We start from the raw sequence: 115,343 nt of genomic DNA, 5'->3' as shown, positions 1-115,343 counted from the left end.
CCGCTGCAATCGGACGAAGACGGCGCGAAGCTGACCGTATCCGGCGACGGATTCTCGGTCGTGTTCGACAAGCAGAGCGGCGATCTGTCTTCGCTGCGGATCGGCGGACAGGAACTGCTGCTGTCTCCGCTGCGCCCGAACTTCTGGCGCGCGCTGACCGACAACGACCGCGGCAACAAGCTGGACGAACGCAGCGGCATCTGGCGCGAAGCGGGCCAGAATCGCACCCTGCGCAGCCTGAACGTATCGGGCGAAGGCAGCGGCGTGACGGTCGAAGCGGTGCTGGAACTGCCGACGTCGCCGGTCTCGGAAGCGGTACTGAGCTACAACGTTCAGCCTTCGGGCGAGATCGGCGTGTCGATGACGCTGAAGCCGGGAGCGGGCCTGCCGGAAATTCCGGAAATCGGCGTGCTGCTGGAACTGGACGGAACGCTGGAACAGTTGAAATGGTACGGCCGCGGACCGCACGAGAACTATTGGGATCGCCATGCCGGAGCGCGTCTGGGCCTCTACTCGGGACTCGTGTCCCAGCAGCTCACGCCGTACCTGCGTCCGCAGGAAGCGGGCAACAAGACCGGCGTGCGCTGGGCGGAGCTGACCGGATCGAACGGCATCGGCCTGCGTGTGGAAGGTTCGCCGGAAGTCGAACTGAACGCGCTGCCGTATACGCCGGAGACGCTGGAAGCCCACGACCACGGGTACAAGCTGCCGAAGTCGGATCGCACCGTGCTGAGAGTCAACCATCGCCAGATGGGCGTCGGCGGCGACGACAGCTGGCAGGCGCTCACGCATGAAGAGTTCACGCTGCCTGCGGACCGCACGTACACGTACGGATTCGTGCTGCGCGGCTTGGCTTCGGAGCAATAAGGCGGGGATTAAGTCCGCGATAAGGCGATAACAACTCGGTGACAAGCCGAGGAGTAGGACTAGGACAAGGCTAGGATAAGCCTGGGACAAGCCGAAAAGCCGATGACAGCCCGGCCGCAGCGTAGTTTGCCATGGAAAATAAGTGCGCTGCGACAGTTATTTTGCCGGGTTATCGGATGCTGCGGGAATAAGTGCGCTACGACAGTTATTTTGGCCGAAATCTTTCTTTGAGCCGTCAAAAAAGCGGATTAAGTGTTGTGGCGCAGTTATTTGGCGAAAAGGAGTGTTTTTCGTCGAAATAACTGTAAATTCGCACTTATTGCCGCCGGCTGCACGGTTTCGTGTTGGTGCAGGCTGCGACAGCGAATTTTGCCGGGCCAGATTTATCGTTACACTTATATTTATAGTTATGGATACAGCTATAAATATGGCGGTTAGGACGTAAGAAGATTGTAGAGGAACGGCTTCGGCCGTTCCTTTTTTTGCGTTTTCGCGCTGCGGTTCGATACGAGCTCGACCCGGTCCGGATCTTTTGGCGTATGGGCAGGATGGGTTTTGCGGTATACTGGGTTTGGCGGTATGGCAAGAACGCACAAGAAAAGCAAACGGAAAGGAGCATCCCGATGACCCATCCTTTTGAAGTCCATCCTGGCGGGGGGCGAAGCCGGCTCGGACCCGGCAGCGCACATCCCCGCGTGGTCGACAGCATCGTCGACCTGATCGGCCGTACGCCGCTGGTGCGCCTCGGCCGGACGGCTCCGGCGAACGCGGCGGACATTTACGTGAAGCTGGAATATTTCAATCCGTCGGGCAGCGTCAAAGACCGCGCCGCGCGCGGCTTGATCGAAGCGGCGGAGCAAGCCGGTCGGCTCGGCCCCGGCAGCACGCTGATCGAACCGACGAGCGGCAATACCGGCATCGGTCTGGCGATGATCGCCGCGGCCCGCGGCTACCGCGCGATCCTGATCATGCCGGACAATATGTCGCGCGAGCGGATCAACCTGCTCAAAGCGTACGGCGCCGAAGTGGTGCTGACACCGAGCGCCGAGCGGATGCCCGGCGCGATCGCCAAAGCGCTTGAGCTGCAGCGTTCGATTCCCGGCAGCTATATCCCGCAGCAGTTCGAAAATCCGGCCAATCCGAACGCACACCGGGGCACGACCGCGCTGGAGATTTTGGAGCAGACCGAAGGAGTTCTGGACGCATTCGTTGCGACGGCGGGAACGGGAGGGACGATCACCGGCACGGGAGAGACGCTGCGCGCCGCGCTGCCGGACCTGCATATCGCGGTGGTCGAACCGGAAGGCTCGCCTGTTCTATCCGGCGGCGTGCCGGGTCCGCACAAGCTGGTCGGGACGAGTCCCGGCTTCGTGCCTGCGATCTTGAACACCGGCGTGTACGACGAGATTATCCGTATTCAGGACGACGAAGCGCTGGGCACGATGCGCGACCTGGCCCGGCTCGAAGGCATGCTGCTCGGTCCGTCGTCGGGCGCTTCGGTCCATGCGGCCATGCGGATCGCCAAGCGGCTCGGTCCGGGCAAAAAAGTCGTCTGCATCGCGCCGGATACCGGCGAGCGCTATTTGAGCATGGGCCTATTCGATTAGACAGGGAGGAAGGCAAGCATGGAACAGCAAAAGCTGCATATTTCCGCACTGCCCGGCTATCCGGAAGAAATCGGGCGCCAGCTGTGGATGATGGAAGACGTCCGCCGCGAGCTGCTGCAAAAATTGCAGGGCACCACGCAGGAAGAACTCGACGAGGAGCTGGAAGGCAATCCGTCGACGGTCGGTTCGCTGCTGTACCATATCGCGGAAGTGGAGACGAGCTGGCTGCATTTCGACCTGCTGCAGCAGGATCGGCTGGACCCGGAACTGGAAGTCTGGTTTCCGCGGGGCGCGCGCAACGAATTCGGAGAGATCCATTCGCCCGCGGGCGAAAGCCTGGAGCATCACCTGAATCGGCTGGCCGCGGTCCGAAGCGATTTTCTGCATAAGTTCCGTTCGGTCGATCTGCGCGACTGGCGGACGTTCCGCAGCCTGCCGGACGAATACGACGTGACGCCGGAGTGGATCGTGTACCATCTGATTGAACACGAAGCCCATCACCGCGGACAAATCTTTCGAATTCTCGGTACGCTGCGCAGACGCGGCGTGCAGGCGGAATAGAGACGCGGACCGGACGCACGGCGCGGAACGGATAGGATAGGAAGGTACAGGATAGGAACGCATAGGATAGAAACGGAATAGGATAAGACAGGATAGGATAGGAAAAAAACTCGGCTTCACCGGAACAGCCCGCCTTCGCGAAGAAGGCGGGCTGTTCGCGCGGAATCGGCAGGCGCTCTGGGAAGCCGGTCCAGGCAATTTCCAGGCAATTTAACGGAGCGCCGCCGCGCGGCTGCCTGAGCCTTGCATTTGGCTGACCGCATCTTGCACTTGGCTGCCCACATCTTAAGTTTGGCTGACCTCGTCTTGCATTTGGCTGTCTGTCTCTCGCGTCTGTCTGGTTTCCATCTGTCTATCTGTCCATATAGAAGCGGTTAGTTTTTGTCCGTCACGATCTGGCCCGTATGCGCGTCGATCAACCGAATGCCGCGGCCCGATTTCCGGTCGACGAGCGCGTAACGAAGTTCGTCGCGCTTTTCGCCGGAATCGTCGTCCGGGTAGACCGTCGCCCACGTCAGGCGCGGTTCGAGCGCGGCCAGCAGCCGGCGCTTGGCTTCGTCCGCGGACAAGGAAGGGACGAGCGGCAGCGATTCCAGCTCGGCCGTGTCCAGATCGGCATCCATATAAAGGGTGACGCGCCCCGTCGTTCGATTCACGTTGATCGACACCTGATGGAAAAATCCCGGTACGCCGTTTTTGCACACGGAGAAAATGAAAGCCGCCGTTCGGCGCCGGGCCGGAGGTGCCGCTTCAGACTTGTCAGGTCCATCAGCTCCGTCAGGGACGTCGGATGCTTCAGATTCATCAGATCCGTCAGGTCCATCAGGTTCATCAGGTTCATCGGACGCATTCAGCCGCAAATACGGAAACAGCAGCGGATCGGCCGCATGCAGCAGCGTCAGCGCAAGCTCAAGGCAGGCATCGTCGCTTAGGTCCAATTCGCCGACTTCTTCGTGCAGGTTCATCAGTCCGCGGAGCCGGCCGCTGACCGTATCGAACCGGAGTTTGACCGTTCCTTCCAGGCGTTCGCGCATATAATCGTCCAGCGTATACGGTTTGACGCTTTCGGCCGTTCCGCCATGTTCGCCCACAGGCTTGCCTTCGTCCCGGCGGCGGTACACGACCGTTTTCTCGCGGCCGGTCGTTTGTTCGCGCAACAATTCGTAGTCGGCTTCCCGAATGCCCAACGTTTCCGGCAGGTCTGCCGGATCGGGAAGCGCCGTCCGAACGCCGCGGCGCATAAAGTCCGCGATCGGTTCGCGGCTTCCCGCGCATGGGTCAGGGATGTCCGCGGCAGGCAAATCGCCTGCCCCAGGCCGCGCCGGCTGTGAGCTCGGAAGCAGCGCGGAACGATGGGTCAGATACGGATTCGGCATATAGACCAGATGCAGCCGGTTGTCGCCCGGCACATGCACTTCTTCGTGCAGCGTCATGAAATGCAGGTTCAGCTCCAGCTCCCGGTCGATCTGCTCCAGCACCTGTTCGGGCGTTAACAGCCCATCCGACAGAGCAGGCTCCGCTCTCGCGCCGAAATATTTGAATCCCGTCACGAATCCGGCGCGGTGCAGGTCGATCCAGAATCCCGAACGGGGCAGAGGCATTCCGGCGGCCTGCTGGCTGAACGTGAAGAAGAGGCGGTCGCCGCGGTCTTCGATTTCCGGGCCGTTGAACCGCTCGAACGCGTCGGGATAATGATCCCGCACGAAACGTTCACCGATCTCCAGCAGTTCGTCCGGTTTCAGGCGCGCCTGCCGCTTGGCTTCGTCGTACAGCCGGGGATCGGCCGCGTAATCGATCAGATCGCCGTCCGGCGTCAGCGTCACGGAGATACCCGTATCGGTGCCGGGCTTCGTCCGGATGAACAGCAGTTCGCTGGCGGCGCCGTCGCGGGGGAACGCGTCTTCGATAAACGGAGCCAGCTCGGTTTCCGCAGCGGCGAAGTGCCGCTGGGTCAAAGCCTGGGCGCGTTCTCTCCATTGATGCAGCAGACCATACAATTCCGATTCCAGTTCCGATTCCAGTTCCATTTCCGTCTCCTCCCGTGCGGCGCGATCGTTTTCCAGCCGTGCCCGGGCACGCCGGCGATCTTCGATCTCGCTCCGGTATTGTTCGCGCAGCAGCGTCAGTCCTTTATGTTGATACGTCTTCACCGTGCCGAGCGGCAGTTCCAGCAGTTCGGCGATATCCGTCAATTTGAGATCGTGCATGTATTTCAACCGGATGACGGTGCGATATTTGGGCGGCAGAACCGACAGCGCCTGCATCAGGTCGAGCCGCCGGTCGGTCTCTTCGCGCGGGGCGGCCAGCGTGTTCGCTTCGGCACCGCCCGTCGCTACCGTTCGGCGGCTGCTTTTGAGCAGGCCCAGCGAGACGTTGATGACGATACGAATCAGCCATGTGCGAAAATAGTTCGGGTGCTCCAGCGCGGGCAGCGCGGTAAAAGCGCGGCAGATCGCTTCCTGCACCGCGTCTTCGGCATCGGCGGCGCCGCGCACGTAATAGCCGGCGACCCGCAGCATTCGGGCACGTTCGGCGACGATCAGCTCGGCGAACGCCGAGGCGTCGCCTTCGGCCGCCCGCCGAACGCGTTCGTCGAAAGCGGCCCGTGTGGCAGGGGAATTCAAAGGCATTCACTCCTTGTTGGGATAGCGTTCACCGATTGGACAGCCGGGAACGGCAAAAGGTTTTGCTTTTTTCAAAAAAAGCGATCTGCTCCCGCGAAAAAGCCGCCGATCGCGATTGCATCCGTCGAAGCAAGGGTAGGAGCAGCGAGCCGAAGCCGCGCGTTTGCACCCACAAACGGTTCATGACCGAAAACGGCGGGTATAAGGACCCCAAGCAACGAAAGCCGGTCCACCGTCGGCCGAACACTTCGCATGCTTGATGAAGGAGGGGCACCATGGCTCGACGCGACGCTTATTTTGACAACCTGAAAGTTCTGCTGATCGCGCTGGTCGCGGTCGGCCATCTGATTGAACCGCTCAGCGGCAGCGACCGTTTCCGCCCGCTGTACCTGCTCATCTATTCGTTCCATATTCCGCTGTTCGTGCTGATCTCGGGCTTTTTCTGCAAAAAGATCACGAGCGGCGATTACCGGATCAAAGTGGTCGGTTCGCTCATCGTGCCGTACCTGATTTTCGAAAGTCTGTATTCGCTGTTCGATTATTTCGTCATGGGTTCGCCGACGCTGCGGTTCTCGTATTTTACTCCGTATTGGCTCATGTGGTTCATCTTCAGCATGATCATCTGGAAAATGCTGCTGCCTTACGCGGTCAAAATCCGCTGGGCGCTGCCGATTTCGCTTGCGATCGCGATTCTGGCCGGTTACGCGGCGGACGCGCAGTATTATGCGAGCATTTCGCGCACGATCGTCTTTTTCCCGTTTTTCCTGGCCGGCTATTATCTGGATAAAACGCATATCGACCGTCTGCGCACGCCTCTCCTCAAAGGGATCTCGGCGGTCGTGCTCGGTGCGTCGGCTTTCGTTATGGTAAACTATGGACAGGACTTCCGCGCCGAATGGTTCTACGGCAGCCTGCCGTACCGGGCGCTGGATCATCCCGAATGGAGCGCGGGCCTTTACCGGGTCGGCGCTTACGCGGCGGCGGTGCTGATCGGCGGAGCGGTGATGATTCTCATGACGGGCCGGAACGTTCCGGTGCTGTCCGCACTCGGCCGCAACACGCTGTACGCGTACCTGCTGCACGGTTTTCTCGTCAAAGGACTGATCGCTTCCGGCTTCTACGAGACGTACGGCGAAGCGTCGTGGATGCTGCTGCTCATTCCGCTCGGCGTTCTGCTGGCGGCGGCGCTGTCTTCCGACTTCGTGCGCGCGCGCCTCGGTTGGCTGCTTGAACCGAAGCTCGATCGCCTGTACAAAAAGCAAAGCTCCGACGGCGGCGCGGAAGCGCGGCGTTAAGACTGCGCTCCGCCCTCCGACGTCAACCTACACCCAGTCAAACTACACCCATAAGGAGAGATCGATATGAGTCAATCGCAAGAACCTGTTCGCGGAGCAGAAGACCGCAAAGTCCGGCAGATCGGGGAGATCCCGATCTCCGTGCTCGATCTGTCCCAGATTCTCGAAGGGCAGACGGCGGCCGACGCGTTCCGCGACAGCCTGAATCTGGCGCAGCACGCCGAGAAATGGGGCTATCACCGCTACTGGGTCGCGGAACATCATAATATGCCGGGCGTCGCAAGCTCCGCCACGTCGGTCGTAATCGGCTATCTGGCCGCCGGCACGTCGACGATCCGGCTCGGCGCGGGCGGCATCATGCTGCCGAACCATGCGCCGCTCGTCATCGCCGAACAGTTCGGCACGCTGGAATCGATGTATCCGGGCCGGATCGACCTCGGTCTCGGCCGCGCGCCGGGCAGCGACCGCCGCACTTCGCTCGCGCTGCGGCGCGACCTCAACAGCGGGGAAGATTTCCCGGACCTGCTGGAAGAACTGCGCAGCTTTTTCGACGCTTCGAAGACGTCGTACCATGCGCCGATCCGCGCCGTGCCGGGCGAAGGGCTGGACATTCCGATCTGGCTGCTCGGCTCCAGCGATTTCAGCGCGCGCCTGGCCGCTTATCAGGGCCTTCCGTTCGCGTTCGCCGGGCATTTCTCGCCGGACTACCTCGACCGGGCGATCGAAGCGTACCGCAGCACGTTCCGTCCTTCCAAGACGCTGGATAAGCCGTACGTCATGCTGGGCGTATCGGTCATCGCCGCGGATACGCAGGAGAGAGCCGAATTCCTGTCGACGACGATGCAGCAGCAGGTCATCGCGCTGACCCGCGGCCGCCCGGGCAAAATCCAGCCGCCGGCCGACCTGTCCGCGCAGCTCGATCCGCTTGAGCTGTCCGCCGTGCGCAAGCGGATGGAATCTTCGATCGTCGGCGACCGCGAGACGGTCGAACGCCGCCTGCACCAGCTCATGGAGCGCACGCAGGCCGATGAGCTGATCGTGACGAGCGGCATCTACGATCACGCCGAACGGCTGCATTCGTACGAGATTTTGGCCGATATCGCCATTCCGGCAGGCCAGGCCGCGCTCTAATCCGTCTCCTGCTCTTTTACACACACGAACTTCTCCCCGATTCGATCGCTTCCGCAGATGCGCGTCCGTCTGCCCGATCGCGTCGGGGCTTTTTGTTTTCGCCCGCAAAGGTTCATTTTTCCCGCCCGAATTCCGATTAAGAACATATGTACGTAAATTGTTCAATCAATTTCGCTTTTTGACGCGATTTTGACAAATAAAGATGGTATAATTAACAAATCACGCGCAAGGCAAGGAGGAAGCGGTTTGGCAAAAGGAAAAGTAGCAAAGCGGCCGACCCGCGACGAGTTTGTTCTGGAAGAAATAGGGAATCAACTGACTGAGGCCTACCAGGAGAAATCCGTTGTGGAATTGACGGTCTGGGGAGTAACGGAAGCGGTTCGGGGTTTGATCGTCAAGATGGACCCGAGAACCGGAAGAGTGCACGTCGAGCAAGGCGAAGAGACCCGCAAAGTCCCTTTCATGGACATCATGGCCGTGAACTATCCGCGCGATTGACGAACGTTTCGTCACGCAGCGTCCCTGCACCGCGGAAGAACAGGTCTTAGGAAATAAAAAAAGCTCTGCCCGAGCGTCTTGCTTCTCGGATAGAGCCTTTTTTCTGAGCGTTGGCCGCAGCCTGCGCTTTTTACGTTTATTGCGATAAGGAGCGGCGCAGCGGAGAGCGATCGACAGCTCCCCCGCCCCGCAGCGCCTCCAACGTATACAACTCGCACCCGAGAAACTTTTTACACCGCCGCTACGGACTCTTTGCACTCGTCCGAGCAGTAATGGCTGTGTTCGTCGGCGCACGATTCGCACACCAGATGCTGGAGGTTGCAGACCGGGCAGTTGACGTACACGTCGGTCGGCTCGTCGCAGTGGTAACATCTGCCGACGATGCTCGGGTCCACCTGGTTGATCGGGACCGAGATGCGCTCGTCGAACACGTAGCATTTGCCGTCGAACAGATCGCCCCGGACTTCTTCGTCCTTGCCGTAGGAGACGATGCCGCCTTCGAGCTGCGCGACGTCCGCAAAGCCTTCTTCGAGCATGAAGCCGGTCAACTTTTCGCAGCGGATCCCGCCCGTGCAGTAGGTCAGAATCGTTTTGTCTTTGTGCTCGGCCATGTTTTCGCGAATCCATTCCGGGAACTCGCGGAACGAATCGATGTTCGGGCGAATCGCGTTGCGGAAATGGCCCAGATCGTATTCGTAGTCGGTCCGGCCGTCGAGCACGATCACGTCGTCGCGCTGAAGCTGTTCGTGAAATTGTTTCGGGGACAGGCGCTTGCCGGACGTTACGTTCGGGTCAAGCTCTTTGTCGTAGCGGAACGTGACGAGTTCTTCTTTGTAGCGGACGAACAATTTTTTGAACGCATGATTTTCCGATTCGTCGATCTTGAACACGGTACCTTCGAAGCGGGCGTCGGCCAGCAGGTCCTGCATATACTGCTCGGTCTGCTCGTGCGTGCCGGACAGCGTGCCGTTGATGCCTTCGCCGGCGATAAGGATCCGTCCTTTGACGCCGAGGTCTTTGCAGTATTGCAGATGCGCGGCCGCAAACTCTTCCGGTTGGTCGATTTGAACGAATTTATAGAAAAGCAAAATGCGGTAAGTTGGGTTTTCCATTTATGATCACCTGGGATTTCATTGATTTTTGCCGCCGCTTCCTGTAGGATGCTTGCGTGCAACTTAAAATTTTAGACGTTTTATCGTCATTCGTCAATCGATTCCCCAAGATTCGCCGCGGGAATTTTATAATAAGAACATCCATCACAGCTTCCAATCCGAAGAACGCCAAGAGGAGAGTTACGCAATATGACTTCGCAAAACCAAACGTTTGAACGCCTGTGCCGTACAGGCACGAGCCTGTCCGTCCATTCGACCTACGAAATCGGCGGGGAAGCCCGCCATCTGGCGCTGCCGCACACGATCGAGGAAGTGTCGACCATGCTCGAAGGCGCCACGTCCAAAGGACTCGATCCGTTTCTGTTCGGCATGGGCTCCAACACGCTGTTTCCGGACCGTCCGTCCGACGACATGCTGTTCTTTTCGCTCAAGGAACATATCGAATTCAAGCTGCTGCCGGGCCGGCTGTTCGTCTCCGCGGGCACGCCGATGACGCTGCTGGCGCTGTTCGGGCTGTACACGGGCATTCCTTCGTTCGACTTCATGTTCCTGCTGCCGGGCACGCTCGGAGCGGGCGTCTACATGAACGCGAAATATTTCAGCCACCAGATCAGCGACGTGCTGGAGACGGCGTACGTGATCGACAAGGAACACCCGGAACGGGGCCTGATTTCCGTGCCGCTCTCCGGCTGCGAATACGGCTACAAAAAGTCGGTGTTTATGCGCAAGCCGTGGATCGTCGTCGGCGCGGATCTCAAGCTGCCGGTCGATCCCCAACTGACGCCGGAGCAGACGGACGAGCTGTTCGCCAAGATCAAGTCCAAAAATTTGTCGACGTCGGTGCTGCCGAATTATTTCCGCCATTACACGAACGAGCTGAACGCGGCGGCGCGGGCCGGATACGAACTGCGTCAGGAACTGCTGGACGTCATCACCGACCGCGGCGGCAAAAAGCATTTCGATTACCCGTCATGCGGCTCCGTGTTCAAAAACAACTATACGATCGGCGAGCCGATGGGCAAGCTGGTCGACCGGATCGGGCTGCGCGGAACGGTGCGGGGCGGCGCGATGATCTCCGACCATCACGGCAACATTATCCAGAACCGCGGCGGGGCGACGGCGGAAGACATAACGGATCTGGTGAAGCTGGTGCAGGAAAAAGTGGAAGCCGAGTTCGGATTCGTGCCGGAACCGGAATTGGTTATTGTCTAACTTTCGCTCAAAAAAAGCGGTATTGTTCGGTTTTACGAAGTTTTTACAATTTTTCTCACAAATTTTACGAAACGATGAACTTTCCTGCGGAATCCCATGCTAGAATGGAAATCGAGCGGTCTGATACCAAAATCAGATAGTTACGAAAAATGTTCTCAAAACAGATCCAACAGGAGGCGGTTAAGTGGGAAAGTTTTCGTTTTTGAAGTCTAAAGGAATCAAGGCAGCACTTGCACTGTCCGTAGTGGCATCTATTCAGACCGGTGTGCTGACTCCCGTTCCGGCGTCGGCCGAGACGGCGAACGATCCGGCACCTTTCATCGCGGCAAAAGTCGTTAACCAGAACGCAGGCAAAAAAGTTCTGTTCGACAACACGCACGGCCAAACGGCCGGCGCGGCGGATTGGGTCATCGACGGCGGCTTCTCCGATTTCGGCAACGGAATCGCGGGCCAGGGTTACGATGTCAAGGAACTGCGCAAGACGACGCCGATTACATACGCCGATCTGGCGGATTATGACGTGTTCGTAGTATCGGAACCGAATATTCCGTTCAAAACAAGCGAACAAGCGGCCATGCTGCAATACGTACAGCAGGGCGGCAGCATTTTCTTCGTCGGCGACCATTACAACGCCGACCGCAACAAAAACCGCTGGGACGGTTCGGAGTCGATCAACGGCTACCGCCGCGGCGCCTGGGAAGATCCGGCCAAAGGCATGAGCGCGGAAGAGAAAAATTCCGCGGCGATGCAAGGGGTCGAAAGCTCGGACTGGCTCGGCGAAAACTTCGGCGTGCGGTTCCGCTATAACGCGCTGGGCGATATCACGGCGAACAACATCGTAGCCGCGAACCAGGCGTTCGGCATTACGGAAGGCGTAAACGGCGTCGCCATGCATGCAGGCTCGACGCTTGCGATCATGGACCCGACCAAAGCCAAAGGCATCGTCTACCTGCCGAAAACGAACGCGGCGTGGGGCAACGCCGTGGATCAGGGCGTCTATAACGGCGGCGGCATCGAAGAAGGCCCTTACGTGGCCGTATCCAAAGTGGGACTCGGCAAAGCGGCATTCATCGGCGATTCTTCGCCGGTCGAAGACGTGACGCCGAAATACCTGCGCGAAGAAACGGGCAGCAAAAAAACGACGTACGACGGCTTCAAAGAAGTCGACGACGCGAAGCTGCTGCTGAACACGGTCAACTGGTTGGCGAACCAGGAGAGCTACACGAGCCTGAGTCAGGTCGACGGCTTGACGCTCGACCAGCCGACGCCGCTGCTGCCGTTCGAAGCGCCGGCCGCTTCGACCGAGCCGCAGGCGGAACCTTGGTCCGCTCCGGCAGCCGGCTACAAATGGTGGGACCCTACGACGTTCAAGCCGGGTTCGTACGGCTCGTCCGTCACGGTTACCCAGCCGGAATACAGCCTGATCCACCAGGATCAGCTGCCGAACGCGCAGGAATTCCAGATTCGCGTACAAATCGGCAACCTGGCGCCTAACGCGACGGTGTCCGGCTACAGCGCCGGCATCTACACGACCGGCGGCACGCAGGTCGCGATGATCCAGAATCCGGACGGCACATGGCCGGCTTCGTACGGCTACAGCCAGTCGTTCAGCGTAACGGCCGATGCCAAGGGTAACGCTTACCGCGATCTCGGCATCCGCATCAAGCCGGGCACATCCGGTGCGGCCAGCCTGCGTCTGCGCCAGAACGGCACGAACCTGATCACGAAAAGCGTGACGCTTGCGAACGTGCCGGCGCAGCCTCTTCCGGCGATCGAAGACGAAGAGCCGGGCAGCCAGATTCCCGAGCTGAGCACGATCGCTTCGGCCCGCACGCAGCCCGAAGGCACGGTCGTGACGCTTGAAGGCGTCGCGACGACGGAGCCGGGCGCTTTCGGCGGCCAGGCGTTCTACCTGCAGGACGCAACAGGCGGCATCTACGTCTACCAGAGCGAGGGCGGCTTTCGCCAGGGTGACAAGATCCGCGTAACGGCGCCGCTCGCGCTGTACAACACGGAGCTTGAACTGGTGACTCCGGTCGCGATCGAGAAGATCGGAACGGCCGACGTACCGGCTCCTGTCGTGGCTGCCGCCGCGACGGATGCCAATCAGGGCCAACTGATCCAACTGAAAAACGTGACGGTATCGAATCTCGCGGCGGCCACTCCGGCCGGCACGTTTGAATTCGACGCCGTGTCGGACAACGGCACGACGCGCGTTCGCGTCGACGGCCGTACCGGCCTGACGCAGGATCAATTCGCTTTCGCCGAAGGCGACAAGCTGGACGTGACGGGCGTGTCCGCGATCTTCCGCGGCGTGTTCCAACTCAAGCCGCGCGGCGCTTCGGACATCGTCAAAGCAGCTGTTGTGGTTGAACCTCCGGTCGAAGAACCGCCGGTGGAAGAGCCTCCGGTCGAACAGCCGACCGACGGTCCGGCAACGGCCGCTCCGGCCAAGCCGGTTCTGGCGGACGATAACGGCCAGGACAACGGATTGAGAGACGGAAGCTACAACGTGACCATGAACCTGTGGTGGGGCAACAACGCCACTTCGTACAAGCTGTACGAAGAAGGCAAAGTGATCTCGGAAGGCAAACTGAAGGACGCTTCCCCGAACGCCCAGCAGTTGAGCGTTCCGGTCACGGGCAAAACGAACGGCACGTACAACTACGTGATCGAACTGACCAACCGCTTCGGTACGAGCAAAAGCGAACAGTTGAAAGTCAAAGTCACGGACGCTTCGCCGGGCGAAGCGGTTCTGTCGAGCGACAACTGGGACGGCGACGGCAGCTACACGGTCACGATGAACCTGTGGTGGGGAACGAATGCTTCGGAGTACGAACTGTACGAGAACGGCAAGCTGATCGACAAGCAGAGCCTGACTGCGGCAACGCCGGGCGCACAACGCGCCGTGACGAACGTGACAGGCAAAGAACCGGGCGTCTACGCTTACAAAGCCGTGCTGAAAAACGCGGCCGGCGAAAAAGATACGTCCGTCCTGCGCGTCAAAGTGGATACCCTCAAGCAGCAGCAGAAAAAAGCTTCGTAATTTTTTTCACGACACGTCTTGTCATCCGTAAATGCCGGTAAAAGGTTCAACACTTGGCACCGGCTTGAACAGACCTGTCGCAGCAAGGATGTCGGAAAACCCGGCATCCTTTTTGCGTTTCGGCACGAATTTTGCTTCTGCGTTCCCCGAAATGCTAGGATGAACAATAAAAGTCCGCTTTTTCCGGAGCGGGCGGATAATGGGGGAATCTCAGGTATGGACAAGTTCAACGTATTCGACGTTTCTTCGGCGCTGATCGACCGTATCCGTCGGGATTATGCCGACGACATCGCGATCGCGGCGTATTACGGCTCTTATCTCGACGGGACGGCGACGGAGCGGTCCGATCTCGACTTTTTCTTTATTCCGGCGAATCCGCAAGGGGAAGCGGCCGCGCTGTCGTTTATCGTGAACGGCATCGGCTTCGACTTCTGGCCGCTCAGCTGGGAACGGGCGGAGCGGATGTCGAAGCTCGAAGACGGGCAGGCCGGCATTCTCGCCGACTGCAAGCTGCTCTATATGCGCGGGGACGAAGATCTGGACCGGTTCAACGACCTGAAGCTGCGCATCAAAGATCTGCGTTCGTTCGAAGGGGAAGAGTCGTTTATCGCCCTTGCCGAATCGAAGCTGCAGGCCGTGTATCCGATTCTGTACGATCTTCGCCGCGGAGGAACAGGCCGCCCGCTGTCCGAGTATCGGCTGCAGGCGTATGAACTCATGACCGCGGCTTTCGAAGTCGTGGCGCTGCTGAACCGGACGTATCTGCGCAAAAGCTGGGGCCGCAGCCTGCCGCAGCTCTACGCTCTGCCGATCCGGCCCGCGGATCTGGAAACGACGGTGCACACGCTGCTGCGCAGCGCCGACATTCCCGACATTGTGGCGGCGTGCGGGCATCTGGCCGATTCGCTTCGGGCGCTGATCGCGCAGCGGCGCAGCGAGACGCAGTCCGGCACGCCGGATCAGATCCGGCGCGGCCGCGGATTTTTCGAAGCGTTCCAGGGGCAGCTGAATCAGGTGCAGTTAGCCTGCGAACGCAAAGACTACGAAGTCGCTTTTTTCGCGGCTGCCCAGGCGGATGCCGACTTGCACGCTTTTCTCGTATTCTGCGAGACTGGCATCCGCAAATCCGGAGCCGACGCCATGCGCGAAGGGCGGAGCCTGGCCGAACGGGCGAAGCTGCCGCAGTTGACTTCGCTGCTTGATCCGGCCAGCCTGATCCCGCTGCAATCGGCGGCGCACCGGCTCGGTATCGCGTTGGAGCGTTATCTGCGGGAACAAGGCGTAGATATTTTGAAATTCGAAGCGTTGGACGGGTTTCGCGCCTTTTTGCGGGATCGTCCGTGATTCCTTGATTTTCCGTATTCCAAAAAGCGTCTTATTCAAAAAAAGCATCGTGTCGCAGCCGGAACTTCCGCCGCGATCCGATGCTTTTTGGGGTGCGTTCAGCTGCCGCGCAGCGTCGAACGCTTGGGCGAGACGCTCGATTCCCGCACGATGAGGCGCGGTTCGAACTGCACTTTTTCGTAATCGTCCCGGCTCTGTTCCCGGATACGCTTGAGCAGCAGTTCCGCGGCCAGACGCGCCACTTCGGTGCCCATGATCGAGACGGAACTGATCTGCGGGCTGCTGATCGTCGTCCACTGGTTGTTGTCGATGCCGACGACGGCCACGTCTTCGGGTACGCGCACGCCGAGTTCCTTGAACCGGTTCACGAGCCCGATCGCGACCATATCGTTGACCGCGTAGACGGCGTCGGGCATATGGACCAGTCCGTGGAAATAGTCCGCGGCGCGGATACCCGTCTGCAGCGAGAAATCGTCGCCGAAATAGACGAGCGAAGCGTCGACGCGGTCGAGCGACCGTTCGTAAGCCAGATAACGGTCTTCGATGACGTCTTTTTGCGTGCCGGCATAAGCGATTCTCGTACGGCCGATCTGCGCCAGATGATCCATGACGAGCCGGCCTTCCAGCATCGAGAGGCAGACGACGTCCGCCTGCAGCGAATCGTCCAGCTGCTTGCCGTAATTGATGACGGAGATCGGCACGCCGGCTTTGTTGATCAGCTCCGGCAGCGTTTTGGGATAAGCGAGCGGCATGATGATCAGCCCGTCCACGTGCAGCTTTTTGAGGTCGCGCACGACTTCGAGCTCCGCCCGGGCGTTGCCGGCCGTGTTGATCTGGACGACGCGGTAGCCGTGCGCCTTCGCCGCCTGCTCGACAGCCCAGGCAATATCGGGAATGATCGCGTTGCGAATATCGGGGACGGCCAGCGCGATCTGGTTGGTCAGCCGCACTTTGAGGCTTTGCGCCGACGTGTTCGGGACGAAGCCGAGTTCCTCGATCGTCTCCAGCACGCGCAGGCGCGTCTTCGCGCTGATGCCTTCCGCATTGTTGATCGCCCGGGAGACGGTGGCAATGCCGACGTTCGCCTGCCGGGCGACGTCTTCGATCGTAACTTTTTTGGTGCTCACGTACATAACCTCGCTTATTTATAGGATTGGAATCGTTTCCGGTTTTTATACGGTATCGTACACAGTCTCTTTATTATATCATCCATGCCGCGGACAAGTCGCAAATTACGCCGTAGAAGCTTTAAAACTTTTAGATTTGACCTTTTATCCGGAAAAAAGAAGTCTTCGCGCAAGGACATTTGCCTGAACTTCGTTTGACAATGTGACAGGAGTGTGACATATTTAATTTCGGAAACGTTTCCGAAAAGAAACGTAATTGGAGATCAACAGAAGTAGACCTACACTATCGAAGGAGATGACCGGTAATGAAAGCATTGAGATGGCATGGACCGAAGGATCTGCGTCTGGAGAAGATCGAGGAACCGGCGGCGAAGCCCGGCAAAGTGAAGATCAAAGTGGAATGGTGCGGCATTTGCGGCAGCGACCTGCACGAATATACGGCGGGGCCGATCTTTATTCCGGCCGGCGAACCGCATCCGATTACGGGCGAATCGGCTCCGGTCGTCATGGGCCACGAATTTTCGGGCCGCGTCGTGGAGATCGGCGAAGGCGTGACACGCGTCCAGGTCGGCGACCGCGTCGTCGTGGAGCCGATCTACGCTTGCGGCAAGTGCGAAGCATGCCGCAAAGGCAAATACAATTTGTGTGAAAACATGGGCTTTCTAGGGCTGGCTGGAGGCGGAGGCGGATTTTCCGAATACGTCGCGGCCGAGCAATACATGGTGCACAAAATTCCGGACAGCCTGTCCTACGAGCAGGGCGCGCTGGTCGAACCGTCCGCCGTCGCGCTGCACGCCGTTCGCCAGAGCAAGCTCAAAGTCGGCGACAAAGCCGCCGTCTTCGGCGCCGGCCCGATCGGCCTGCTCGTGATCGAAGCGCTCAAAGCGTCGGGCGCCGCCGAGATCTACGCGATCGAGCTGTCGCCCGAGCGCAAAGCCAAAGCGGCCGAACTCGGCGCGATCGTGCTCGATCCCAAGGAAACCGACGTCGTGGCCGAGCTGCATGCCCGCACGGACGGCGGCGTGGACGTCGCCTACGAAGTGACCGGCGTTCCGCCGGTGCTGACGCAGGCGCTCGAATCGACGAATATCGGCGGCGAGTTGATGATCGTCAGCATTTTCGAGACCGAAGCGCCGATCCTGCCGAACCGCATCGTTATGAAGGAACGCACGGTGAAAGGGATTATCGGCTACCGCGACGTGTTCCCGGCGGTCATCAGCCTGATGGAGCAGGGTTATTTCCCGGCCGACCGGCTCGTGACGAAGCGGATCGGGCTGGACGACGTGCTGGGCGAAGGGTTCGAGACGCTGCTCAAAGAGAAAAACCAGGTCAAGATTCTCGTCAAAGCGGAGTAAGCCGGCCGGCTTGATTCCCGCTTGATCGTAAGGTCCGAATCGCCGCGCGGGCGGGGTTCGGACCTTTTTGCGCATTCTTTTTTCCGGACGGCGGCTATTTGTAAAAGAAAGGGGTAACCTCTATACTTAAAGTGACCGATATTCAAGGCATACGAATATTTTACAGGCAGCCGGACGCCGAGTTCCGACGCCTCGCGCAGAGAGGAACGAAACAGAAATCGATGGAAAACAACGCTTTGGACCTGAAAAAAGAGTTAATCCCGATGGAACAGCTCAAGTCGTTTCGCGACGAAGTGACCCGCTTCATGATGACGTACAAATTTGCTCTCGACGAGATGGAGACCAAAATCGACATCCTGAAGCAGGAATTTCAGACGCTGCACGACTACAGTCCGATTGAACATACGAAATCGCGCCTCAAATCGCCGGAGAGCATCGTCAACAAGCTGATCCGCAAAAACTACGATATTTCGCTGGAGTCGATCAAGACGCATATCCGCGATATTGCCGGCCTGCGCATTACGTGTTCGTTTATCTCCGACATTTATAAAGTGAGAGAGATGCTTCAGCAGCAGAACGACCTCAAAGTGCTGGACATCAAAGATTATATCGCCAACCCCAAATCGAACGGCTACCGCAGTCTGCATCTGTTGGTCGAAGTACCGGTGTTTTTGTCTGACCGGACAGAGCATGTGTGCGTGGAACTTCAGATCCGCACGATCGCGATGGATTTCTGGGCCAGCCTGGAACATAAAATTTTTTACAAATACAATCAGGACGTGCCGGGAGAACTGCTGGGCGAATTGAAAGCGGCCGCCGACTCCGCAAGTTCGCTTGATCTGCAAATGGAGCGACTGCAGCATGAAGTCCAGGCGATCAAGGATGCGCACGACGCCGAGGAACACGAGCTGTTGAAGACGATCCATATCAACGGGCAGCAGTTCCGCATTCCTGGAACGCTGCTGGACATTTTGGCACAAAGCTGACAAGAATGAAAAAGACCGGGAGAAGAGATCTTCTAATCGGTCTTTTTTCCTATATAATAGGTCAAACTATGCACAAAACCATTGATTTTACCGTTCGTGAATCGTAGTATAGGGTATACTTGGGAATTGCGCCATCTATGAACGATGGCCGGTTCGAACGGGAATTGCTGCTGCTATGGGGGAGGAGAAACCTTGCCGGACTATCATTCTTACAAAAAAAGCGCACAGTTCAAACAGCCGGATTGGGGACTTCTCGACCCGGATAACGGGGCGGACGCCTGCTCGGCGGAGCAGTTTGAACGCGTGCTCGACGTATTGGAAATCCAGCCTTATCGCGACGTCAACTCGGCGATCGTACCCGTGCAGCAGGCGCTCGCCGTCGCCGCTCGCCTTCAGCAGGAGAAGCTGACGCAGCGTACCCGGCTTATTCACGCCGACGTGCTCGGCCGGCAGGGGCAGATCGCCGACAGCGGCCGCCTGATCCGCGAGATCAACGCCTGGGCGGCGGCAAACGATCAAGAGCATATTTTGGCCCGCAGCCACCGGCTGCTCGGCGGGTTTTTCCGCCGGTTGGGCGACCACGACAGCGCGCTCGAACATGCGCTGCGCGCGCTCAAGCATCTGCCTTCCGGCGTTGCGCCTCCGACCCGCGCGGATCACCTGATGACGCTCGCCCTGACGCTTGACGAATCCGGCGCTTACGAAGACGCCAAGCAGCGGTTCGACGAAGTGCTGGCGATCGCGAACGCGACCGGAGACGTGCAGTTCGAGCTGTTTGCGCTCAACAACATGGCGTTTACGTATTACGACCTCGGCGATCTGGAAAAAGCGGCGGAGATGATCACGCGGATCCGCGATCTGTCGGAACGCCACCATTTTCCGCTTATCGCGATGCAGCTCGATACGATCGCGAAAGGCGAAATTTTGCTCGGACGCCCCGACGAAGCCGAGCGGACGCTGCTGCCGGTCATTACCGACCCGTCCGAACGGCGGCTCAGCGAACTCGCTTCGCTGCCGGAGTGCATGCTGACGCTGTCCCAGGCGCAGCTGCTGCAAGGCAAGCTCGGCGAAGCGCAGGCCATGCTCGACGAAGCGAAGCATCTGTGCGAAGACCACGGCCTGGCCGCGCTCTGCGTGCAGGCCCGGCTGCGCCAGGCCGAGCTGTACGCCGAAGCCGGCCGCTACAAGGAAGCGTACGAAGAGCACCGGGTATTCCACGAAGAAGCGGAAGCGCTTCGTTCCGCGGAACGCGAAGCGAAAGCGCATATTTTCCAAGCCGTGTTCGAAGCGGAAGAAGCGCGCAAGAGCAGCGAGCATTTCCGCGAGATGGCGCTGCGCGATCCGCTGACCGGCCTGCGCAACCGGCGCTTTATCGACGACCATATCGACGAGCTGCTGGAGCAGACGCGCGAGAGCGGCGATCCGCTCACGATCGCGATCATCGACCTCGATTATTTCAAGCGGGTCAACGATACGCTGTCGCATGTCGTCGGCGATACGGTGCTGATCAACGTGGCGAAGATCCTGTCGGTCGCCGCGGCCGAACCGGCGGCGGTCGCGCGCATGGGCGGCGAAGAATTCGTCGCGCTGTTCCCGCGTACCGACGAGAAGCAGGGCCTGGAACTGGCGAACCGGATGTGCCGGGCGATCCGCGGCGCGGACTGGAGCCCGATTACGGGCACCCTGCCGGTCACGGCCAGCATCGGCGTGCATACGGTATACGGCGGCTCGATCAGCCGCATGGAGCTGCTCGGCATTGCCGACCGGCGCCTGTACATCGCGAAGCGGGCGGGCAAAGACCGGGTCGTCGCGGAAGGCTAGTTCGTCGCAAACGGCTAGACCCGGGCTGCGCGGCTCGGCGGCGGAAAGTTTGCGGCGAGACTATCTCCCGAACGACCGTATCCGCGGAGCGCATTGATGGATCGGGTTTACGGATCGCATTCACAGATTGCATTTACAGATCGTATTCACGGATCGTGTCTACAGTTCACGTTTACGGATTGCACCTACACATCGAGTCTACGAATCCTCTCCATGGACGCTATGGAACAACTCTCGGCCGCATACGGGGCGCTTACGCCTCCGCCGCGGCCTTTTTGCGCATTTTGCTTTTTTTACGGAAGAAGTTTTGGTCTTTGGCGGGAGATGGTGTTTAATGGAGGGGAACATCCAGTGACGGGAGGAACGCCATATGAGCAGAAAAGTGCTGGTCGTCGACGACGAACCGGGCATCCGCAGCGCGATCGCCTATGCGCTCAAGCGCGAAGGCTACGAGACCGAGACGGCATCCGACGGCGAGGAAGCGTTATCCAAGGTGGACTCTTTCGGCCCTTCGGTGCTCGTGCTCGACGTGATGATGCCGAAGATGGACGGTTACGAAGTCTGTCGGCGCCTGGAGAACCGGAGCGGAATCGGCATCATCCTGCTGACGGTCAAAAACGACATCATCGACAAAATCGTCGGTCTGGAACTCGGGGCGGACGATTATATGACGAAGCCGTTCGAGATTCGCGAAGTGCTCGCCCGGGTCAAAGCGCTGATGCGGCGGATCGAAAAAAGTAAGGCTCCCGCCCCGGACGCCAGCGAACGCGCGGCGGACGAAGCTGAAGCGGGCGACCTCGTGGAGCTTGGCCCGCTGCGCATCCGTATCTCGCACCGCTCGGCGGAACTTGCCGGCGAAAGTCTTGAGCTGACGCCCAAAGAATTCGACCTGCTGACGCTGCTCGTCTCCAGGCCGGCCCGCGTCTTTACGCGCGATGACCTGCTTGACCGCGTATGGAGCATGGACTATGCGGGCGGGACGCGCACGGTCGATATCCATGTGCAGCGGCTGCGCAAGAAGCTGGGCGAAGAACATCAGGCGCTGCTTCAGACCGTGTACGGGGTCGGCTACAAAGCGTCGGCGCCGGCGGGCGGAGCTCCCGCATGAAGATCGGCATCCGGCTGAAGTTCACGCTCGTGCTGGCCGCGCTGCTGATCGTGAGCGTCGGCCTGCTGAGCGGCCTCGTGCTGCGCGGCATCCGGGGCAATCAGGCGGCGCAGATCGAAGAAGTGCTGGCGCGGCAGACCCAGCTGGCGAATCTTCGGCTGCGGCAGGAATATTATACGGAGACGCCGCAGACGGACGCTTCGGCGTTCTACACTCGCGAAGGCGTGCGCCTCGCGAGCGAATTGGCGGACCTGACCGGCATGCCGGTCACGCTGTACGCCAAAGACCGCAGCGTGCTCGGTTCTTCGATCCGCGCTGTTCGCGGCGAAGGCGGGCAGCTGCAAGGCGGTGAGTCGGAATCGCTCGATTATGCGCTCGGCGGCAGCATCGCGTATTTCAGGCAGGGCAGCCGGGGAGAGACGATGCTGTATTTTGCGCCGGTGGAAGGTCCGCAGGGACAGATCGGCGCGATCCGTTTCGACTACCCGATCGACAGTTACCTGACGTTCTACGCCGCGATCCGCCGGCTGTTTCTGCTCGTCGGCGCTTCGGTCACGGCGGCCGCTTTCCTGCTCGGATTCGTGTATTACAGCCGCTTCGCGACCGCGATCCTCAAGCTCAAAGCGTCGGCCGACCAGATCCGCCGGGGCCAGTTCCTGAGCGGGGAGCCGCTGCGGCGGCGGGATGAGCTGGGCGAACTCGGGCGCGGCATCACGTACATGAGCGGGGAGATTCAGCGCAATATCGCGGGACTGGAAGACGAGCGCAGCAAGCTTGCCCAGGCCGTCGAGCGGCTGCAGGCGCTGGAGCACCGGCAGAAGCAGTATATCGGCAATATCAGCCACGAGTTCAAAACGCCGCTGACGACGATCAAAGCGTATACCGAACTGCTGGACCTGTACCGGGACGATCCGCAGCTGCTCGGCGAAGCGCGCGAGAGCATCGACAAAGAAGCGCAGCGGTTGTACGAAATGGTCGAAAAAGTGCTGCGGTTGTCCGCGCTGGAACGTTACGATTTCGAACTGGAAGCGTCGGAAGTGGAAGCGTCGGCGGCGCTGCGCGACGCGGCGGCGCACATGCGCGGCAAAGCCGAGCGGTTCGGGGTAACGCTGGAAGTGGACGTGCGGCCCGCCGTAGTCTGGTGCGACGCCGAGAGCTTCATGCACATCTTCACGAATCTGCTGGATAACGCGATCAAATACAACCGCACCGGCGGCACGGCTTACATTCGCGGCGGGCCCGAAGGCGACGAAGTGCGGTTGACCGTCCGCAATACGGGGCTGTCGATTCCGGAAGAAGCGCGGGAGAAAATTTTCGAACCGTTCTATACGGTAAACAAAGACCGGGCGCGGCTGTCCGGCGGCAGCGGGCTCGGTTTGTCGCTCGTCAGGCGGCTGGTGGAGACGCAGGGCGGCCGTATCGAGCTGCTGCCCGTAGAAGGCGAAGGCACGGCGTTCGAACTGGTCTTTCCGGCGCGTCCGCCGGTGGATGAGGCATAAAGCCGGACATCGGACATTGGATACGGGACATCGGTTGGCGAACGCTCCGAATCGGACATCTTTTGGACGCAATTCGCCGGTACAATGGAGGCAGCATCAAGAGGAGGACGAGCGACATGCCATCAACTGTGGAAAAAAAGACCATGCGGCGCGCGCCGGTGCTGCTCGGCATTCTGCTCGCATTGTTCGCCGTCGGCGGCTGCGCGGGCGAAGAGAAAGTTCAGGTTCAAGGCGGAGCGGCGATGCAGCCGGCGGCGTCTTCGAGCCCTGCCGGCGCGGCGCAAAGTTCCGCGGAGAAGCCTTCGGCGTCTCCTTCCGTGACGGTCCGGCCGAATCCGAACGAATCGGTCTACTCCGGCCTGAAGCTGGAGAAGATCGACGAGCTCGAAGAGACGCTTGGCGGCATCTGGCTCGGCGACGGGCGGATCCTGATCCAGAAGCCCGATCCGGAAGCGGAACCGGTCTGGATCGGCGAGACGCAGATGCCGCCGTACAGCCTCTATATTCGCGACCTCGGCACCGGCGAAGAAGAGCTGCTGCACGGCGGCGACGGCAAGAGCTGGGGTGCCCCGCTGCTGTCTCCGGACGGCAAGCATCTGTTCCTGCTGGACGACAGCGGCGTCAGCGGTATTCCGTATCTGCTCGACATGGAGAGCCGCAAGCTGACGCGGATCGACACCGGGACGTCCGGCGAATACGCGTCTTCGCTGGACGCGGGCTGGCTGGACAACGCGCATGTCGCGTACGCGAAAGAACATAACGGCGGCTTGTACCAATCAGATCTCTCCGGCCAGGAGACGCTCCTCCACGAAGAGAGCGGGCGCACCGTGCTGCTGAATTCGCTGGAGACCGCCGCAGGCGGCGACGGCCGGGTGTATTACGGCTTGTCCGATACGGACTGGGGCATGTACGTGTACGATACGGCGCAGAGCAAGCGTTCGGAGATCGGCACGTCGATCCCGAGCCTCGTTCCGTCGCCCGACGATACGCAGCTTGCGGTCATCAAGCGGATCGACGATACGCGGGAGCAGCTGCTGCTGACCGACCCGAGCGGCAAAGAGATCAAGACACTGGCCGAAGGCAAAGGCTTTTTCGGCATCGGCTGGTCCCCGGACGGCAAACGTCTCGCCTACACCGTCACATCCGGCCGCGACACGGGCAAAAACGGCTTCTACATCGCCGATTCCGCGACCGGCCAATCGTTCCTGCTGTCCCCGGACCTGGCCGACGCCGGCGACCGGATGCGATGGAGCCCGTCGGGCACCAAGATCATGGTCACCAAGTCGGAGCGCCTAAGCGGCAAGCTGGTCTCGACGACGACGATCATTACCGTCTCGTGGTAGGCCGGTAGCGGCGAGCGAGAAGGAAGCCGGACGGTTGCGAAATGTGGTTTTGTTGTTAAAAGAGAAAAGCTTGAAGCGGGATTTCCTGCTTCAAGCTTTTTTGCGCAATATTAATATATAAAATTAATTTTATATACACAAAAAAATAATATTTACTTTAAATTCCTTTTAATATATAAAAAGTAGAAAGCGTTATCATTTTAAATGCTTGATTTCAATTTATTGTAAAGGAGATTCATGATATGGAATTTAGAAAGTCTAAAGTAACTTTGGTACTTGTATGCTTTTTGGTGTCCACGGCTCTTTTTGCAACCAGTGCACAGGCTGCTTTTAACTATCGGCATAATCCAGTCACATCACAAATCCAACAAAGATCTCTTTGGTGCTGGGCAGCTACTTCAAGTATGGCTGGTCAATACTTAGGGGCAACAGGAGCGACACAAACTAATATTGTAACTTATGTAAAAGGATCGCCGACAATAAACGATTCTGGTAATGTAAGCGATATGCAAAAAGGGTTAGCTAAATATGGTGTTAATTCTTCTACTTTTTTGGAATCGCTAGTTTTTTCTTCGATCAAGTCAAATATAAATAATAATCGAAATATGATAGCTGCTATTTCTTGGACTAGTGGCAGTGCTATAGGGCATGCCCTTCTAATAAGAGGATACAGTGAAGATACATCAAGTGGTGCCCAAAATGTTACTTATATTGATCCGGCGGATGGTTCTTATAACATGATGGCGTACAACTCTTTCCGATCAAATAATTCATGGAATTGGGTTAATACTTTGACATCCATTTATAACTGAATATAAGAGGAGGCTCTTAAAATGAGAAAAACATCTTCGGTTCTGCTTATGGTTTTGATTCTTTTTTATGGATTTCAATTTCCCGTAAATGCAGAATCAAAAATTGAATATGCGAATGACACCATTCAAGCAAGTATATATTCCGATCTTCAAAATCAATACGTGAGTTCACTAAACATGGAGAAAGAACAGTTCAAAACAAATGGAGATTTTAATAATGCAAAATTAGGTGAAGGAATTGCTACCTATCAAATTGAAATTGAAGACTATTCTTTTACGTTGAAAGGTTACGAATTTCCTTTGATCTTAGACGATGAAGTTATTGGTACAATTGAAGCAGAAAAAAATGAAGGAGATTGGTCGATTACCAATATCAGTACTATTTCTGACCTTCCATCAGAAATTGAAGAAGCTGAAAGAGAAGCTGGAAATGATAATGCCATCCAATACATACATGATAAAAGATATAAAATAAAAGGATTTTATATTCAAAACACAGCAGAATTTTTTGATTCTATCAATAATCAAGTTTACGATATGGATAGCTTCAGACAATCGATAGATACTTTCAAAGCAGATCAATCTAGTATGCAAATGAAAGATTCGTCAGGTTCTGAGGAAATTCAGGTCGGTGGTGGCGTTGAATTGTTAGAGGATTCTGAAATTCGAAATATTCCTCTTATTACAGCTTTAATAGCCGTTCTTTTTCTTGGAGTGGGTGTGGCTCTCTTGTACAAAATGAAAAAAAACTAAAATCATTATTAAAGACATTAAAGTGTTGGTGTAGCTTTAGTGTCTTTTTTTAGAGGAGTTACTCATCCATACCGGCCAAGCGCATCCTTCGAGTCATACCGCCAACCGGGGAATTCGGAAGGGTTCTCTACCGGCAGAAGAAACAAAGAGACTTGAACAAGGCATTCAGGAAAGGCCAGTATTTGAGCTAACAGGAATAGAAAATCATAGTCAGGAAGTATAGGTATAAAAAACTCCCTCGAACGGCATGTTGCTGTAAACCAACAACATGCCGTTTGAGGGAGAATGATTGTAATCTGTATAAAAAGATCGGTAGGTTTCGTGTACAACAAGATTAACGGGCCGCCACCTGAGTATCCAGAAAGTGCAGGATAAGCTTAACGCTAATCTCCAGATCTTCTTCAAGCGGAAAATGACCCGTATTTAGCAGATGGACGTCCACGTTCTGAAGGTCTTCCATATAGGCCAGAGCGCCTTTGACCCCGAAGAACATATCGTGCCGTCCCCAGGCGACCAGCATTGGCGGTTGGTATTCCCGGAAATAGTCGTGCCAGGTCGGATAGGCCGTCAGATTATTCCGGTAATCGTAGAACAGCGCGAGCTGGATCTCCGCATTGCCGGCCCGATCCAGATGAATCTGATCGTGGTTCCAGTTGTCCGGGCTGATCGATTCGGGATCGCGCGTGCCGTTCACATACTGATGCCGGGTCGTCTCGATCGACAGCAGGTCGAGGACGCCCTGACGGATCGCGGCATCTTCGGGATTGTTCCAATAGGCCCGAATAGGTGCCCAACCCGGTTCAAGGCCTGCTTCATAAGCATTGCCGTTCTGGGAGATGATCCCCTGCACGCGCTGCGGATGCATAACGGCCAGGCGATAGCCGACGGGAGCGCCGTAATCGTGCACGTACAGACTGTAGCGCTCCAGCTGCAGCTGCTCGGTAAAATCATGCATCAGTTTGGCCAGATTCTCGAACGTGTACGTAAATTCTTCCGGGGTCGGCTGATCGCTGCTGCCGAATCCCGGATAATCGGGCGCGACGACGTGGTAACGATCCGCAAGGCGCACGATCAGATTGCGATACATATGCGAAGAAGAAGGAAATCCGTGCAGCAGCAGCACCGTCGGATTGTGGCGGCTGCCGGCTTCCCGGTAGAACAGATTCAAGCCGTTTACTTGTGCATACTTGTGTTGGACGTTCATTGGAATCACCTCGGTATAGGATTTGGATGCGTTAGACTTGCGTTCACCCATACTATACATACAGGTCTGTATAGTTACAAGTGTTTTTTATTTGCAATTCTGTTCGGACGGCTTTACTATACGTATACAGAGCTGTATATGTTGAAGATAGACGAACTATTTTCGGGAAAGAGGAGCAGTCAATGGCCAACAAAAGCAAAAAAGAACAAATCATTCAGGTCGCTTCGGGGCTGTTCAACCAGCAGGGCATTCGCGCAACCGGGGTCGATCAGGTGGTCGCCGAATCCAAAGTAGCCAAAATGACGTTATACAATCATTTTCCTTCCAAAGACGCACTGGTACTGGATTATTTGAAACGGCAGGACGAGCAGTGGATGGCCTGGTTCAAATCTTCGATCGACCGTCGGGGCGGAACGCCGCAGGATCGCCTGCTGGCGATCTACGACGTGTTAGGCGAATGGTTTGCCGCACCGGACTTCACCGGCTGCGCTTTTATCAAAGCGGCTTCGGAATTCTCGGACAGCAGTCATCCGTATCACAAGGCCGCTCACCACTACAAAGTGGAGCTGCGATCCTATATGGAGGCATTGACCGCCCAATGCGAAGTCCGGCAGCCGGAAGCTTTGTCGAATATGCTGTATTTGCTGATGGAAGGGGCGATCACCGCTTACATGCTGGAGAGCGACCTTGAATCGGCCGTGCATGCCCGCGCAGCCGCGGAAGTTCTGCTGGAACGCTTTGCGCGGGATTGAGCGAGATTCTGTGCGAAGAACCCTCATTCATACCTGCAATCAGCCGTGAAAGGAAGGATCAACATGACCAGCACGCTCCAAATCAGACCTCTCTCCAGTGAGGCAGAAGCAGGTATACGATCCCGCCTTTCGTGACCGCTGACGAAGTGAATCGGTACCGGGATCTCAATCACCGAAACGACGGCAGAACTCAAAGCGAATTTACAACCCAACAAGAAGGAGCGGATGTAATGGGAGCATGGGGTTACGGCATTTTCGAAAATGACGATACGATGGATTGGCAGGCCGATCTGGTACGCTCGGAAGGGCTGGACATGCTGAGGGAATCGATCGAGCGTGCGGTTGGGGACGAGGATATGGAGGCGCAGACCGCTTCGATCGCTTTGGGAGCGATTGCCGTACTGGCCGCTCTACAGGAGCAGGCGCTGAACGCGGAATTCGAACATATGGAAGAACTGCAAGCCTGGATCCACCGACATCGCGGAACCGGAACAGAGCTGAACGGCAAAGCCCGGCAGGCGATTCAACAAATATTGGAGCAGTCCGAACTGAAAGAATTGTGGGAAGATACGGACGAGTATGCAGAATGGGAAGGTACGGTAACGGCGTTGGGGGAGCGGCTCGGGGAATGATGATCATCAAATTCATACCTCTTATTCTCGCCGTTTTTCTGTTATCGGCTTGCGCGGGCGACGAAGCGGAGACCGGAGCCGCGGCCCAAAAGAGCGAAGCCCAATCGGATCCGGGTTCCAAAACGGTCGTGCATGCTGAAAGTTTAAGAGCCGAAATGGAGAAAAACGAGCTGGTGAACGAATCCGATATCATTGTGTCCGGAACCGTTCTGTCTCAGACAGTGGAGAGCGACTTTAGCGGCTTCCCGGCTACGGACACGCTGATCGAGGTTGAACACAGATACAAAGGAAACTCGGCAGACGAGATCGAAGTGCGGTCAGCGGGTGGGGAAACGGATGACATGATTTATGTGGTCGAAGATACAGCCGAATTCATCATCGGAGAAAAAGTGATTTTGTTTCTGAGTCGAAATGGAGGAAGCCGGCCGAACGAAGAATCGTTTTACTATACAGTCGGCCAAGCAGGAGGAAAGTTCAGCGTCGATTCCTCAGGACAGGGAATGACCCGAAATAATCAAAGCGATTTCCAGTTTGATCTGGAAAACCTGCAGGCTGAGATCGATGAACTGGAACACTATAACCAAACACATAACGTACCCCGTCTGCTTTTGCCGGAGGGGGAGGAGAGTGATATTTGAATGAATGGACGTCTCAAGCCTCGCCCAGTCGAACACGAGGAACGGCTTATTGTTCAAACGCTTACATTTATAATCTGTTGGTCGAGAAAGCTTTTGAACTGAAAACCGGTGAATACGGACGAATGATTTATAACGGAAGACACACTTCAACGTACACGGGGGAGTGGGATTACGAATTACATATGATTAACGTGCTTCCTACGGCAGATAGGAGAAATAACTGCGAAAGAGCTGTTATTTCGCGGTACCCGTAAGTGCTGGAAAGAATAACTGCGAGAGAGCCGTTATTTTCTGATCCGAGTGCTACAAACCTCTTTTTTTCGAAAAATAAGTGGATCTGTGCAGTTATTTGTGATGATGAGAGCTTTTTGGCCGAAATAAGTGTACTCACGCAGTTAATGCTGCCTTCGGAGGTGTGTGATGCAGCGGAAATATGAAGAAATCAGAGCCTACAGCGATAAAGAGATCCGAGAGATGCTGGAGCGCCAAGCGGTGGAAGAGTTGATCATTTTATCGCTGTCGGCAGGGCTGTATCATCCGAATTGGAAATTTGCTCAAGATCTGTGTCTGAAGTTAGCCGAACATTCCGACGCACTCGTCAGGGCAAATGCCATCTTGGGATTGGCGCATGCGGGACGGGTGCACGGCAGGTTGGATCGCAGAATCGTAAAGCCGGTCGTGTTACGCGAACTAAGGAATAACGAAGAGCATCGCGGCAAGATTATGGATGCGATTAGCGATATGAATCAGTTTTTGGACTGGAATTTGGCCGGGAAGCATCAAGTATAACAAACGCGAAGCAGATGCTGGATCAGAAGGACGAGCGAGAGCGTTTATGAAGTGATGTAGCTCACCTATTTTCACTTGTTCATAAGACGTATAGAAATAGACTGTACTCAAGCCAGCGAGGAGGCGAAATGCGTGAAGTTCGTTATTATCTTTGGTCCCCAGGCTGTAGGCAAGATGACGGTGGGACAGGCTTTGGCTGCCCAAACCGGGTTGAAGCTTTTTCATAATCATATGTCGATCGACTTCGTATCTTCGTTTTTTGATTACGGTACGCCTGCCGGCAAGCGGTTGGTAAGTCTGATCCGGCAGGAGATTTTTGAAGAAGTGTCCAAAAGCGACCTGGAAGGACTTATCTTTACGTTCGTATGGGCGTTCGACCTTTCAGGCGACCGGGACTACATCGAGCAAATTTCAGATCTTTTTGAATCCAGAGGCGGTATTGTCTATTGGGTAGAGCTGGAAGCGGATTTGGAAGAGCGCAAAAAACGAAACAAGACGGAGAACAGGCTGCTGCATAAGCCGAGCAAACGGGATGTGGCATGGTCGGAGGGAGAATTGGTTAAAACGTACGAGCAATATAGATTGAATTCTTTGCCCGGAGAGATTAGCAGATCCAACTACATAAAGATCGATAACTTTGGGCGCGAAGCCGATGAGGTAGCCCAAATGATCAGAGAAAGGTTTGATTTGTAAAAAACAATTTTCAGGAGGAGCGATACCATGCAGACGCTGTTCGAGCATTCAACTACCGACGAAGTGATCGCCCGTATCGAACGATTGCATGCCGACTTGCAGCCGCAGTGGGGAGAGATGAATGTGGCCCAGATGTTGGCGCATTGCGCGGCTTTTCAGGACATCGCGGCCGGAATCTCCGGCGCTTCGAGAAGTTGGTTGGGATTTTTCGTCGGACAGCTGGCCAAGCCGGTCTTTTACAACGACCGACCGCTGCCGACAAACATGTCCACCCTGCCGGAGATCCGGATCGCCGACGAAAAATCTTTTGAAGCGGAAAAAGAAAAATTGATCCGAAAACTCCGTACGTTTCAGGCGAACGGACCGCAGGGCTGCACAACGCGGCCGCATCCTTTTTTCGGAAAATTGTCTGCGGAGCAGTGGGGCAAAGGCATGTATAAGCATATCGATCATCATCTTCGGCAGTTCGGCGCATGACCCAACAGATAGAAGGAGCATTCAAATGACGATCATCAGTATCGAAGGAGCCAGCGCGGCGGGCAAGACGACGACTTCCGCGGCTCTCGCGGCGCTCAAGCAGGGATTACATATTCAGGAAGTGGCGATGCTGTGGGCCAAGCCCGAGCCGGCGTACCCGGAATGGTTTTTCGAACGTCAGGCAGACCGGTGGCAAATGGCGCTTGAGCATGAATCGTCGGGGCTTGCGGTCATCGACATCGATTTGTTTCAGCCTTTTTGGTACAACTGGGCGTTCGGTTTCACGTTGTTCGACAGGCAATCGCTGGAGTTTGTCGAAGCTTTCTATAGGCCGCTGATCCAGGCGCGCAAGTTGGGCTTCCCGGATGCCTATTTCGTGCTTCATGCGGAAGAACCCCGGCTGCGCGAGCGAAAAGCGGGCGATTCAACAAGGCTGCGCAGAGGTTTTGAACAGAATATGACGTTTATTGAGCCGCAGCAAAAATATTTTCGCGCACTGAACGGTTTCTGTCCGGGGCTGGTTCATTTTGCCCCGTCGGCCGATGTCCCGGGCACGGTCGCGACGATTGCGGATCAGCTGCCAAGCGGGCAGCAGGCGCACCGGTATTCGCTGGAATTGTTCGATCAGATGGTGGAGTGGCTGCGTACGCATCCGGCCTGACGGATCGGCAGGGACGCGAAGACCGCCAGGCTTCGGCATGGATCAGGCGTCTCGGATCTCGGTCAGCAGGTTCACGACATTATGGAAATGGATCTCGCTGAGCAGCCCGATCATCTCTTCGCGCGAGTCGTTTACCGGCTCGGACACCCACAGCGCAATGACGCCGACCAATCCCGAAGTCATGTACTCCAGCGCGATTTTCGTTTTGAGGCTGTGCCGGCTTTCCTCGATGCCCGAGAGGATTACCGTTTGCAGCGTTTGCTTGAGTTGGGAGGCAAAGTCGGGGACGCCGGTCTCGGCAAGCATCGTCTGGAAAAAGAAAAGATGTTCGTCGATGACCTCGAAGACGTTTCGAAGCAGCGAGGCAAAAGAGGTGCTGTCCAGCTCCCGGATATCGCGAACGTTATTTTGCGCGCAAACGTTCAATTTTTCCGCATGCTCCAGACACAACTTTTCCATCAAGTCTGGCTTGTCCAGATAATGCAAATAAAAAGTATTGCGATTGATCGTCGCTTCGTCCGCAATGTCCTGCACCGTCATTCGGTCATAGCCTTTGCTGCGGATCAGATTGAGAAAAGACGTTTTGATCGCTTTGCGGGTCTTGATGACACGCAGGTCCGTTCTGGCTTCGTTCATGGCGGCGCTCCTCCTACTGCGATAATAGTCAAAAAACATCAATGTGGTGATTAAGTGGTATTTCGTTAGGTATCGACCATTGAGACGTTTAATTCTAGCTTCTACAATGAGAATCGTCAAACGAATCCAAATCCCGTTCATCACAAAGGAGAAACACGATATGAAAACAATGGTTATTATCGGAGCAGGCAAAGGATTGGGCTTATCGCTGGCCAGACGATTCGGCGCGGAAGGCTTCAGGGTGGCTTTGGTTGCGCGCGGCGCGCAGAAGCTGCAGGAGATGGTCGACGAACTTCAGACAGCCGGGATCGAAGCGGCTTATTTCACGGCGGACCTGTATGTACCGGAACAAATCAAGCAGGCGATCGACGACATTACGGCCGCTTTCGGACCGATCGACGTGCTGGAGTTCAGTCCGACGGCCGGTAATTACCCGCCGACTTCGGTACTTGAACTGACGCCGGACAATGCGCAGGATATGTTTGGGGCTTACGTGCTCAGCGCGGTTCATGTCGTGAACGCCGTGCTGCCGGGCATGCGCTCCCGCCGACAAGGCGCCCTGCTCTTCACGACGGGATTGTCCGCGCTGCATGCGATCCCGATGATGGGCAATGTCGGAATCGCCACTTCGGGACTGCGCAGCTACGTCGCGAATCTCAACGCCGAATTGGCGGCCGAACCCCTTTTCGTTGCCCACCGTTCGCTCGGCGTGTTGCTCAAAGAAGCGGGCAGCGGCAGCGTAAACGATCCGGATACGGTCGCGGAGATGTGGTACCGGGCCTATTCCGAACAAGCCGTATGGGAACAGGAGTATCCGCCGGGCGTGACGCCGGCCACGATCGTGTTCTAAACGGCGCGGGGCAGAGTCGGAAATCGTGCAAAAGCACGGGTGTTTTGGCATAGGTTCCGACAGCAAATAGATGTATAATCATGGAAGACAGGTAGAGAGACATCGTGCGTGGGCCTGACGAGAACGTGCCAATCGGCAAAACAGGAGGTACAGCTTCCATGGACCCAAAAATCGATTACAAAAAAGACTACAAAGCGTTCTACCAGCCGAAAACCGTTCCGGAAGTGATCGCGATTCCATCCATGCCTTTCCTGACAATTGAAGGAAGCGGAGATCCCAACGAAGAAGCGTTTGCGCAGGCGACAGGAGCGCTGTACAGTCTGAGCTATGCGGTCCGAATGTCCCATCTGAGCGGCGACGTGCCGGAAGGGTACTATGCCTATACCGTGTTTCCGCTGGAAGGGATCTGGGACCTCGTCGACCATTCGAAGCCTTCGACGGACAAAAGCAATTTGAAGTACAAAATTATGATTCGCCAGCCCGACTTTTTGACGGATGTCGGATTCCAACGCTTTCTGGCGCAGACTGTAAAGAAGAAGCCCAATCCAGCCTTGGAGCGCGTCCGGTTCGAGCGGATCGAAGACGGACCCAGCTGCCAGATGCTGCATGTCGGCCGCTTCGAAGACGAGCCGGCCAGCTTCGCCCGAATGGAACAGTTTTGCGGCGCAAACGGCTGGACGCGTCTGAGCAAACGGCATCGCGAAATCTACCTGTCGGACCCGAGAAAAACGGCGCCGGAAAAAAGAAAAACGGTTCTGCGCTTCCCCGTGGGTCAGACGGTAGACGAGTCGTAAACACAAAATCGGAACAATAAAACCGGAAGGTATAGGACTTGGAATAGGACGTCGTCTTGGCATGTCCATTTGCGGCCGGGAATCCCTATAGGAAGTCCTATTTCCGGTAAAAGGTACATCAAAAAGCCGGTGCAGAGGGAGAATCTTCCCACCGCGCCGGCTTTTGTTCGTTTGGCTTCCGCGCCAGTACCGCTTATGCTTTTTCCGATTCCGATTCCGATTCCGATTCCGATTCCGATTCATCTTCGTCGGAAGCTACATAATCGTCCATAAACCACAGCGGGTCGGTACAGTCTTCTTCGCCGTTGTAGTTGATCAGGACCTCTTCGCCCGCCTTGATATCGGTATAGGCGTAGAAGTCGAACGTATGCTTGTCGAAGCTGATCTCGTACGTAGCGTTCGGCGTATAGGAATGGTTGAGCAGGCTGCCGTAGCCGAGCAGGATCGCCGTATGGTTGGCCCCGTATTCGAACACGTAGTCGGCGAGAATCGTTTTCTCGATATGTTCGTGGTCTTCGTTCTCGTAAGCCACGACCGGAGCTTCATGAATGAGTTCGCCTTTGGCAATATCGCGGGTCGCAAAGACGCCGCGCGTAAACTCGCCGCTGCTGAGTTGGGAATGCTTGATTTCGATCATGGAGTCACCTTCGCAATTCTTGGATTGGGTAGATCGGCCCGTGCGGGCGCACCCATTATTGTAGCCCAACCGCCGTCGAACGGCAAGAAATCCGCAACGAACGATAACTGAGGAGGAGTAGGTATGATGATCTGGATAAACGGAGCGTTTGGTTCCGGCAAATCGACGACCGCGGAGGAGCTGCATCGGTGCCTGCCGGATTCGTTCGTCTACGACCCGGAGCAGGCAGGCTATTTCATTCGGCAAAATACGCCCGGCCGCTTGCATCTGCCCGATTTTCAGGACGATCCCCTATGGCGGTCGATCAATGGGTCTCTACTGAGCCGGATCGCCCGCGAATATACCGGGACGATCCTCATCCCGATGACGATCGTTAATCGCGATTATTGGGACGAATTGGTCGGCGGACTGCGCAGGCAGACGATCGATGTGCGTTGTTTTACGCTATCGGCCAGTCGCGAGACGCTGCTGCAACGGCTGCGCAGTCGGGGAGAAGACGAACATTCCTGGTCGGCGGGCCGGATCGACGAATGTGTGTCCGCCTTATCGGTGTCCGAATTCGGACTTCCTATTGTGACCGACGACCTGTCCCCGGAAGCGGTCGCCGAGAGAATCGCAGCCGAATGCGGCCTGGTTTTGGTCTAAACAGTTGGGAAACACCGAGAGTAAACGTGCAAATCATAAGAGTAAACGTTCATACGCTGAGAGCAAACCTTCAGCTTCGTTCAAGGCATCGGAAAAAAGGGCCGGGAAGCCGATTCCGTATAGGAAGGCCCGGGAAAGAGGGAAAAGCATGCTTAGTAGGACGTATCAACTGGAATGGGAAGCACCAGAAACCGCGGGTAAGCGAAAAATCCGGATCGTCGGTATCGTAGCAAGCGGCAAAACGACTTTAGCCCGGCAGTTATCGGCACATACCGGCATCGACTGGCATGAACTGGACGAAATCGTTCACGCCCGGATCGCGGACGGCAGCCGAAAAAGGACTGCCGAAGAACAGATGGACGCCATTCGGGTAATCGACCATACGGGAGCGTGGATATTCGAAGGCACCGACCGCGACTTCCATGCCGATCTGTACGAGATGGCGGACCTGATTATTTTCCTCGATCCGTCGCTGTGGCAGCGCCGCATTCGTATCGTCAAGCGCTGGATTCGGCAGAATACGGGACGTGAATCTGCGCCGTACAAGCCGGACTTTGCCATGCTGCAAGCGATGTTCCGCTGGACGAATGAATTCGAGCGCGGACGACCGGCGTTCGAAGCGAAGCTTACGCGTTATGGGAAGAAGGTACTGCGGATCACGAACGATACCGGATTGAAGCGGCTGCTGGAAGATAGGGAATAAAAAGGAGGACAAACCATGACCGCTGAAACCAGGCAACCGCGCAGCAAAGAAGCTCGATTTGCGCTGAGTTTGCTTATCCTTCTGATTCCGTCGATTCTGACTCTTATTGTCTTATGGGACTTTTTTCCGACGGACAAGCTGAGTTTTATTTTGGTGACTCCGATCACGCTTGGGCTTAATTTTCTGATCGCGGTAGGATTTGCAGCCATGACTTACCGCAAATTGTGGTTTCGCCTGCTTAGAATGATGATCGGCATCGGGCTGACCTGCTGGATTACGATCGCTTGTTATCCGCAGGATCCGGTAAATTCCATCGAGGAACAGACGCGGGAAGCGATTCAGGCGATCAAGCAGATCGATGAGGTGTCGCGAACCGAATTGATCTCTGCCACCCGCTACAAAGATCCCCGTTATGTGGTTGCACTGAGCAAATATCTGGACGAAATCCCGTTTGACGGCACGTATCAGCTATATGGACATCGGAATTTGTATGGCGATAACTATACGCTTTCCAGGCCGAGCCACATTTTTTTTAAGTTGAAAGGGTATCATAAGGCGATGTGGCTGTATTTGAGACTGTTCGAGAGATAGGTCAATTTGCGTTACCAAGGAGTTCTGATTTATGTATACAGCCAGATTGATTTGCGAAAAATCCCGGGAACGATTGGCCGAGATGACAGACGGGGCGGAATCGGAAGCGTCGCGCAAGTTGGAAGAGCTGGAAGGGGATTCCGGAAGGTCGGGTTTAAAAGAAAGCTGGAGAAAAAAAGTGAAGAAATCAAGGTTCATTCTGTCTGCGTGTTCGTTATCGCCAAACAGATCAACAGCCGACTTGCCGACCAAGCGGACGAGAAAATGGTCGACTCTGCCGCCAAGATGTACGATGCGATCAAGCGGGTCGATTCTTTCTACGAATATTCGATCAAGTCGAGTCGGCTGCATGCAGGGACTGCTCGTAAAGCTGTCGGATACGTCAACCGGTTACGCGATCACGAACGAAGAAGCCAACAAATTGCGGGATATTTTGGGAGAGTAAGGAGTGGGATTTTGAAAAAAACGTATTTGGTCAAGTTGAATTTTCTGGTCGAGTTGGATGAAGAAAAGGGTGAAAACGAAGATTATTTCGAACAGCATATTTTTAATAAGCTTGGAGAGGATCTCCTTCTAAACGATAGCGATAAAGTGCTGGAAGCTGCAAGTACCTCTTCGCTGCAGCTCGATCCCGCTTCGATGAACTGCGGCAGATGCGCCAACTGCAAGCAGTGGGCGACGGACCGGGAGCAGCCGGATGCCTTGACGGAACTGTGCAGCGGAGCGACTTATCGAGGCGAACTGCTTTGCGACGAATGTCTGCCCAAGCAGCATCGGTGGGCTTTTTAAGGGAGGAAACGACATGCGAAAAATAACGGTGATCGGCTCGCCCGGTTCGGGGAAATCGGTCTTCTCGCGCAAGCTTGGCGAGCGGTTGGGGCTTCCTGTTATCCATCTGGATCGCCATTATTGGCAGGATGGTTGGACGCCGACCCCGAACGACGAATGGGACGAATTTCTCAAGGAAACGACGCGGGGCGAGGAGTGGATCATCGACGGCAATTATACGAGAACGCTGGATATTCGTATCCAGGCGTCGGACACCGTTATTTTTCTGGATTTGCCCCGGCTGCTCTGCGTGTATCGGGTGTTCAAGCGGCGATTGATGTACCGGGGGAAGACCCGGCCCGACCTGCAGGAGAACTGCCCCGAGAAATTGGATGCCGAATTCGTCGCCTGGGTCTGGAACTACAACAAGCATAGCCGCCCTCTCGTTATGGAAGCTTTGCAGCGGGAACCGGCAGGCCGGGAGATCGTCATGCTCAGATCGAGCAGGGAGATTGAAGATTTTTTGAGAAAATAACGTATTCGATAGCCGCCGCTTCGGCTGCAATGGTCTCGACTTTGTTTACCAATCCAATTTTTGCGTCGCTTTATGATACGCTGGCTGTAGATCCGGATTCAAAATAGTTCACGAGAGGGGATTGGGATGGAGCAGCAATCGTTATCGGCGGTTGAAGACGGTTTTAGGCAGAATCGGGACGTGATTCTGGCGCTCGGGAACGAGACCCGGCAGGCCATTTTGATTACGCTGCTGCGACAATCGCAGGGCCCAGGCATGCGGGTCGGCGAGATCGAGCGGCATACGCATCTGTCCCGTCCGGCCGTGTCGCATCAACTGAAAGTGCTGAAGGAAGCCGGAATCGTAGACGTGCACCGCGAAGGGACGAGAAATTATTATCGGTTGAACGCGATCGAACGGCTGCAGGCGCTGCGGAATCTGGTCGATTCCATTTTGTCGCAGTGCGAATAAGCGGGATGGACAAGGTATAACGTGACGAGAGAAGGAGCCAAAGCGATGAAGCGCAGCGTAACTGCCGTTAACGGCGTGGAAATTCCCCAAATAGGGTTCGGGATTTACAAAATCAAGCAGGGAGCGGGAGAAGACTTCGACAAAACGATTCTGGCAGCCATTCAAGCCGGTTATCGTCATTTCGATACGGCGCGAATCTATGGGAATGAAGCGGCGCTGGGCAGCGCGATCGATCGCAGCAAGATCCCGCGCGAGCAATTTTTTCTGACTTCCAAAGCCTGGACGACAGAACTCGGATATACGCGTACGCGCAAAGCGTTCGAACAAAGCTGCCGCAAGCTGGGAACGAACGTTTTGGATATGTACCTGATCCATTTCGCAGGTCCGGGTTATGTGGAAGCCTGGAAAGCCATCGAAGAATTGTACGAAGAAGGCCGTATCCGGGTAATTGGCGTCGCAAATTTCGAGATCGAACATTTGGAACGGCTGATGCAGCAGGCCCAAATTCCGCCGATGCTCAACCAGATCGAGACCCATCCGGAATTTCAGCAAAGTCCGCTGCGCGCTTATATGGAGCGGCATCATATTTTGCACGAAGCCTGGGCACCGTTGGGACAAGGCAGCCGGACGCTTTTGGAAAATAAGGAGTTAACGGCAATCGCAGCGGCCCATGACTGTACGACGGCCCAGATCATTCTCGCTTGGCATTTGCACCGCGGCACGATCGTGATTCCAAAATCGTCCCATCCGGTTCGGATGCGGGAAAATATACAGTCGGTCAATATCGTGTTGACGCCGGGCGAACTGGAACGTATTGCGCAGCTGGATACAAAAACGCGTTATTCGGCGAATCCGACAGGCTTTCAGATTCATCCGCTATTCGTGCAGACGATGAAATGGTTTGTTCGTTGAAGCGCGCGGTACCTGTTGGCCTGGTCGACGCCGCACACGTCAACCGCTTATCCGATCACGAACGAAGAGGCCAACAACGTGCGGGATATTTTGGGCGAGTAAGGAAGGAGGAATCTTTTATCCAACTTTTATTCCTATGCAGCCGCAATAAATGGAGAAGCTTGACCGCGGAACATATGTTCAACGCACTGCCGGATTGGGACGTTCGATCCGCCGGCACGGAGAACGGGGCGCGTGTCAAAGTAACCGGAGGCCATATCGGCTGGGCGGATACGATCATGGTGATGGAGAAGCGGCATACCCGGAGGCTCAAAGAAAAGTTCGCCGCAGAACTGCGAGGCAAACGGCTGATCTGTCTCGACATCCCGGACGATTACGGCTACATGGACGAGGAATTGATCGAATTGTTGAAAAACCGGGTAGCGGAACATTTGGAGCTCCCGGCGGATTTTTGAGCGAAACGACGGCGAAAGGGCCGCTGTTCTGGCCTTAATATCGAAAATAGCATCCCGAGAACATGAAAGCGAGGAAATCCGATGACCTTATCTATGCACACCCGCATTTGCGATCTGTTCGGTATTCGTTATCCGCTCGTGCTGGCCGGCATGGCGGGGATCGCGAATATGGCTCCGCTCGTCTCCGCGGTGTCCGCGGCCGGAGGACTGGGCACGCTCGGCGCCGCTTATCTGAAGCCGGACGAGATTCGCGCAGTCGTTCGCGATATTCGGCAGCTCACCGATCGGCCGTTTGCGGTCAATCTGTTCGCGCCGGGCAAGCCGGACGATTACGAAAATTTCGATGTCGTCAACCGCCAGTTGGACGGCATCCGTCGTTCGCTTGGCGTTCCGCATCCGGCGCAGGGCGAGATTCGGACGCCGGATCTGTTCGAGCGGCAGTTCGACGTGCTGCTTGAAGAGCAGGTGCCGATCCTGAGCCTGACGTTCGGGCTGCTGCCGGAGCGGCACAGGCAGCGGGCAAAAGCGGCAGGCATGCGGGTGATTGCGACGGCCACCACGGTGGACGAAGCGATTCAAGCGGAGCAGGCCGGCTGCGACGCGGTCGTTGCCCAGGGCAGCGAAGCGGGCGGCCATCGCGGAACGTTCGATACGACGCTTCGGCGGATGGGCGCGAATATCGGCACGATGGCGCTTGTTCCACAGACCGCGGATGCGGTGGATATTCCGGTCATCGCGGCGGGCGGCCTGATGGACGGCAGAGGGCTTGCCGCTTCGCTGATTCTCGGAGCGTCGGGCGTGCAGATGGGCACGCGCTTTCTTACGTCGGTGGAGTCCGGCGCGCATCCGGCGTACAAACGGGCGCTGCTGGGCAGCACGGAAGAAAGCACGGTGCTGACCGATGCTTTTTCCGGCCGCCCGGCCCGGGGCATTCGGAACGCGTTTATTGCCGAATGGGAAGCCGGGAAGCTTGATCCGCTGCCTTTTCCGACGCAGAATACGCTGACGCGGGATATTCGCAGCGCCGCCGCCCGGCAAAACGACCCGGAGCATATGGCGCTCTGGGCGGGACAAGGCACGCGGCTGCTGACGGAACATCTGGCGGCGGCAGAGATCGTGCGGCAGACGATGGAAGAAGCGCGGCGCCTCTTGGGCTGATCCCAGTTGTCGGATACATAAATCTCCGAGAAAGGTTCTGCCTGGCGGCAGAGCCTGTTTGGCGTGCGCAAACAAAGCTTGTACTTTGCCGACTCATCCGCTATCATAGACATAATGTATCTTTGATAGTTTTTAAGTGGAATGTTTTTAATTGGTGGTTTTTATTGTTGAAATTTTTATTATTGAAAAAGAGAGGCTTGGGTGAATAGAAGATGAGCACTTTTTTCGACGCGGCAGTATGGGAACAGGAATGGCAGGCGTACGGAGACGGCGCGGCGAAGCGGATGCGCAGATCGGGTATCGACCCGGCGACCGCGTTCAACGGCAAAGCGGCGAAATTCAACGAACAATCGTTTAACGAAGAAGGACGCAGACGCAGCGCAAGAATCGTGAACTGGCTCGCCGGCCGCGGCGTCAAGTTCGACGGCGCGTCGGTGCTGGATATCGGGGCCGCTTCGGGCGTGTTCACGGTACCTTTTGCCGAACGGGGAGCCAAAGTGACCGCTTTCGAATCTTCGCCGCCGCAGGTGGAACTGCTGCAAGCGAACACGGCCCGTTTTACGGAAAACAAGGTCGAGATCGTCTCCGGGCAGTTCGAAGAAATCGATATCGAGCAAAAAGGATGGAAGGAAGCGTTCGATCTCGTCTTCGTCTCGATGTGTCCGGTCGTGCACGATTGGGACAGCGTCGAGCGAATCTTGAGCTGCGCCCGCCAATTTGCCTATATCAGCATGCCGGTCAGTTCGTCCGAGAACAGCCTGGTCACCGAAGTGACGCCGCTCATTACCGGCCAGCCGTTCCGGGCGAACGTGACGGAGATGGGCTATCTGCTGCATCTGCTGCTGCTCAAAGGGTACGCTTACGAGACGCTCGTCACGAGCGAGCTGAAGACGACCGAACATACGCCCGAAGAAGCGCTGGAAGAAGCGATGATGTGGCTGCGCCACCATAATCTGCCCGCCGACGAGCGAAGCCGCGGCATCGTGCAGGACCATCTCAAGCGCCATTATCCGCCGGATCTCGTTCGGGTGCAGCAGGGCGGACGATTCGGCAAAGTGTTGATCCGGCTGCAGGACCGGCAGATGTACGTGGAAGAGTAACGGCGTTGAACCGTCGGGACGGAGGGGATCGAACATGAATCGTATGCTTCTGAGTCACGGTCTGTCCATCATTTCGACTTGTCGAACAGCAAGCGGAGACATCTGGCAGGCGCATTTCGGCGCGGCGGCGATCGGAAGTTATTTTTTTGTTAAAAACAACCGATTGGATGAACCTACCTCACAGCGAATTTTCGTTCAAGCCGAACAAATGGCGTTGTCCGCGTTGAAGGAAGAGGATGGCTCACACCTCCGGTGCGAAGAGATCATGAACCCGGTCGAAGCGGAATCGATTCTGTTGGAAGCGCTGGAAAGCACGATCGACGGTCTGCACTGGGTCGGTCATAACGTGATTTACAGCGCGGCGAGCCTGTCGGCAATTCGCGAATTGGACGGGTGGGGAGATCGGGAACAAATTGCGGGTATCGCCGATTTGATATGCTCGTTCGACAAAACGATTCCCGGACGTTCGTGGATCGGCTATACCGCGGGGGACGTCAAACGGTTGACGATCGATCCGGAAGACGATTTCCCGCCGATCCGCACGCCTGAACAGTTGTCGGAATTCGTGCTGGAAGAACTGGATGCTTTTCCGGTCATTTATCGCGCGGAAGCCCATCACGACCTGATCGGCCATCTGCTGACTTTTTCGCATGCGCTGAACGTGCTGTACGATCTTGGCTATCCGGAATTTTTCCGTCGAGGAATGGTTCCGCTGTTCAAACTGGCCAAAGCGCTGCGCGCCAGCCGCTCGATTTCGGCTATGCAAACGATCAAGCTGGTGTCTCCCGTGGATCGGCTTCCGCTGCAAAAAGCGAACCGAAATCCAAAATTGCCGATCGAAAGCGGATTTTGGAACAAGGACTACGGAAAAAGCGGTTGGGATTTCGGCCATGTGTTCAAGTTTCCGCACAGCTTTTACGATCATCTCTCGCGTGTGCACACGAAGAAGGCGTTTTATGTGGAAGCTTTTCGGTACATCCTCGTTCAATAAACGTACAGGAAAGCGCAAACGCGCAAAAACCGGCAGATCGGTTCTTCGGAATCGGTCTGCCGGTTTTTGGTTCGCGGTTGGAGCGCAGGGAAGAACAGGGTATACTGGACAGAACAGAAATTTGGAAATGGGTGAATACGCATGAACGATGCACGCAGACGTCTGCTTTATCTGGGACTGGGCGAGTGGGCAGCCGGCTTTTGCTTCGTATTCCTGTTCGCGGCCTGGCAGCACGAGTTGTCTGTCGGAACAGCCGCCCAATGGGCGCTGGCGCTGCTCGTCTTCGTGCTGGGGCAGGGCGGGACGTATTGGCTGATCCGGTACCGGTCGCTTTCGCGGCGAGAGCCGATCGGCCGGAATGTCGTCAACTTGTTCACCGGACTGCGCTACATAGACCGGCTGCTGCTGTTGGGCGTTCCGGTCGCGATCCTCGCTGCGTATGAAGGAACGCCGGACCTTTTGTTCGCGATCGCCTGTTATCTTTTCGCCGCGGCCGAGTACGTCAATTATTATGAATTCCGATTGAGTTACGGCAAATCGGGCTTCAACGTCAAAGAACTGCGGAACACCGGGCTCAGACGATCCAGCCTGCATCGCTTGCTGCGCAAAGAGCGGTCCAAAAATCCTTATCGGGGATAAGAATGAGTAGACATCGGACCTGATCTTTCTGGCGTCACAGCTTCAGCACCGTGATCGGTTCGCCGTCGGTGAATTCGCCGTTGCCTTGGAAGCCGAAACTTTCGTACAGCCGCTTGGCATGGACATTGTCGGCTTCGTACGGAATCCAGCAGTAGGACGCCGGTCCGGCGGGGAACGTACGGATGAACTTCAAAATTTCCGTCATCGCTTCCCGGCCGTAGCCGCGGTTCTGGAACTTTTTGTCGATCATCAGCCGCATGATGCAGTAACTGTCGTCCACGATGGGCGGAAGCTCGTAGCCGGTGTCACCGTGAATGATCATGACGAACCCGACCGGCTCTTCGTCCGCGTAGATCGCCAGCGGAAACGGACGGCTGCCGTTGGTGAGCAGCACGTAGCAGGACGCGACGCTGGACAGATTCGAGGCGACGTAGCTTTGTTGATGGTCTTCGACTTCCAGATTGAAAATGGCGCGCCGGTTATCCAACGTGATTTTGCGCAGAGTGATCATGAAAGAGGCTCCTTTTTTCCGTTTTTGATTGTGATTGTATTTTCCGTAGAATGAACAGATCGCGGGCGTATAAAGTTTTATCTTTTTCCAAAAATAAAATCCGAAGAAGGAGCGACAAACTCGATGAGCGAACCCCAAAACGATTGGCCGATCTGGGCGACGGAAGCGGTAGAGATCAAGCCGGGCGACGAGACCTGGGCGGCAAAAGGGCAAGCGGAGGCGGAGCATCTGCATCGGCTGCTGTCTCCGTACGGCGTACGCGAGATCGAACATATCGGCAGCACGTCGATTCCCGGCCTGCCGGCCAAGCCGATTCTCGATCTGATGGCGAAAATTCCGTCCTACGACGAACTGGAAGCCGTGATCGCGCGTTTACAACAGGAAGACTGGCATTACGTGCCGCTTGCGCTGGACGGGCATGAATGGCGGCGCTTTTTTGTCAAAGTGGAGAACGATCGGCGCAAATGCCATCTGCATCTGATGCGGGAACACGAGGCACGCTGGGACGTCCAGCTGCGCTTCCGGGATCGCATGCGGAAGCAGCCGGAGTCGGTCCGGCAGTATGCCGAGCTGAAGCGGGACCTGGCCGAGCGCTACACGGACGACCGGGAAGCGTATACGCGTGCGAAAAGCGAGTTTATTGAGAGCGTGCTGGAAGGAGGTCATCGATGAAGTACGTCAGCTCGAGAATCGAATCATTCAACTTGAAAAGAAAAGAGGGAACTGATGTCAACTCCTTTTTCGATGCTGACGATTCAGTCCCGGCCATGATCCGCGGCATCCTGTTCGATCTGGACGGAACGCTGCTGGATCGGGAACGATCGCTGCGCGCTTTTCTGCACGATCAATATGCGCGAATGCCGGACATGCATACGCTGCCGCGGCACGTTTTTACGGAACGGTTCGTGGCATTGGACCAACACGGCTACGTGTGGAAAGACGTCGTCTACGGCCGACTGATCGAAGAAACGGGCTGGAAGCTGAGCGCGGAACAACTGCTGGAAGATTACATCAGCGGGTTCGGCCGGCATTGTATCGGGTTTCCGAACCTGATTCCGATGCTGGACAAGCTGCGGAGTCTGAATCTGCGGCTTGGCATCGTCTCGAACGGATTTACGAATGTTCAGCGGGCGAATATCGAAGGGCTCGGCATCGCGGATTATTGGGACGAGATTCTGATTTCCGAAGCCGAAGGACTGCGCAAGCCCGATCCCGCGTTGTTTGGCCGGGCGTTGGAGCGGTTGGGACTGCGCCCCGGCGAAGCGGCTTTTGTCGGCGACCATCCGGCGAACGACGTCGAAGCAAGCGTTGCGGCGGGCATGGTCGGCTTGTGGAAAAGAAACGATGTCTATGATCCTCCCGCCTGCCGCCATCTGGCGATCGACGATCTGATGCAGGTCGCCGTGTGGGCCGAAGCCGAACGAACCGAACCTTTTCTATAAAGGAACAAGATCGGTTATACTGGAGCATGACACGCCAACGCACGGACAACAAGACGATCGCCAGGCTCCGGTTGCGGCAAGGTTATGAGGAGGCAAGGATGAAAGATTACATTATTTCTTACAGCAAACGGGAGCGTTACGCGGAGATCGATTACGATCGTTCCGAACAGTTTGAGCATTATTTTTGCGGGTTCGTGCTTCAGAATGCGCTGCCGGAACGACTGAGCTGGCTCATTCGGGAACGCCAGGAGCTGATCCGCCAAGTCGTGCTGACGCTGCTCGACGACGTGGAAGAAGAGATTCATACATACGATCTGCGGCTGGAAAAATCGGGCGAACGGGTCTTCGACGTGTCGCTCTCGGGCGACGAGCTGACGTTCTTCACCCGCTACGCTGTCGGCGACGAATTTCTGGACACGTATCCCGACGACGAATCGTCCGCGCGGGGCTGACGACCGTCTTTTACGACAAACCCCCAAAAGGAGAACCCATGATACGCGAACAATTCGAACAGTTTCTCGGCAAGGCCCGGCAGGAGTTGGAAGACAAGCAGCAGAAGTTTATCGCGGAGTCGGACGTAAGCGGCTACAAAGAATACTGGATCGACATTCCCGGAAGCCGGCTCGAATTCATCGAAGGGCAGCAGGCCAAAATTTCGTACGAAGCGATCTGCATCGGAAGCTGGTCGCAGGCCAAAGGCAGCTGGATGTGGGCTTGGGCGCACGACAGTTTCCCCGAACCGGTGCGCCGCCAATCGGCCCGCCTGCGGGAGCTGTACGAGATAACGGGCAGCCCTGTTTTTGCGGAAAAAGAAGTTCCATGCAACGAACCGGGCGCGCTCGAATTGACGGCGATGTCGATCCATCATCTGGATGCGATCGGCATGTACCGGATTCCGGGCGAGCAGGCGTATCTGTACGTCGCGGTGATGCGCAAGATCGAATCCCAATAACGAACGACCACGACCCCACTACAGGAGGCTTCCTATGACCGAATCCCGCTTCGAATCCCGTATTCGCAAGCTTGCGGCCGAGACGCTGGGCAGCGAGCCACAAGACTTCCGGCGGATGACGTTCGGCCACCGCAACGTCGTCTACCGCGCGAAATCGGATGATCGTTCGATCATCCTGCGCACAAACGAAGACTTTGCGGTCATGCGCGGCACCGCCGCCAATATGGAAGATCTGCGCGAACTGGGCATTCCGATGCCCCGCCTGCTGGCGTTCGATACCGAAGGCGGCAGCTATCCGTTCGCTTATATGGTGCTCGAAGAAATTCCGGGCCGCGATCTGCGCGACGAACTGGAAGACATGACGCAGGCGCAGATGACGGCTGTCGCGGAGCGTATCGCGGCGTATCAGAAGCAGGCGGCGCGCCTGCCCCGGGGAGCCGGATACGGCTGGGTGCCGATCGGCCACGCCGGTCCGTTCCAGACTTGGCCGGACCTGATACGCGCCGATCGGGAGAATCATTTCCGCGATAGCGCGGAAATCGTCGGCGAGCAGCGGCTGGTCAGGCTGGACGAGCGGCTTGAACGGCTTGCGGCTTACTTGGCGGCGGTCGAACCGGTCTGTTTTCTCGACGATCTGACGATCAAAAACGTCATCGTGGAGCAGGGCGAGCTGCGCGGCATCGTCGACTTCGACGTCGTGTGCTACGGCGATCCGCTGTATTGGATTGCGCTGACGCAGACGGCGATCGTGTGCGACGTCGGCGAACACCGGCTCTTCTACGCGGACGAGCTGTGCCGGGCGATGGATCTGGACGAAGCGCAGCGGGAGATCGTGAACGTGTACGCCGCGCTGTTCGCCGGATCGTTCCTCGAGACGTGCCGGGCGAACGGTGACGCGGAAGCGGAGCGAAGACTGCTGGATCAGCTGGACGATTGGCTGAAAAAGCGAGACGTCTGAACGATTTGTTCAGGCGTCTTTTTTATGGGAAATTGACGGTCTCCAGACAAATCTCAACCAGCGCGTCGATCGGTTCTTCGCAGTTGTGCCGCACCCAATAGAAGCAAATATTCGACAGCATACCGATAAACCCGAGCAGTTTGAGTGGAGAGATCGCGGTATGGGACGTTCTTTTGAGATAAAAGCGGTTGGTGCGGTGAATCATTCCGAGATAAGGATCGTTCAGGATCAGGAGGCGGATATACGTTTTGTACTCGCGAATGACCGTAAACAGCCGGGTGAGAAACAGCCGTTTGTTGGAAGCGGTCAGGCGCGAAGGCGTATGCTCGGCGATCGTCTGCAAAAAAGCATCATAGAGCTGGATCAAAATATCTTCTTTGGACTCGAAATGGCGGTAATAGGTCATTCTCGATACGCCGGCTTTGCCGATAATGTCTTGGATCGAGATTCGGTCCCACGCGCGTTCTTCGAGCAGCTGCAGAAAAGCTTCCTGGATCGACGCTTTGGACAGTTGTTTCAGTTGTTCGTTGCCCATGTGTGACACTTCCTTTCCTTTTGTACCATCCGGCCGGAACGCTATGGGGTTACAGAGTTTGAGGTGTTATGATTGTAACATCTTGAAACAGCAAACCAAACCCAAGGAAGTGGAAACGATGAGAAAAAGAACGTTTTTCGCGCTGGCAATCGCTGCGGCGGTCGGAGCGACGGCCGTAAGCGCGATCTATGTCAATAAAGTCGAACACCAATCGCTGCGCAGCAAAGTATGGGCCGGACTAATTCAGGCAAGCGGCACCCAAAAAAGATTTTCTTCGGAACAGTCGATGGAGGCCAGCCTGCGGGACGTCGAAGACTCGCGAGATTACCGACTGCCGCGCAAAGATTACAAAAGCAAAGTCGAGCTGGAACGGTACGAAGGCATTCCCGTGTATACATTCAACGCCCGGCCGGATCGCGGTCAAAAAACGGTACTGTATCTCCATGGAGGAGCGTGGGTGTACCAGCCGACGTCGTTCCATTGGACTTTTATCGACAAACTGGCGCAGGCAACGGATGCGAAAGTGATCGTGCCGATCTACCCCAAAGCGCCGAACCATACGTATGCGGAGACGTTCGATCTGCTGCATGGGCTGTATCGCTCGGCGCTGGAGCACGTCGAAGATTCTGCACGGGTGACGGTGATGGGCGATTCGGCCGGCGGCAATATTTCTCTGCTGCTGGGACAGCGCCTCGTCGATTGGAATCTTCCCCAGCCGGGACGCTTCATCGTGTTCTCGCCTACGCTGGATTTGTCTTTTACGAATCCGGCTATTGCGGACTATGCACGGCGGGACCCGATGCTGGCTGTTCCGGGTGCGCGTTACGCGGCTTCTCTATGGGCCGGCGGCGAACCGCTGGACAGCCCGCTGTTGTCTCCGCTGTATGGCGATTTTGCCTCGATGGCGCCGGTGACGATGTTCGTCGGCACTTACGAAGGCGGCTATCCCGACAGCGCGAAGTGGGACGCGGCGCTGACGGAACAGGGCATCGAGCATCGCTTCTACGCGTATCCGAAAATGATTCACGTCTTCCCGTTATACCCGATTCCCGAAGCGGAGCAGGCTTTTGCGCAGATTGTTGAAGCGATGAACGGATGATGGACCGAATGCACGGATGATGAACCGAATGAACGGATGATAGACCGAATGTTGACTTTTGATTCACATTTCGCGAATAGATGATCTCTTTTTGCCGAAAAGCTGACTTGATATCAACAAATTCTTCTGCTGCGGACGATTTTGGACCGGATTGAGGAGAATTGTTGATCGGAAGTCAGCTTTTTTGATTTTGGAAAAGAAAAAGACGCGAAATGTTGACTTCCGGTGCACATTGGCGTCCGGGTGCGGCTTCAATCCTCAAGCTGTGCTTGTAAGCGGCTGCTTCTTGGCCCAGTTTACCAGCTTATCCCGGTCTAGCTTACGAGCGCAGCAAAGCCTCCGGGAAGCTGCCGGTCGTCTCGTATTTGCATATATACGTCCCGCCCGAGATCGGGCGCAGCAGGTTGTGCCGCACCAGGCTGTTCAGCACGCCGCGCGCTTTGCGGTGACAGAAGCCGTAGCGGTCCCGCAGGTCTTTGGGACGGATCTCCTGCCCCAGACTCCAGGCCAGGCGCAGGACGTCTTTCTCTTCCGGGGACAGCCGGGAAGGAGATGCGGCGGAAGCCGTTCCCGTCAAAGGCCCGAGGCTCAGCTGCAGCAGCATCCGGCAAACTTCCGGGCGGTCCCGAATATCGTCGAAAGAGAAATGCAGCATTTTCCAACCCATGCCGGTCAGAAAAGAATCGCGGTTCAGCGCGTGGCTGAATTTTTCGCGATCCATGTCTTTGATATGGCTTTGGAAGCCGTCGCATTCGATTCCGATCCGTGCGCCGCCGCGCGGCAGAAAAGCAAAATCCAAAAACTGCGAGCGGCGGTTCCAATCCTGCACTTCGTATTCCGGATGCAAATCGTCGAAGCGGCCGAGCAGCGGCCACCAAATATGGCGCAGAAAAAGTTTCTCCGCATATTGATGCCCGCGCTCCAGCCGTCCCCGGCGTTCGCCGGAGCGGGCTTCGAGGTGCTGCTTTACAAAGCGCTCATGCGCAGCTTCGAATTCTTTGGACATAGGAACGTCTCCTTCCAAGTAAAAGAACTAAATAAACGCAAAAACGCCCTTACGGCAGGAGCCGGAAAGGACGTTCTTCGTCGCTTGCTTATCTACGATTGGCACAAGTATAGCATGAAGCGGCGGGCGGCGACCTGTTTTCTTTTCAGATTCATTTAAGCCGGCTCTTCTATTATAAGCTCATCCCAGCACACGAAGAGGTGAGTTTCCATGACAAATACAAACCGAAACGACAAACGACCGGCCGTATCCCGATCTTTTTTGAGACGCAAAGGGCTTATTGTCGTGCTGGTCCTGCTCGTCACCGTCGGATCGATCCTGTACGCGTTGGCCGACCGCTATCTGATTCCCCATGTCGAAGCGGTCGTGACGGACGCGCCGGTCACGGCCGCGGGCAGCGGAGCTTCCGGAGTAACCCAGGCAGCATCAGCGGCCGAGACCGGAACCAGTACCAGCGCCGAGACCGAAGCGTCCGCCGACGATTGGAGCTATAGCAGCGACGACGTGGACATCCGCATCAAGCAGGTGGTGACCGGCTCGGGCGCGGATCAAATTACGTATTACGTCGCCGACGTGGTGCTTCAGGACGCGGCCGACCTCAAGTCGGCGCTGGCGCATAACAGCTTCGGCACGAACATTACGGACAAGACGTCGAATATCGCGGCGGATGCCGGCGCGATTCTCGCGATCAACGGCGATTATTACGGATTCCGCGACGACGGCGTCATTATTCGCAACGGCACGCTGTACCGCGACGAACCGGCCCGAAGCGCGGTGGCGCTGATGAACGACGGAACGATGCGGACGTACGACGAGACGGTCACGTCTTCGTCCGAACTGATCGAATCCGGCGTGCTCCAGACGCTGTCGTTCGGTCCGATCCTCGTGCAAAACGGCGAGATCGCCGGCGATTTCGACAGCGTCAGCATCGACCGCAACTTCGGCAATCGGTCGATCCAAGACGCCAATCCGCGTACGGCGATCGGCATGGTGTCGGCCAACCATTACGTATTCGTGGTCGTTGACGGCCGTTCGGACGAGAGCCGCGGCATGACGCTTGACGAACTGGCGGCGGTCATGCGGGATCTCGGCGCGACCGAAGCGTACAATCTCGACGGCGGCGGTTCCTCGACGATGTATTTCCGGGGACGGGTCGTCAACAATCCGCAGGGCGAACACAAAGAACGCGGCGTCAGCGACATTCTGTACGTCGGCGAGGGGGAATAAGCCATGACCGTGCTCATTCCAGCCTACGAACCCGACGTCCGCCTGCTGAACCTGATTCTCAAGCTCCAGCAGTACGGCCTCGGCCCGATCGTGATCGTCGACGACGGCAGCGGCCCGGCTTATCGCGGCCTGTTCGAGAGCGCCCGGGCCTACGGCTGCACGGTGCTTACGCATCCCCGCAATCTCGGCAAAGGCCGCGCGCTCAAGACCGGCTTCCGGCATATCCGCAGCTGGGATTCGCGCGAAGGCGTCGTCTGCGCCGACAGCGACGGCCAGCATCTGCCGGACGATATCCGGGCGGTCGCCGAAGAACTGCGCCGCCGGCCGTTCGGCAGCCTGGTGCTCGGCAGCCGCCGATTCACGGGCAAAGTGCCGCTGCGCAGCCGCTTCGGCAACAGCGTCACCCGCGGCGTGTTCGCGATCGCGACCGGCGGCAAAGTGCGCGATACGCAGACCGGGCTGCGCGCTTTTCCATACGAGATGCTGGACTGGCTCTGCGACGTGCCCGGCGAACGGTTCGAATACGAGATGAACATGCTGCTGGCGGCGCGCCGGGAAGGGTACGTCATACGCGAAGTGACCATCGAGACCGTCTATTTGGAGGCAAATAAATCGTCCCATTTTCGCCCCTTGGCCGATTCGCTGCGTATCTATGTGCCGATCTTCGCGTTCGGCGCGTCGTCCGCCGCTTCGGCGCTGATCGATTTCCTGCTGCTGTTCGTGCTTCAGTCGCTGACGCACCATCTGTTCTTCTCGGTCGCCGCCGCGAGGCTGTGCAGCTCGGTCTTCAACTACACGGTGAACCGCAAATACGTGTTCGGCGGCCCGAATGCGGCGCAGGTGCGCAGATCGCTGCCCAAATATTTCTCGCTCGCCCTGTTGGTGCTGCTGCTCAATTACGGGCTGCTCTATTTCTACAACGAACAGCTGATTCTGCCGCTTGTGGTGGCGAAGATTCTGACCGAAGCGTCGATCTTCGCGTTCAGCTTCTGGATGCAGCGGCGGTTCGTGTATTGAGCGCGGATTACAGGCAGACAAAGGCAAGCTTGTTCGGTCTTGGATCGAACAAGCTTTTTTTGTTTGATTTGGCGGGTTGACCGAACGACTTGGCGGGCAGCGCGTTTATACAGAGAAGGATCAAACCGCAGACAGGAGAGAATCAGTATGCCCAAAAAAATTCAAGTTACCTTCATCGCGCTCTGCACCGTCATGACGTTGGCCGCTTGCGCCGATCGACCGGAGGCCGCCGCGCCGCCGGTGACCTCTTCGGCCGCTCCCGCCGCTCCCGCCGCGCCGCAGCCGGAGCAAACGGCTGCGCCGGCCATGACGACCGGAGTGGAGATCGACTGGGACGATATCGACAGCCCGCTGTGGGAAGAGGACATGCGCGGACCGCTGGAAGCCGCCCTGCACGCGATCGTCGACAAAGACGCCAAAGCGCTGAACGGGGCGCTGTCCCCCGATGCGGCGGGCATTTTCGAGTACATGCTGGAGAACGACTACAAGTTCGAAGAAATCGATGACGTGCACGCAGAAGCCGGAAGAGTGCTCGTTCCGGTAGGGAGCGAACTTGCGTTGAACGGCGAAACGCCCAGAGAGGTTGAAGTTACGTTCTATTTCGAGCAGGATGGAGCCGGGATATGGCGAATAGTTTCTATAGATTAGATGGAAGCGAGATGGAAGCGAGACCGATGTGAACGAAAAAGAGTACCGGACAAGACTGAGCGTAATAACAGCGAGGACAGCGAGCCGGGCAGAAGCCCGATCCCAAGGAAACGGAGAGATAAGCATGACGAATCTGATCGATTACTACAGCGCTTTCGACGAATGGGGCCGGCTGGACCGGGAACCGATCGAATATATCGTGAACCTGCATCATCTATTGGCGCATCTGCCGCAGCAGGCCCGCGTGCTCGATAACGGGGCGGGTCCGGGCAAATATGCGGTGGCGCTTGCGAAAAAAGGCTTTCGGCTGACGCTGACGGATCTCACGCCGAGACTGGTGGAGACGGCGGAGATCAAAGCGCGCGAAGAAGGCGTGAGCGACCGCTTCGACGGCTTCCATGCGCGGGATGCGCGCGACCTGAACGGGCTCGGCGATGCCAGCTTCGACGCTTCGCTTATGCTCGGACCGCTGTATCATCTGCAGCGGGCGGAAGATCGCGACCTCGCCGTGCGCGAGCTGCGCCGCGTGACGCGGCCCGGCGGGCTCGTCTTCGTCGCGTTCATGCCGAGAACTTCGTTCCTGCGCAAATCGCTGGCGCAGCCCAGCGCGTGGCGGCCGAACGATACGGCGGCAGGCTTGAACCGGTTTATGGCTTCGGGCGCGTTCGACCATGCCGACGAAGGCCGCTTCACCGGCGCGTATTATTTCGACGTTAACGAGATCGAACCGTTCATGGAGAGCCGCGGCTTCGAGAGTCTCAAGCTGGTCGCTTCGAGCAGCGTGGCCGGCAGTATGACGCCGGAGCAGTGGGACTACTGGCGGGAACGCGGCGAAGAAGAATACGCGGCGGTCGTCTCGCATCTGATCGACGTCTCGGACGACCGGCATATTCTTGGCTTGTCGCCGCATGTGCTGTATATCGGCCGCCGGAGCGAGAACTGAACGACAAAGCCCGCATGAAGCTGCACGCATGATCCACGCATGATCCGAGGCAGTCCACCCGACAAGGAGGAAGATCATGATCCCTTATCACCGTTTGAGAGAAGCGATCGTACAGGCGGAGCATCGCCCGGCAGCTCTGGCCGGCGCGGCGTTGACGCCGGAGAAGTTGGCGGAGATTCGCACCTCGCGCCGCCTGGCGCACCTGCTGGGCGAAATCCGGGCCGAAGCGGACCGGGCGGTGCGCGAACCACTGCCGCCGCTGCCGTTTGACGACTTCCGATTGTTTCGCGAACAGGGTACCCGGCTCGAATACGAACGTCCGTATTTTCGCCGCCGGGCCCGGCTGCTGTCGCTGACGCTTGCGCTGCTGGTCGACGGGGACGACAAGTACATCGAGCCGCTGGAAAATACGGTATGGGACCTCTGCGGCGAATATGCCTGGGCGGTACCCGCGCATCTGCCGTATGCCGGGAGCGGGACGGATGCCGAACTGCCGCCGGATACGGTCGTCGACCTGTTCGCCGCGGAGACGGCGCATGCGCTGGCCGAGATGCTGCTGCTGGTCGGCGACCGGCTGCATCCGTGGATCGCGCAGCGGGTACGGAGCGAGATCGAGCGCCGCGTCTTCGGACCGGTCTTTGCCGCGGAGCGCCCGTTGTTCTGGTTCGCCGCGGACCATAACTGGTCGGCGGTGTGCGCGGGCGCGGTCGGCATGGCGGCGATGCTGCTGGTCGAAGACCGGGAGCGGCTGGCTGCCATGCAGGCTCGGGTCTGCGATGCGATGGACAGCTTCCTGTCCGGCTACGGGGACGACGGCTGCTGCATGGAAGGCGCCGGCTATTGGACGTACGGCTTCGGCTATTTCGTCTATTGGGCCGAGATGCTGCACGCGTATACCGGCGGCGCGGTAGATTTGCTGCAGGGCGGCAAAGTCCGGATGATCGCCGGATATGCCGGCCGCGTCGCGCTGACGCTGCCGGCCTGCGTCAATTATTCGGACTGCTCGCCGACGATGCAGCTGCACGCGGGCCTGATCGACCTTCTGCGCGGCCGGATCGGGGCGGATACTCCGTATGCGGAGCCTCTGTCTCTGCATGACGACCACTGTTATCGTTGGCCGCATCAGGTCCGGACGCTGCTGTGGTCGGAAGAGGAGCCATCGAGGCTTCCTGTTCCGTCCGCCGGCACGGTTTATTTTGCCGACGCCGGCTGGATTATCGACAAGCGCCGCACGCCGGCGGGCTTGTTCGCTTTTTCGACCAAAGGCGGACATAACGACGAGCCGCATAACCATAACGACCTCGGCCATTTCATCGTGCACGCCGCCGGCGAGACGCTGCTGACCGATCTGGGCCCCGGCGTCTATACGCAGAACTATTTCGGGCCGAACCGTTATGACGATCTGCATACGTCGTCGTTCGGGCATTCCGTGCCGGTCGTGAACGGCTGCGCCCAGAGCGGCGGCCGCGAGCGCCGCGCCGACATCGTCCGCAGCGAACAGGCAGGCGATCGGCTGCAGGTCGAGCTCGATCTGACGCAGGCGTACGGCGCAGAAGCCGGCTTGAACTCGCTGCGGCGGCAGTTTGTGTGGACGTGCCGGGAAGGGCAGCCGTCCGCGACGCTTGAAGTGCAAGATGAGTTCGAATTCGCCGCAGCCGGCGGGGAAGTGACGGAACATCTGATCAGCCTGCATCGTCCGCAGTTGGACTTCGGCTGCGTGAGTTGGCAGGGAGACGCCGGGCGGGTCGAACTTCGGTACGACCCGGCCGTTTTCGAAGCGGCGCTGGAAGTTCTGGATAGCCAGGAGCATCTCGGCGCTCCGCAGACGGTCTACCGGACGGCGCTGCAGGCGCGTTCGCTTGCGCGGCGCTTCGTCGGCGCATGGACGCTGGAGGTCGGAAGTGCCGTCGCCGCGGACCATGAGGACTGAGCGGGCCTGCGCACATCGTCCGGACAGACGGCCTGCCCGAAGCCGCTTTCGAAGCGGCGCACGCCGTTTTTTGAGCAGACATGACCTGAAATGGTATAATGACCGGGAGCCGTGTCGACGCACGTTCGATACGGATTCGATCCCAGGCACACAGAGAGAGGGATACAACATGTCCAACGGAACATCCGGAGAACCCAAATCGAGCTTCAATCAGGACGACCAGCTGCGGCAGCTGCTCGAGAGCGGCAAAGAATGCACGGTCATCACGACCAACGGCGTACGCGTGCAGGGCAAGATCGAAGCGTTCGACCGTTTCGTCATCGTCGTGCGCATGTCGGCGGGCAAGCAAAGCCTGATCTACAAGCATGCGGTTTCGACCGTCGTGGCCGAAAAAGTCAAATAAGATTGTTCGACAACGGACGGCCCGGGCGGGGCGGCGGCAGGATCGCGGCTCTGCCCGGGCCGTTTGGCCTGCACGCTTACAGAACGCGAGAGCGGAAGCCGGCGATTCGGGTAATGGGTTAACGAGACCAAGCGCAACCTACCTTATACCGAGAGCGGGGAACTTCCTATGAACCAAACATCCGACACCACTTTTGACCTGATCGTGCTTGGGACCGGCAGCGCCGGGCAAAACGTCGCGACGGCGTGCCGGGAGCAGGGCTGGAGCGTGGCGATCATCGATCCGCGCCCGTTCGGCGGCACGTGTTCGCAGCGCGGCTGCGATCCGAAGCGCGTGCTGGCCGGAGCGGCCGAACTGATCGCGCGCAGCCGACATTTTACGGGCAAAGGCATTCAAACCGAAAACGCCATCGACTGGGCCGACCTGATGGCGTTCAAAAATACGTTTACGCAAGGCATTCCGGAATCGACCGAAGAAAAGTTCGAACAGGCGGGCATCCGTTATTTTCACGGCACCGCTTCGTTTACCGATAAACACACGATTTCGGTCGGCGAACATAAGTTGACCGGCGGCAAGATTCTGATCGCGACCGGCGCCCGACCGGCGACGCTCGGATTCGACGGCGAAGAGCTGCTGCTCCACAGCGACGATTTCCTCGATCTGGAACGTCTGCCCAAGACGATCGCGTTTATCGGCGGCGGCTATATCTCGTTCGAGTTCGCGCATATCGCGGCCGAAGCGGGAGCGAAAGTGCATCTGATCCACAACAACGACAAGCCGCTCAAAAATTTCGATCCCGATCTCGTACAGGCGCTGGTCGGCAAAATGGAAGAGATCGGCATCGCGTTCCATCTGAACACGCAGACGGAGAAGCTGTCGCGCTCCGGCGACGGTTACGTGCTCGAAGGCAAGCAGGACGGCAAGCCACTGCGCCTGGAATGCGAAGCGGTCGTGCACGGCGCCGGCCGGATTCCGAACGTGGACGAACTGGATCTTGCGACGGGCGGCGTCGACTTCGACAAAAAAGGCGTGACCGTCGACGAGTACCTGCGCAGCGTCAGCAATCCGGACGTGTATGCGGCCGGCGACGTGTCCGGTTCGCCGGGACTGTCGCTGACACCGATCGCCGGACTCGAATCCCGCGCCGTCGCGGCCAACCTGCTCAAGACCGACAGCTCGAAGCCCGATTACACGGCGACGCCGTCGATCGCGTTCACCTATCCGATGCTCGCTTCGATCGGGATGAGCGAAGAGCAGGCCCAAGCCAGCGGCAAAGATATCAAAGTCAATCTGCTCGATATGTCGGACTGGTACACGTACAAACGGGTCGGCGAGAAGCCGAGCATGGCCAAAGTCATACTCGACAAATCCGACGGTACGATCCTCGGCGCCCATATCCTGAACGGCGAAGCGGAACATCTGATCAACTACTTCGCGATCGCGATGCGTCAGGGAATGACGGCGGAGCAGCTGGGCGATACGCTGTTCGGCTATCCGACGGAAGGCAGCGACATGACGTATTTGTTGGAGCTGTAAGGGCTGCCGACGATTTGCTTGAAGATTGGATGTTCGTTCCACATGAAGCGGTCCCTGCGGGCCGCTTTTTCCATGTTCGTTTGTGTTAGAATGAGAGAGTTAGGTTGTCAGAATAGGAAAAGAGGTGCGCATATGCTGCCATTGCAACGCAAGCAAGCTTTATTTGCTTATCTCGCCGACAAAGGCGCGGCTACGCTAAAAGAAATGAGCGTTCATTTTGGCGTCTCGGAAATGACGATCCGCCGGGATCTGAACGCGCTGGAACGCGAGAACCTGATCAACCGTTCGCACGGAGGCGCGGTCTATCGCACGCCGGCGGCGGAAGAAGGCTGGGACGAGCCGGCGCTCACGACCAAAGCGTCCAGCAACCGCGATACGAAGAATCGATTGGCCGCTTATGCGGCGCAGCATTTTGTGCGCAGCGGCGGCACGATCGCGCTGGAGAACGGGACGACGGTGTCGCGCATGGCCGAACATCTGGAAGGGTTGGACGAAGTGACGCTGCTGACCAACGGGATCGACACGCTGAATCTGTTTCGTCCCTACGCTTCGGAAAAGCGCACGATGATCAGCTGCGGAGGACTGTTCCGCGACAAGTCGGGCACGTTCGTCGGTCCGGAAGCGGAGCGGTTTTTCGCGCAGTACCATGCGGACGTTTTGTTTTTGTCCGCGCTCGGATATACGCATGAATCGGGCTTTACCGATCCGAACCTGCTTGATACGCAGGTGAAGAAAGCGATGATCCGCTCCGCCGGGCAGGTCGTCATGCTGCTCGATTCGTCCAAAGTCGGCCAACGCTTCCTGACCCAGGTCGCTGCGCTGGACGATATTCACGTATGGATTACCGACGAGGGGTTGGAAGAAGAAGAGCGGATGCGGATCAGGGAGGCGGGGATCGACCTGCACGTGGTCTGACGCGGGAACGGGTAACGAATCGCGCGAAAACGGGGCGTGGACAGGGCGTGGACAGGAGAAAACAACCTTGACCGATAAACGTCAAAAACTTTTTTTGTTCGTTTTTGTTAATATGTGTTAACTTGTGCTATATTGAAATCATCAAAAAGTAAGGGGTGATCTTATATCGATGTCAGCCGATTATGATCAAGAGCCTTTTGTCCCGATCCGCGGGCACGACGAAGAAGCTTGGGCAGGGTATACGGCAATTGGAGAGGAACTTGCTCGCGCCGTCGAACGGCTGGGCAGGCCGAAGACCGTGATCGTGGTCGAAAGTTATCCCGGCGTTCGCCGGGCGGAGATCGTCGCCGGATGCAAGCAGGCGCTGTCCGCGTTTTCGCTGGACGTGCGGGAAGCCGAAGACGCGGCGCTGCCGCCGTCGGGCGTGCAGCGCAAGATCGAACGGTATTTGACCGACGATCGCGTGTTCGGGTATCTGTCTTCGTTTCGCATCGACGAGTTCTATGAGGCAGACAAGTTGGAAGATTTGCGGGCTTCGATCGAAGCGTCGTCCGCGCAGATCGTATTGGTGATCGGCTTCGGCGCTTCGCTCGCCGTCCGCGGCGATCTGCGGCTGTACGCCGATCTGACGCGCTGGGAGATCCAGCAGCGCCTGCGCAGCGGAGAGATCGGCGGCTGGCGGGAGACGCAGCCGGAAGACGATCCGCTCAAACGGTACAAACGCGGCTTTTTCTTCGAATGGCGCATGGCCGACCGCTTCAAGCGGGAGCATCTGAGAGAAGCCGATTATTATCTGGACACGAACGTCCGCGATGCTCCCGTCATGGTGACGGGCCGCGCGCTGTTCGCGGGCCTGGCCCAAGCGGTCGGACGTCCGTTTCGGCTCGTGCCTTATTTCGATCCCGGCGTGTGGGGCGGCCAGTGGCTGCAGCGGCATATCGGGCTGCCCGGGCGCGATCACCCTTACGCGTGGGGATTCGACGGCGTGCCGGAAGAAAACAGCCTGTATTTTCGCTACGGCGCCGTACGCCTGGAACTGCCGGCGATCAACCTGGTCATGTTCCGGTCGATCGAACTGCTCGGCGAGCCGGTCTATGCCCGGTTCGGCGCCGAATTCCCGATTCGGTTCGATTTTCTCGATACGATCGGGGGGCAGAACCTGAGTCTTCAGGTGCATCCCGATACGGCCTATATTCGCGAACAGTTCGGCATGGCGTACACCCAGGACGAGAGCTATTACATTTTGGAGGCCGAGCCCGGAGCGGAAGTCTATCTCGGCCTGCGCGAGAACATTTCCGCCGAAGAGATGATCGCCGATTTGCGGGCGGCGCAGGACGGCGGGGTTTCTTTTCCGGCCGAAGACTACGTCCAGACGTTTCCCGCATCCGCGCATGACCACTTTCTGATTCCCGCCGGTACGGTGCACTGCTCCGCATCCGGGTGCATGGTGCTGGAGATCAGCGCCACGCCTTACATTTTCACGTTCAAACTGTGGGACTGGGATCGCGTCGGACTGGACGGCCGGCCCCGGCCGGTACATCTGGAGCACGGCGAACAGGTCATTCGCTGGGACCGGACGACCGCCTGGACGGAAGCGGAATGCGTCAACCGCGTCGAAGAGATCGAACGCGGACCGGGTTGGACCGAAGAGCGGACCGGCCTGCACAAGCTGCAATTTATCGAGACCCGCCGGCATTGGTTTTCCGAAGCGGTATCGCATGAACAAAATGGAAGCGTTCACATGTTGAATCTGGTCTCGGGCGAAGAAGCGACGGTGGAGAGTGTGGACGGCTCGTTCGAACCGTTCGTGATCCGCTATGCCGAGACGTTTATCGTGCCGGCCGCGGTCGGCGGCTACACGATCCGCCCGAGCGGGCCGAGCGCCGGACGAACGATCGGTACGATCAAAGCCTATGTGCGCGTCTAGGAGGTGGCGAAGATGTCTTCTTCCCTGATCGTCGCGTTCGATGTCGGAGGAACACAGATCAAAGCGGCCGCCGTCGTCGACGGGGAAATCGTCGACGCGACGGTCGGGTATTACCCGGCCCGATCGGATCTGCCGGCGGGGGACTGGATCGCGCATGCCGCGAACCTGTTCGGCGAAGTACTCGCCAAAGCCGGCACGGACGCACCGGTCGACGGATTCGGCCTCGCTTTTCCCGGGCCGTTCGACTATGCAGCCGGCGTCAGCCGCATCCGCGGGCTCGGCAAGTTCGAGCCGCTGTACGGCCTTCCGGTCGGCCGGCTGCTGCAGCTGGAGCTGCAGGCGAATACTGCCGTCGGCCGCCGGCTGGCGCCGCATTTTCGAATCGCGTTCGAGAACGACGCGGTGCTGTTCGGGCTGGGCGAGTCCGCTCCCGGCGGAGCGGCGCATGGGGCGCAGCGGGCGATCTGCCTGACGATCGGCACGGGTCTCGGTTCCTGCTTTCTCGAACGCGGGCAGCCGGTCCGACGCCGCGCAGACGTGCCGGGTGAAGGTTGGCTGTACGACGCGCCTTATGGGAGCGGCATCGCGGACGATTATATATCCCGCAGAGGCGTACTGGCTTTGGCGGCTGACATGGGCCCGGCCGCAGCGGGACTTGACGTGCGCGAACTGGCCGAACTCGCGGAAGCCGGAGACGCCGGGGCGCGGCGCGTGTTCGAACGGTTCGGACAGCGGATGGCACAGATTCTGCTGCCGCATGTGCTGCCGTTCCGGCCGGACGTGCTCGTGCTCGGCGGACAAATTTCCCGCAGCGCCCCTCTGTTCGTCCCGTCTCTGGCGAGCGGTCTCCGGCCGGATGGTCCGGAGATCCATATTCGCGTCAGCCGCAGCACGCTCGCCGGCACGCTGCGCGGGATTCACGCTTGGATGACCAGCAGGCAGGATTGATACACGGACATGACGGACAACGAAGCCGCGCAAGCGGCGTACCGGATCTCAATGGAGGCGACAATCATGCAAAAAACAGCGAAAAAGTGGAAGATTTACGTGGTGCACCATTCCCATACCGATATCGGCTATACGGAACGGCAGGAGAAAATCGAGCAGTACCAGGTAGACTTTATCCGCCAGGCCGTGGCGATTTGCGAAGCGGCCCGCAGCGGCGAGCATCCCGAATGGGCCGGGTTCAAATGGACGTGCGAAACGTTCTGGGCCGTCGAGAAATTTCTGGAGGAAGCCGAAGAGGACGAGAAGGAGCGGTTCGTCGACGCGCTGCGCCGGGGCGAGATCGAGCTGTCCGGCACGTATTTGAACATGACGGAATTGATCGGATACGAGCTGCTGAGCGAGATGGTGTCGAGAGCGGGCCGGTTCGCGCAGCCGCTGGGCCTTGCGGTGCGTTCGGCGATCACGGCGGATATCAACGGGTACAGCTGGGGCTACGCACAGGCTTTGGCGGACGCCGGGATCGAACATCTGCTCAGCAGTATCCATACCCACCACGGCATGTTCGCGATCGGCCGCAAACAATTTCCTTTTTACTGGGAGACGCCCGGCGGCAGCCGCATCCTCGTCTGTAGCGGGGAGCACTACATGATGGGCAATGATCTGGGGCTCAATCCCGACGGCATGCTGTCCTACTCGATCCAGGACGAGACGCCGATCTGGGGCATCTCCGAAGATCATTGGCACGTCGCGGAGACCCGAATCGGCCGGTATCTGGAGCAGCTTGAACAGGAAGGGTATCCGTACGATTTCGCGCTCGTCAACGTGATGGGACTGCTGCGGGACAACGCGGCACCGAACGGACGCATCATGAGCTTTATCCACGAGTGGAACGCCAAGCACGGCGATACGGTCGAGGTCGAGATGACTACGCTGGACCGTTATTTCGATCTGCTCAAGCAGCAGGACGTCGAGATTCCCGTACATAAGGGAGACTGGCCCGACTGGTGGTCGGACGGCGTCGCTTCGACCGCGATGCATACCCAGATTTTCCGCAATGCGCAGCGTACGCTGTCGCTCGTCAAACGGCTCGATCCGCAGCGGGAAATCGTCGACGCGGACGAACTTCGGGAAGCGGAGCAGCAGCTGATCCTGTATGCCGAGCATACGTGGGGCTATCATTCCTCGATCTCCGAACCGTGGCATCCGCTCGTGCAGGAACTGGCCGTCCGCAAAGAAGCGTACGCCGCCGGAGCGAGCCGCCTCGCCCATCGCTGCCTGGACCGGGTCACGAGAGATCGCGGGGACGTGCTGCTGCGGGCGAATCGCGCTTTTACGTACAAGGTGATCAATTCGTTCGCTTATCCGGTCGAAGATTTGGCGTTTATGTATCTGGAAGAACAGTGGGAAGCGGACTATTTCCGGCACGGCCTGGAAGTGGTGGACGAAGAGACCGGAGCCGTCGTGCCCCATCAGCAGGAGCGGGTAAGCCGGGGCTACCAGATCGCGATCATGGCCGAACTTGAAGCAGGCGGGGAAAAAAGATATTCGATCCGCAGCGTGCGGCAGCAGGCGGCGGGCAGCGGCGGCAGCAGCACCCGGTTGGTCGGCGCCGACCGCGTGCACGATATCCGCGACCTGATCGCGCCGGCGCAGGGCGCGCAAGCGCTGCAGGTCGTCGTCACGGAGAACGGAATCGAATCGCCGCATGTCCGGATCGCCTGGACCGCGGGCGCGGGCATCCAGTCGTGGATCTACAAGCGGACAGGGCGGGAGATGATCGATGCCAGGCAGGCGCACGGCGCTTTTACCCCCGTGTACGAAGTGACCGAGAGCGAGCGCGGCGATCAGATGACCGTCCGCAGAATCATGGGCCGCAACCGCAAAGGGATGAATGTGCAGCGCTTCGCGGGCCGTCTGACCGGCGTCAAGGAGATCGCGAACGGGCTTCTCTATACGACCGTGCAGCTGACCTACGCCGTGGAAGGCATGAGCCATTACTCGCTGTTCCTTCAAGTGTATGCCGGACTTCCGCGCGTGGACGTATCGGTGCGCCTGCACAAAAACAGCGTCTGGGAACCGGAAAACGTCTACGTGTCCCTGCCGTTCGCCGGCGAAGGCAGCGGGCAGCTCTGGCTTGAAAAAGCCGGCGCGGCCGTGCGGCCGGGCATCGACCAGATTCCGGGTACGCTGACCGACTTCTACTGTATTCAGGATGGTTTGGCGTTTACCGGTCCAAGCGGCGGACTTGCGCTGTCGACGCCGGACACGCCGCTGATCCAGACCGGACCGCTGGCTTTCGGCGAGCGCAAAGTGCACGGACAGCAAGGCGAAGCAGATACTTCGTCGCTGTACGCGTGGGTGATGACGAATTATTGGGAAACGAATTTTAAAGCGACGCTCGGCGGATTTTACGAGTTTCGCTATATGCTCCAGTGGGGCGAAGATTTCGACGCGGCAGAACCGGCTTTTCGCGTGAATCGCAGTACCAATACGGGAACGGTAGCGTTCCGCAGTCTCTAACGCACAGATCGACGAAGCGCAGGAAGGGCGAATCTCCGGGAGGAGCCCTTGTCTGCGCTTTTGCCGACAAAAAAGCACCCCGGTAATCACCGGAGCGCAAGTTCCTTGTGCAAAGCGGAATGATAAGTCTGCCAGGGAATCGACGCCGGGCCGAGCGCCGAGAGATACGCGATGCAGTCCGCGTCTCCGCAATATTTGGGAACGCCGTCTGCCTTTTGGGACACCAGGACGATCGGCATGCCCGGGAAGACGGGAGCGTATCTCGCCGCCGCTTCCTCGCATGCGCCGGAATAACCCAGCACGTGCGGCTTGACCGCCACCGCCGCAAATCTCAGACCCTGCCGTTCAATAATCGCACCGTCAAAACTCATGTTGTTCGCCTCCATGGAATTTAGGTTTACTTCTTCATTAAAACAGATTTCGCCGAAAATTTAGTGAATTAAATCACAAAATAGATCGGAATTTGCAAACGTTTTAGCGTGAATTCACGTATCTTCCGCTGCTGCGAAGTCGGCGCGCTGTTCATGAAGAAAAGATGAGGAAGCTTAACACCTGGTCCTAAACCATGCTATACTAATAGCCACCTGATCTTAATACCGGAACGATCGTGACGGCAAGGCGTGCGGGTCGGGCGCGTCGAAGCGTCGAATAAAGGATGGACAAAAGGAGAAATGTCGGATGAAATACAGTCAATGGGCAGCACCGGAGAGATACAATCTGACCTCCGAAATGGAGCATTACGCCCCAGATAAAGTCGCGCTCAAATGGCTCGGCGAAGCCGGCGAACAAGCGGAGATCACATACGGCGACCTGCTGAAGCAGGCCAACCGGCTCGCGGGCGGGCTGTCGAAGCTCGGTCTGCAAAAAGGCGACAAGGTGCTGGTAACGGTACCGCGGCGCATCGTGGCGTACGTCATCTACATGGCCTGCCTGAAGCTTGGGCTGGTCATTATTCCGTCGTCGGAAATGCTGCGGTCCAAAGACCTGTCGTACCGCCTGCTTCATTCCGAAGCGCGCGCCGTCATCTCCTGGCCGTCGGTAACAGGCGAAGTGGACCGGATCGAAGAAGAGCTGCCGGCGCTCGATCATCGCATTCTCGTGACCGAAGCCGGCGATTCCACCGAAGCGGACGGCTGGCTGAACCTGAACGCGCTGATGCAGAATCAGCCGGACACGTTCGAAGCGGCGGACACGTCCCGCGACGATATGGCGATTCTCGCCTACACGTCCGGCACGACGGGCAATCCCAAAGGCGTCGTGCATACGCACGGCTGGGCATACGCGCATCTGCGCATCACGTCTTCATGGCTCGATATTCACGAGGAAGACACGGTCTGGGCCACGGCGGCGCCGGGCTGGCAGAAATGGATCTGGAGCCCGTTCCTGTCGGTACTCGGCAGCGGCGCGACTGGCTTCGTCTACAGCGGCGCGTTCGAGCCGAAGCGCTACCTGCATCTGCTGCAGGATTACAAGATCGGCGTGCTCTGCTGCACGCCGACGGAATACCGCCTCATGGTCAAATCGCACGGCTTGAGCGAATACGACCTGACCGCGCTGCGCAGCGCCGTCTCGGCGGGCGAGCCTCTGAACCAGGAAGTCATCCATGCGTTCCAGAAGCATCATGACCTGACGATCCGCGACGGCTACGGCCAGACCGAGAGCACGCTGCTGATCGGCAATCTGGTCGGTTCGCCGGTCCGGCTCGGCGCCATGGGCAAATCGATGGCGGACGGTCTGGCGCTTGTCGTCGACGACGAAGGCGTGCCGGTGCCGCCGGGCGAAGTCGGCAATATCGCCGTGCACAGCGAGCTGCCGGCGCTATTCCGCGAATATTTCAAAGATCCCGAACGCAAAGGCCAGTCGATGCGCGGCGAATATTTCATTACCGGCGACCGTGCGAGCCTCGACGAAGAAGGTTACTTCTGGTTCGAAGGCCGCGGCGACGATATCATCATCAGTTCCGGCTACACGATCGGGCCGTTCGAAGTCGAAGAAGCGCTTATGAAGCATCCGGCCGTCAAGGAATGCGCGGCGGTCGCAAGTCCGGACGAGATCCGCGGCAGCATCGTCAAAGCGTTCGTCGTGCTGCGCGACGACGTCGAAGGCACGCACGAACTGGTCAAGGAACTGCAGGCGCGCGTGAAGGAATGGACCGCTCCGTACAAGTATCCGCGCAAGATCGAGTTCGTGACCGATCTGCCGAAGACCGCTTCCGGCAAGATTCGCCGCATCGAACTGCGCGAGCAGGAGAAGCGCCGCGTCTCCAAATAAGCGTCGAATAAGCGTCCGCAAGCCCGGTCCCGGGCAGGCGGCGCCCTTCTATATGATCGCTTCGTATCGTTCTTATGGATTCGTATTATTCTTATCGCTTCGTATGAATCCATAGCCTATCAAAAAGCCGATCCCGCTTTGTCTGTCGACAGCGGGATCGGCTTTTGGGCGTGCGGCGGGTTGGTCCGCCCAAGCCCAGCCCGGCGGATCAGTCCTCGAACACGTATACGAGCAAGCTTTTGTCGAGTTCGAACGACCAGTCGACGTAGAAATCCTTGATTTTGCGCTTCAACGTCTGCTCGATATGATCGGATTCCAGATGGATGACTTCTTTTTCCAGATTCCGTTTGACCTTTCGCAGAATCTCGCTGGCGCCCTGATCGACGAACGCTTTTTCGATTTTGATCAGGATGCCTTCCCGGACGATGACCAGAATATGGTCGGCAGCCCAGTAGGAGTAGATCTCGTCCGGCATTTTCTGGATCTCGTACGTGACTTTGCCGATAGTGTCGTGAACGTCGCTTTTGCCCGAATAATAATCTTCCTGCTTGTGATAGGCCTGTTCTTCCGGAAGGCCGACGAGCATGCCGGAGAGATCGCGGTCCGACCAGTCGTAATAGAAAGTGCCGATCCGAAAACCGGTCGCGGCCTCGATCGTGCCGGCAAGTTCGGGCAAAATATGTTCAAACATCAGTTCCTGCACCGAACGAAGCGCGTCGGGGTCCTGCAGCCGGATCAGGTTCTGCATCTCGTCGCCCATGAAGTGTTCCAGATGGACGATCAAGGAACGCTCATCCAAGTAGATGTCCATGCGCCCCGGGGCCTGATTGAAGCGCTGCGTAAACAGGTCGTTCAGCAGGGTTTTGATTTTTGCTTTGGCTACGTGTTTTTCAGGCATGCTGTCACTCCCCGTCTCAAATGTCTGGGCTCGCCCCATCGCTACAAAAGGGACTTAACCGGGGATTTGCAGACTGACTCAGGCGACGAACCGCGCAGCACCCGACCGGGCCTGCCGTGCTCCGTGTTCACGCGGTCACAAAGTGTTTTTTTTCGCGAAGATTGCTGATATGATTAAATCCGGCCTGCCCCGGCGGGCACAACTAGAGAAAAGCATTGGGGAGACAGAAGCACTATCATGAAAAAATCTATCGCAATTCCGTTGACCGTCTCCATCATCGCCGTCTCGTTCTCGGCGATCTTCGTCAAATGGTCGGACGCGCCGTCCTCCATTCTGAGCATGTACCGGATGTGGTTCGCGTGCTTCCTCATGCTGCCTATCGTCTGGATCAAACGCGACGAGTTCAAGCGGATCGGCCGCAGGGAAGCCCGGCTGCTGGTCTTCTCCGGGCTGTTTCTGGCACTGCACTTCGCGCTGTGGTTCGAATCGCTGAAGTTGACCACGGTGGCAAGCTCCACCATCATTTTGGCGCTGCAGCCGCTCGTGTCGCTCGCCGTCGGATTTGCGTTGTTCCGGGAGCGGACGACGCGGGCATCGATCGTCGCGCTGGTCGTGGCTACCTTCGGGGTCATGCTTATCGGCTGGGGCGATTTCGGGCTGAGCGCGCAGGCGATCCGCGGCGACCTGTTGTCGTTTCTGTGCGTGATCGCGGTCGTCGGGTATTTGTTTATCGGGCAAAGCGCGGTCAAAAAAGTGTCGCACTGGATCTACAGCTTCTGCGTGTTCCTGTCGGCTGCCATGTTCCTGACGCTCTACAACCTCGCGACCGTGCAGCCGTTTTTCGATTATCCGGCGCGGGAATGGGGCGTGTTCGTGCTGCTTGCGATCGTGCCGACGCTCGCGCATATTATCAACAACTGGCTGCTGAACTACGTCAACGCCACGACGATCTCCATGAGCATTCTCGGCGAGCCAGTCGGCGCTTCGCTGCTTGCGGTGTGGCTGCTCGGCGAGCATATGACCTGGATTCAGATCGGGGGCGGCGTCCTCGTGCTTGCGGGCATGTCTATGTTCCTGATCCGTCAGTCGTCGGGCGTGCGTCCGGCTTCGGCCGAATCTTCGGACGTCCCAGCAGGGAAAGCGGGAACCCCATAAAGCGGCGGTAAAGGCGCAGAAATTCCTGTTCGTCGAACGATCCGCCGTGAATAAGCGCTTCGTACAGCACGCCGAATTCCTGGATCAGGTAACCGGAACCGGCGTAGCCGCAGCGCACGTAGAAATCGCGCCGGCGCAGCCGTTCCGCGGCATTGGGCGCTGCCGGATCGGGCGCTTCGATATTGAGCAGGATGCGGCTGCCCGGATACGTCCGGCGGATCTGCTCCAGTACCCGGCTGCCGTAGCCCTGCGAGCGGTGAACGGGATCGATCGCCAGATACATAAGGAAGATCAGGCTGCCGCGCCGCGCCAGGTAAGTGAAGCCGACGAAGACGCGCCCGTCCGATTGTTCGTCGTAATAAGCGGTGAATTCCACATCGGGCCGGCGTGCCCTGCGGTACAGAATCGACAGCGGGGCTCTTTCGTTTGCGGGAAAAGCTTCTTCGTACAACGTCTTGACGGCCGCGGATAACGGCGATCGCGGCGTCAGGGCTTCCGTAATCAGGTTCATACGATTCTCCTTTTGCGTCCGAGGCGCAAATCCATTATAGTAAAACTGCTTTCGATCACTGCTTTGCATCCATTATAAAGGAGGCCGTGCCATGAACACCAATCCCGCAGACGGGCAAACTGCCGGCACCCCGGTATGGATCGACGACCGTCTGCTTCACGTCTTCAACCTGCATGAATTCACGGTCGAAATTTCGGGCGAACAACGGCGTGCGGTCGCTTTCGACTTCAAAGTGACGCACGCGGAATATCACGACGTCGCCACGCTGCTGTACAAAGGCAAGTTCCGTGTACGCATTCCCGCCCTCGGCTTCGAACGGGACGCGGACATTCACAATTATTCGACGTCGCTGGACAATCTGTACGAAAAAGACGCGGTCGGCGATTACCATCTGGAATTGGTCGAAGGAGGACTTTTATGACTAACCGAGACACGATAGGGATTCAACTGCGGGCCTGCCGCAACGAAAACGGATGGTTCACGTCCATGGCCGCCGCGGTCAAAGGGCTGACACAGAAACAGGCCGATTGGAAAAGCAACGAAGAAATGAACAGCGTGCATGAAATCGTGCGGCATCTGGACTTTTACAACCATCGGTATCTCAAGCAGTTTCGGGGCGAAGAAGTGCCGGAATTCGAAGGGGACAACGACGATACGTTTGATCCGGAACCGAACATGGAAGACACCTGGCAGGAAGCGCTCGCCGCTTACGATGCCACGTTGAACGACTGGATCGAACTTATCGAGCAGGCCGACGACGAACAGTTCGGCAAATGGGCAAGCGACCTGTCCCACCTGACGATCCATAACGCATACCATATCGGCCAGATCGTGTTCATTCGCAAGCAGCAGGGTTCGTGGGATAAAAAGTACGGCGTCAGTTGAAAGTACGGCGTAAGTTGAAAGCGGGGGAACGATATTGACTTTACAGCAGCTCAGGTATGCGATCGAGGTGGCAGGCTGCGGCTCGATCAACGAGGCGGCCAAACGCCTGTTCATCTCGCAGCCGAGTCTGTCCAACGCGATCAAGGACCTGGAGCAGGAACTCGGCATTACCATTTTCGACCGTACCAACCGGGGCATCACGCTGTCCGCGGACGGCGTTGAATTTATGGCGCACGCCCGGCAGATCGTCGAACAGGCGGAACTGCTGGAAGGCCGTTACAAAAACAAGCGGCGCAGCAGCGTGCATTTCTCCGTCTCGACCCAGCATTACGCGTTCGCTTCCGAAGCGTTCTCCGCTCTGATGGAAGGAAGCGGCGAGCAGGAGTACGCGTTCTCGCTGCGAGAAACCCAGACGTCGGAGATCATCGAAGACGTGCGGACGCTGCGCAGCGATCTCGGTATTTTGTATTTGTGCGACCGCAACGCCAGAGTCATGAACAAGATGTTCAGCGACGGCAGCCTCAAGTTTACGCCGTTGTTCAATACCCGCCCGCATATTTTTATCGGGCTGACGCATCCGCTCGCGCGCCGGGAGATCGTGACGGTCGAGGATCTGCCCCCGTACCCGTATATCACGTTCGATCAGGGAGAAAGCAGCTCGCTGCATTTCTCGGAAGAACTGATGAACCTGCCGGAAGCGGGACGCAGCGTCAAGGTTAATGACCGCGCCACCCTGTCGGGACTGCTGGCGGGCACGCACAGCTATACGGTCGGTACGGGCATTCTCGCCGCCGAACTCGACGGGACGGTGCTCAAGTCGGTGCCGGTCGAGACGGACGAGCTGTTCACGATCGGCTGGATCGCGCACAAAGACCGGAGACTGAGCCCGATCGCGGCTTCTTATATCAATCTGCTGAACGACCTGGTCGCCCGGCGCTATTTCGCGGCGAACCAGTTTTTGTTCTGACGAAGCTTCGCTTCACATTTCCATTTTTGAATCGGGAGGAACGTATGCAAAGTCCAGTGATCGGCACAACCAGAACGTCGCCGCCTTTTCGCTGCGATCTCGTGGGCAGCTTCCTGCGCCCGCCTGAGCTGCTCGAAGCCCGGCGGCTGCACCGGGAAAGGCAACTGACGGACGAAGGGCTGTACGAGCTTGAGACGGCGGAAATCGCCAAGCTCGTGGAGCGGCAGCGGGAAATCGGGCTGCGCGTCGTCACCGACGGCGAATTCCGCCGTTCGTGGTGGCATCTCGATTTCTTTCTCGGGGTCGAAGGCACGGAGAAGATCGACCTGAACGCCGCGGCGGGACGTATCGACGCCAAGCAGCGCGCGGAGACGTTCCGCATCTCGGAGCGCATCTCGTTCGGCCGGCATCCCATGCTGCGGCATTTCGAATCGCTGCGCCTGCAGGCAGGGGACGCGGTGCCCAAGATGACCATTCCCGCGCCGTCGCTGTTCCATTTCGTGCAGCGCTACAACGGCGGAGGCGCGTACGACAACGACGAAGGTTTGTTCGCCGACATCGTCCGGGTGTACCGGGACGCGATCCGCGCTTTTTACGACGCGGGCTGCCGGTATCTCCAGCTCGACGACACCGCCTGGGGTACGCTGTGCAGCCTGCTGCACCGGACGCAGCTGCGCAGCCAGGGCACCGACCCGGACACGCTTGCGGCGCAATACGTCAAGCTGATCAACGATTCGATCGCCGAACGTCCGGCCGATATGACGATCGCCCTGCATGTCTGCCGCGGCAATTTTCATTCGACATGGTTCGCTTCGGGAGGCTACGAGCCGGTAGCGGAAGCGTTGTTCGGCGGCTGCCGGGTCGATGCTTTTTTCCTCGAATACGATAACGAACGCGCCGGCGGCTTCGAGCCGCTCCGCTTCATCCGGGAACAGTTCGTCGTGCTCGGCCTTGTGACGACGAAGCACGGCGGGCTGGAGAGCAAAGACGTGCTGAAGGCGCAGATTGCCGAAGCGGCCGCTTTCGTGCCGCTCGGGCAGCTGTGCCTGAGCACGCAGTGCGGCTTTGCTTCGACGGAGGAAGGCAATCTGCTCACCGAAGAAGAACAGTGGGACAAGCTTAGGCTCGTGGCCGAGACGGCCGCGGAAGTGTGGCCGGACTGAGAGCAGACTGAAAACGGGTCGGCCGCCGGGAAGCTGTCTGCCATGCGCGTGCATTCCGCGTGCAACCTCCGTAAGATCCGTATACAATCCGCAGGCAACCGGGCCCTATCCGCCTCTAATTCCGACAAATATACCCCGCTATAAGATTTTGATATAGCGGGGTATAGCTTTTAGGCGTTATGCCGGTTTCTTCGGGAGATGCTATAGTATTTCCTAATCTCTCGTCGAAGCCGGCAGGCCACGCGCCGAACGACGGTGAACGGTTGACCTCATCGGGCTGCGCCCGAGCTACCACTTGCCAGAACATCGAACGGTTGTGCGCCATTCGGCACTTTCGATTTCACTTTCGATTTTCGCGTCCAATTTTAAATTCGCATCCCAGATTCCCGAGGAGGATTTGATCCATGAGCACCGTATTCGAGCAAGCGACCCAAAGAGACACCGTTCCTTTCCGGCATGATATCGTAGGCAGCTTCCTGCGTCCGCAGGCGATCAAAGAAGCGCGCGCCAAGTTCGCGGCAGGCGAGATTGGCGCGGCCGAACTGCGCCAAGTCGAGGACGAAGAGATCGTCAAGCTTGTCGCGAAGCAAAAAGAAGTGGGACTCAAAGGCGTCACCGACGGCGAATTCCGCCGTTCGTGGTGGCATCTGGACTTCTTCTGGGGACTCGGCGGCGTCGACAAAAAAGCGTCCGATACGGGTTATCTGTTCCACGGCGTGGAATCCCGCGCGGAGACGGCGCTGCTGACCGGCAAAGTCGGCGAAGGCGCGAAGCATCCGATGGTCGAAGACTTCAAGTTTCTGCACGAAGCGGCCGGCGACGACGTCGTGGCCCGCCAGACGATTCCGGCTCCGGCCCAACTGCTGTTCGAGCTGTTCCGTGGCGACAATATCAAGACGGTCGACGAGTTCTATCCGAACCGTCAAGATCTGTACACCGACGTGGGCGCCGCTTACCGCGACGCGATCCTCGCGTTCTACGCGGCAGGCTGCCGCAATATCCAGCTCGACGACTGCACATGGGGCGCGCTGAGCGACCGTCAGTTCCGCGCGATGCAGGAAGAAGCGGGCGTGGACATCAACGAAATGGCCAAAGGCTTCCTGTACGTGAACAACCTGGCGATCGAGAACCTGCCGGCCGACCTCGTCGTGACGACGCACGTCTGCCGCGGCAACTTCAAATCGACGTATGCCGGCGAAGGCGGCGGCTACGATCCGATCGCGGAGATTCTGTTCGGCGGCTCCAACGTGTCGGCCTTCTACCTGGAATACGACAGCGAACGCGCCGGCGGCTTCGAACCGCTGAAGCACGTGAAGAACCAGCAGGTCGTGCTGGGTCTGTTCAGCTCCAAGTTCGGCGAGCTGGAAGACAAAGCGCAGATCCTCAAGCGGATCGAAGAAGCGGCGCAGTACGTCGACATCAACCAGCTGTGCGTCAGCCCGCAGTGCGGCTTCGCTTCGACGGAAGAAGGCAACGTCCTGACCGAAGAGCAGCAGTGGGCCAAGCTGCGCTTCGTCAAGGAAGTCGCCGACGAAGTGTGGGGCTGATCGACGCGATCGCGTTCATGAAGCGGCCCTGGCGTTGAACCGGGGCTGCGCGTCTGGCGTCTGGCGTCTGACGTTCAAGCCAACCGGCGTCCAAGCCAACTAGCGTCCAAGCCAACCGAATCCTCCTGTGGAGGGTTCGGTTTTTTGGGTTTGGGCCAGTCGGGCGGCCGAGCCTGATCCGCGCGCGCCGCATTTCGACGGCTAACGAACCTCACGATCGCTATCTGCCCGTTTTCGGCTTTTTTCGTTTTTTAACGAATCGTCCTATCCTTATGAAGCGCCATCAAGGCAGTTTCAGGCCGTATTGAAGCCAATAGCGTGCTGACGATTCGTTCATATGCGATAAAAGCGCTTTAGCGGGCCAATAGCGTGCTCACGATTCGTTGGTGGCGCCAAGCCGGCGGTCCGTCCGGCTCCGACCTTCCGCCTGCGGTCTCCGGTCCAAATTCCCGGCCTCGAACAGAGGTGCCTTGAACCGGCCCTTTTTTTGTTGCACCAAAGAGAGTACAATAGGGAACCAAGAAACGACACCAAGTCCTCGCAGCATGAGAAGCTGTCCAGAAAAGGAGCGAAACGATTCCCATGAATGTTCATGTTCCCGATAATGCCCGGCGCGATCTGGCGCTGGTAGGCTGCCCCGATTGCACGTTCCGGTTCGAAACGCCGAATTACCGGCTCGGCATGCAGCAGAAATGTCCCGAATGCGCGGCGGCGATCAAACCGAAATACGTGCGGCGAGCGCAGGATGCCGGATACTCGCTGAGCTACCATACTTTCCTGCAGCTGCTCACCATGCGTCCTTACCGCGACGAGATCGCCCCGCTGATCGAAGGCTGGTTCGGCTACCGCACGGAATACCGCGGCCGTACCCCGGTCGTCAGCAATGCCACGGGCCGCACCGTCGATCTGGAGCAGATGCACGAGATGATCCAGACCAGTTCCCGCTGGCAGGAGATTTTATACTGGAAAGCGGGCAAATTTTTCAGATAACGTCTTCTATTTTTGCAAATAAGATAAATAGGCGGATGTAAAGGTAGCTCTCTTCCTTGTGAAGTCAAAGGCAAAAGACTATGCTGATCAAACGTCATCCTTTACCTAAAAATAGAAAACTTCCTTTTTTGCGGACCGTATTTTCTGGATGAAAAAGTGGTACGGGAGAGGAAGGAGAAACGTAATATGGGCAGCCCCATGAATCTACAGGACAAGTTCCATGAAATTTTTATCGAAATGGAGTTTTTTGTCGGCAAATCAAGTTTGATTTATGTGGAAGGGTCGTCCGAGATGGTGGAAGGCGGCGCATACAAGTGGGCGAATCTGGATGCCGCGGATACGGAAGTGCAGCGAAAGTTATGCGCCAAGTATGTTCGGCTTATCGATTTGATCCACTACCTCGAAATGGAAGGCGATACTTCCGACGATTTGGATTGCAGCAGCCGGCGCGTGCTTCGTATGCTTCGTCAGGATGGCGCGGTGTTGCAAAATACGACCCGGCAGGTGTGCGAAGACATTGCGCAGCAGCTCGATTTGCAGCTGATCTTGAGCGAAAGCTTCAGATAAAGGCCGGCTTTACTCCAAATAAACGTATAGATTACCCGCTCGGGCTTCGGCCCGCGGCGGGTTTTTTTGTAACGGTTTGTACTGGCGGATCGTCCCCGAACGCCGAGTGGAAAAACATTGGGACTGAACAGGGACCGTGTACGGGCTGGACGGCTGCGACGAACGCGGCGGCGGACGAAGCGACCGATTCCAACTGCGAATAGAAGATGAAGCCAGACTATAAAAAAAGCAGACTTGCAATAAATGTAACTTTTTACCTAATCCAAACGTTTAGAGGAAAAAGGGGGATATGCTATGTCGATTTGGATCAAGTCTGCTGCTGTCGTTCTGCTGTTTGCGCTCGGCGCATGTTCGGCGCAAGAAACTTCAACGCCCGAGCCGGTCTCGTCGCCGTTCGCGCGCGTGCCGGATACGGTCCCGATCAAGCCGGGCACCAGTCCCGAGCCGGCGGGGGAGCGGGTAATCGCGTACCGGTATATTCCGTTCGGCGAACTGCGCGAATTCGTAACGCTTGAACAGCGTGAAGACGCGGCCGCATTCCGGGAAGCGCTCAAGCGGGCGAAGCCGGCTTCGTCCGGGCAGCAGCGCAGCGAAGTGCCGGCCGATTACGGCATTCGCCTTGAAGTGGACGGCGAGGAGAAAACGTACCTGTTCTGGCTTGGCATCTTCGGTCGCGGGCGGGGGATCGTGGAAGATCTGCAAGACCGCGATGCCCGTTACGTGCTCGGTTCCGAAGACCGTCAAGAGCTGTATGACCGGATCGACGCGACACGTTACGATTCGGAGCGGGCGGAGAAGAACGGAGACATCGTTCAGACGTACGGGCGCGTGATCCATATGGAGACGTGGACCGATTTTATGCAAAACGTGGACAGCGGACGCTCCGATTCGGTGCAGTTCACGGACTACACGATCGAAGGCGATCCGATCTTCGACAATTTGGGTTACGACGGCAGCCATATTTATTATGCCCATGACAACAGCCAGGATTCATTCGGCCTTCCCGCCAAACCATCCTACACGTGCGAGAAGATCATTACCCAACCGCTGGACGTCAAAAGAGGCGGCACGGGCATCCTGTATCGGCTGGACGGCTGCACCAGTGCTTCCAAAAACACTTCCGAAGAAACTTCCGAAGACGCTTCCGCCCAACAATTCTGGTTCCCGGTACCCGACAGCACGGTGACGGGTAATCCGGCCCCCGTTAAGGCTGCGGGCAATCCCGGACTCGGCCGAACGACGTCCGACGTGTATGTTCGATTGGAGGGTGACGAAGCGCAGCTGGTGTTCCAACGTCCTCTTCCTTAAACGTCCGGATCCGGCGGTCCGTCTTCTTTCGCCCGGCGGCGAAAAGCCGAGGGCGAGAGACCTTTATGCTTTTTGAACGTGCGGCTGAAATGGAACTCGTCGCCGTAGCCGCACGACCCGGCAATCGCGTGCAGCGTCAGGTCGGTATAGAGCAGATAACGCTCGGCCTGCCGCAGCCGAAGCCGCGACAGCATCTGTTTGGGCGTGACGCCGGCATGGTGCACAAACAATTTGCGCAGATGCGACACCGATACATGCAGCTCGCCGGCCAGCTGTCCCGTCGTCAGCGGCTCGGCGAAGCGCTGGCCGAGGATGGTGAGACCGCGCTCGAACAAGGCGCGGGCTTTGCCGGGTTCCGGCGCGCTTCCGGTGTGCAGCCGGCCGAGCAGATCGAGCAGCGCGGCGCCGGCTTCCCTCTCCGGTACCGGCATGCCGGGCGTCCACCGTTCGATGATCCGGCCGATCGCCGTATCGAGTTCAATCGCCCGCTCGCCGTCCCACGCCGAGCGGTGCGGCAGATCGAAGCGCGGAATACGCGACGGCGCGGGCCAATGCCCGTCCGCGTCCGACAGCTCCGCGGCATCGAACAGCACCATCGCCATATGCAGATCCCGGCCGCCCAGCGCGGCCATTTTCATGCTCAATCCCGGTTCCAGATACAACAATTCCCCGCGCTGCGCTTCGTAACAGCCTTTCTCGGATTCGAAGCGGCCGCTGCCTGCGCGAATCCAGTACAGACTATGTACCGAAGTATTCCGGCGGATATCGCTCCATGCCCCGGACGTGTTTTTGTAAGCGGCCCAGCGGATTTTGACGGCCGGGTCGTGCAGCGTGTGCGTGTCCATGATCGTGTTCGCCTCCGTTTTGTCGCAGTCTTTTTCGGTCAGTATAGAGCAATCGGAGGAGGACGCCAAGCTTGAATCCGAATCATTTTTGACATGAACAAGGTCGGAATACTCATGGAGATTTGGCGCCGGAAAGCGTAATCTGGTCAGGAAAACGGGATTTAACGCTGCTTGGGAGTCAGAACTTCGCGCGGGGCCGATCCCGGTCAATCATTCCAAAACGACATGGAACCCGGCTGCGCCAACATTCCGCGTCGATCCCGAAAGGATGAACAACATGATTCGATTGTTCGACACGCACGAGGTCCGTCCGATCAAAGAACTGGAAGGACTGTGGGAATTTCAGCCGGTGAGCCGGCAGGGGGAAGTGCCGGAGCGGATGGCGTACCGACTGCCCGTGCCGGGCTGCTGGGAGACCCATCCCGAATTCGGCACTTACCGGGGCGTCGGATTGTACCGGCGCATCGTCCGCATCGCGCACCGCACGAATCTGCGTCTGGAGTTCAAAGGCGTCAGCCATACGGCGGACGTCTATCTGGACGGCGAGCTTGTCGCGCATCATCACAATGCCTACACCGCGCTCGACACGGTCGTGCGGCAGGTCGAACCGGGCGAGCACGAGATCCGGCTGTATGCGGACAATTCGTTCGGCGAACATTCCGCGCTGCATATTCCGAACGACTATTACACGTACGGAGGCCCGATCCGGCCGGTACTGCTGGAAGAGATCGGGGACGTCTATATCGAACGCGTCGCGTTCTGGCCGGAGTGGAACGACGGAATCTGGCATGGACGCTGGAAAGCGACGGTGCGCAATCTCGGGGATACGGCGCAGACGACGGAACTGGAGCTGGGACTGGAAGGAGCGAAGCCTCACGGCGGCGAACGGCTGCGCGCGGCGCTGCGGATCGAAGCGGGCGAGAGCGTGACGGTAGAGCGGACGGCTGCGTATCCTGCGGCCGAAGCCTGGAATCCGGACTTGCCGGTGCTGTATACGCTGCGGGCTCTTTTGCTTGAAAAAGAACCGGGCGGCGCAAAAAGGGCAGTCGACGACTGGATCGACCGGATCGGCTTCCGCCGCATCGATACCGAAGGCGGACGGCTGCGGGTGAACGGGCGGAACGTGAGGCTTCAAGGGGTGAACCGCCACGAAGACCATGCGCGTTCGGGCGCGGCGCTGTCTTTTGCCGATATGCTGCACGATCTTGAACTGATCCGCGATCTGGGCTGCAACGCGGTGCGGACGAGCCATTATCCGAGCGACGAACGGTTTCTCGATCTGTGCGACGAATTCGGGCTGCTCGTCTGGGAAGAGAACCACGCCCGCGGACTGACGGAAGAGCAGATGCGCCAGCCGAATTTCCGGCGGCAGAGCGAAGACGTGACGCGGGAAATGGTCGAGCAGCATGTCAACCGTCCGTCGATCGTCATCTGGGCGGTGTTGAATGAATGTGCAAGCGACACCCTGTACGGAAGAAGCATCTACGAGAGCGAACTTGCGCTGATCCGCGAACTCGATCCTTCCCGTCCGCGAACGTTCGCTTCGCATCACCGGGAACGGGATCTCTGCCTCGATCTGGCGGATATCGTCTCGCTTAATCTGTATCCCGGTTGGTACACGGACGAAGATCCGGGCAAGCTGATGCATCAGGCGGCGGAATGGGCCGAGCGGCTCGGCGGCCCTGGCAAAGCGCTCATTTTCAGCGAATTCGGCGCCGACGGCTATTACGGCTTCCGCAGCCGCGAACGCGTCAAAGGTTCGGAAGAGCGGCAATGCGACATTCTCGGCGACAATCTGCGCGCTTACCTGGCTGAAGATTCGCCGCTGACCGGCGTATTCGTCTGGCAGTTCGGCGACTGCCGCGTGACGGAGGCGACCGGCTGGCTGCTCAGCCGCGGCTGTACCCGCAACAGCAAAGGGCTGGTGGACGGCTACCGCCGGCCGAAGCTTGCGTACGACACGGTGCGGGCGCATTTTCGCGGGCAGCCGGGCGGGGCTTCGCGTTAGGCAGGGCGGTAAGGTCTGAACATCAAAAACCGCACGGCTTCCGAAAGTGAATTCGGAGACCGTGCGGTTTTTTTGACGCGTATCGAATGTCCGGATCGGACTTCGGGCAGTAAAGCGTATGCCGGAGCGGCAAACTCAGCTTGCGGTCGTGTCCCGTTCGTGGAACGTGACGCGGTTTTTGCCCGCTTTTTTGGACAGGTACAGACATTCGTCGGCCGTATGGATAACGTCGGTGACGTTGTCGGTATCCCGGTTGTAGAATGCAACGCCGATGCTGCATCCGATCGACAGCTGGTTCATGCCGACGATGAACGGATTGTTGATCAGCTTCAGCACTTCGCCGGCGAGCCGCTCCGCTTCGGCGTACGCCTGCCGAACGGGACTGCGCGAGATCAGCAGGAATTCGTCGCCGCCGAGCCGCACGGCGATATTGCCGGGGCGCGTCGTCGTCTGCAGGCGCTTGGCGACTTTTTTGAGCAGCAGGTCGCCGACCTGGTGGCCGAACGTGTCATTGACTTTTTTGAAGCCGTCAAGGTCCAGATACATGAAGCTCAGCGTCTCGCGGGAAGGGTCGAATGCTTCGATCGTCTCTTCGAGGTAGCGCTCCAGCGCCAGCCGGTTCGGCAGCTCCGTCAGCTGGTCGCGCAGCGCGGCGTTTTGCATATGTCCCAGCGCATTTTCGGTCCGCAGCAGGGAATCGAGCAGGCTGCGCAGCGAATGCGAGAGGCTGCGAATATCGGCAAAGCCTTTCGTTTGCGGAATATCCGGCGCTCCGCCGAGACGTATACGGTCCGCGGCCCGCGTCAGCTGGCGGATCGGACGGGAGATGAATTCCGCGGTCAGCAGGCCGAGTCCGGCGAACAGCACGGCGGCGATCAGGCCGGTCCAGACGATATCCTGCCGCAGCTTGTCGACCGGAGCGAACGCGACCGATTCGGGCTGCCGCACGAGTACGGTCCAGCCGAGCCCGTCGTAATCGAGATAGCCGTCGCCGTAGGCATAGCCGGTCAGATGGCGTTCGCCGTCGGGCCATTTCTCCAGCGCCCAAGAATTGTCGCCAGTCCGCGCGCGGTCCACGCTGCCGAGCTTGAGTTCGCGTCCGGCCCAGCCTTCCGGCCCGAGCAGTACCGTATTGTCCTTCTGGCTGACGACGAACAGTTCGAACGCATGGTCATGGTCGGTCTGCGGCTGCAGCAGCGTGCGCTCGACTTCCCGGGCCCATTCCCAACTGAGATGCGCGGCCAGAACGCCGACCGTTTCGCCCGCGTCGTTCTTGACCGCGTAGCTCATGTCCACGAACTGCAGCGGCTCGCCGCTCGGATTGGGCAGCAGCTTCGCCAGCAGCACCGCTTCGTGCACGTCGCCGACGAACGAACCTTTGATGCCTTCCGCGAACACGGGCCGATCGGCGATATTTTTCCCGACCAGAATGCCGTTCGTGCCCGCCAGCACTTCGCCCTGCGTATTCATGAAGCCGATCCACGAAAAAGCGGGGAAGCTCGATTGCAGCTGGTTGAGCAGCGTCTGGATCGCCTGCGGATCATTCGCCCGCTTGAGCGGCTGCAGCTGCGTCAGCAGCTTGACTTCGCCGGACCGCGACCACATGAAGTTGTCCAGCTTGTCCGACATCTGGTAAGCGGTTCCGGCGAGCGATACGCCGATTTCTTCTTCGATCGCCTGCGTGGAACGGCTGCTGAGCAGCGAGCCGAACGTGACGCTGAGCAGAATGACGAAAGCCACGAAGATCAAGGCCAAAAACGTTCTGATTTTAATCATTTTCCAACAACCTCCGCAGCTCATGTAGCTAACTTCATGTCTTATATATCGTGCGTAATCGACAAAATATGAATAGATTATAGCCTTTTTCCATTTATTTTCGACAAATAGTGTCAAATAGAGCGTGATCGCTGCCGGATTCGGGATGATTTTTGTTTTGTTAACCTATTATCAGAAAAACTGATGAATGTCATAAACGGAATCGAATTGACCCCATTTTGCCGGTATGATAGGGTCAAGGTAGCCAAATAAATTCTGATCGTTTAACTAGGAATTGAAGCGACAATGACTCATATTAACGAAAAATCTAACAAGAATGATGCCGTGCGAGGTGGAGATCGTGGAATTGAACGCAACCAACAGCCCATTTAACGACCAACAGGCGGAACTGCTGAACCGCCTGCTTCCTACATTGAACGGACATCAGCGCATCTGGTTGACCGGTTATTTGTCGGCCCAGGCCGCGAACCCGTCGCTTGAAGCGCCGGCAGCGCAAGCTCCGACCGTGGCCGCCGAAGCCGCGCCGCAGGCTCCCGCCGTTCCGGCGGCGCCGCGCGAAGTCACCGTCTTGTTCGGCTCGCAGACCGGCAACGGCAGCGGCCTGGCGAAGAAGCTGGCGAAGCGCCTCGAAGAGCAGCAGGTCAAAGCGGACGTGCTGTCGATGTCCGATTTCAAGCCGAACAACCTGAAGAAGATCGAAAACCTGCTTATTATCGTCAGCACCCACGGCGAAGGCGAACCGCCGGACAACGCCATTTCGTTCCATGAATTTCTGCACAGCAAGCGCGCGCCGAAGCTGGACAGCCTGAACTATTCCGTCCTGTCGCTCGGCGACACGTCGTACGAGTTCTTCTGCCAGACAGGCAAAGACTTCGACGGACGCCTGGCCGAGCTTGGCGCTTCGCGCCTCGCCGAGCGGGCCGACTGCGACGTGGACTTCGACGAGACGGCCGGCGAATGGATGAAAGCCGTGACGGAAGCGCTCAGCGCGACCCCGGCGGCGGCCGCTTCCGCGGCCGATTCGGCGGCGCCGCTCAGCGCCGATCCGGAATCGGAATACTCGCGCAGCCATCCGTTTCGCGCGGAAGTGCTGGAGAACGTGAATCTGAACGGCCGCGGCTCCGCCCGCGAGACGCGCCATTTGGAGCTGTCGCTGGAAGGCTCCGGCCTGGTCTACGAACCGGGCGACAGCCTGGGCGTCTATCCGCATAACCATCCGCGCCTCGTGGACGAGATTATCGCGGAGATGGGCTGGGACGCGCAGGAGAACGTGAATACCGGCAAGAACGGTTCCGCTCCGCTGCGACAAGCGCTGTACGAATATTTCGAGATCACCGTGCTGACCAAGCCGCTGCTGGAACAGGCCGCGAAGCTTACGGGCAGCGAGAAGCTTGCGCGGTTGGTGTCGCCGGAAGCGGCGGCCGAACTGCGCGAGTACGTCGGCAGCCGCGACCTGCTCGACCTGATCCGCGACTTCGGGCTTCAGGGCCGCCCGGCGGCCGAACTGACAGGCATTTTGCGCAAAATCCCGGCCCGGTTGTATTCGATCGCAAGCAGCCCGCAGGCGACGCCGGACGAAGTGCATCTGACCGTCCGAAGCGTACGCTACGCCGGCGGTGGACGCGACCGCTACGGCGTCTGCTCCGTGCAGATGGCCGAACGCCTCGAACCGGGCGACAGCCTGCCGGTGTTCGTCCAGCACAATCCGAACTTCAAGCTGCCGCAGAACCCGGATACGCCGATCATCCTGATCGGGCCGGGCACGGGCGTCGCGCCGTTCCGGTCGTTCCTCGCCGAGCGCGAAGAGACCGGTGCCCGCGGCCAGAGTTGGCTGTTCTACGGCGACCAGCATTTTGCGACCGACTTCCTGTACCAGGTCGAATGGCAGCGCTGGATCAAGGACGGCGTGCTGAGCCGGATGGACGTCGCCTTTTCCCGCGATACGGACGAGAAGGTATACGTGCAGCACCGGATGCTGGAGCGAAGCCGGGAACTGTACGAATGGATCGACGGCGGAGCCGCGGTCTACGTCTGCGGCGACGAGAAGCATATGGCGCACGACGTGCATTCGGCGCTCGAGACGATCATCGCGCAGGGCGGGGGACTCAGTCCCGAACAGGCTTCGGAATATCTGCTGCGCATGCAGCAGGAGAAGCGCTACCAGCGCGACGTGTATTGATATAACGGATAGATATAACAGATCGATATAACCGACAAGTTCCGTTTCAACGGGGAAGGAGACGCCAGATCATGACGCAGCACACCGAGTGGAAAAAGTTTCCGCCGCACGACAGACCGCACAGCGACGTGGAGGACATCAAGCGTAACAGCGCCTACCTGCGCGGAAGCCTCGTAGAGACGCTGAAAGACCCGCTGACCGGCTCGATCCCGGAAGACGACAACCGGCTGATGAAGCATCACGGCAGCTATATGCAGGACGATCGCGATCTTCGCAACGAGCGCAGCCGCTCGAAGCTCGAACCGGCGTACCAGTTCATGCTGCGCGTACGCGCTTCCGGCGGCGTGGTCACGCCCGAACAATGGCTGATGATGGACCGCATCTCGCACAAATACGGCAACGAGACGATCCGGCTGACGACGCGCCAGTCGTTCCAGCTGCACGGCGTGCTCAAATGGAATCTCAAGAATACGATCCGCGAAGTCAATGAAGCGCTGCTCAGCACGCTTGCGGCCTGCGGCGACGTGAACCGGAACGTGATGTGCAACCCGAATCCGTACCAGTCCGAGATCCATTCGGAAGTGTACGAGTGGGCCGACAAAGTCAGCCGGCATCTCGATCCGCATACCCGCGCGTACCACGAGATCTGGCTCGACGAAGAGAAGATCGTGGACAGCCGCGACGCCGAAGTCGAACAGGAACCGATCTACGGTCCGGTCTATCTGCCGCGCAAATTCAAGATCGGCATCGCCGTGCCGCCGTCCAACGACGTCGACGTGTTCTCGCAGGATCTCGGCCTGATCGCCATTATCGAAAACGGGAAGCTGGCCGGCTTCAACGTGACGGTCGGCGGCGGCATGGGCATGTCGCACGGCGACGTGAAGACGTATCCGCAGCTGGGCAAGCTGATCGGCTTCATTACGCCGGAGCAGTCGATCGACCTGGCGGAAAAAGTCGTGACGATTCAGCGCGATTACGGCGACCGGGCGGTGCGCAAGCATGCCCGCTTCAAATACACGATCGACGACCGCGGACTGGACTGGTTCGTGAACGAACTGCACGATCGTCTCGGCTGGGAACTGGAGCCGGCGCGTCAATTCGGCTTCGACCATAACGGAGACCGTTACGGCTGGATCAAAGGCAGCAACGGCAAATGGCATTTTACGCTGTTTGTCCAAAACGGGCGGATCGCCGATTTCGAAGGGTATCCGCTGATGACCGGCCTGCGCGAAATCGCCAAGGAACACGACGGCGATTTCCGGTTGACGGCGAACCAGAATCTGATCATCGGCAACGTAAGCCCGCAGAAGAAGCGGAAGATCGATCGCCTGATCAGCCAGTACAACCTGACGGACGGCGCGCATTATTCGGCGCTGCGCCGCAGCTCGATGGCCTGCGTATCGCTGCCGACGTGCGGATTGGCGATGGCGGAATCGGAACGTTACCTGCCGGGCCTGATCGACAAGCTGGAAGTCATGCTTGAGCAGGAAGGGCTGCGCGACAAGGAAATCGTCATCCGCATGACCGGCTGCCCGAACGGCTGCGCCCGCCCGATGCTGGCGGAGCTCGCTTTTATCGGCAAGGGACCGGGCAAATACAATATGTATCTGGGCGGCGCGCACGACGGCGCACGGCTCAACAAGCTGTACAAGGAAAACATCGGCGAAGAAGAGATTCTCGCTTCGCTGCAGCCGATCATCGGACGCTATGCGAAAGAGCGGCTGGACGGCGAACATTTCGGCGACTTCACCGTGCGTGCCGGCTACGTGGAAGCGGTACATGACGGGCGCCAGTTCCATGCGCAGAACGCTTGATTTTGAACAGGCTTTAATTAAATGTCCGAAAAATCTTGAGCGTCGGTGAAGAGCCGGCGCAGCAGGGCGAAAAGCAAAGCCTACGGGCTTTCCGCTTTTCGCCTTTTTGGTTTGTGCGCTTTTCCCCCATACGTGATTGGCCGATAAACTCTTCCTGATTTTGGGTAATGGAGGCATAAAGAGGCTTTTTAACTAGCTGGCCGCAGGCGAAAAAGCCGGGGAAATCAGCGTACCTTGAGAAACCGCGAATAAAAACCGCGCAAAATGTTTGCTCGCTCTGTTCGCGTGGTATATATAGACAGGTTGACTTCATGTATATACAAGGTTACAATCGGTTCGGAGACATACTTGTATATACATGAAGGGTACAGGCTGCGGATATTCGCTATCCGCGTACGCGATTCCGAAGCGTCTGCGGCCTCTGGGTACCCGAAGGAGGCACGCGGCATGACAGCAGGGCAGCTTGGCAGCAAATCGGAATGGTGGCGCAGATCGGTCGTGTATCAGGTGTATCCGCGCAGTTTCAACGATACGACGGGCAGCGGGCTCGGCGATATCCGGGGATTGACGGAGAAACTCGACTATCTGCACGATCTCGGCGTCGATATCGTCTGGCTTCAGCCGGTCTACATCTCGCCGCAGAACGATAACGGCTACGACGTGGCCGATTACCGCTCGATCGACCCGATGTACGGCACGATGGAAGATTTCGAGGAATTGACAGCCGAATTGAAAGCGCGGGATATGCACCTGATGCTGGACATCGTCGTCAACCATTCTTCGACGGAGCATGAATGGTTCAAGGAGTCGCGCAAATCGACGGACAATCCGTATCGCGACTACTACATCTGGCGCGACCCGGCACCGGGCGGCGGCGTGCCGAACAACTGGCAGTCCAAGTTCGGCGGCTCGGCCTGGCAGTACGACGAAGCCACGGGGCAGTATTACCTGGCGCTGTTCGACAAGACGCAGGCGGACCTGAACTGGGAAAATCCGCAGGTGCGGCAGGAAGCGGCGGATCTGATGCGTTTCTGGGCGGACAAAGGCGTCGACGGGTTCCGGATGGACGTCATCAACCTGATCTCCAAAGATCAGAGCTTCCCCGATGATGACGGATCGATCATGACCGGCGACGGCCGGCGGTATTACACGGACGGACCGCGGGTGCACGAGTATATCAAAGAGCTGTACGAGCGTGTCTACGGTCCGTACGATCTGATTACCGTCGGCGAGATGTCGTCGACGACGCTTCAGCACTGTATCCGGTATTCGAATCCGGCGGAACGCGAATTTTCCATGACGTTCAACTTCCACCATCTCAAGGTCGATTACCCGCAGGGCAAGAAGTGGGAACTGATGCCGTACGATTTCGAAGCGCTCAAGGGACTGCTGTCGTCCTGGCAGGTCGGCATGCAGGAAGGCGGCGGCTGGAACGCGCTGTTCTGGAACAACCACGACCAGCCGCGCGCGCTGTCGCGCTTCGCCGACGACGGCCGCTGCCGCGCCGCGAGCGCCAAGATGCTGGCGACCACGCTGCACGGCCTACAGGGCACGCCTTACGTGTTCCAGGGCGAAGAGATCGGCATGCCGAACCCGAACTGGAACGACATCTCCGAATTCCGGGACGTCGAATCGAAGAACATGTACCGCATCATGATCGAGATGGGCAAATCGCCCGAAGAAGCGTTCGATATTATCGCCAAGCGTTCCCGCGATAACGCCCGCACGCCGATGCAGTGGAACTACGGTCCGCAGGCCGGCTTTACCGACGGCACGCCGTGGATCAAAGTGGACGAACGCTATCCCGAGATCAACGTCAAAATGCAGCGCGAAGATCCAAATTCGGTCTTCAGCCATTACAAGAGACTGATCGCGCTGCGCAAGACCGAAGATGTGCTGACCGACGGCCGCTACGAGCGGCTCGACGAAGGACATCCGCAGGTGTTCGCCTACGCCCGCACGAACGGGTCGGACACGCTGGTTGTCGTCTCGAACTTCAGCGGCGAAGCGGCGGAATTCGCGCTGCCGGAAGCGTACCTCGGACTGGCGGACGCACAAGCCGAGCTGCTGGTCGGTAATATGGCGGACGAGCCGGCCTGGGGCCGCAGCATCAAGCTGGAGTCGTACGCGTCGTTCATGTGGATCATCCGGGGGTAACGCCCCGGCTTTGTATAACATTTCAGGAAAAGAAACGGGGATGAGGGAATGGCGGTAAAAAGAGAGGATGTCGAGAAGATTGTCCAGGCCATAGGCGGCAAGGACAACATCGAAGTCGCGACGCACTGCGTCACGCGGCTGCGCTTCTCGCTCGTGGACGAAAGCAAGGTCGACAAGCAGGCTCTGGACGATAACGAGCTGGCAAAAGGTTACTTTTCCACGCAGGGCCAATTCCAGGTCATTATCGGACCGGGGATCGTCGACAAAGCCTACGAAGAATTGATAGCGATTACCGGAGGCCAGCGCGCCACCAAAGACGACGTCAAATCGGCGGCGATCAAACATAAAAGTCCGGTCCAACAGTTTATCAAAACGCTGTCCGATATCTTCATCCCGCTGCTCCCGGCGCTTGTCACGGCCGGCCTGCTGCTCGGGATCAACAACCTGCTCACGGGCAAGGACATCTTCTTCGCCGGGCAGTCGCTCGTGCAGGTCTACCCGCAGTGGGCCGACTTCGCGGCGATCGTCAACACGATTGCAAGCACCGCGTTCACGTTCCTGCCGGCGCTCGTCGGCTGGTCGGCGGCGACGAGGTTCGGCGGCAGTCCGCTGCTCGGCGTCGTGCTCGGCCTGATCCTCGTCAATCCGGGCCTGCTGAGCGCGTACGATTACGCGTCGGCCGTCAATGAAGGCACCGTACCGACCTGGAACCTGTTCGGCCTGCAGATCAATGCGGTCGGGTATCAGGGACAGGTCCTGCCGATGCTCGTCGCGGCCTATGTACTGGTCGTGATCGAGAAATGGCTGAACCGCAAAGTCACCGATTCGCTCAAACTGCTCGTCGTCGCTCCTGTCGCCCTGCTCGTGACCGGCTTCCTGGCCTTCGTGGTCATCGGTCCGGTGACGTTCACACTCGGCAACTGGCTGACAGACGGCGTCGTCTGGCTGTTCGATACCGTTCCTTGGCTCGGCGGTCTGCTGTACGGCGGTCTGTACGCGCCGCTCGTGATCACGGGGATGCATCACACATTCCTCGCGGTCGATCTGCAGCTGATCAACTCGACCGGCGGCACGTTCCTCTGGCCGATGCTGGCGCTGTCCAACATCGCGCAGGGCGCCGCGGCGCTCGCCATGATGTTCGTCATCCGTTCGCAGAAAATGAAAAGTTTGTCCGCCACGACTTCCATTACGGCATTCCTCGGCGTTACCGAGCCGGCCGTATTCGGGGTTAACGTCCGCTTCAAATACCCGCTGTTCATGGGTATGCTCGGTTCCGCCCTCGGCGGTATCCTGCTGACGATGAACGACGTGCGCGCTTTCGCTGTCGGCGTCGGCGGCCTGCCGGGCTTCCTGGCCGTTAATGTCGAAAACTGGGGCATCTTCTTTATCGGCATGGCGATCTGCCTTGTGCTTCCGTTCGTCGGTACGATCGTTTACGGCAAAATCGTAACCCGCAAACAAGCCGCTTCCGGCGAAGAAGTCGAAGAAGACCTGGCGGAACGCGACGTGAAAACGGTAGAAAACGCGAAAAGCCCGATTCCGAGCAGCGGCAATACGGTCGTCTCGCATGCGTCGACGACAGGCGCTGCCGGTACCGCCGGTGCTGCTGCGGCAGGCCAAGACGCCGTCAACGTGCTCGATCTGCTGGCACCGATTCAAGGCCGCGCGGTTCCGCTCGAGAACGTGCCGGACCCGGCATTCGCCGAGAAACAAATGGGCGAAGGCGTCGCGATCGAACCGTCCGAAGGACGCGTCGTCGCGCCGTTCGACGCGACGGTTGCCCACGTCATCGACAAGAGCAAGCATGCGGTCATTCTGGAACATGCGACCGGCGTGCAGGTGCTGATCCATGTCGGCATCGATACCGTCGGACTCAAAGGCAGCGGCTTTACGGCCCATGTCGCGACCGGCGACGTCGTCAAAGCGGGCCAGCTGCTGCTCGAATTCGACCGCGACATCATTACCGCGGGCGGATATGCTACGATCTCGCCGATCATCATTCCGGCGGGGCAGGATATCGTCGCGAGCATCGAAGAGCTGATGGGCGATACGGTAGCCGGCCAGACGCCGGTGCTGCGCATCCATCTGACAGGCGACGAAGACTGATTGATTGCCCGGCCCAATCGCTATACCGGATAGGCAGGGTATGCAAGATCCACGGTCCGCTTTACGGTTCTAATCCGGAAGCGGGCCGTTTTTTTATGCCGAACCGTCGTTTTTGCTTTTTCACAAAATCCCCCGTAAAATGGGTCACGGTGATCAATATGAATAAAAATATCTTTTCGCAAATTTATGGCGATTATACGCAGCGGATCGAGACCGGTCTGCTCAAGACCGGAATCAAGCTGCCTTCCGAACACGAGATCGCGGAAGAATACGGCACGTCGAGAGAGACCGTTCGCAAAGCGCTGCATCTGCTGTCGCAAAACGGCTATATTCACAAAATCAGGGGCAAAGGTTCGTTCGTGCTCGACATGAACCGGATGGAGTTTCCGATCTCCGGCCTCGTGAGCTTCAAGGAACTGTCGGAACGTCTCGGACGCACCGTGCGCACGATTGTGCACGAGACGGCCTGCGTGCCGTGCCCGAGAAACGTGGCGCGCCAACTGCAAATCGCGGAGCAGGAACCGATCTGGAAAGTCGTCCGCGCCCGGGAGATCGAAGGGGAAAAAGTCATTTTGGACAAAGATTATTTTCTTGCTTCCGTTATTCCCGAGCTGACCGAGGAGATTGCGAGCCAATCGATCTACGCGTATCTGGAAGGCCAACTGTCACTCAAGATCGCCTATGCCAAAAAAGAAATTTCGGTCGAACAAGTGTCGGACGAAGACAAGCGGCTGCTGGATCTGGTCCGCGATACGCATATCGTCGTCGTCCGCAACTACGTGCATATGGAAGACACGACGCTATTTCAGTACACGGAATCCCGGCATCGGCTGGACAAGTTCCAGTTCGTCGATTTTGCGCGGCGGGTGCAGGCGGAAGAGTGAGAGCGTTCAATGAGAAAGCGAATAAGCAGCTCAAGCAAGCCCGGAGAGGTTCTCCGGGCTTTTTTTATAGGAAAAAGGAAGTGAGGCACGCAGCGTGGATAAGAAGGTCTAACTTCATTAAACTCATCTGGATATTCATAGATTTCAATTATTAGTTAGGTGAGCGTTAGGTAAATAGAGAATGATTTTATAGGACCTTGTTCCTTTTTCAAGCATAAATACAGAAGTAGGGAATAGATGCCTGCCCGAAAAAAATCGTTTGGTGTAAGCTTATATGACTGGTTAAATGCTAGACTTCAAGCTAAAATTAAGTGTTAATGCTTCTGAATTGTAAATTTTACGCGAAGCTATTAAAAAGTCAATAAATAGAGAGAGGAAGGGTGGATAATAATGCCTAATAAGATTGAAACAGGAATAAGGGGCTTGGACGACATTCTGCGCGGAGGACTTCCTCTAGGAAGCGCTTCCGTGTTGGAAGGGGCTCCGGGGACCGGGAAGACGACATTAGGCATGCAGTTTCTGGTAGAAGGGGTTGTGCAGCATGGCGAAGCCGGCCTCTACATTTCTTTCGAGGAATTCCCCGACCAGATCTACGCGAACATGCTCGAATTCGGGTGGGATATTAGTGAGATGGAGCGCACGGGCAAAATGAGGGTGCTCTGCATCGAGCCGGAAATCATGCTGGAGCAGATGATGACGCCCGGCGGCCTGTTCGAACAGGTGGTACGGGAAATCAACTGCAAACGGCTCGTGATCGACAGCATCAGCCTGATCCGGACTTTGGGCAATGACGCCGAAGCCAGAAACTATATTTATACCATTCGCAACATCACCCGCAAACTCTCGCTTACCGCTTTGTTTATTCGCGAATACAACGCTTTGGACTCCGACAATCAGGGTTTTGAAAATTACGTGTGCGACGGGACGATCCGGCTCGCTTTCCAGGAAGGCGTTCAAGCCTATAGGAAGCGTACGCTCGAAGTGTTGAAGATGCGCGGAACGTCCGTCATGGAAGGCCAGCACGTATACAAGATTCTGGACAGCGGCCTGCACGTCCTCCCTTCCTATTCCTCGGGCACGAACAGCCTCACAGCCCGGTCGAGTTCCCTCTCCACGGGCATCGAAACGCTGGACCGCATCCTGGACGGCGGTTATCCCGAAAGCAGTTCTTTCCTGATCGACAGCAGCAGCGAAGCGAGTTACATGTATCTGATCGCCGCGACCCTTGCGGAACGGATTATCGCCGGCGACTCCATTTTGTTCACGCTCTCTTCCGCCACGACGCTGCGCCAGCTGGCTTCCAAAATAGGCTTGTTCGGCGTTTCCCTGGAAGAAGCGATGGGCAGGGGACAGGCTTACTTCCTCGATTACCGCAACCAGAAGATCGATCCGCGTTACGAACACGCACGTATACAAATGGGAAACCTGCAGGACCACCAATACCAGGAAAAATTTGGCAAATGGAGAACGGAAGTGTATGAAGAATACCGCAAACAAAATAAGCGTTGGTTTGTATATTTCGAGATGAATACGGCTATTTCCGTCCGTACGGAAGAGTTTGTCCAGGGGGATTTCGTGGATCGGCTGTCCCAATTTCGAAATGAAGGCACGACTGTGCTGGTGCATTGCAACTTTAAGGAAATCAGTCCGGAAGCGGCTTCTTTTTTGCAGCGTTCGTGCGACGGGGTGATCAGCACGTGGTTGGATAACGGCTATCATTATTTGCAGGTTACGAAGTCGCCGGGGGGACGTCTTCTGCCGCCGTACATTATCGAGAACGTCGAAGATAAGCCGTATATTCATCTGGTCTGAGTCAAGAAGAGTTGGGAGTGGAGAACGTGATCGGAGACAAAGAAATCTTTATGCTGCAAGTCGAATGCACGCTTTTTTTCGAAAAAAATCCTTACGCCTACCAGACGACTACCGGATTATCGATGCGCCTCGGCAGAACGGCGGAAGTGCTTGAACCTGTGCTTGAACGACTGATCGAAGTGTTCGTGCTTGAAAAGGTAGGAAGCGGCTCCCGGGCCTTGTATCGATACGTAGCCCCTTATGTGGCGGAGGATATAGAGCTGGATAGATCCAGGAGGTGACTTTGTCATGAATGCCGAATTTCAACTGATCGAAGATCTGCTGCACACCTATGCGGAAGGACTGCTCGTACCCGTATGTTTGACCGATGCCGACGGAAATGTCAAGATCATCAGTCCGAAATCGGTTGAACTTCAGTATGAGAAAGTAAGGGAACAGGCCACGAACCATTTTAATGCGCTGTTGAACAACACGGATTATAATTTGCGCGAACTCAAACATACGCTTCTATACGAAGAGACGGTGCCGGGCATCAAATGCGTGATCGCGCCGATTCCGGTATCCGGCCGCAGCGCCTACTTTCTCTGGGCCGGGCCGCTCATCGTGCAAGGACGAGAGCAGTCCGCGGCCGAAAATATTGTGCATGAAGGTACGGAGCGCTTCGTCTCGGCGATCCGTACCCTCATCGACAGTGCCCGCGAGACCGACCCCAAAGAGATTCGCCAGGTTCATGAAAAAATGAACAAATTGGCTCGAACGTTGTCGCTCCTTCTCGATTCAGGGACCCGCAAAGCAACGCTGCTTCGTCGAATCGAAACGGCTCGCGAACGGTTCGAACCGGACAAAAAAGCACAGCTTTTCTCGTCGGCAGTGCTTGAGACGCTTGCACAAACGAGCACGCTGGCCGATGTGTTCGGCGTGGCCCTTCGCAGCGGAGCCGAACAGTTCAATATTGCGTACGCGGCAGGAGAATCGGCTTCGAATTTATTGAATCAAAAGTTCCATGCCGGCGAAGGCTTTTTGGGACAAGCCGTCCTTAGCCATGCGACCCGGACGTGGAAAGAGATCGAAGGCGATCCGAGACAGCGCTTTTTCACGCAAAAAGGGATGCCCGAAGCCAAACAGCTGTACACGTTCCCGATTCATGCGAACGGACGCTTGGAAGGCGTGCTGTTTGCACTCGGGCTGCACGAATCGGGCGAAGACGACGTATTGGTCGCTTTCGAACAATTGGACGCGGCCTTCATGGCCATGACGATCGGTACGCATATGGCGCATAAGGATCTCAGCAAGCAGCTCAACCGTTTGAAGCCGGTCAACGAAGTCGCCCGTATGATGCTCGATATGCCCGATGCCCATAATCTGCTCATTACGATGGTGGACGTCTGCCTCAGCTTCGTGGAATACCCGCGCGCGGCCATCATGGTCATGCACGATCCGTTGACCGGCAAAGTGAGAACGGTCGGCCGGGGAATCGAAGCCAAAAAGATCGAGTCGAGAGCCCGGGAGATCGGCCTGCGCTATTTTACCGAATCGATCCAGAAGCCCGCTTCGCCGCAAATCCATCGCACGGAAGAGCCGTATGCCGTCATCGAGATTCCTATTTTGCTGGGCGAACGGGCGGCTGCTGTACTGACGGTGGAAGTGGACAGCATCGGGGAGAACGAGATAAACAACGAACTGACGAATTCGCTTGCTCTTCTGGGGAGCATGGTCGTCAAGTCGATCGTCGAGCGTGCCCGCGAAGCGGAACTCAAAAACTCCGTGGCCGACACGCTGCACGAATCTTTGCGTTTCGGCCGCGCGAACAGCTATGACAAATCCGAGAAAGCGGCCCGGCTCATGGCGGAGTACGCCGAATTCGTCGGAATGGCGGAAGCGGATACCGAACTGCTGCTGCGCGTCTGCAAGCTCATTCATCAAGATACCCGGCAGCTGCGCGGCCTAAAAGGACTGTACGAGCAGGAAGTGACGCTCATCGAACAATATCTGCAGCTATCTTCGGAAGACGCTCCGTCGCTTGCTTCTTCGTATCCGCCGCGCGTGCATCTTTTGGCAGCCGTGCAAACCTATATCCAATTCGGCGAAAAATCCTGGCAGGCCAAAATTCCCCACCTGAATGCGCAGGCCATCGAACCTTTCCGCAATTTCCTGTTGAATCGAACAGTCCATGCGAGAGAGCTGCTGCTCGTCCCGCCTCCTTTTACCGATTCGCCCCTGCCGCTCGACGACCGCTCTTCCAAAAAAATATTCGAAGAAGTCGCGGAAGAAAAAGGCTTGACCGTCCGGGAAAAAGAAGTGCTGGAACTGGTCGTCCGGGCCATGAACAACAAGCAGATCGGCAAACATCTCTTCATTAGCGAACATACCGTCAAAAATCATCTGACCAATATTTTTATCAAACTCGGAGTCAGCGATCGGGCCAAAGCGATCGCTTACGTCTACTACAAAAGCATAAGCTGAAGCGGAAAAAGAAAGCGGCGTGTCGACGACACGCCGCTTTTTTGCGTCGATTTTCGCTCTAGGAACGCGTTCCCGACCGGTCGAAAAAACGGCGATCCGGTACAAAGGTGGCCTTTTCCAACCATCGCAAATCGTTAAAAATTAAGGCATCAAGTTTTCGCCGCTGCCGACACCCACCTCGACAGCCGCCCCCCTCATACGGAAGGCGCAAACTTAATGAATGCCGCAAGGAAAGGAGAGTCGCAGGCCGCCGCTTCCCGGAGCGGCGCTTACGCTTACGTTTACGTTCGGAGTTAGACCCGCTTCCACTATTCCTCATTACAGAAGGGCGAGATCCTACATGATTAAAAAAACGGTAACGGCACTAACCTTGGCATCTTTATTGATCAGCGGAGCCGGAGGTACCGGCGTTCTCCAGGCGGAGACGGCGGACGCCAAAATTCCTTTCTATCAAAATGCGGTCGACAACCTGACTTCCCAGGGCGTCATGACCGGCAGCTATAACGGCAGCGAAAACATGAACGCCATCGTGACGCGCGGCGAAGTGGCGACGATGCTTGCGAATCTGCTCGGCATTCAAGGGAACGCTTCTGCATTGAAGTTTTCCGATGTGAACGCCGATTCGTCCGAAGCCGCCGCGGTGGCGGCCCTGACAGAAGCCGGCTACGTCAAAGGCTTCACCGACGGCACGTTCCGTCCGGACAAAGGCGCAAGCCGAGCGGAGATCACGACGCTCGCGCTGCGCATCTTCACGGATCTGGAGAGACAAGGCGCTTCGGGCGATTCGTTCACGGACGTTCAGGACTCCAACTGGTTCAGCGCGGCGGTCAAACAGCTGTCGGCCGCCGGCGTCGTTAACGGCATGGGCGACGGACGCTTCGATCCGATGCGGGAGATGACACGCGGCGAATTCGCGACGATCGTCGACCGTTCGGTCAATACGGTGAACGACATGGAGTTCAGCGTGGATCGCGTAGGCGAAGGAACGGTCACGATCTCCGGCAAGACGTACGCGGTGTCCGCAGATCGCCAAGCGCTGTTCAGCGCCGCGAACGCGGCTGCCCTGAACAAGGCGTCTGTGAAGTTCAACCGGGCTTCCGGCACGTTCAGCGAGATCCGCAGCGTGGCGCTTCAGCCGGGAGCGAACGCGGCTGAGACTGTTACGATCGACGGAAAAGGCGGCACGTTCGAAGGTGCACTGATTCTCGGCGGCAGCCGCGCGAACCTGTCCAACCTGACGGTAGGCGGCGGTATCGAAGTCGGCGCGTCCACCGGATCGGAAGCCGGCGAATTGACGTTCAACAAGGTTAATACGCCGAATCTGACGGTTAACCGGGCCAATGCCAACGTCACGCTGACCGACAGCAAGCCGGCGGCGGTGCAACTGCAGGGCAGCGGGTCTTCCGTCACGACGAACGCCGAACTGCCGGAAGTCGCTTTCGGCGAAAGCAACGAAAAGGCGACCCTTAACGGCAAAGTCAACAAGCTCGTGGTCAATTCGGCCAAAGAGGTCAAATTGTTCGGTCAGGCCGACCTGCAGTCGATCGTGCTCAATCCGAACGCCAAGCTGTGGATGAACGATACGGCCAAAGCGCTGGAAGCGACGATCGGATCTTCCGCCAAATTGTATCTGGGCGCAAACGCCTATCTGGAAAATGCTGTGATCGACGCTTCCTATGCGAACAGCCGGGATGCGGTCGATAATTGGAACCGCGTAGGCAAACTCAACGGCGGCGCCAATCCTTACAGGGAAGTCGTCAATGCTCCGGCCGTCTGGACGCCGGCGCCGAGTCCCGCTCCGACGCCGGCTCCGAACCCGGAACCCGCGCCGCAGCCGATCGCGGTCGAACAGATCCGGATCGATCAGGGCAGCCTGCTGACCGTAGTCAACGGCAGTTCGCAGAAATTGACCGCGACCGTGACGCCGACCCATGCCGCGGACCCATCGATCACCTGGTCCTCGGGCAACCCGGAGATCGCCGAGATCGATTCCCAAGGCAATCTCAAAGCCGTCGGTGTCGGCGCGACCAGCATCAAAGCGACTGCCGGGAACGGCGTCTCCGCCCTGATTCTCGTGACCGTGACGGCCGAACAGATCGCGCCTGCTTCCGTATCGATCCGCGAAGGGACCGAATTGTCGCTGGAAAAAGGCAAAACGGCCGCGCTGACGGCAGTCATCGATCCGATCACATCTACGGACAAATCGGTCACTTGGACTTCCGATAACGAAGCGGCGGCGACCGTCGATGCGGAGGGCCGGGTGAGCGCGCAGGGCGAAGGTGTCGCCACTATTACGGTGACGACGTCGAACGGCCTGACGGCTTCGATCGCGGTGACCGTGACGGCAGCCGTGTCCGAGGTGGTCGAAGTGACAAGCGTAACGATCGAACAGGGCGAGACGGCTTCGATCGACGTAGGCACGAGCTTCGAGCTGACCGCGGCAGTCAATCCGCAGGACGCGACCGATCGCAGCTTGAGCTGGAGCAGCAGCGATCCGCGGATCGTGAGCGTCGATCCGGTAACGGGCGTCGTAACGGCCGCCTCGGCCGGCGAAGCGATTATTACGGTGTCCGCCTCGAACGGCGTGACGGATACGATCCGCGTAACGGCTGTCGCCGAGAGCGTGCCGGCAAGCGGTATCGCGATCCAGGGAATGCCGGACACGCTGCTGACGATCGGCCAATTCGTGCAGCTGGAAGCGATCGTTAGCCCGTCCAATGCTACGGACAAGAGCGTGATCTGGAAGTCCGAAGATCCGACGATTGCTAGTGTAAATAGCACCGGCGGTTTGACGGCGCTCAAGAGCGGGGAGACGCGCGTTCTGGCCATGAATTCGGCCGGCGGCGTGGATGCGGTCGTAGTCCGAGTCGAGCGCGGAGTTGTCAATCCGACTTCGATCTCGATCAACGAAAGCATTCCGAACCCGGTCTATGTCGGAGACGGATTCAAGCTGACGGCGACGATCTCGCCGAACGACGCGACTGGCGCGAGCGTCACTTGGTCGTCCAGCAATCCAAACGTCCTCACGGTAGACAATGAAGGCAACTTATCCGCCGTGGCGGCAGGCACGGCTTCGATCGCGGTTCGCACGTCGAACGGCATGAGCGACAGCCGCAACGTGACCGTCTATGCGCAGCAGGTCGAAGCCGACGGCATTACGATTGCCCAGGGCGCTACAGGAACGCTCGAAGCGGGAGCGACCCAACAGTTGACCGCGACGGTAACGCCGGTCAACGCGACCGACAAGACCGTGACGTGGACGTCCGCCAATACGGCGGTCGCTACGGTAAGCAATACGGGTCTCGTCACGGCAGTCGCAGCCGGAAAGACGACCGTTACCGCAACAAACTCGGCGGGCCGGACGGCAACGATCGAATATACGGTGACTCCGGCTGCCGTTCAAGTCACGGTGGACCAGCTGCTGAAATACGCCGAAGCCAACGGCCAGATTAGCAATTTGCAAAATCCGGCGGCTTCTTATGCACTCGAAGTCAGCACCGAATCGGTCCGTCACTTCCTGGGCAGCGACGCGCCGGAGGTGCTGAACATCAGCATCCGCGATACGAGCGGCACGCTGCGAGTCGTGGAATTGACGCGCGACGCGTCCGACCCGACCTACGACGTGTATGCCAACTACGATCTGTCTGCCGGCCTGTACAGCGAGGCGGCTATCCGTGCCGGAATCGTAACGAAGCCGAGCACGTAACCCGCCTGCTTTTCCGCAAAAAAGAAATCCGAACCGACCATGCGGGCCCTCCGGGTCCGCATCCTTATTCAAAGGAGGATGAATCCCTATCGTGAATACGCCGAAACGCCGTGCAACGCACAAAACGGCGGCAATCGGACTGGCTCTGCTGGTTCTGCTTCTGCTGCTCGGCACGCTTACGGCTTCCCATTCGGCCAAAAGCGTGAAATTGGGCGAAATGATGGACTATGCCCGACAGCACAATCTGCATAACGAACTCGTTAACCCGGTCTTGTCTTATTACCTGGAAGTGGATCGCGAAGCGGTCCGCCATTATTTCGGCAGCACCCTTCCGCAGCAGCTGGAACTTGAACTGACGGCAGATGGACAATCCCATCGGTATCCGCTTCAATACCAGTCGCAAAGCGGCCTATATGCGAACTATGATTTGTCCGCGATCTATTTCGACAAGGCGACGATCGAGAACGGAACCGTTACGAATCCTTGAACCGATGCACCGATGTTTGACAGCAAAGACCCGCATAAGGAGGAACGAAATTGAACAAAGCCCATCTTTTCCCCGGATCGATCAAAGCGCTTATGGTCTTGCTTCTCATAAGCCTCTGGGTGCTTCACCCGTCGACCGCCAAAGCGGCACCGACGAGCGAGACGGAAGCGGCGGTCGGCTTTTACGTCTTTACGGTAGGCGCGGACAGCGTTGCCGTGCCGGTATCCGACTATAACCGTGCCAAACTGAGAAACACCGACTTGTACAAATATTTGCTTCAGGGCCAGGCCAATCCCGTGCTTACGGCTTATAAAGTGGACGACAAGATTGCGCGGGTGGCGGATTACAACCGGATTTTCCTTCGCAACGCGTCCAAGCTGCTGAGAACGTACACGGCCCTCCCGGCCACTCCGCAGGAAACGACGGACACGACGCTGCGCCTGGTCAGCTTTGCGACGGTCGGCGGCCAGCCGAGTCCGGTACTGTGGCCTTACAAGGTGGACAGTCTGATCAAGCAGGGACAAGCCTACAGCAATGCGGACAGCGTATATACGCCGCAGAGCTGGGACGCGCTGCAAAAAGCGATCGCCGAAGCTTCGGCAGCGAGCGCCAAAGTGAACGCGTCTCCGGCGACGGTCAAGCAGGCCGAGATCGACGCGGCCCGGCTCAACTTGTCCGCTGCGATCGACGGTCTCAAGCAGGGAGCGGCGAACGAGGAAGTGACGCTCGGCGGTATGCAGAAATACGCGTCCGACATCAACGCCATCGGAGAGATCGAGAATCCGGCGGCATCCTGGTACATCGTGTTCGATCGCAAAGTCATCGAGAAGTACTTCGGCGTTTCGGCTCCTGCCAGCTTGAACGTACGTCTGACGGACAGCCGATCGATCACGCTCGATTTTGACGAATCCGATGGCACGTACAGCAATTACGATGTCCAGAATACGACCCGCGATCAGCTCGATCGCGCGATCGTCACGGCGAAGTAGAGCCGGATGGGACATGCGACAGAAGAACGAACAAGAAAAGGGGGGACCTCGTTGTCAACGCATAGAAGCCTGATTGCCAAGGTTCTGTTATTCATATTATTGATTGCCCAGATTCCGTTGATGCCCGTGAAAGCTTCGGCGGAAACGGCGGAGGACCGAGCCGCGATTATCCATTACGCGGTCTCCGTCGAAGACCGGAACGTGCTGGTGGACGTGAGCTCGTTCAACCGGGCGATCGCCCAGGGAGATTCGGGACTGTCCGCTTATCTCAAAGACGGCAAAGCATTTACGACCCTGAATTATTATCAGGTCGCCGACAAATATGTTCCGGTCAAGGAATACAACCGGATTTACCGCGCGCAGGGCCAAGATCCCGTGGCGACCTATAACCAGGCCGTCTCCGCGGGTCCGAACACCGTATCGACCTTCTACAAGCTGCTCAGTTACGGCCAGCAGCAGGCGGACCGTCCGGTCCTGCTGCCGCTGAAGCTCGATTCGCTCGTTCGCGAAGGTCAGGGCTATGCCGGCAAAGCTAATCTGTATACGCCGGCAACGTGGCAGAGTCTTCAGACCGAGCTTACCGCGGGACTTGCGCTGCAGGCCAAAGTATTGGCCGCGCCGGGCGAAGTGACGCAGGAAGAGATCGATTCTTCGCTGACCGGGCTGCAAGAAGCGCTGGATCTGATGGCGTCCAAAGACTTCAATATCGTCGGCGCGGAGAACCCGGCGCCGATCACGGACGCGGCGAACGGCGTACCGGCCGATTCGGCTGCGCTCGGACTGCCGGAAGCGGTCAACACGAAGCTTGGCGACGGCACGACCGTCACGACTGCGGTCTACTGGGACCTGTCGGGTTCGGGTTACGATCCTTCTTCCGAACAGGAACAGACGTTTATCGTGAACGGCGCGCTGATCCCGCGCGAACCTGTCACCAATACGTCCGGCCAAACGGTCAACGTGCAGGTGACGACAGCAGCAGCCTCGGACGGCGCCCGCCGGGTGGAATCGCCTTCCGAACTTCCGCCGATCCGCGGCGTGAAGAACGGCGCGGAGAAAAGCGCTTTCGGTCTCGGGCTGCCCGAGAACGTGAACGTGCAGTTGAACGACGGCGAAACGGCCAGCCTGCCTGTCACCTGGGCGGTCTATGCGTCGAGCTACGATCCGTCTTCTCCGGAAGCGCAGACGTTCACCGTGAACGGAACGCCGGTAATCAAGCCGGGGTACACGAATCCCGTCAACGTGAGCGTCGAGCTTGAAGTTACGGTCGAAGCGGCAAACGGCGATTTGGCCGTCATGTCCGTCTCGCCGATCCGGGCTTTGACCGAGCGTGACAATGCAGCGCCGAAGACCGTATCCGGTCTCGGCCTCCCGAGCGAGATCGAACTGACGCTGAGCGACGGAAGCGCCGCGCGGATGGCCGTCAGATGGAATCTCTCGGCATCCGGTTATGCGCCGTACGCGACCGACGGCCGGGTCTACACTTTCGTGGGCGTTCCGGTTCTGCCGGAAGGCGTACGCAATCCGGACCGGATCGTCGCCAATATCGACGTGGAAGTGAACGGCATCACCGACATGATCGTTCAGGCGTATCAGACGGACGTCGTCGTTGACGGCCGGGCGCCTTACACCGTCACCGGTACCGTATACGGCGCCGAGAGCGGCGGCATCCTGTCGCTGATCTTCGACGGGGAAGGGTCTTCGGTCGTACCGAGTGCCGATCTCAAGTTGGGCAGCGGCGGCAGAACGTTCGAGTACACCGGGCTTCAACCGCTCAGCAAGCAGGTCACCGTCGAAGTTCGTTCGGCGGACGGGCAACGGATCAAGAGCGATAACAAGACGCTCGTCTGGTCGCAGCCGTTGGCCGATCAGCAGCTCTCCGGCCTGCTCGGAGACCTGACCGCGGAACTTGGGGACAACGCGGCCGAGCGGTATACGCCGGATACCTGGTCCGCTTACGCGGCGGCATCGGATACGGCGCAGGCCGTGCAGGCGGAAGTCGGCGGCAGCGAATATTCGCGAGAGATCGCGATCCGGGCGATGTCCGCTTACGACGTCTTGACCGCGGCGGCCGATCAACTGATCGCGCTCGATCAGCAGGCCGCCAAGCAGAAGCTCGCGGCTTACGTCAACAAATACGGCATCCTGACCGAAACGGATCTGGCGCCGGCCGATTGGATGCCGCTGCAGGAAGCGCTGCTCGGCGCGCAGCAGGTACTCGATACCGATCCGGCGACGCGCAAGCAGATCAGGGACGCGGAAACGGCGTTCGACCTCGTGCTTGCGGCCGGACTTCAAGACCGCGCCGCAAGCCTCGCCGGCCTGCTGAAGCTGCAGGATCAGCTGTCCAAGCTGGATTCGTCGCTGTTCAGTCCCGAATCGTGGACAGTTCTGCGGACGGCACTGGACGAAGTGAAGGTCCGGGCCCAACAAGAGCTTGACCGCGGCGAGCTGCTGGACCTGCTGGTCCGTCTGTATGCGGCGAACGACCAGTTGGAACTGCAATTGAGCGGTACCGCCCTGATGAGCGGCGCGGCATTCAGTCTGGATCATCTGCCGGACAGTGCCAGCCGGGTCGAGCACATCCGCTATATTCAATACGAATTGAGCGCGGCCGCTCCGCTGTACCGGAGCGATCTGGCAAGCATTCGCGTAACATTCGACGGAGCGCCTTCCGTACCGGTCGAATTCGGCCTGACGGCGGCCGAGGTCGACGGACTGACCGTGACGCTGGACCAAGCGTCCAACCGGTTGTCCCTGTCGGGCATCTACGTGGAAAGCTCCAGCGTGCGGATCGAATATCTGAATACGAAGAACGTCGTGGTCGCGCAGCAGGATATCGATACGGCTCTCAAGCCGGGCGGCGCGACCCAGGCTCAGATCAAAGCGAACCTGAACGCATTAAAAGCCGGACTGTCGCCGCTTGCAAGTACCGGCTACGGCGCAGCCGGCTGGACGAAGTTCCAGCAGGCGTTGACGGCGCTGCCGGGAACGAGCGCGACGACGGTCAATGAAGCCGACTATATCCGCGGCTACGCCGCGCTGCTGTCCGCCTACATGGATCTGCTTCCGGCCGATTCGGCGGCTGCGCAGAGCGAGCTTGCAAGTGCGCTTGCGCAGACGAATGACGTGCAGGAAGACGAATTCTCCGCCGCGGCGTGGAGCGAACTCCAAGCGGCCCGCGCTTACGCCGAGAAGCTGCAAAGCGCGGAAGGCGAAGTGACGGCCTACGCGTTCGCGATCGCCCAGCGCGATCTGCGTCAATGGATCGTGAACGAACTGAACCGCACGGTCGACGTAGAGACGAACCTGATCTACTACGCCGACGAGACGCAAGCTTCGATCACCCAGGCGCAGCGGCTGGCTGCCGACGCGTCCGGCAAATCGATTGCCGAATTGATCGAAGTGACCCGCCAGGTGAAGACCCTGCTCGCAGGTATTGCCAAGGTGAACGAGGCCGACAAAGCCGAAGCGGGCTACGAATTGGGCGGCGAACGCCTCAACACGTACAGCATCAGGATCGAACTGCCGCAGGATCTGAAGTCCGGCGCAATCGGGGCGTCCTTGACGTTCGAAGAAGCGCCGCTGACTCCGGTCACGGACGCGGTATACGGTTCGACGGCCGTCTCGGAACGATTGGCGGGCACTCCGCTTGCGAACGTGCAGCGTGCCGCGCTGCGCGCCGGGTCGGCGGACGAGATCATTACGCTGACCTTCGACCGCGAAGCCGGTACGGTCGCCTATAGCGGAACGAATGCCGACAGCGCACATGTGCAGCTGCAGATCTACGGCGAAGACGGGGCCATTGCGCTGTCCCAGCCGGTCAATCTGATCTACGGCGCCTCCGCTGCCGCCAAAGCGCTGGCTTCCGACGTGTCCGCGGCCGAAGAGAAAATGGCCGGCCGGATCAAAGCCGATTACACCGCCGGTTCCTGGCAGGCGTATCAGACAGCCTTGGCGCAGGCCAAAGCTTCTACGCCTTCCGACTCTACCGACCGGGTCAACCGGTTGGGGCTGGCTCTGCGCGACGCGGTGAACAGCATGGAGCGGATCAACCAGGCCGCCGCCAAGACGACGCTGATCGAGAAGCAGGCCCAGGCCGCGGCGATGCGCAGCGAACTGCTGAACGAGCAGCGCCGGGCCGCGATTGCGGACGCGCAGAATTACGCGCAGTCCGTCAAAGACAAGCAAAATGCCAAGCAGGGAGAACTCGACCGCGCCGAGCGCGGCATGACCAACGCCCTGCCGAATGCGCAGCAGTTCGACCGTGCCTTCGTTGCCGGCCTGATCCGGGACATCCAGACCAAGTATCCGTTCCTGGCGGAACGCGGCAGCGAATACCGGACCTTGCAAAATATCCTGTCCGGACTTAAGGAAGAATATGCCCGTGCCGCCGTCAATTCCGCCAACGTGCTGGGCCTGCAGGAACAGCTCAAGCAGGAAATGGCCCGCTTCGGGTATCCGACCAAGACCGTCAAGACGGAACTGCCTTACGAAGCCGGCGGTTACCCGCTGACGACCTACGCGCTGATCGGCACGATGCCAAGCGCGGAAGGCATCGTCTCGGCCCGTCTGGTCTTCAACGAAGCTCCGCTGATGCCGGTGCGCGATACCGGCGGCGAAGACGAGACGACGATGAAGCTGAATCTCGAGACTCGCATGTACAGCTTCAGCGGCACCTATGCCGACAGCAGCCAGGCCCGTATCCAGTTCCTGGGCAGCGGCGGACAGGTGGTCGCGCAGCAGGACATTTATTTCACCAACACGTACGCTTTGGCCAGAGAAGCGCTGACGTACTGGATCGACCGGGCGCAGAAGAACCTCTGGAACTATAGCGCGACCGGCTTCGAGAGCCAGAGCTGGATCAAGTACAACGCCGCTCTTGCGGCGGCGATCAAGGACGTCGAGACAGCCGAAAGCGATCGCGTGGCCCAACTGACCGTGAACCTGCTTCAGGCTTACGGGGCGCTGATCCCGACCAACACGACCGCGTTCGTCACCGATCTCAAAGCCCAAATCGCGATTGCCCAAAAAGTGGATCCGAACGCTATCGGCACAGACCGCGCCGCGGCGCTCAAATCGGCGCTCGATTACGCGGTCCAAGTGTCCGGCAACCAACGCTCTACCGTGCTCGAACTGACCGCGGCCCTGCGCGAGCTGAACAATCAGCTGCCGGTCACGGCGGACGCTCCGCTCACCGCGGACACGCCGAACCATGCCGACGCGCTGAACAAGACGCTCAAGCAGGCGGAAGCCCAATATCCGCAGCTGGTTAACCGCGGCGAGCAGACGAACGTGCTTAATACGCTCGTCAATAACGCCAAGACGCTCGCAGCCGGCACGCCGGATCAAGCGACCGTCACGAACTCCGTCTACGCGATCCGTACGGAGATCAACCGTCTGGATAATCTGTACGGCGTTCCGGTTACGGCGCAGTACACGACGCTTCCGTTCCAGACTGCCTTGACGCTCGCGGACGGACAGACCGTGACCGAGACGTACGGCACGTACAACATTCAGGGCCGACTGCCAAAGATCGCCGGCATCGACAGCGCGCGCCTCGTCTTCGACGCCGCGCCGACCGAACCGCTGACTTCCGTCTGGAACTCGGACGACGACGCCCGTCTGACGCTCGACACGGCGGCAGGCACGTACAGCTACAACGGTACGTTTGTCGACAGTGCCCACGCGGTGCTGCAAGTGTTCGACGCCCAGGGCAAGCAGCTCGCCCAGCATGACGTGTTCTTCGCCTACGGGGATAGCCTGCTGCGCGAAGCGGCCGAACACTGGACGACGGAGATCGGCAGCCAGCTGGGCAAGCTGTCCGCGGCTGCCTACACGACGGCCAGCTGGACCCGTCTGCAGACGGCTCTCCAGAACATGAACACCCGCGAGACGCAGGAGAAGGATCTGCTGCAGCGCAATCTGATCGAACTGAGAGCGTCCTTCGCGGCGCTCAAGACCAAAGCTTAAGTGAACCGACAAGAAGCAGGCACCGCCGCCTTCCCGGACCCCGGGAGGGAGAGGGGCTTGCGGACTACGAATGACGCAGCAACCCACCAGATCACTCGCCTAGGGCGAAGGGAGAATGAAGCAATGTTAAAAGAAAAACCGAGCATCATGAACAAAATCGGCCGCTGGGGACGGAAAGCCGTTATGGTGGCTACTGCCGCCGCCGTGATCGGCACGGGCGCGCTGTCTTGGACAGGCGGAGCGGCCCAGGCTGCGCCGGGGGATCCGGTGTTGGCTCCGACGATTAAGGAATTCAAAAAAAGTAGCGTATCAACCTATGTTTTGATGGAGAATGGAGATTTATATGGATGGGGAAGCAACCTATGGTATACCGACAAACTGAGTACTTTAGGGCAAGGCAATATATCTACGGCTAATTATGCGATACCTATCAAAATTCTAAGCGGGGTTAAGGAATTTAGAACTCCTGGTCATAACAACATTGCTTTGATGAAAGACGGAACTTTGATGTACTGGGGCAGAGCCTCGGCAGCTACTCCATATGCAGGGAAAACAGAACCTGTTTTGACACCTACCAAAATCGATTCTTCTGTTAAATTTGAAAAAATGCTAGGTTCTTCCAACAATGAGTTCGCTGTTCTTCTGCAAGACTCACAAGGAGATCTATATGGATTTGGCCAAAATGGTTCCGGCTCTGTCGGTAGTAAGTCCGCTGGTCTTGTAACACCGACATTGTTCGAAGAAGCTAAAAAAGGTGGACTACTTGATCCAAATAAAACGGACATTCTTATCGCACATGTAGGAGTTTATTATTCATTATTTTATACAAAAGATAAAGATACGGCAGGGGCGTATCACCTTTATTACAAAGGCGAAGCATTAACTGACACTAACGGAGTCAGAACGAATGCTATGGACACCATGATTGATCTTAAAACAAGCTCGGTAATGCCAGTAGCTTTAAAAAATGACATTGCAGCTGGGCAAATAGATGATTTGATCTCAGTTAATGCCGCTGTGCTGGTGCTAAACAAGCAAGGAGTGTTATATGCAAGTGCTCCACAAAGTTTATCTGTTGGCAAAGGTCTTTATGAGGCATATCCTATGTCAGTATTAACCACTAACGTAAAAAGCATTTCTCGATACAGCTATACTACAAAAGCTGGAGTTACTAATATTTTTGGCGAAGTTGCTTATACTCTCGGAACTGCAGGAGATCTTGCTACCCCAACAAAGAGCTATCTAACTCGAGTATCTCCTATAACAGTACCTACTGGAATGATCATGATTACAGGCTTTGAAGTATTTGGTTTAACAGATGGAAAAACTCTACAGCTTGCGGGTAGGGGAGAATTCGGTATGTTAGGAGACGGTAATACTGCAGTACATTTTTCGGGACTTAAAGATGTTGCGATAACCAAGTCGTACCTGCAAGCAGAATACGACAAAGCCGCTACTTACGGTAATTTGCGCAAAGCGACGAAGTCTTCCCTGACGCCTTACCAACAAAGAATCAATACAGCCAATACTGTTCTACAAACAGACCAGGCAGCAGCGACTCAGACCGCAATCAATACCGCCGCCGAAAGCCTCTACGCCGCCCGCCAAGCGCTGGTTCTTGCTCCCAAAGACGGCGTCTACACCAAACTCGGCACCCAGCTGACGTACTACACGCCGGACCAGTTCAACTCCATGTCGCTGCTGAAGAAGTCCAAGCTGATCGACAAGCTGGCGGCAGGCAGCGGTACGCTGACGCTGATCGACGGCAACCAATACGCCAATCTGGCGGATCTCAAAGCGCAGCGCCTCGCCAAGAACGCCATGAAGGACTATACGGCCGGCCTGGTGGACGACACCAAGTATACGCCTGCCCAGTAAGTCTCCGAACTTCCTATTCAATAGCTGACAATCGGCGTCCGGCATAGCCGGGCGCCGATTGTCTGAATTCAACCTCCAAAGGAGCCTATACAATGGCACGTAAACATTCTTGGTTGGCCGCCCTGCTGACGCTCGCTTTTCTGCTGCCCACGCTCATCATGCCGGCCTCTCCGGCGCAGGCCGCCGGCACCGCCACCGACCGCTGGAACCGGGTGTCGGTCGGGTATTACACGAACTGGTCGACGTACGACCGCACTTACCAGGTCTCCCAGCTGCCCGCCGGGCAGTTGACCCATATCAATTACGCGTTCGCTACCGTCAACGCGGACGGAACCGTCGCTTCGACCGACGTCTATGCCGATATGCAGAAGTCGTTTGCCGGCGACGTGTGGAGCGAGTGCGAAGCGAACCGCTGCGGCAACTTCAAGCAGCTTGAACTGCTCAAAGCGAACAATCCGCATCTGCGTACGCTGATCTCGATCGGAGGATGGACGTTGTCCAAAAACTTTCCGGCTGTGATGAACGATGCCGCCAAGCGGGCGACGTTCGTGAGCAGCGCCGCCGCTTTTATGAAGAACCACAAATTCGACGGGATCGACATCGACTGGGAATTCCCCGGCGTCACGACCGAAGAGACGCCTGCCGGACCCAACGACAAAGCCAATTTCGCCTTGATGCTCAAGGAACTGCGCGCCGAGCTGGACAAGTCGGTGAACGCCCAGGGCGAGAAGTATCTGCTGACGCTCGCCGTCGGTCCGGCCAAGCGCCATTACGACGGACTGGACGTAGGGGCTATCCGCCAATACGCGGACTGGATGAACATCATGGCCTACGACTATTACGTCGGCGGCGGTGCTCCGTGGGGCGCGAACGCGCCGCTGTACGGCGACAGTCGTTCGGCCGCCACGCCGGATGACATGTCGGTATCCGCCCAGGTCGATCGCTTCCTTGGCGGCGGCCTGCCGTCCAACCAGATCGTTATGGGCCTGCCGTATTACGGCCGCGGATTTGCCGGCGTATCCGGCGCCGATCCGGTCAACACGCCCAACGCTTACCAGAACGCGTCCTCCGCGACCGACTTCGGTACGTGGGAGAAAGGGGTGTTCGACTACTCCGATCTGGCGAAGAACTATATCGGCAAGAACGGATATACCCGCTACTGGAATTCCAACACCAAGACCCCTTATCTGTACAACCCGTCCAAGCAGGTCGTGATCTCTTACGACGACGAGACGTCGCTGCAGCACAAGGTCGGCTACGCGGTCGACCATAACCTGCGCGGGACGATGCTGTGGGAAATGAGCGGAGACCGGGACAACGTGCTGAATATGGCCCAATACGCGGCGCTGCGCGGCGTGAACGACTTGTCCGAGCTGAACGTACAGCTCGGGTCGAACGCGGCCGCGGCCGTTCCCGGCTTCACTCCCGGCCAACTGGATTATCTGATCGCCGTGCCAGCCTCCGCGGCAAGCGTCGCGATCTATCCGCGCAAGCTGGATTCGACCGCCGTCGTGACCGTGAACGGCGTAGCGACGCGCGCTGTAGAAGCGACGGACCGGGTGACCGTTCCGCTGAACGGGAAGCAAACGACCATTCCCGTTTCCGTGCAGGGAACGGCCGCAGGGAAGACCTCGACCAAGACGTACACTCTGCAGGTCGTCAAGAGCGACGCGCCCGCAGCCGTTCCGGCCAAGCTGAGCGCGCTGTCGCTCTCGTCCGGCACGCTGACTCCGGCTTTTAGCCCGGAGGTCGCCAATTATGCCGCGCAGGTATCCGCCGGTACGGCAAGCGTGCGCGTGACACCAACGACTTCGGTCTCCGGCGCGGTCATCCGCGTCAACGGAACCGTCGTCGCGAGCGGCCAAGCGAGCGCCGAACTGCCGCTGACGGCAGGCGAGAACCCCGTTCCGGTAACGGTGACCGGCACGGACGGCACCGTCCAGAGCTACCGCGTGACCGTCACCCGCGCTCAGGGCGAAGCCGCTCCGGCGCTCAGCGGTTTGAAGCTGACGCCGGACGCCGCGCTTGATCCGGTCTTCGACCCTGCGGTGACGGGTTATACCGTCTACGTGCCGAATACCGTGTCTTCGATTACGGTGACGCCGACATCGTCCGGCACGGGCAGTACCGTGCAGGTCAAAGGAACGAACGTCGCAAGCGGGCAGCCGAGCGCCGCCCAGACGCTTGCGGTCGGACGCAACGTTATCGACGTCGCGGTGCGGAACGCTTCCGGCGCGGCGCGGACGTATCAGCTGACAGTCATTCGCGCCACGACGCAGACCGCTTCGCTGTCCGCGATGAGCGTGGCCGGGCAAAATCTGCTGCCGGCGTTCTCGACCGGCACGAGCGCCTATACGGTGAACGTGGGCGCGGATACGCCGGAGATGATCTTGAGCGCGACCGCCGCCGATCCGGCAGCGATGAAGATGACGCTCAACGGCCGCAGCTTCGGCGGCACGGACCGGCTGCCGCTGCGCTACGGGCCGAATACGTTCCAGATTGTCGTGGATACGCAGGACGGACTCGGCCTGCGCAAGATCTACGACCTGACCGTCAACCGCACGGTGCGGGACGGCGTCTACGTGCAGCAAGCGGCGGGCAAGCTGTACCTGACCGAGACCGAACTGCTGGCCATGCCGCTGAAGCAGCGGACGGCACTGCTCAACGGCAGTCTTAGGGAGAAGCGGGAGATTCTGTTCGTGCGCGGAGCCCGGACGGCGTCGTTCGCCGACATGGCAAGCAGCGGAAGTTTTGCCGCATCGGCAAAGCCGTACACGGCCGGCGATATCAAGCCCGGCAGCTACCAGCGTCCGAACGGCAAACCGCCGATCGTTATCCAGTAAGAAGGGAGAGTTGTTCATGCAAAATCGCAAAAGATTCAAGCGGGCGCTGCGCACCGGAGCTTTGTTCTCCATGCTCTCCGCCGCGGCTCTCGCCGCTTCGTGGGGAGAAGGTACCGCGCACGCCGCGCCCGGCGGCTCGTGGATGACCGAGATCGGCAGCCGCAATCCGCAGTTCGGCGAGCTTCCGCTGACCGAGGTCGTCATGCCGGGTACCCATGACGCGGGTACGCACGGCATGTCGAACGTGCAGGACCCGGCGCCCGACAGCTACGACCTGACCAGCTACTCGACGTTTGCCGGCATCTCGGTCATCAAGCCGGCGATCAAGAACTGGTCGATGACGCAGGCCGTGCCGATCAAGGAACAGCTCAATCAGGGCATTCGCTATTTCGACCTGCGCGTGGCGCCGAACGTATGGAACAATCTGTTCAGCGGCTACCACGTGCAGCCCGACAATCTGCGCACGCTGCACGGACTGTACGGGGAATCGGCCAACGATGAGATGTTTGCCAATATCCGGACTTTCCTGAACGCGCCGGGACATGAAAAAGAGATCGTGATCCTCGATTTCCAACATTTTTACGAAATGCAAAACAGCAGTTACGCCACGTTGATCAAGCGGCTGGAGACGCAGCTCGGCAGTCTGATGGCTCCGCCTTCGTACGGATCGGACGTCTCGCTCAAGCAGCTGTGGGACACCAACAAACGCGTTATCGTCCTGTTCGGCAAAGACAATCAGAGAAACGGTTCCTCCCTGCAGAGCAGCGTGCGCCGGACGTACAGCCGGGAATTCGGCAGCTTTCTCTGGGAGCGCAATGCCTATCTGATCTCGAATTGGAAAAACACGGCCAGTACAAGCGCGCTCAAGCCGATGCTCGACGCGGAAGTGGAGGCGCGGCAGTCGAATCGCAAAAGCCTGTTCGTGCTGCAATCGGTACTGACGCCGTCGTCGGATTCCATTTCCAAAAATCCGTTCGGTTCGATTCGAAGCAATGCCGGCGGTCTGAACGATCAGTTGATCGGCTGGCTGCGCAGCGATTGGCGGGACAAACGGCTGAACGTCGTGCTGCTCGATTTCTTCGATCAGCGGTTTATCGATTTCTCCGCCGAGCGCAACCGTGCCCGGCTGGAGCAGTTGGACCTTAGCGCGCTGGGGCAGTCGATGCGCTGGCAGGACCCGGGCACCGACGCTTCGCTGTCGAAGAACGGCAGTGCCTCGGTCACGATCGGAGCCGAGCCGGGCAATGCGTGGACCGGAAGCGTCAAGGCCGCGCCGCGACTGACCCGCGCCGTGTCCGGCAATTTCGTGCTCAACGCCCGCATCCAGTCTTCGGCGCTCCGAAGCGGCGCCGGCGCGGGACTGCTGCTGCAATCGGCGAACGACTCGCTGGTGATGGCCCGCACGTCCGGCGAAGCGGGCATTTCGGTGCTGGGCGCGGGAGCGGCCGCAGGCGCGTCCGTCGTTCGCGCCTACGACTCCGCCGAAGTCGATCTGCGCGCCATCCGGATCGATTCGCGCATGCTGCTCTATGTCCGTCCGGCTTCCGGGGGGGAGTGGACGCAGATTCAGGATGCGCAGGTCTCGCTGCCGGATCAAATCGAAGCCGGACTGATCGTCTATAACGCGGGATCTTCCGCCGCCCGGACGACGTTTTCGAATTTCGACGTGCGCCCTGTCGCCGAAGACGAACTGGCGACGATCGCCGAAGAGAACGCACGCCAGAAGCAGCGCGAAGAGCAGCTGGCGCTCGAAGCGGCGCAGAAGGAAGCGGCGGAGCTGGACGCGCTGCGGCAGAAGCAGATTGCGTGGGACACGGAAGCGCTCGCCGTACGCTATCAGGCGGGAGACAGCGCCGAGCGCGTCACCGGCAGCCTGAACCTGCCTTCGATCGGCGGCTACGGCTCCCGAATCGTGTGGGAATCGAGCAATCCGGGCCTCGTGAGCGTCTCGGGCACGGTGAACCGTCCTCCCTACGACGTCAAGGGCGGCAGCCGGGCCGTGACGTTGACCGCGCATCTGAAGCTCGGCGAGCTTGAACAAACGAGAACGTTCCGCGTGACCGTGCAGGAAGCGGAACCTTCGGCGGCCGAGCTGATCCTCAAGCAGCTGGAAGCGGACAAAAACGCGCTGTCGATCGGCTATCAGCCCGGTGATTCCGCGTCGCGCGTCACCCGCAAGCTGTCGCTGCCCCAGGCCGGAAATTCGGGTTCGCTGATCGTCTGGGAATCCAGCGATCCTGCCCTGATCTCGGCCGATGGCACGGTCAAACGCCCGGCTTATTCGCTCAGCGGCGCCGACCGCGAAGTCGTGCTGACAGCGAAGCTGCGGATCGGCAGCCGGGAGACGACGGCGCAGTTCCCGCTCAAAGTGCTCCAGACGACGCCTTCGGCGCTGGTCGACGCGTTCCTTCCTTCCAAGAAGACGTATACGGCCCGGGTTCCGCAGTCGATGAACGTTGCGCTGTTGAACGAAGCGGCGCCCGACGGCGCGATGAAGATCAACGGCGTACCCTCGGAGCCGAACGCGCTGGTAGAACTGCATTACGGCCGCAACCTGCTGACGGTGGAGATCCGCGACGCCGCCTACAATACGACCGAAGTCTATACGGTGGACGTCTATCGGGTCGTGCCGGACGGCGTCTACCTGCAGCGCGGATCGGAGAAGCGGTATTACACCGAGCAGGAGTTCCGGGCATTTTCGGCAAAAGAGCGCATCGCGCTGATCAACGGTCTCGTATCCGGCGGAGGAAAGTTGGCGTTTATCAAAAACGGCCAGTCTTCCCTGCTCCAGGAAGCAATGTTCGCGGGCAGTCTTGCAGCCGCGCGCAAAGCGTTCTCGGCGGCCGATGTGCCTGCCGGCGATTACTTGCGCAATCGGGGGGAACCGCTGGTTATCCATGCGAAATAGCTGCGAACGGTTCGGATGAAGGGATTACACCGTGGAAAGGCGGGCACTTCAATGAAACAAATCCGAAGAAACAACCTGATTCCTTTCAGAAATCCCAAGACAAGAGCGGAGCAAACGTCCTTCCCTAGCGAAAAACAGATTTTTGAAGAAGAGTTGGAACAGGCCGTAGAGAAGCGGCAGTTCGTCATGCACTATCAGGCGCAGATCGACTTGGTCACGAACCGGATGCGCGGGATGGAAGCGTTGATCCGCTGGAACCATCCGAGGCACGGACTGCTTTCGCCGATCGATTTTATCGAACTGGCGGAATCGAATGGACAGATCGGATCGATCGGCAGATGGATCATTCACGAATGCTGCCGGCAGGCCAAACATTGGAAAAAGTACAAGAAAAATTTTCGCATGTCGATCAATATTTCCATTCTCCAACTGGATCACAGTCTGCTCGACACGCTGCTTCAGGCGCTGCGCGAGAACGAATTGGAAGCCAGCATGCTTGAGATCGAATTGACGGAGACGGCCGCCTGTTCGGACATCGAATCCAAAAAGCCGCTGCTCAAAGCGATCCGCCGCATGGGCATCACGATCGCGCTGGACGATTTCGGCACCGGCTATTCTTCCCTGCAATATCTGGACATGCTGCCGGTCGATTACCTCAAAGTCGATCGCAGCTTCGTCCGCAAGATGCACCGGCGCAAAGAACTGGCTTCCATGATCATCGAACTTGGGCATTACATGAATCTGGAAGTGATCGCCGAAGGCATCGAGACGCAGGCGCAGCGGGATCAGTTGAGGTCGTTCGGGTGCGATTACGGCCAGGGATACTTTTTCTGCCGGCCGATGAGCGCGAGCGAATTCGAAGGGATTTATTTCGTGGGGAATTGAATTTGCGAAAATAGGACGGAGCTTAAATAATCCAGGCTTTCCCGTATGCGGGAAAGCTTTTTTTGTATGGAAAAAAGAACGAACTGCCTTGACAGATCAGGATTACAAATGTAATACTGATCTCTAGATTACAAGTGTAGTCATGAGTGGACGAGGAGGAAAAGACATGGAACAGGCTATCCCCAACATTTCGGACGCGGAATGGGAGATCATGAAAATTTTGTGGGCCGGGTCGCCGCGAACGGCAAACGAGATCATCGAAGCGCTGGAAGGCAGCCGCAGCTGGAATCCCAAAACGGTCCGCACCCTGATCAAGCGCCTGACCGGGAAGAACGCGATCGGCTACGCGCAGGAAGGGCGCATCTACGCCTACTACCCGAAAGTGCAGGAAGAAGAATGCGTGCGCTCGGAGACAAATTCGTTTCTCAAGCGCGTGTACGGCGGCACGATGCGGCCGATGCTGGCGCATTTTCTGCGCGACGAGAAGCTGACGAAAGAAGACATCGACGAGCTGCGCAAAATACTGGACGAGCGAAAGGACTGAATGCCGTGCTGAACGCACTGGGAGAACTGTTCCGACAGGTACTGCTGCTGTCGGCGGCCGCAAGCGTCACGGCGCTGCTGATCCTGCTTGTGCGGATACCGCTCAAGAACCGGCTGCATCCGCGCTGGATCTATCTGCTCTGGAGCCTGCTGCTGCTCCGGCTGCTGCTGCCCTGGACGCCGGAAAGCCCGATCAGCGTCTATAACTGGCTGCCGGGGCTGGCGCAGGCCGGCCCGGACCGCTATGCGGCGTCATCGTCGCCGGAGACGGCGTCGACAGCGGCGGACAACCCGGATTATATCCCGGGAGAAGCGGAGTCCGACGTCTCTGCGGACTCCGCCGCGCTGGCGGACGGGGGAAGCCCGGCTGCGCGGTCCGCCGGCGAACCGGGAGCCGCCGCCGCGGACGGCTCGGTCCCGGGCGGCGAAGCCGGCGGTGCCGGCAGCGCGGGACCGGAAGCTGGGCCCGGCAGCGGCGAAGCGCCGTCGCGCCCGGAAGC

98 protein-coding genes (1 of these 98 running past the window's edge) are annotated in these 115,343 nt (G+C 58.1%); 84 read left to right on the top strand and 14 right to left on the bottom strand.

Annotation, left to right across the window (positions count from 1 at the left end; genetic code table 11):
* The 3 genes from FTE24_RS22415 to FTE24_RS22405 all read left to right on the top strand — a co-directional run.
* A protein-coding gene (locus FTE24_RS22415; protein ID WP_150228655.1) for a glycoside hydrolase family 2 TIM barrel-domain containing protein crosses the window boundary here: on the top strand, nucleotides 1-867 show its 3' portion. Its footprint begins 2,253 nt before the window's first position; only the last 867 of its 3,120 coding nucleotides appear in the window; its start codon lies beyond the left edge, outside the window; it ends in the stop codon at nucleotides 865-867.
* Between the two features lie 623 nt (nucleotides 868-1,490).
* Nucleotides 1,491-2,474, top strand: a complete 984-nt coding sequence (cysK, locus tag FTE24_RS22410) for a cysteine synthase A (protein WP_150228657.1) — start codon at nucleotides 1,491-1,493, stop codon at nucleotides 2,472-2,474.
* An 18-nt stretch (nucleotides 2,475-2,492) separates the two neighbouring features.
* A complete protein-coding gene (locus tag FTE24_RS22405) occupies nucleotides 2,493-3,035 on the top strand; it encodes a DinB family protein (protein ID WP_150228659.1) in 543 nt (180 codons plus the stop codon).
* Nucleotides 3,036-3,409: 374 nt separating this feature from the next.
* Here FTE24_RS22405 and FTE24_RS22400 read toward each other — a convergent pair whose 3' ends face one another.
* Nucleotides 3,410-5,659, bottom strand: coding sequence for a sigma-70 family RNA polymerase sigma factor (locus FTE24_RS22400; RefSeq protein ID WP_160441867.1), 2,250 nt, complete (start codon nucleotides 5,657-5,659; stop codon nucleotides 3,410-3,412).
* 275 nt (nucleotides 5,660-5,934) lie between these two features.
* On the opposite strand from FTE24_RS22400, the gene FTE24_RS22395 reads away from it, so the two are divergent.
* The 3 genes from FTE24_RS22395 to FTE24_RS22385 all read left to right on the top strand — a co-directional run bounded on the left by FTE24_RS22395 (nucleotide 5,935) and on the right by FTE24_RS22385 (nucleotide 8,583).
* Entirely contained in the window at nucleotides 5,935-6,954 is a 1,020-nt protein-coding gene (locus FTE24_RS22395; protein ID WP_150228663.1) for an acyltransferase family protein, read from the top strand.
* 66 nt (nucleotides 6,955-7,020) lie between these two features.
* Nucleotides 7,021-8,085, top strand: coding sequence for an LLM class flavin-dependent oxidoreductase (locus FTE24_RS22390; RefSeq protein WP_150228665.1), 1,065 nt, complete (start codon nucleotides 7,021-7,023; stop codon nucleotides 8,083-8,085).
* Nucleotides 8,086-8,331: 246 nt separating this feature from the next.
* Nucleotides 8,332-8,583 (top strand): YolD-like family protein, encoded by a 252-nt coding sequence (locus FTE24_RS22385; RefSeq protein ID WP_141449595.1) that lies wholly within the window; start codon nucleotides 8,332-8,334, stop codon nucleotides 8,581-8,583.
* 230 nt (nucleotides 8,584-8,813) lie between these two features.
* On the opposite strand, the gene trhO is transcribed toward FTE24_RS22385, so the two are convergent.
* Nucleotides 8,814-9,695 carry an oxygen-dependent tRNA uridine(34) hydroxylase TrhO gene (gene trhO, locus FTE24_RS22380; protein ID WP_141449596.1) on the bottom strand — a complete coding sequence of 294 codons (882 nt, stop codon included), beginning with the start codon at nucleotides 9,693-9,695 and terminating at the stop codon, nucleotides 8,814-8,816.
* Between the two features lie 189 nt (nucleotides 9,696-9,884).
* Here trhO and FTE24_RS22375 point away from each other — a divergent pair, with 189 nt between their 5' ends.
* The 3 genes from FTE24_RS22375 to FTE24_RS22365 all read left to right on the top strand — a co-directional run bounded on the left by FTE24_RS22375 (nucleotide 9,885) and on the right by FTE24_RS22365 (nucleotide 15,297).
* A complete protein-coding gene (locus tag FTE24_RS22375) occupies nucleotides 9,885-10,907 on the top strand; it encodes a UDP-N-acetylmuramate dehydrogenase (protein WP_150228667.1) in 1,023 nt (340 codons plus the stop codon).
* A 184-nt stretch (nucleotides 10,908-11,091) separates the two neighbouring features.
* On the top strand, nucleotides 11,092-13,953 hold the full coding sequence (locus FTE24_RS22370; RefSeq protein WP_150228669.1) for a chitinase N-terminal domain-containing protein: 2,862 nt from the start codon (nucleotides 11,092-11,094) through the stop codon (nucleotides 13,951-13,953).
* 216 nt (nucleotides 13,954-14,169) lie between these two features.
* Nucleotides 14,170-15,297 (top strand): hypothetical protein, encoded by a 1,128-nt coding sequence (locus FTE24_RS22365; RefSeq protein WP_150228671.1) that lies wholly within the window; start codon nucleotides 14,170-14,172, stop codon nucleotides 15,295-15,297.
* A 98-nt stretch (nucleotides 15,298-15,395) separates the two neighbouring features.
* Here the strand turns inward: FTE24_RS22365 and FTE24_RS22360 are convergent, their stop codons facing one another.
* Nucleotides 15,396-16,424 carry a LacI family DNA-binding transcriptional regulator gene (locus FTE24_RS22360; protein ID WP_337190082.1) on the bottom strand — a complete coding sequence of 343 codons (1,029 nt, stop codon included), beginning with the start codon at nucleotides 16,422-16,424 and terminating at the stop codon, nucleotides 15,396-15,398.
* 305 nt (nucleotides 16,425-16,729) lie between these two features.
* Between FTE24_RS22360 and FTE24_RS22355 the strand changes: the two genes are divergently transcribed.
* The 8 genes from FTE24_RS22355 (at nucleotide 16,730) to FTE24_RS22320 (ending at nucleotide 26,101) form a co-directional block, all read left to right on the top strand.
* A complete protein-coding gene (locus FTE24_RS22355) occupies nucleotides 16,730-17,779 on the top strand; it encodes a 2,3-butanediol dehydrogenase (RefSeq protein ID WP_150228675.1) in 1,050 nt (349 codons plus the stop codon).
* 221 nt (nucleotides 17,780-18,000) lie between these two features.
* Nucleotides 18,001-18,765, top strand: coding sequence for a GTP pyrophosphokinase (locus FTE24_RS22350; protein ID WP_150228677.1), 765 nt, complete (start codon nucleotides 18,001-18,003; stop codon nucleotides 18,763-18,765).
* Nucleotides 18,766-18,957: 192 nt separating this feature from the next.
* Entirely contained in the window at nucleotides 18,958-20,586 is a 1,629-nt protein-coding gene (locus FTE24_RS22345; RefSeq protein ID WP_150228679.1) for a tetratricopeptide repeat-containing diguanylate cyclase, read from the top strand.
* Nucleotides 20,587-20,956: 370 nt separating this feature from the next.
* Nucleotides 20,957-21,694 (top strand): response regulator transcription factor, encoded by a 738-nt coding sequence (locus FTE24_RS22340; RefSeq protein WP_150228681.1) that lies wholly within the window; start codon nucleotides 20,957-20,959, stop codon nucleotides 21,692-21,694.
* Nucleotides 21,691-23,193, top strand: coding sequence for a sensor histidine kinase (locus FTE24_RS22335; RefSeq protein WP_150228682.1), 1,503 nt, complete (start codon nucleotides 21,691-21,693; stop codon nucleotides 23,191-23,193). The genes FTE24_RS22340 and FTE24_RS22335 overlap by 4 nt, the downstream gene beginning before the upstream one ends.
* Nucleotides 23,194-23,309: 116 nt before the next feature.
* Nucleotides 23,310-24,536 (top strand): TolB family protein, encoded by a 1,227-nt coding sequence (locus FTE24_RS22330; protein WP_150228684.1) that lies wholly within the window; start codon nucleotides 23,310-23,312, stop codon nucleotides 24,534-24,536.
* A 242-nt stretch (nucleotides 24,537-24,778) separates the two neighbouring features.
* Nucleotides 24,779-25,348 (top strand): papain-like cysteine protease family protein, encoded by a 570-nt coding sequence (locus FTE24_RS22325; RefSeq protein ID WP_150228686.1) that lies wholly within the window; start codon nucleotides 24,779-24,781, stop codon nucleotides 25,346-25,348.
* 21 nt (nucleotides 25,349-25,369) lie between these two features.
* Entirely contained in the window at nucleotides 25,370-26,101 is a 732-nt protein-coding gene (locus tag FTE24_RS22320; RefSeq protein WP_150228687.1) for a hypothetical protein, read from the top strand.
* 334 nt (nucleotides 26,102-26,435) lie between these two features.
* Here FTE24_RS22320 and FTE24_RS22315 read toward each other — a convergent pair whose 3' ends face one another.
* Nucleotides 26,436-27,305, bottom strand: a complete 870-nt coding sequence (locus FTE24_RS22315) for an alpha/beta fold hydrolase (protein WP_150228689.1) — start codon at nucleotides 27,303-27,305, stop codon at nucleotides 26,436-26,438.
* Between the two features lie 182 nt (nucleotides 27,306-27,487).
* Here FTE24_RS22315 and FTE24_RS22310 point away from each other — a divergent pair, with 182 nt between their 5' ends.
* From FTE24_RS22310 to FTE24_RS22280, 7 genes are all read left to right on the top strand, one after another.
* On the top strand, nucleotides 27,488-28,057 hold the full coding sequence (locus tag FTE24_RS22310; RefSeq protein ID WP_150228691.1) for a TetR/AcrR family transcriptional regulator: 570 nt from the start codon (nucleotides 27,488-27,490) through the stop codon (nucleotides 28,055-28,057).
* Between the two features lie 230 nt (nucleotides 28,058-28,287).
* Nucleotides 28,288-28,689 (top strand): DUF4259 domain-containing protein, encoded by a 402-nt coding sequence (locus FTE24_RS22305; RefSeq protein ID WP_150228693.1) that lies wholly within the window; start codon nucleotides 28,288-28,290, stop codon nucleotides 28,687-28,689.
* Nucleotides 28,686-29,327 (top strand): hypothetical protein, encoded by a 642-nt coding sequence (locus tag FTE24_RS22300; RefSeq protein WP_150228695.1) that lies wholly within the window; start codon nucleotides 28,686-28,688, stop codon nucleotides 29,325-29,327. Before FTE24_RS22305 ends, FTE24_RS22300 begins: the two co-directional genes overlap by 4 nt.
* A gap of 420 nt (nucleotides 29,328-29,747) precedes the next feature.
* Nucleotides 29,748-30,116: a hypothetical protein gene (locus FTE24_RS22295; RefSeq protein WP_150228697.1), complete on the top strand. Its 369-nt coding sequence runs from the start codon at nucleotides 29,748-29,750 to the stop codon at nucleotides 30,114-30,116.
* 132 nt (nucleotides 30,117-30,248) lie between these two features.
* On the top strand, nucleotides 30,249-30,809 hold the full coding sequence (locus tag FTE24_RS22290; RefSeq protein WP_150228699.1) for an AAA family ATPase: 561 nt from the start codon (nucleotides 30,249-30,251) through the stop codon (nucleotides 30,807-30,809).
* A gap of 27 nt (nucleotides 30,810-30,836) precedes the next feature.
* Nucleotides 30,837-31,286, top strand: coding sequence for a DUF1569 domain-containing protein (locus FTE24_RS22285; protein ID WP_141449623.1), 450 nt, complete (start codon nucleotides 30,837-30,839; stop codon nucleotides 31,284-31,286).
* Nucleotides 31,287-31,311: 25 nt separating this feature from the next.
* Entirely contained in the window at nucleotides 31,312-31,947 is a 636-nt protein-coding gene (locus tag FTE24_RS22280) for a hypothetical protein (RefSeq protein WP_150228701.1), read from the top strand.
* A 42-nt stretch (nucleotides 31,948-31,989) separates the two neighbouring features.
* Here the strand turns inward: FTE24_RS22280 and FTE24_RS22275 are convergent, their stop codons facing one another.
* A complete protein-coding gene (locus tag FTE24_RS22275; protein WP_150228703.1) occupies nucleotides 31,990-32,583 on the bottom strand; it encodes a TetR/AcrR family transcriptional regulator in 594 nt (197 codons plus the stop codon).
* Nucleotides 32,584-32,743: 160 nt separating this feature from the next.
* Between FTE24_RS22275 and FTE24_RS22270 the strand changes: the two genes are divergently transcribed.
* Both FTE24_RS22270 and FTE24_RS22265 read left to right on the top strand, forming a co-directional pair.
* Complete coding sequence (locus FTE24_RS22270) at nucleotides 32,744-33,433, top strand: SDR family NAD(P)-dependent oxidoreductase (RefSeq protein ID WP_150228705.1); 690 nt, start codon at nucleotides 32,744-32,746, stop codon at nucleotides 33,431-33,433.
* Between the two features lie 158 nt (nucleotides 33,434-33,591).
* Entirely contained in the window at nucleotides 33,592-34,227 is a 636-nt protein-coding gene (locus tag FTE24_RS22265; protein ID WP_150228707.1) for a GyrI-like domain-containing protein, read from the top strand.
* 193 nt (nucleotides 34,228-34,420) lie between these two features.
* Here FTE24_RS22265 and FTE24_RS22260 read toward each other — a convergent pair whose 3' ends face one another.
* Entirely contained in the window at nucleotides 34,421-34,864 is a 444-nt protein-coding gene (locus tag FTE24_RS22260) for an SET domain-containing protein (protein WP_150228709.1), read from the bottom strand.
* Nucleotides 34,865-34,987: 123 nt separating this feature from the next.
* Between FTE24_RS22260 and FTE24_RS22255 the strand changes: the two genes are divergently transcribed.
* The 12 genes from FTE24_RS22255 to FTE24_RS22200 all read left to right on the top strand — a co-directional run bounded on the left by FTE24_RS22255 (nucleotide 34,988) and on the right by FTE24_RS22200 (nucleotide 43,811).
* Nucleotides 34,988-35,509 (top strand): AAA family ATPase, encoded by a 522-nt coding sequence (locus FTE24_RS22255; protein ID WP_141449628.1) that lies wholly within the window; start codon nucleotides 34,988-34,990, stop codon nucleotides 35,507-35,509.
* Nucleotides 35,510-35,657: 148 nt separating this feature from the next.
* Nucleotides 35,658-36,212, top strand: a complete 555-nt coding sequence (locus FTE24_RS22250) for a hypothetical protein (RefSeq protein ID WP_150228711.1) — start codon at nucleotides 35,658-35,660, stop codon at nucleotides 36,210-36,212.
* 15 nt (nucleotides 36,213-36,227) lie between these two features.
* Entirely contained in the window at nucleotides 36,228-36,803 is a 576-nt protein-coding gene (locus FTE24_RS22245) for a hypothetical protein (protein WP_150228713.1), read from the top strand.
* 6 nt (nucleotides 36,804-36,809) lie between these two features.
* The gene (locus FTE24_RS22240; protein WP_150228715.1) at nucleotides 36,810-37,592 is read left to right on the top strand and encodes a hypothetical protein; all 783 of its coding nucleotides are present in this window, start codon (nucleotides 36,810-36,812) and stop codon (nucleotides 37,590-37,592) included.
* Between the two features lie 13 nt (nucleotides 37,593-37,605).
* Nucleotides 37,606-38,106, top strand: coding sequence for a DNA topology modulation protein (locus FTE24_RS22235; protein WP_150228717.1), 501 nt, complete (start codon nucleotides 37,606-37,608; stop codon nucleotides 38,104-38,106).
* Nucleotides 38,107-38,232: 126 nt separating this feature from the next.
* Nucleotides 38,233-38,556, top strand: coding sequence for an ArsR/SmtB family transcription factor (locus FTE24_RS22230; protein ID WP_141449629.1), 324 nt, complete (start codon nucleotides 38,233-38,235; stop codon nucleotides 38,554-38,556).
* A 21-nt stretch (nucleotides 38,557-38,577) separates the two neighbouring features.
* Nucleotides 38,578-39,468, top strand: coding sequence for an aldo/keto reductase (locus FTE24_RS22225; RefSeq protein ID WP_337190081.1), 891 nt, complete (start codon nucleotides 38,578-38,580; stop codon nucleotides 39,466-39,468).
* A gap of 176 nt (nucleotides 39,469-39,644) precedes the next feature.
* Nucleotides 39,645-39,923 carry a protein tyrosine phosphatase gene (locus FTE24_RS22220; RefSeq protein WP_202111977.1) on the top strand — a complete coding sequence of 93 codons (279 nt, stop codon included), beginning with the start codon at nucleotides 39,645-39,647 and terminating at the stop codon, nucleotides 39,921-39,923.
* Between the two features lie 81 nt (nucleotides 39,924-40,004).
* Nucleotides 40,005-41,081 carry an NAD(P)H-dependent flavin oxidoreductase gene (locus FTE24_RS22215; RefSeq protein ID WP_150228719.1) on the top strand — a complete coding sequence of 359 codons (1,077 nt, stop codon included), beginning with the start codon at nucleotides 40,005-40,007 and terminating at the stop codon, nucleotides 41,079-41,081.
* Nucleotides 41,082-41,293: 212 nt separating this feature from the next.
* A complete protein-coding gene (locus tag FTE24_RS22210; RefSeq protein WP_150228721.1) occupies nucleotides 41,294-42,181 on the top strand; it encodes a class I SAM-dependent methyltransferase in 888 nt (295 codons plus the stop codon).
* 34 nt (nucleotides 42,182-42,215) lie between these two features.
* On the top strand, nucleotides 42,216-43,172 hold the full coding sequence (locus FTE24_RS22205; protein ID WP_150228723.1) for a hypothetical protein: 957 nt from the start codon (nucleotides 42,216-42,218) through the stop codon (nucleotides 43,170-43,172).
* A 141-nt stretch (nucleotides 43,173-43,313) separates the two neighbouring features.
* Nucleotides 43,314-43,811, top strand: a complete 498-nt coding sequence (locus FTE24_RS22200) for a hypothetical protein (protein ID WP_150228724.1) — start codon at nucleotides 43,314-43,316, stop codon at nucleotides 43,809-43,811.
* Between the two features lie 34 nt (nucleotides 43,812-43,845).
* Here the strand turns inward: FTE24_RS22200 and FTE24_RS22195 are convergent, their stop codons facing one another.
* The gene (locus FTE24_RS22195) at nucleotides 43,846-44,322 is read right to left on the bottom strand and encodes a GNAT family N-acetyltransferase (protein WP_150228725.1); all 477 of its coding nucleotides are present in this window, start codon (nucleotides 44,320-44,322) and stop codon (nucleotides 43,846-43,848) included.
* Between the two features lie 123 nt (nucleotides 44,323-44,445).
* Here FTE24_RS22195 and FTE24_RS22190 point away from each other — a divergent pair, with 123 nt between their 5' ends.
* From FTE24_RS22190 to FTE24_RS22170, 5 genes are all read left to right on the top strand, one after another.
* Nucleotides 44,446-44,994, top strand: a complete 549-nt coding sequence (locus FTE24_RS22190) for a GrpB family protein (protein WP_150228726.1) — start codon at nucleotides 44,446-44,448, stop codon at nucleotides 44,992-44,994.
* On the top strand, nucleotides 44,991-45,764 hold the full coding sequence (locus FTE24_RS22185) for an HAD family hydrolase (protein ID WP_150228727.1): 774 nt from the start codon (nucleotides 44,991-44,993) through the stop codon (nucleotides 45,762-45,764). The genes FTE24_RS22190 and FTE24_RS22185 overlap by 4 nt, the downstream gene beginning before the upstream one ends.
* 98 nt (nucleotides 45,765-45,862) lie before the next feature.
* Nucleotides 45,863-46,216 carry a hypothetical protein gene (locus FTE24_RS22180; protein ID WP_150228728.1) on the top strand — a complete coding sequence of 118 codons (354 nt, stop codon included), beginning with the start codon at nucleotides 45,863-45,865 and terminating at the stop codon, nucleotides 46,214-46,216.
* 38 nt (nucleotides 46,217-46,254) lie between these two features.
* Nucleotides 46,255-46,716 carry a DUF6882 domain-containing protein gene (locus FTE24_RS22175; RefSeq protein ID WP_150228729.1) on the top strand — a complete coding sequence of 154 codons (462 nt, stop codon included), beginning with the start codon at nucleotides 46,255-46,257 and terminating at the stop codon, nucleotides 46,714-46,716.
* 34 nt (nucleotides 46,717-46,750) lie between these two features.
* Entirely contained in the window at nucleotides 46,751-47,674 is a 924-nt protein-coding gene (locus FTE24_RS22170; protein ID WP_150228730.1) for a phosphotransferase family protein, read from the top strand.
* A 22-nt stretch (nucleotides 47,675-47,696) separates the two neighbouring features.
* On the opposite strand, the gene FTE24_RS22165 is transcribed toward FTE24_RS22170, so the two are convergent.
* Nucleotides 47,697-48,209, bottom strand: coding sequence for a TetR/AcrR family transcriptional regulator (locus tag FTE24_RS22165; protein WP_150228731.1), 513 nt, complete (start codon nucleotides 48,207-48,209; stop codon nucleotides 47,697-47,699).
* 118 nt (nucleotides 48,210-48,327) lie between these two features.
* On the opposite strand from FTE24_RS22165, the gene FTE24_RS22160 reads away from it, so the two are divergent.
* A complete protein-coding gene (locus tag FTE24_RS22160; protein WP_160441866.1) occupies nucleotides 48,328-49,308 on the top strand; it encodes an alpha/beta hydrolase in 981 nt (326 codons plus the stop codon).
* Nucleotides 49,309-49,627: 319 nt separating this feature from the next.
* On the opposite strand, the gene FTE24_RS22155 is transcribed toward FTE24_RS22160, so the two are convergent.
* Nucleotides 49,628-50,314: a hypothetical protein gene (locus tag FTE24_RS22155; RefSeq protein WP_150228733.1), complete on the bottom strand. Its 687-nt coding sequence runs from the start codon at nucleotides 50,312-50,314 to the stop codon at nucleotides 49,628-49,630.
* A 210-nt stretch (nucleotides 50,315-50,524) separates the two neighbouring features.
* Here FTE24_RS22155 and FTE24_RS22150 point away from each other — a divergent pair, with 210 nt between their 5' ends.
* The 11 genes from FTE24_RS22150 to FTE24_RS22100 all read left to right on the top strand — a co-directional run bounded on the left by FTE24_RS22150 (nucleotide 50,525) and on the right by FTE24_RS22100 (nucleotide 64,328).
* The gene (locus FTE24_RS22150) at nucleotides 50,525-51,541 is read left to right on the top strand and encodes a phosphodiester glycosidase family protein (protein WP_150228734.1); all 1,017 of its coding nucleotides are present in this window, start codon (nucleotides 50,525-50,527) and stop codon (nucleotides 51,539-51,541) included.
* Between the two features lie 3 nt (nucleotides 51,542-51,544).
* Nucleotides 51,545-52,558 carry a bifunctional glycosyltransferase family 2/GtrA family protein gene (locus tag FTE24_RS22145; RefSeq protein WP_150228735.1) on the top strand — a complete coding sequence of 338 codons (1,014 nt, stop codon included), beginning with the start codon at nucleotides 51,545-51,547 and terminating at the stop codon, nucleotides 52,556-52,558.
* 147 nt (nucleotides 52,559-52,705) lie between these two features.
* Nucleotides 52,706-53,206, top strand: coding sequence for a hypothetical protein (locus FTE24_RS22140; protein ID WP_150228737.1), 501 nt, complete (start codon nucleotides 52,706-52,708; stop codon nucleotides 53,204-53,206).
* Nucleotides 53,207-53,330: 124 nt separating this feature from the next.
* A complete protein-coding gene (locus FTE24_RS22135) occupies nucleotides 53,331-54,149 on the top strand; it encodes a class I SAM-dependent methyltransferase (RefSeq protein WP_150228739.1) in 819 nt (272 codons plus the stop codon).
* Between the two features lie 76 nt (nucleotides 54,150-54,225).
* Nucleotides 54,226-56,079, top strand: a complete 1,854-nt coding sequence (locus FTE24_RS22130; protein ID WP_150228741.1) for a heparinase II/III domain-containing protein — start codon at nucleotides 54,226-54,228, stop codon at nucleotides 56,077-56,079.
* A gap of 169 nt (nucleotides 56,080-56,248) precedes the next feature.
* Nucleotides 56,249-56,482 carry an RNA chaperone Hfq gene (gene hfq, locus FTE24_RS22125; protein WP_141449650.1) on the top strand — a complete coding sequence of 78 codons (234 nt, stop codon included), beginning with the start codon at nucleotides 56,249-56,251 and terminating at the stop codon, nucleotides 56,480-56,482.
* 168 nt (nucleotides 56,483-56,650) lie between these two features.
* Nucleotides 56,651-58,018: a dihydrolipoyl dehydrogenase family protein gene (locus FTE24_RS22120; RefSeq protein WP_150228744.1), complete on the top strand. Its 1,368-nt coding sequence runs from the start codon at nucleotides 56,651-56,653 to the stop codon at nucleotides 58,016-58,018.
* Between the two features lie 132 nt (nucleotides 58,019-58,150).
* Nucleotides 58,151-58,933, top strand: a complete 783-nt coding sequence (locus FTE24_RS22115) for a DeoR/GlpR family DNA-binding transcription regulator (RefSeq protein WP_160441865.1) — start codon at nucleotides 58,151-58,153, stop codon at nucleotides 58,931-58,933.
* Nucleotides 58,934-59,102: 169 nt separating this feature from the next.
* The gene (locus tag FTE24_RS22110) at nucleotides 59,103-60,860 is read left to right on the top strand and encodes a class I mannose-6-phosphate isomerase (RefSeq protein WP_150228747.1); all 1,758 of its coding nucleotides are present in this window, start codon (nucleotides 59,103-59,105) and stop codon (nucleotides 60,858-60,860) included.
* 12 nt (nucleotides 60,861-60,872) lie between these two features.
* Nucleotides 60,873-61,808 carry an ROK family protein gene (locus FTE24_RS22105; protein WP_150228749.1) on the top strand — a complete coding sequence of 312 codons (936 nt, stop codon included), beginning with the start codon at nucleotides 60,873-60,875 and terminating at the stop codon, nucleotides 61,806-61,808.
* 66 nt (nucleotides 61,809-61,874) lie between these two features.
* Nucleotides 61,875-64,328, top strand: coding sequence for a glycoside hydrolase (locus tag FTE24_RS22100; protein ID WP_160441864.1), 2,454 nt, complete (start codon nucleotides 61,875-61,877; stop codon nucleotides 64,326-64,328).
* Nucleotides 64,329-64,414: 86 nt separating this feature from the next.
* On the opposite strand, the gene FTE24_RS22095 is transcribed toward FTE24_RS22100, so the two are convergent.
* Nucleotides 64,415-64,699 carry a hypothetical protein gene (locus tag FTE24_RS22095; protein ID WP_150228753.1) on the bottom strand — a complete coding sequence of 95 codons (285 nt, stop codon included), beginning with the start codon at nucleotides 64,697-64,699 and terminating at the stop codon, nucleotides 64,415-64,417.
* 307 nt (nucleotides 64,700-65,006) lie between these two features.
* Between FTE24_RS22095 and FTE24_RS22090 the strand changes: the two genes are divergently transcribed.
* Nucleotides 65,007-66,599 (top strand): acyl-CoA synthetase, encoded by a 1,593-nt coding sequence (locus tag FTE24_RS22090; protein WP_150228755.1) that lies wholly within the window; start codon nucleotides 65,007-65,009, stop codon nucleotides 66,597-66,599.
* Between the two features lie 208 nt (nucleotides 66,600-66,807).
* Here FTE24_RS22090 and FTE24_RS22085 read toward each other — a convergent pair whose 3' ends face one another.
* A complete protein-coding gene (locus FTE24_RS22085) occupies nucleotides 66,808-67,497 on the bottom strand; it encodes a Na-translocating system protein MpsC family protein (protein WP_160441863.1) in 690 nt (229 codons plus the stop codon).
* A gap of 237 nt (nucleotides 67,498-67,734) precedes the next feature.
* Here FTE24_RS22085 and FTE24_RS22080 point away from each other — a divergent pair, with 237 nt between their 5' ends.
* Complete coding sequence (locus FTE24_RS22080; protein ID WP_150228759.1) at nucleotides 67,735-68,652, top strand: DMT family transporter; 918 nt, start codon at nucleotides 67,735-67,737, stop codon at nucleotides 68,650-68,652.
* Here FTE24_RS22080 and FTE24_RS22075 read toward each other — a convergent pair.
* Nucleotides 68,564-69,163 (bottom strand): GNAT family N-acetyltransferase, encoded by a 600-nt coding sequence (locus tag FTE24_RS22075; protein ID WP_160441862.1) that lies wholly within the window; start codon nucleotides 69,161-69,163, stop codon nucleotides 68,564-68,566. The two genes, FTE24_RS22080 and FTE24_RS22075, sit on opposite strands and share 89 nt — an antisense overlap.
* Nucleotides 69,164-69,254: 91 nt before the next feature.
* On the opposite strand from FTE24_RS22075, the gene FTE24_RS22070 reads away from it, so the two are divergent.
* The 8 genes from FTE24_RS22070 to FTE24_RS22035 all read left to right on the top strand — a co-directional run bounded on the left by FTE24_RS22070 (nucleotide 69,255) and on the right by FTE24_RS22035 (nucleotide 76,590).
* Nucleotides 69,255-69,584, top strand: a complete 330-nt coding sequence (locus FTE24_RS22070) for a DUF3219 family protein (RefSeq protein ID WP_150228764.1) — start codon at nucleotides 69,255-69,257, stop codon at nucleotides 69,582-69,584.
* Nucleotides 69,581-70,048 (top strand): DinB family protein, encoded by a 468-nt coding sequence (locus FTE24_RS22065; protein ID WP_150228766.1) that lies wholly within the window; start codon nucleotides 69,581-69,583, stop codon nucleotides 70,046-70,048. The genes FTE24_RS22070 and FTE24_RS22065 overlap by 4 nt, the downstream gene beginning before the upstream one ends.
* A gap of 34 nt (nucleotides 70,049-70,082) precedes the next feature.
* Complete coding sequence (locus FTE24_RS22060) at nucleotides 70,083-71,015, top strand: LysR family transcriptional regulator (RefSeq protein ID WP_150228768.1); 933 nt, start codon at nucleotides 70,083-70,085, stop codon at nucleotides 71,013-71,015.
* Between the two features lie 44 nt (nucleotides 71,016-71,059).
* Nucleotides 71,060-72,178, top strand: a complete 1,119-nt coding sequence (locus FTE24_RS22055) for a 5-methyltetrahydropteroyltriglutamate--homocysteine S-methyltransferase (RefSeq protein WP_150228770.1) — start codon at nucleotides 71,060-71,062, stop codon at nucleotides 72,176-72,178.
* A 404-nt stretch (nucleotides 72,179-72,582) separates the two neighbouring features.
* Nucleotides 72,583-73,725: a 5-methyltetrahydropteroyltriglutamate--homocysteine S-methyltransferase gene (locus FTE24_RS22050; protein ID WP_150228772.1), complete on the top strand. Its 1,143-nt coding sequence runs from the start codon at nucleotides 72,583-72,585 to the stop codon at nucleotides 73,723-73,725.
* Between the two features lie 582 nt (nucleotides 73,726-74,307).
* On the top strand, nucleotides 74,308-74,715 hold the full coding sequence (locus FTE24_RS22045; RefSeq protein ID WP_150228774.1) for a hypothetical protein: 408 nt from the start codon (nucleotides 74,308-74,310) through the stop codon (nucleotides 74,713-74,715).
* A gap of 186 nt (nucleotides 74,716-74,901) precedes the next feature.
* Nucleotides 74,902-75,282 carry a hypothetical protein gene (locus tag FTE24_RS22040; RefSeq protein WP_150228776.1) on the top strand — a complete coding sequence of 127 codons (381 nt, stop codon included), beginning with the start codon at nucleotides 74,902-74,904 and terminating at the stop codon, nucleotides 75,280-75,282.
* Nucleotides 75,283-75,576: 294 nt separating this feature from the next.
* Nucleotides 75,577-76,590 carry a DUF4362 domain-containing protein gene (locus FTE24_RS22035; protein ID WP_150228778.1) on the top strand — a complete coding sequence of 338 codons (1,014 nt, stop codon included), beginning with the start codon at nucleotides 75,577-75,579 and terminating at the stop codon, nucleotides 76,588-76,590.
* On the opposite strand, the gene FTE24_RS22030 is transcribed toward FTE24_RS22035, so the two are convergent.
* Nucleotides 76,587-77,435 carry a helix-turn-helix transcriptional regulator gene (locus FTE24_RS22030; protein ID WP_150228780.1) on the bottom strand — a complete coding sequence of 283 codons (849 nt, stop codon included), beginning with the start codon at nucleotides 77,433-77,435 and terminating at the stop codon, nucleotides 76,587-76,589. The genes FTE24_RS22035 and FTE24_RS22030 overlap by 4 nt on opposite strands.
* A 277-nt stretch (nucleotides 77,436-77,712) precedes the next feature.
* Here FTE24_RS22030 and FTE24_RS22025 point away from each other — a divergent pair, with 277 nt between their 5' ends.
* The gene (locus FTE24_RS22025) at nucleotides 77,713-79,443 is read left to right on the top strand and encodes a glycoside hydrolase family 2 protein (RefSeq protein WP_150228783.1); all 1,731 of its coding nucleotides are present in this window, start codon (nucleotides 77,713-77,715) and stop codon (nucleotides 79,441-79,443) included.
* 135 nt (nucleotides 79,444-79,578) lie between these two features.
* Here FTE24_RS22025 and FTE24_RS22020 read toward each other — a convergent pair whose 3' ends face one another.
* Nucleotides 79,579-81,219 (bottom strand): diguanylate cyclase domain-containing protein, encoded by a 1,641-nt coding sequence (locus tag FTE24_RS22020; protein WP_150228785.1) that lies wholly within the window; start codon nucleotides 81,217-81,219, stop codon nucleotides 79,579-79,581.
* Between the two features lie 340 nt (nucleotides 81,220-81,559).
* On the opposite strand from FTE24_RS22020, the gene FTE24_RS22015 reads away from it, so the two are divergent.
* The 18 genes from FTE24_RS22015 to FTE24_RS21930 form a co-directional block, all read left to right on the top strand.
* Complete coding sequence (locus FTE24_RS22015; protein WP_150228787.1) at nucleotides 81,560-83,398, top strand: assimilatory sulfite reductase (NADPH) flavoprotein subunit; 1,839 nt, start codon at nucleotides 81,560-81,562, stop codon at nucleotides 83,396-83,398.
* Between the two features lie 71 nt (nucleotides 83,399-83,469).
* The gene (cysI, locus tag FTE24_RS22010; protein WP_150228789.1) at nucleotides 83,470-85,212 is read left to right on the top strand and encodes an assimilatory sulfite reductase (NADPH) hemoprotein subunit; all 1,743 of its coding nucleotides are present in this window, start codon (nucleotides 83,470-83,472) and stop codon (nucleotides 85,210-85,212) included.
* Nucleotides 85,213-85,659: 447 nt separating this feature from the next.
* Complete coding sequence (treC, locus tag FTE24_RS22005; protein ID WP_150228791.1) at nucleotides 85,660-87,369, top strand: alpha,alpha-phosphotrehalase; 1,710 nt, start codon at nucleotides 85,660-85,662, stop codon at nucleotides 87,367-87,369.
* A 48-nt stretch (nucleotides 87,370-87,417) separates the two neighbouring features.
* A complete protein-coding gene (gene treP / locus FTE24_RS22000) occupies nucleotides 87,418-89,475 on the top strand; it encodes a PTS system trehalose-specific EIIBC component (RefSeq protein ID WP_150228793.1) in 2,058 nt (685 codons plus the stop codon).
* Nucleotides 89,476-89,633: 158 nt separating this feature from the next.
* A complete protein-coding gene (gene treR / locus FTE24_RS21995; RefSeq protein WP_150228795.1) occupies nucleotides 89,634-90,359 on the top strand; it encodes a trehalose operon repressor in 726 nt (241 codons plus the stop codon).
* Between the two features lie 390 nt (nucleotides 90,360-90,749).
* Nucleotides 90,750-92,171, top strand: coding sequence for an ATPase domain-containing protein (locus FTE24_RS21990; protein ID WP_150228797.1), 1,422 nt, complete (start codon nucleotides 90,750-90,752; stop codon nucleotides 92,169-92,171).
* Between the two features lie 17 nt (nucleotides 92,172-92,188).
* Complete coding sequence (locus tag FTE24_RS21985; protein WP_337190080.1) at nucleotides 92,189-92,452, top strand: hypothetical protein; 264 nt, start codon at nucleotides 92,189-92,191, stop codon at nucleotides 92,450-92,452.
* 7 nt (nucleotides 92,453-92,459) lie between these two features.
* Nucleotides 92,460-94,634 (top strand): response regulator transcription factor, encoded by a 2,175-nt coding sequence (locus FTE24_RS23525; protein ID WP_272915093.1) that lies wholly within the window; start codon nucleotides 92,460-92,462, stop codon nucleotides 94,632-94,634.
* Between the two features lie 340 nt (nucleotides 94,635-94,974).
* On the top strand, nucleotides 94,975-98,340 hold the full coding sequence (locus FTE24_RS21975; RefSeq protein ID WP_160441860.1) for an Ig-like domain-containing protein: 3,366 nt from the start codon (nucleotides 94,975-94,977) through the stop codon (nucleotides 98,338-98,340).
* 91 nt (nucleotides 98,341-98,431) lie between these two features.
* Nucleotides 98,432-98,827, top strand: coding sequence for a hypothetical protein (locus tag FTE24_RS21970; RefSeq protein ID WP_150228801.1), 396 nt, complete (start codon nucleotides 98,432-98,434; stop codon nucleotides 98,825-98,827).
* 50 nt (nucleotides 98,828-98,877) lie between these two features.
* Nucleotides 98,878-99,816, top strand: coding sequence for a hypothetical protein (locus tag FTE24_RS21965; RefSeq protein WP_150228803.1), 939 nt, complete (start codon nucleotides 98,878-98,880; stop codon nucleotides 99,814-99,816).
* Between the two features lie 51 nt (nucleotides 99,817-99,867).
* Nucleotides 99,868-105,786 carry an Ig-like domain-containing protein gene (locus FTE24_RS21960; RefSeq protein ID WP_160441859.1) on the top strand — a complete coding sequence of 1,973 codons (5,919 nt, stop codon included), beginning with the start codon at nucleotides 99,868-99,870 and terminating at the stop codon, nucleotides 105,784-105,786.
* Between the two features lie 123 nt (nucleotides 105,787-105,909).
* Nucleotides 105,910-107,664, top strand: coding sequence for a hypothetical protein (locus FTE24_RS21955; protein ID WP_150228807.1), 1,755 nt, complete (start codon nucleotides 105,910-105,912; stop codon nucleotides 107,662-107,664).
* A 92-nt stretch (nucleotides 107,665-107,756) separates the two neighbouring features.
* Nucleotides 107,757-110,507 carry a glycosyl hydrolase family 18 protein gene (locus tag FTE24_RS21950; protein WP_150228809.1) on the top strand — a complete coding sequence of 917 codons (2,751 nt, stop codon included), beginning with the start codon at nucleotides 107,757-107,759 and terminating at the stop codon, nucleotides 110,505-110,507.
* A 16-nt stretch (nucleotides 110,508-110,523) separates the two neighbouring features.
* The gene (locus FTE24_RS21945) at nucleotides 110,524-113,415 is read left to right on the top strand and encodes an immunoglobulin-like domain-containing protein (RefSeq protein WP_150228811.1); all 2,892 of its coding nucleotides are present in this window, start codon (nucleotides 110,524-110,526) and stop codon (nucleotides 113,413-113,415) included.
* 153 nt (nucleotides 113,416-113,568) lie between these two features.
* The gene (locus tag FTE24_RS21940; RefSeq protein ID WP_160441858.1) at nucleotides 113,569-114,300 is read left to right on the top strand and encodes a putative bifunctional diguanylate cyclase/phosphodiesterase; all 732 of its coding nucleotides are present in this window, start codon (nucleotides 113,569-113,571) and stop codon (nucleotides 114,298-114,300) included.
* Nucleotides 114,301-114,466: 166 nt separating this feature from the next.
* Complete coding sequence (locus FTE24_RS21935; protein ID WP_150228815.1) at nucleotides 114,467-114,844, top strand: BlaI/MecI/CopY family transcriptional regulator; 378 nt, start codon at nucleotides 114,467-114,469, stop codon at nucleotides 114,842-114,844.
* A 5-nt stretch (nucleotides 114,845-114,849) separates the two neighbouring features.
* A partial coding sequence (locus FTE24_RS21930) for a M56 family metallopeptidase (RefSeq protein ID WP_337190079.1) occupies nucleotides 114,850-115,343 on the top strand: 494 nt, incomplete at its 3' end.

The organism is Saccharibacillus sp. WB 17 (assembly GCF_008634075.2).
GTDB lineage: Bacteria > Bacillota > Bacilli > Paenibacillales > Paenibacillaceae > Saccharibacillus > Saccharibacillus brassicae.
The sequence above is the reverse complement of the archived record's forward strand: the minus strand, read 5'-3'. Positions and strand labels throughout refer to the sequence as shown.

Excerpts from the sequence above, each read along its gene's own strand:
- FTE24_RS22195 (WP_150228725.1), bottom strand. The coding sequence starts at position 44,322 with ATGATCACTCTGCGCAAAATCACGTTGGATAACCGGCGCGCCATTTTC.
- FTE24_RS22085 (WP_160441863.1), bottom strand. The coding sequence starts at position 67,497 with ATGCCTGAAAAACACGTAGCCAAAGCAAAAATCAAAACCCTGCTGAAC.
- FTE24_RS22030 (WP_150228780.1), bottom strand. The coding sequence starts at position 77,435 with ATGGACACGCACACGCTGCACGACCCGGCCGTCAAAATCCGCTGGGCC.
- FTE24_RS22040 (WP_150228776.1), top strand. The coding sequence starts at position 74,902 with ATGGGCAGCCCCATGAATCTACAGGACAAGTTCCATGAAATTTTTATC.
- FTE24_RS21955 (WP_150228807.1), top strand. The coding sequence starts at position 105,910 with ATGTTAAAAGAAAAACCGAGCATCATGAACAAAATCGGCCGCTGGGGA.
- FTE24_RS22255 (WP_141449628.1), top strand. The coding sequence starts at position 34,988 with ATGATGATCTGGATAAACGGAGCGTTTGGTTCCGGCAAATCGACGACC.
- FTE24_RS22365 (WP_150228671.1), top strand. The coding sequence starts at position 14,170 with ATGGACAAGTTCAACGTATTCGACGTTTCTTCGGCGCTGATCGACCGT.
- FTE24_RS22170 (WP_150228730.1), top strand. The coding sequence starts at position 46,751 with ATGACCGAATCCCGCTTCGAATCCCGTATTCGCAAGCTTGCGGCCGAG.
- FTE24_RS22070 (WP_150228764.1), top strand. The coding sequence starts at position 69,255 with ATGAACACCAATCCCGCAGACGGGCAAACTGCCGGCACCCCGGTATGG.
- FTE24_RS22180 (WP_150228728.1), top strand. The coding sequence starts at position 45,863 with ATGAAAGATTACATTATTTCTTACAGCAAACGGGAGCGTTACGCGGAG.
- FTE24_RS22110 (WP_150228747.1), top strand. The coding sequence starts at position 59,103 with ATGTCAGCCGATTATGATCAAGAGCCTTTTGTCCCGATCCGCGGGCAC.
- FTE24_RS22210 (WP_150228721.1), top strand. The coding sequence starts at position 41,294 with ATGAGCACTTTTTTCGACGCGGCAGTATGGGAACAGGAATGGCAGGCG.
- FTE24_RS22025 (WP_150228783.1), top strand. The coding sequence starts at position 77,713 with ATGATTCGATTGTTCGACACGCACGAGGTCCGTCCGATCAAAGAACTG.
- cysK (WP_150228657.1), top strand. The coding sequence starts at position 1,491 with ATGACCCATCCTTTTGAAGTCCATCCTGGCGGGGGGCGAAGCCGGCTC.
- FTE24_RS22135 (WP_150228739.1), top strand. The coding sequence starts at position 53,331 with ATGACGAATCTGATCGATTACTACAGCGCTTTCGACGAATGGGGCCGG.
- FTE24_RS22265 (WP_150228707.1), top strand. The coding sequence starts at position 33,592 with ATGGACCCAAAAATCGATTACAAAAAAGACTACAAAGCGTTCTACCAG.
- FTE24_RS21975 (WP_160441860.1), top strand. The coding sequence starts at position 94,975 with ATGATTAAAAAAACGGTAACGGCACTAACCTTGGCATCTTTATTGATC.
- FTE24_RS22395 (WP_150228663.1), top strand. The coding sequence starts at position 5,935 with ATGGCTCGACGCGACGCTTATTTTGACAACCTGAAAGTTCTGCTGATC.
- FTE24_RS22285 (WP_141449623.1), top strand. The coding sequence starts at position 30,837 with ATGCAGACGCTGTTCGAGCATTCAACTACCGACGAAGTGATCGCCCGT.
- FTE24_RS22055 (WP_150228770.1), top strand. The coding sequence starts at position 71,060 with ATGCAAAGTCCAGTGATCGGCACAACCAGAACGTCGCCGCCTTTTCGC.
- FTE24_RS22190 (WP_150228726.1), top strand. The coding sequence starts at position 44,446 with ATGAGCGAACCCCAAAACGATTGGCCGATCTGGGCGACGGAAGCGGTA.
- FTE24_RS22375 (WP_150228667.1), top strand. The coding sequence starts at position 9,885 with ATGACTTCGCAAAACCAAACGTTTGAACGCCTGTGCCGTACAGGCACG.
- hfq (WP_141449650.1), top strand. The coding sequence starts at position 56,249 with ATGTCCAACGGAACATCCGGAGAACCCAAATCGAGCTTCAATCAGGAC.
- FTE24_RS22075 (WP_160441862.1), bottom strand. The coding sequence starts at position 69,163 with ATGAACCTGATTACGGAAGCCCTGACGCCGCGATCGCCGTTATCCGCG.
- FTE24_RS22150 (WP_150228734.1), top strand. The coding sequence starts at position 50,525 with ATGACAAATACAAACCGAAACGACAAACGACCGGCCGTATCCCGATCT.
- FTE24_RS22020 (WP_150228785.1), bottom strand. The coding sequence starts at position 81,219 with ATGATTAAAATCAGAACGTTTTTGGCCTTGATCTTCGTGGCTTTCGTC.
- treC (WP_150228791.1), top strand. The coding sequence starts at position 85,660 with ATGACAGCAGGGCAGCTTGGCAGCAAATCGGAATGGTGGCGCAGATCG.
- FTE24_RS22045 (WP_150228774.1), top strand. The coding sequence starts at position 74,308 with ATGAATGTTCATGTTCCCGATAATGCCCGGCGCGATCTGGCGCTGGTA.
- FTE24_RS21945 (WP_150228811.1), top strand. The coding sequence starts at position 110,524 with ATGCAAAATCGCAAAAGATTCAAGCGGGCGCTGCGCACCGGAGCTTTG.
- FTE24_RS22120 (WP_150228744.1), top strand. The coding sequence starts at position 56,651 with ATGAACCAAACATCCGACACCACTTTTGACCTGATCGTGCTTGGGACC.
- FTE24_RS22145 (WP_150228735.1), top strand. The coding sequence starts at position 51,545 with ATGACCGTGCTCATTCCAGCCTACGAACCCGACGTCCGCCTGCTGAAC.
- FTE24_RS22320 (WP_150228687.1), top strand. The coding sequence starts at position 25,370 with ATGAGAAAAACATCTTCGGTTCTGCTTATGGTTTTGATTCTTTTTTAT.
- FTE24_RS22050 (WP_150228772.1), top strand. The coding sequence starts at position 72,583 with ATGAGCACCGTATTCGAGCAAGCGACCCAAAGAGACACCGTTCCTTTC.
- FTE24_RS22100 (WP_160441864.1), top strand. The coding sequence starts at position 61,875 with ATGCAAAAAACAGCGAAAAAGTGGAAGATTTACGTGGTGCACCATTCC.
- FTE24_RS22315 (WP_150228689.1), bottom strand. The coding sequence starts at position 27,305 with ATGAACGTCCAACACAAGTATGCACAAGTAAACGGCTTGAATCTGTTC.
- FTE24_RS22215 (WP_150228719.1), top strand. The coding sequence starts at position 40,005 with ATGACCTTATCTATGCACACCCGCATTTGCGATCTGTTCGGTATTCGT.
- FTE24_RS22245 (WP_150228713.1), top strand. The coding sequence starts at position 36,228 with ATGACCGCTGAAACCAGGCAACCGCGCAGCAAAGAAGCTCGATTTGCG.
- FTE24_RS22325 (WP_150228686.1), top strand. The coding sequence starts at position 24,779 with ATGGAATTTAGAAAGTCTAAAGTAACTTTGGTACTTGTATGCTTTTTG.
- FTE24_RS21950 (WP_150228809.1), top strand. The coding sequence starts at position 107,757 with ATGGCACGTAAACATTCTTGGTTGGCCGCCCTGCTGACGCTCGCTTTT.
- treP (WP_150228793.1), top strand. The coding sequence starts at position 87,418 with ATGGCGGTAAAAAGAGAGGATGTCGAGAAGATTGTCCAGGCCATAGGC.
- FTE24_RS22220 (WP_202111977.1), top strand. The coding sequence starts at position 39,645 with ATGTTCAACGCACTGCCGGATTGGGACGTTCGATCCGCCGGCACGGAG.
- FTE24_RS22295 (WP_150228697.1), top strand. The coding sequence starts at position 29,748 with ATGCAGCGGAAATATGAAGAAATCAGAGCCTACAGCGATAAAGAGATC.
- FTE24_RS22335 (WP_150228682.1), top strand. The coding sequence starts at position 21,691 with ATGAAGATCGGCATCCGGCTGAAGTTCACGCTCGTGCTGGCCGCGCTG.
- FTE24_RS22280 (WP_150228701.1), top strand. The coding sequence starts at position 31,312 with ATGACGATCATCAGTATCGAAGGAGCCAGCGCGGCGGGCAAGACGACG.
- treR (WP_150228795.1), top strand. The coding sequence starts at position 89,634 with ATGAATAAAAATATCTTTTCGCAAATTTATGGCGATTATACGCAGCGG.
- FTE24_RS22205 (WP_150228723.1), top strand. The coding sequence starts at position 42,216 with ATGAATCGTATGCTTCTGAGTCACGGTCTGTCCATCATTTCGACTTGT.
- FTE24_RS22130 (WP_150228741.1), top strand. The coding sequence starts at position 54,226 with ATGATCCCTTATCACCGTTTGAGAGAAGCGATCGTACAGGCGGAGCAT.
- FTE24_RS22305 (WP_150228693.1), top strand. The coding sequence starts at position 28,288 with ATGGGAGCATGGGGTTACGGCATTTTCGAAAATGACGATACGATGGAT.
- FTE24_RS22270 (WP_150228705.1), top strand. The coding sequence starts at position 32,744 with ATGAAAACAATGGTTATTATCGGAGCAGGCAAAGGATTGGGCTTATCG.
- FTE24_RS22080 (WP_150228759.1), top strand. The coding sequence starts at position 67,735 with ATGAAAAAATCTATCGCAATTCCGTTGACCGTCTCCATCATCGCCGTC.
- cysI (WP_150228789.1), top strand. The coding sequence starts at position 83,470 with ATGACGCAGCACACCGAGTGGAAAAAGTTTCCGCCGCACGACAGACCG.
- FTE24_RS22185 (WP_150228727.1), top strand. The coding sequence starts at position 44,991 with ATGAAGTACGTCAGCTCGAGAATCGAATCATTCAACTTGAAAAGAAAA.
- FTE24_RS22390 (WP_150228665.1), top strand. The coding sequence starts at position 7,021 with ATGAGTCAATCGCAAGAACCTGTTCGCGGAGCAGAAGACCGCAAAGTC.
- FTE24_RS22230 (WP_141449629.1), top strand. The coding sequence starts at position 38,233 with ATGGAGCAGCAATCGTTATCGGCGGTTGAAGACGGTTTTAGGCAGAAT.
- FTE24_RS21935 (WP_150228815.1), top strand. The coding sequence starts at position 114,467 with ATGGAACAGGCTATCCCCAACATTTCGGACGCGGAATGGGAGATCATG.
- FTE24_RS22350 (WP_150228677.1), top strand. The coding sequence starts at position 18,001 with ATGGAAAACAACGCTTTGGACCTGAAAAAAGAGTTAATCCCGATGGAA.
- FTE24_RS22160 (WP_160441866.1), top strand. The coding sequence starts at position 48,328 with ATGAGAAAAAGAACGTTTTTCGCGCTGGCAATCGCTGCGGCGGTCGGA.
- FTE24_RS22355 (WP_150228675.1), top strand. The coding sequence starts at position 16,730 with ATGAAAGCATTGAGATGGCATGGACCGAAGGATCTGCGTCTGGAGAAG.
- FTE24_RS22105 (WP_150228749.1), top strand. The coding sequence starts at position 60,873 with ATGTCTTCTTCCCTGATCGTCGCGTTCGATGTCGGAGGAACACAGATC.
- FTE24_RS22330 (WP_150228684.1), top strand. The coding sequence starts at position 23,310 with ATGCCATCAACTGTGGAAAAAAAGACCATGCGGCGCGCGCCGGTGCTG.
- FTE24_RS22065 (WP_150228766.1), top strand. The coding sequence starts at position 69,581 with ATGACTAACCGAGACACGATAGGGATTCAACTGCGGGCCTGCCGCAAC.
- FTE24_RS22275 (WP_150228703.1), bottom strand. The coding sequence starts at position 32,583 with ATGAACGAAGCCAGAACGGACCTGCGTGTCATCAAGACCCGCAAAGCG.
- FTE24_RS22035 (WP_150228778.1), top strand. The coding sequence starts at position 75,577 with ATGTCGATTTGGATCAAGTCTGCTGCTGTCGTTCTGCTGTTTGCGCTC.
- FTE24_RS22095 (WP_150228753.1), bottom strand. The coding sequence starts at position 64,699 with ATGAGTTTTGACGGTGCGATTATTGAACGGCAGGGTCTGAGATTTGCG.
- FTE24_RS22165 (WP_150228731.1), bottom strand. The coding sequence starts at position 48,209 with ATGGGCAACGAACAACTGAAACAACTGTCCAAAGCGTCGATCCAGGAA.
- FTE24_RS22175 (WP_150228729.1), top strand. The coding sequence starts at position 46,255 with ATGATACGCGAACAATTCGAACAGTTTCTCGGCAAGGCCCGGCAGGAG.
- FTE24_RS22300 (WP_150228695.1), top strand. The coding sequence starts at position 28,686 with ATGATGATCATCAAATTCATACCTCTTATTCTCGCCGTTTTTCTGTTA.
- FTE24_RS21990 (WP_150228797.1), top strand. The coding sequence starts at position 90,750 with ATGCCTAATAAGATTGAAACAGGAATAAGGGGCTTGGACGACATTCTG.
- FTE24_RS22140 (WP_150228737.1), top strand. The coding sequence starts at position 52,706 with ATGCCCAAAAAAATTCAAGTTACCTTCATCGCGCTCTGCACCGTCATG.
- FTE24_RS22310 (WP_150228691.1), top strand. The coding sequence starts at position 27,488 with ATGGCCAACAAAAGCAAAAAAGAACAAATCATTCAGGTCGCTTCGGGG.
- FTE24_RS23525 (WP_272915093.1), top strand. The coding sequence starts at position 92,460 with ATGAATGCCGAATTTCAACTGATCGAAGATCTGCTGCACACCTATGCG.
- FTE24_RS22235 (WP_150228717.1), top strand. The coding sequence starts at position 37,606 with ATGCGAAAAATAACGGTGATCGGCTCGCCCGGTTCGGGGAAATCGGTC.
- trhO (WP_141449596.1), bottom strand. The coding sequence starts at position 9,695 with ATGGAAAACCCAACTTACCGCATTTTGCTTTTCTATAAATTCGTTCAA.
- FTE24_RS22405 (WP_150228659.1), top strand. The coding sequence starts at position 2,493 with ATGGAACAGCAAAAGCTGCATATTTCCGCACTGCCCGGCTATCCGGAA.
- FTE24_RS22155 (WP_150228733.1), bottom strand. The coding sequence starts at position 50,314 with ATGTCCAAAGAATTCGAAGCTGCGCATGAGCGCTTTGTAAAGCAGCAC.
- FTE24_RS22340 (WP_150228681.1), top strand. The coding sequence starts at position 20,957 with ATGAGCAGAAAAGTGCTGGTCGTCGACGACGAACCGGGCATCCGCAGC.
- FTE24_RS22115 (WP_160441865.1), top strand. The coding sequence starts at position 58,151 with ATGCTGCCATTGCAACGCAAGCAAGCTTTATTTGCTTATCTCGCCGAC.
- FTE24_RS22250 (WP_150228711.1), top strand. The coding sequence starts at position 35,658 with ATGCTTAGTAGGACGTATCAACTGGAATGGGAAGCACCAGAAACCGCG.
- FTE24_RS22200 (WP_150228724.1), top strand. The coding sequence starts at position 43,314 with ATGAACGATGCACGCAGACGTCTGCTTTATCTGGGACTGGGCGAGTGG.
- FTE24_RS22090 (WP_150228755.1), top strand. The coding sequence starts at position 65,007 with ATGAAATACAGTCAATGGGCAGCACCGGAGAGATACAATCTGACCTCC.
- FTE24_RS22260 (WP_150228709.1), bottom strand. The coding sequence starts at position 34,864 with ATGATCGAAATCAAGCATTCCCAACTCAGCAGCGGCGAGTTTACGCGC.